The following is a 106676-nucleotide window of genomic DNA, read 5'->3' on the forward strand; positions in this document are numbered from 1 at the left end:
ACCGGCCGCGCGAGAAAGATGCGACGCGTTTTTCGTTTTTGCCTCTCTTTTGGTCGGTTTGGGCGGATCGTGGGACGAGCGGGGGGGGGGGGGGGGGGGGGGGGGAAACCCCCCCCCCCCCGGTCCCGCGGAGCCGTTCCAGTTCGAGAGCTACCTCGGTGCTGGCGGAGTCGGTCACCCGCGGTCGCCACCCTGGGGCGGGGCCGTGTCGTCGACCAGACCGAGACCGGCGCGGTCGAGCAGCTGCTCGACGGCGGGCAGGGCCATGACGCGCGTGAGGCCACCGGCGGCGGCGAGGGCGCCGGCTACCCACGGAAGCGCGTCGGGGATGCCGGATGCGCTGACGACCGCGGGCAGGGCGAGGGCGAACGCAACGACGGTCTGGAGGATGGTACGGACGGTGCGCTTGTTCTCGGGGGACATGGGTTCCTCTCTGGGAAGGGAGTGGGCCCGCGCGGCGGCGCGGGCCCGTACGGGTGGGGTCAGACCTTGGGGACCTTGAGGGCGGCCCACTGCTGGGGGCCGGGCCATCCGTCGCAGTACCGGGCGTCGTCGCCCAACTTGCGCTGGAAGCGGCGGAAGCTGGCGCGGTCGGAATCCGTCCACTGCGGGCCGGGCCCGTCCGTGTACGCCGAACAGCCCTCCTCGACCAGGCGGCGGCCCATCGCGGTCACGATCGGCGACCGCGGCGACCGCTTGAACCAGTCGACGCCCGGGAACGGCTCGGTTCCGGTGGCCGGGGGGCGACCGTTGCCGGCGGGCAGGTCGTCGGCGGACGCCTGGTGACCGAAGTAGGTCACGCCGCGGCGGCCCTTCCATGACGGATCGGCCACGACGACACCCTCGGGGAAATCCGGGATGCCGTACCCGTACACGTAACTGGACTTGCGCGGTCGGGACTTGACATACACCCCGTCGCCCTCGGCTGACCCGTTGACGTTCGTGTTGGCTTCCACGGTGGTGATCGTCGAATCGGTGTACGCGATACAGATGCCGACGTGGCTACCGCCGCCCGAGCCGAAGTACACGGGGCCGCCGATCACGGGGTACTCGGTGAACCGGCCTCGCGCGCGGAACCACGCGACGCCGGCCGCACAGGATGCGGTGACCGGGGCGAGGTGGGCGCAGCCTGCCTGCCGGAACGTCCACGAGACGAAAGTCGAGCACCAGGGCTGGCCCTGGGACCATTCCAGCCCCGGCACGGAGGGGCTGTACTTCTGAACGTTGTTCCACCGGCCCCCGGAGCGGCCTTCGTGGGTGCCGACTTCGGCGCGGGCGGTGGCGATGACGCGACGTGCGTAGGACAAAGGAAACCTTTCTGCGGGCACGCAAACGCCCCGGCACGGTGAGCGCCGGGGCGTACGGGTGGGGTGTGGTCAGGCTGCGAGGGCCACGATGGGGATGTCGTGGTCGGCGAGCGCGGTCGAGGCCGTCGGGCTGACCGTGGCGGGCAGGGTGGATTGCCCGCCGACGTACCAGGCGCGCGGGAAGGGGGTGGCGGGCATGAAGAAGTTGGCCGCGGCGACCAGTGACTCGTTCTGCACGTGATAGAACGCGAAGTCGGCCGTTCCGCCCACGGTCATCAGCCAGGCCACCCAGTACCGGCCGGGGGCGAGCGTCGTCGAGGGCACCGGAAGGGGCACGGCGCCGATGTGGCTGGACGCCATGGCGGGGAGCGCCCCGGTCTCCTGGCCGGCCATGGTGAGGGCGACGGCGTTCGAGGCGACCACGCGCGTGCCGTCTTCGCGGTAGATGCCGGCCATGAAGCGGGCGGTCGTCACTCCGCCGTACCCGCGGGCGAACATGATGACCTTGGCGACGGGGGTCGGCTCCGTGATGTTCATGCCGGTGAGGTAGACGCGCTGTGGGGCGAGGTACTTCGCGCTGGGGTTGGCCACGCCGTACGGGTCGCATGACCACGCCTGAAAGCCGAGAGCCTGCGGGGTCCACATGTTGCGGCCGGTGGCGCTGGGCAACTGCGCGATCGGGACGCGGCTTGAGCCGTCGAGGGATGCGACGCCGTTCGCTGCGGCCCGCGCGGTGGTGGCGAGGGCGCCCACCTGTGCGGCGATCAGTGCCACGTTGCCAGTCCCGTCCGGCGTGACGCCGTTGACCGACTGCACGCCTCCAGCGGCGACGGCCGGCAACTGGTCCGCTGGGACTTTCCCGGACGTGTCGAGCTGCGCAACGCCTCCCGGGGTGCCCGGCGCGGTAGCGGGGACGGCGTGTACGTCGGTGGCGGTGAGGGTGATCTCGGCTGCGGAGTAGCCGTTGACGGACTGGACGGCGCCCGGTGCGCCGGCGGGGCCCGCGGCGCCGGTGTCGCCCTTGGTGCCTTGGGGGCCGATCAGGGATGCGAGCCACTGGTCGCGGGTGCCGGGGAATCCAGCGGCGCGGGCGACCGTGTACGCGTCGTCGCCGGCCGGGCCCGCGGCGCCGGTCTCGCCGCGCGGGCCCGTGGCTCCGATCAGGGATGCGAGCCACTGTTCGACCGTGCCCCGAAAGCCTGCCTTGACGGCGACCTCGTACGCGGAGTCACCGCGGACGGCGACGTACGAGGGGGTGGTCGGGTCGGTGGGTGCGATGTCGGCAAGATCGACCGCGGGCGTCTCCGCGGGCAACAGGACCTGATAGACGCGGTTGGTCGCGACGCCGGCGAGCTGTTCGGCGACCGTGTACGACCAGTTGCTCGGGCTCATGCCGGGGGCGTCGGTGGCCGGTAGCTCGACTTCGAATGCGCCTGTGGCGTCGAGCGTTTCGGTGACGGGCCCACCGAGGATCACGTCGTACGCGCCGAACGTGACCAGGGCCGGAGCGCGTACGACGACCTGCCCGGCGAGGGGCTGGCCGTCAGGCGTGAGGAACCGGCCCGTTAGTCGTACGGTCGGTATCCCGTCGGGGAGCGGCATCGGTGGCGGCCTCCATGGGTGGCTTGGGACGGTTGGGGTCGTTGCCGGGGCGGGGGAAGAATCCACCGCTTCCCGGGTCCGGCGCGGGGGTGGGGGTGGGGGCGGTCACTTCGGGGCCTCCGCGGCGGAGAAGCTGTTGCGGGTGTACACGCCGTAGCAATTCGTGCTGATAGTGCCGGTGCCGGACCGTACGGAGTGCCGCAACCGGTAGTTGCGGTGGTCCATGAAGTTGCCGCGCACGGGCGTGGTGATCGCGCGGTACGTCCAGCCGTTCGCCTTGTTGGCGACCCATGACTCGATCACGCCGTCGTCATCTTCGAACTGCACGTCGGCGGTGGTACCGGCCGGGGTCCAGGTCTCGAACGACGCCCACAAAACGGCGTTCATCAGCCGTGTGGCACCAAGCCACGCGGTCGTGGTCGTCGTACTGTCGGTCGACTGTCCGGCGGTGGGCTGCATGGGAATCGGGATTGACGGCCGGCCCAGAAACCGGCCCGAATACGCGTCGTCCATGACGATGACGCGCTCGGATGCGGTGGTGTCCCGATTCCACATGCGGATCATCTGTGCCGTGCCGAGTCCGTCGTCGCCGACGGTCAAAGCGGCGCTTCCGGCTTCGCGGCCCAGCCCGATACCCCAGTCGCCTTGACCGGTCTGCCCGACCTTGAACGTGCGTATGCCAGCGGGCGATTTGGCGATCAGCTGCCCGCCCTCGCCGATCACCACGTCGCCGTTGAGCACCTGGTTGAGGGCGGGCCGCATCTGCGCCCGCCCCCGCAACTGCCGCACCTCGCGTTCGAGGGCGGCGAGGCGGTCGAGTACATCCTGCGGTACGTAGGGCACTAAGGAACCTCCAGGTACAGGCGGGCGGTCTCCGGCCGGCCGCGGGCGGGCGGTGTGATGGACATGCCGACGACGCGGTACCGGGCGTCGAGGGTGGTGGGGTGCCAGAGGTCGCGGATGCGTACGCGCACCGTGGCGCCGATCATCGCGGGCGTGACCACGTCCCCCCGCACCGTGATTTCCGGAATGGTCGCGGGGCGCCGGGCGGCGCTCCAGTCTGCGCGGGCGTGCGCGTCGAGCGTCGCCGGCTGGCTGACGATGGTGTAGTCGCTGCTGCCGTCAAGGCGGGGATATCCGACGGCGAGGTCATCCTCGGCGACCAGCAGGCTCGACATCAGCGGGAACGAGTCCTGCGCCTGATTGCGGTTCGTCGCCGCGCCGCGGGACTGCCATGCGTTCGCCTTCACCGTGGCATCCGTCGGCCACGAGTAGGACATCACGGGCCCCGGGTAATCGAGAACGATCTCGGCCGCGCCCGTACGGATCACGGGGTAGCCCAGCTGCATCAGCTTGGTACGGCGGCCATCGCCGTCGCGGAAACTCGCGATGCGCCACTCGAAACCGTTTTCGACGGCGGCGAGGTCGTCGAGCAGGTCGCCGACGCTCGGCAGGTCGTAGCGCAGATACGTCCGGTCCCGCAGTACCCCGGAGAGGTGCATCTCGTACGTGACGCCGATGTCACCGCCGGGCGTGCTCTGCACGTAGTCGAGCAGTTGCCGGGCAATGTCGAGCTGATCGACGCGGGTCGCGATCTGCGAGTCGTACAGCAGCCGGCGGTACAGGTAGCTTTCCCAGCCGCCGACCTGTATCTGTGCACCGAGGAAGCCGCGGGCGTCGGCGGCGAGGCTGAGCGTCCATAGGATGCCGCCCCACCAGATGTCGCGTCCGCGCTCGACCCATACAGCCGTACGGCCGGGCAGCAGCGCACGGCGTGCCCGGTCGGCCATGGCGGCGTTCGGAATCGGCACGGTGCCGGTCAGCCGGCCGGTCTTGCCGATGTAGTCGTCGAGGGACACATCCTGTACGGGCAGGGCGTCGAGCAGGGTGTCGGTGCGCAGGTCGCAGAACAGCAGCCGGTAGGGGGACGGCACGGCGTCACCCCCCGTCTGTTACTTGTCGAGGGGGTAGAGCACGCCCGTGAACGAGGCCCAGGTCGTCAGGCCGGGCGAGGGGATGAGCCGCACCTGTCCGCCGGTCTGGAAGTCGACTTTGATGGGGACGCCGCCGGCGGCGACGCTGAGACTGGCGAGGTTTTCGGGCCGGATGGAGGCGGGCAGCGTCGCGGACACGACGAAACCGCCATTGGGCGGGTTTCCGGTCGTCGACCAGCTGACGCCGCCGCGCCACTGGGCGTGCGGCACGCCGAACAGGTCGATGCGGCGGTACCGCAAGGCGCCTTGTCCGTTGCCGCTGTTGGTGTAGCCGGCCGCTGGGGTGACCGCCGTCCAGGGGGTGACCGGAGCGAGCGGTTGCCAGGCCGCGGCGGCAGCCGACCAGCGTTCCAGACCGGTGCCGTTGTCGCGGTACTGCCCGTCGTAGGCGCCGGCGTCCGCAGCGGGCCCGCGGGGGGCGATTCCGCCGACGGCCACCGTGAACCGGCGCCGGTCGGTCAGAGCGGTATTCCACGGGATGCCGCCCATGCCGGAGGAAGCGCCCGCAGGTACGGTCACGTCCCACAGCGGCAGGCACGCCGGCGGCAGCTGCGGCGGTACCGGTGTCTCGGAGGCTTCACCACCGACGATTTCCAGGGCGACGGCGTTGCGGTTGTTCGTGTCGAACAGCTGGTCGTAGACGCGCAGGACGACCGAATCGACGCGGGCGAACAGGGCGTTACCGTCGGCGAACGTCACCGTCTCCGGGGCGTCCAGCGCCACCGGGTAGGCGCCTTGCGCAGCGGTGCCCTGTACCGCGCCGCGTCCGGCGCCGATCTGTAGCGCCATCGCGCCGGCCCCGGTCGCCGCGAACGGACGCCCGCCGGGGATCACGCCCGTACGGGTGGTGAGTTCCCCGTCGGGCAGCATCGTTCCCACGGGGGTGAGGCGGGTGTCCTCGCGGGTTTGCCCGGGGTCGGCGCCGCCGGTCAGCAGCCATGCAGAGCGCACGGACAACGGTGTCTCCTTACCAGTAAGCGGAGCGGTAGCGCACCGTCACGCGGGCCGCGGGATCGGTGCTGCCGGGGGACGCGCGAAACATCAGGCTCGACGCACCACAGGCGAGGGTGAACGTTTCCTCGGGCACGCTGCGGGCCGTTGCGGTGCCCAGACGTGAGGCGGTGCCGTTGAGGGTGACGGTGCCCGCGCGGGTATCAACGATGAGCACGTCGCCGGCGGCGAGGGGTAGGTCGTATTCGAGTACGTCGCCGTTGCTGACGTTGGTCAGCGACGGCCGGGCGACGGGGCCGCGGAACTCGATGATCGGATGGGTGGGGGCGCGTCCGGAGTTGAGGACGGTCAATGTCCCGGTACTGCCGGGGGTGCCGAACTCCAGCGGCCAGGCCAGGGGCCAGGCGAGGCCAGGCTCGGGCGCGGGCAGCGACGCCGACGCGGAGCGCTCCGTGATCTCATAACGCAGCGGATCGGACGCCTCGAACTCGATCGCGCCGCCCATAATCGTGCCGAGGCGGTATCCGGCATCGACGGGCAGGGCACGGCGCACGCACCGCGCCCACACCATCCGCGGCCCCCGTTCGTCGAGCCACACGGCGAGAGGCAACTCGTCCTCGACGGGGAGCGTTGAGGCTTCCAGCTCATCGACGACCGCGCCGACCGTATGCCGTGGAGCGCGCACCACCAGGCCCTCGACACCGATCGTGCGCGTCTGCGCCCACAGGGAGCCGGGGTAGGCACCGTGCGCGGCGGGCCGCGCCACAGTGCCCGAATCCATCCCGGGCAGATCGCCCCACCCGGTGAGCTTGCGCCACCGGTACGGCGTACCGTGCCCCAGCAGCAGCCCCCCGTACTGGATCTGACCGGGGGCGGTCAGCAGGTCGCCAGCAGCCACGGTCACCCCCTCGCTTTCGCCAGCCACGCGAGCGCGCGGGCGTTGTCGTCGGGGGTGCCGTTCTCCGCGGCGTGCCAGTGCTCGACGTGCACCGTCGCGCCGGACGCGCCGGCCGCGGCGAACGGAGAACCGTAGCCACCTGCTCCCGGGCCCGCGTAGGCCAGAGCGAACGCGGGCAGTGCGGGCGCAGTGACGAGATTCTGCATGGTGCGCTGCACCGCGCCGGCGCCACCCTCGATGCCCTTGACCAGACCGGCGGGAATCCACCGACCCACATCGCGCGCCATCACCTTGGACGGCGAGGCGATGCCCAGCGCCCGCGCAATGGGGCCCGGGATCAGGTCACGGGCCCACCCGGCGAGCGTCGAGGCCAGCCACGACCCCATGGATTTGATGCCGTTCCACAGGCCGCGCACGATGTCGCGGCCCTTATCGACCAGCAGATCGCCCAGATCGCCCAGCGCGGACGCCAGGCGCCCCGGCAGGCCGGCCAGCCACGCGACGGCCTCGCCCGCCTTCGTGACGATGGCGTTGCGGAAGTCACCGAGTGCTTGAGTGGCCCGGTCCCGCAGGCGGCCGGCAAGCGGGCCCAAGGCGGACGCCGCGCGACCCGGTAGACCGGTCAACCACTCGACGGCCTTGTCGATGCCCTGCCCGATCCATTCGCCGATCTTCTTCGCGGCCTCGCCAATCAGCCGGCCCGCGGCCTCGACCGCGCCCTTAGCCAGCTCCCAGGCGCCGGAGAAGTCCCCTTGCAGCAGTGCCACAACGGCCTGTATCAGGGGTACGACGACCTGCTCGATCACGGTCGCCAGACCACCCGCGAAGATGCCCGCGAGGCGACCGATCAGCCCGATAAGCGGTTCGATGATCGGCATGAGCGCGTTCAGGGCGCCGATCAGCAGTTCGCCGATGGCGGGCAGCAGCGGGGACAGCGCTACGAGGATCTGCGCGAACGCGCCCCCGATGGTCGCCAGCGACGGCGCGAGGGCCGCGACCAGCTTCCCCAGCACGGGGAAGATCGCTTTCGCCAGCTCTCCGAGCGTGGTCGCGATCGGTTCGATCACGGATGGCAGGACGGCGAGTACCGGTTGCAGCCCGTCGGCCAGCGCGTTGACCAGCTGCATGACGACCGGCGCCGCCGCTGCGATGACCGTGCCCACCGCCGTCAAGATCGGCGTGAGGGCAGGCAGTACGGCGGCGACCAGCTGCCCGACCACCGGCAGGATCGGCGCGACAGCGGAGAACAGAACGCCGAACGCTTTCGCCGCCGCGGCCAGCACGGGACCAAGCGCCGACACGATCGGCGCAAGGCCAGCGCCCAGGGCGGACACCAGCCGCGCAAGCGGCGGACCCAGGGACGCCAGCGCCGGACCAAGGGCCTTCGCAAACTGCGCGATGACCGGCGCAAGGGCTTTGGCGAGGGCGGCGAGCACGGGCCCGCCGGCCGCGGCGAGTGCGCCGATCAGCTGCCCCAGAGCGGGCAGGATCGTGCCAATGGCGGAGAAGAGGCCACCGAACGCGGTTGCCGCGCCGCCAGCCCCGGCCGAGACGCCCTCGAAGAATCCGCCCAGCCCCTTGCCGAACTCTCCCAGCCCCTTGCCCAGGGCGTCGATGACGGGGCGCGCGGACTGCACCGCGGTGACCAGTCCGGGCATGGCGCCCTTGGCCAGAGCGCCGATCCCGTCGACCAGCGGCCGAACCATCGGAGCGGCGGCCTTGAACAGCTGCCCGATCTGCGGGGCGAGGCTGTCGAACGTCTTGCGGAGCTGTCCGGCTGCCTGCGTGAAGGGCTTGACGAGCGGTTTCGCAAGCTCCTGCATCTTGCTCTTGACGTGCTCGGACAGGTCCGAGAAAGCGCCCTTGACCTGCTCGTTTTCCGCGAGTGTCTTCGCGCCCAGCCCGAGAACGGCCAGTGGGACGGCGGCGAGCGCGCCCGCGGCGACGACCGCGGCCCCTGAAAGCGCCATGGTCGCGGTCTTCGCCACACCGAGCGACGGCCCGACCGCCCCTTTCAGCCCGTTGCCGGCCCCGTGAGCAGCTGCTCGCAGGCGCCCCATGGACGCGGCGGCCTCGTCGGCTTCGTCGCCCACCTCATCCAGCGCACGGGCGGCGTCGTTCGCCTCCTCTTGCAGATCGTCGAGGGCTTCGGCGGCGTCCTCGGCCTCCTCCTCCGCCCGCGCCATCTCCTCCGCGAGTTCGTCGGCGGCCAGCGCGGCGGCGTTGAGCGCGTCGTCGATCTCCTCGGCGGCCTGCGCCATCTCCTCTTCGAGGGCCGCCGCCATTTCCTCCGTCATGGCGACGAAGCGGCCCCGCATATCGCGGAAACGGCCGTCGGAGTCCTGCCGCAGCCCCTCCAGGGCGCTGCCGGTGCGCGCGATTCCGCGCTGTGCGCCGGAATCGTCGAGGTCGATGTACCCGACCAGCTCGCCGATGGTGAGGGCCACGGGACGCACCCCCTATGCAGTTATGTGTTCAGTTATGCGCCCGCCGTTACTGGCCGGTCAGTCGTGCAATCTCGTTCGGGTCAGTCACCAGCCGCGGTGTGCTCCGCCACGCGCGCGCGAATCGCGATTCGGCGGGAAGTCCGGCGAGCAGGGCCAGAAACCGACGCGTCGACATACCGGCCAACTCCGCGGCTCCAATGCGGTATTCGCGGGCGAGGTCGGCCTCGACCGCGTTCCAATTTCTTAGGATCGCTTGCCAGAGTTCCGCGGCTTGGCCTTCGCCTTGGCGGGCCGCGGAGTCGCTTTTCCCGCGGTCTTGGCGCGCTCGCGCTTCGCGTACTGCTCGGCGGCGCGCTCGATGCTCATGCTGTGCGGTTCAGCGACGTTGGCGGTTGCCCACAGCAGGACGATGCCGAGTCGGTCGTCGTCCATCCCGTGATCCGCCCAGTCGTCGACCGCCTCGGGCCCGAACAGGGTCGTCAACAGGCGCCGCACGTCCTCCGGCCGGGCGGAGTGCTGGACGCGGTGCAGCTGGAGCGTGAACAGCGTGGGCAGGGTGGCGGGCAGGGTGTAGGTGCGGCCGTACAGCTTGAGCGGTACGCCCTGCTTCTGCGGCTCGCCCTGCTCGGCGAAATACGCGTCGAAGTCGGCGACTTCGCGCTCGTCGAGCTGAATCGTTTCCTCGCTCACGATGTGGTCACCGCCGGGGGGTTGGGGGCGACGACCGTCGCTGTGGTCGGCGGTCCGCACCGGGTGAACGTCGCGGCCCAGCTGGTTTTGGCATTGGTTTCGCCGCCGCGCTCGCCCGGGGTCACGGTGCATTCCCACACGGTCCACGTGTTCTGCGACACGTGCCGGTAGCGCATCTTGCCGCGGGACTCCTCGCCGAAGCGGTGCGCCCACGTCTTGTCGATGTACTCCTGTCCGGCGTCGCGGACACCGGCCGTGGCGGCGTACTGCCCGGCGAGTTCGATCGTCGATCCGCGCTGCATGATGTCCTGCTCGTAATAGCCGGCGCTGTCGAACGTCGTGGTGTCGGCGGTCTCTTCGTTCTCGCCGGGGTTCTCCGTCCAGCTGGTGAGGTGGCCGATGCGAACGAACTTCGCTGCGCCGGTGTCGACCTCGAATTCCCAGCCGCGTGCGTCGATGGGGCGTCCCACGTACGGGCTCCTATTCGGTTCTGTGGTGGGTGGGGGCCGAAATGTCGAGGTCGAAATTCACGACGTGCTCGTGTCGGCCGGAAGAGTCGGGCCCCATGGGGGCCGGGGTGCCGCGCGCGGCGGCGAGCACGAGCCACGTCCCGTCGGGCAGGGCGACGCTAGCGAGGCCGTGAAGCGTGCTGTAGATCGCCCAGCAGCGGCGGCGCGAGATGCGGGGATCGGGCCCGCCGCGCACGCGCACCTGTAGGCGCGGGCGGTCGTAGGCGTTGAGGGGGTCGGGCGTGGCGCCGTCGTACAGCCACAGCGCGACCGCGGCATCCGGGGCGGGCGGCATCGTCTCGACGAATAGGTCGCCGCCCGTGCCGGTCGGGGCGTAGGTGGCCAGGCCGCGGGCGGCGAGCAGGCGCGCGATGCCGTCGAGCGGGTCGAGATCAGCCACGCAGTGACCTCCGCACCTGCGCGGCAATGATCGCCTTGACCGTGTCGGCCTCCTCGGTGAGGGGGCGTTCGAGGTACTTCGCCGTCCGGCCCGCGTCATGCCGGTAGGTCAGCTCCTCGTGCTGCCGGACCGCGTACACGGTGTCGTACGACACGGCGGCCTTGAGCTGGTCCTCGTCGACGGTGGCGACGCCGGAGCGTTCGAGGGTGGCCTCTTCGATCGGCACGACGCGTCGGGACTCGGCGAGGACGTGTTCGGCGGCGATCCGCAAGCCGCGCACGGTCCCGGCGCGGGTGGCGCGCAGGGCGCCGGCGCCGTTCCAGTTCAGGCGGTTCCGTTGGGTCACTCGGCGCTCACCTCCGTGCACTGGGGCACCGGCAGGCCCGGCGCGGTGTGGTGGGCGACGCTGATTGCACGCGTGGTGCGGCCGTCGGGGAGGGTGATGCGCGACTCGGCCGGGCAGTCGAGGCCCGGCTCGGCGATGACCTGCGCGGTGCTGGTGACCTCGCGTCCCTCGCGGTCGCGCACGGTGCGGATGGTCTCGGCGACCAGGGCCGGTACGTTCGCGCGAGGCGGGCCGTACTGCTGGCTGTACGCGCTGTCGCCGCGGTACGGCTCGATCGTGATCCGGTGCCGCAGCAGCCACCGGGGAACGGCGGTCACCAGATCACCCCCGGTAGCAGACCGGCCCGGGTCAGGGCGCGGTGCGCGCGGGGGCCGAGGTCGACCTCGCCGGCGGCGGCTGGCCCGTCCTTGCGGCCGGATAGGGACACCGGACCGATGCTGACGCTGTCCCACCGGCCCGCCGCTCCCGTGCCGTCGTCGCCGGTGGCGAGCTGGTACTCGACCTGTGCGCACACGGCGTCGGCGAGGGCCTGCTCGACGGCCGGATCGCTCGGCGCTCCGGTGCTGTCCGTGCGGTACACGGCCGTCAGTAGGGCGTCGTCGATGTCTTCGGACGCGCGGGCGAGCATCCGGTCGGCGTCCGGCGGGGCGGGCTGGCCTGTCCATGCCGTCAGCTGCTCGGGGGTGGCGTAGACACGGCCCACCCGGTTACCCCTCCTTCGTGGTCTTGCTGCGGGAACGCGAACGCCCCGCCGACTTGGGCGCGGCGCCTGACGGTGGGTTGGCGTCGACCTGGTCGACGGTGAACCCATGGCGGCGGAACCACAGCAGTACGCCCGGCTCCGGGTCCTCGACGGCGGCGCGGCCGTCGGCGAACTCGGCACCGAGCAGGGGCCCGCCGCGCTCCGGATCGGGCGCGGTGATCTCGTACGCCGGCATCACTGCACCTTGATGTTGCGCAGCACCGCGGCGGCCTTGGTCGCCTTGAGGACGACCGCAACGGGCCCGAGTTCAACCTCGCCCTTCTTGACGGCTCCGGCGGTGGTGAAGTCGGGAAGCCACTGACGCACGATGGCGTTGCCGGTCGTCGAAACGCCGTGGAATCCGTCCAGTCCCAGACGCACGGCGTACAGGTCGGAGAGTCCGGTGATGTTCCCGCCGGTGCCGGCGCCATCCACGTCGCGGGTCTCGACCGGGATGACGGGGGCGGTGCTGCCCGCACGCTCGCCAAGATCGATCAGAGGTATGCCGTTGTACGCCTCGACCTTCTGACCGAACGCGTCCTCGGTGCGGCTGTAGTAGCCAGCGCGGCGGGCGAGGCTGCGCACGCGGGCGAGCGTCTTCTTGTTGCCGATCAGTGCGGACGGGGTGCCGTCGAGCAGGGCGAGGAATTCGTCGAGCAGGTCGAGCGCGTCATGGGCCTTGGCCTGGTCGGTGCCCAGCATGGCGCCGGTCCAGTCGACGGACGCGGTGGCGTTCATCTCCGTGGAGCTGCCGGTGAGCGCCACGTCGAGGCCGTCGAACCCCTTCTCGTTGCCCGGCGCCTTGTCGCGGACGCCGTTGATGACCTGGTCGGAGAAGAAAGCGCGGGCGCTCTTGATCTGCTGGTTCATTTGGAACGCGACCTCGTTCGAGGTCGTGGGGCCCAGGTTCGACAGCACGCGGTCGATGGTGAACGCGCCACCGAGTGGGGAGAGGTCCACGTCGTAGCGCTGGCGCTTGGCCTGTGCGGGCTCGTACTCGGTGTTGTACGGGCGGAACGCGGCGGGGCGCTCGGCGACCAGTCGCGTGTATCCGTAGGTCAGGGTGGCGCCCCCGCCGGCCGGGGAAACGACGTTGTCGAACGTGATGTTGTCGAGCAGCCACGACGACTTGCGGAACTCGTCGATGACCTGGAGGTCAACGTCATCGGTGGTGTTGAGCTTGGCGTCGGCGAGGGTGATCGCCATAGGTGGACTCCTGGGGGTCAGCCGCCCAGCTTGGCGGCGATTGCGTCGGTGAGGGTGGCCGGGCGGCGGTCGCCGGCCGGGGGCCCGCTGAACTCGGAGCCGCCGCGGGGCGGGCCGGTGGGCGCGGCGCGGTACAGGCCCGGGTCGGTGGCGACCTCGTCCGTGATCGCCTGCTTCAACTGCTCGGCGAAGTTGTCGGCGGACGGGTCAAGGGCGGCGAGCTTGTCGGCAAACGCCCGGCTGTTGAGCAGCCGGTCGGCGTTGGCGCCCTCGGCCCCCGCAGTGCGGTACGCGGCCAGTTCGCTGCGCGCGGTCCGCAGCTGTCCGGACAGGTCGGCGACCTGCTGCGTCAGCTGGGCGGGGTCGGCCGGCTTGTCGTCGGCGACCAGTCCAAGGGCACGCCCGATGTCCTGTGCGAGCTGCTGGCGTGCCTCCTGGGCGGCGTTCTGCTTGGCGACGGTGCGCGACTTGCCGGCCTCCTTGCGGGCGTCGCTGATCTCCTTCTGTGCCCACTCAGGCAGGGCCTTGATGTCGCCCTCGGCGGGCGTCTGCTGCTGCGCGTCCGGGGCGTGCTGCTGTCCGGCCGCGGCCTGCTCGCCGGTGCCGCCCTGGTCGCCGTCGCCGCCCTGCTGGCCGGTTCCGGCGTCGCCCTGCCCGCCGGTGCTGGTGCCCGTGCCCTGCCCGCCGTCGGCGTACAGCGTCGGGGAGAAAGGATTCAGCGGGTACGGATGCGTCCAGCCGGCGCCGTCGAGGTCGAGGCGGCGGGCGGGGGTGCGCGTGCGCATGTGCACTCCTGGTGCGTCGGGCCCGCTCCTGGCGGGCGTCGGGGCAAGCAAAAGGGCCCGCTCCTGGCGGGCCCCGGGGTGCTGTCAGTGGGTCGTGCTACGTGCTGCCCTTGCGGGCAGGAGCGGGCGGCGTCGCGCGGGCGAAACCGCGAATCCACGCGGAACGCAGTAGGGAGTCACGCGGATACGGGCAGGCGGTCGGACGGTCGCCGCGGCGCCTGGCCGCGGCCCCGGCCGTGAGTGCCTGGGTGATCGTCTCGCGTGTCCCCATGCTGGTCACCTCTTGTTCTGGTGGTCGGCTTCGTTCTTGCGGGCGCCGTCGGCCCATCGCTGCCGCTGGCCGGTGACGGACTCGATGAACTCGGCCTGCGTCAGCCGACCGTGCTGGGCCCACCATGCCCGCAGTTCGTCGGACGCGCGGGCGTGCGCGATGCGGGCTGGACCGCGGAACAGGCTAACCGGGTCGATGCCGTCGGCGGCGGCCTGCTTGTTGAGCAGGTAGCCGCGACAGTCCTCCTCGGCGGCGAGGTACTGCCGGTAGGTGTACTCCTCATACATCTGCCGTGCCTCGCGACGGGTGATTCGCCGTTCCTCGCCGTCGTCGCCTGCTGCTCCGGCCGCGGTTCCGGCGGCCGGTGACTGCGCAGCCTCACCTACGGCGGCGGTGCCGACGACTTCGGCCCATGCGTCGTCATCGGCGAGGGCCGCCCACCCCTCCGGATCGGGGGCCGGGGCGAGCAGGCCGTCGACGGCGGCGCGGTCGGCGAGCAGGTCGGCCACAGCATCACCGGTCGCCGCGGCGACCGGGGCCGGAGCGGGCGGGTACCGGCGGTCGAACTCCGCGGCGATCCGGGCGAGGTCGTCGTCGCTCCCGTCGCGCATCGCGTCGGCGAGCTGGTCGTCGGTGAACGGGGCGAGGTCCGCGGCCAGCGTGCCGTTCGGACGGATGCGCTCGGCGTGCTCGGCGCGGTCGCGACGGTCGGCCTCGGCCTCGATGCGGGCGAGGTCGCGGCGTTCTGCCGCGGGGGACGCTGCTGCCGCGGCGAGTTGGTCGTCGCTCATCTCGGCGGGCGTCTGTCCGTCGCCGGACCGGACGCGGGCAGCCTCGATATCCTCGCGCGCGGGCGTGATCTTGGGCTCGGGCGGGAGGTTTGAGGCGCCCAGTTGTTCGCGCTTGGGGTTGCGGCGTAGGTCGGGGTGTGCGGCGAGGTGGTCGCGCATCGCCTTTTGCCACTGCCGGACTTTCGCCCCCGCGGTTTTCTTCGCCTCGGGGGTGACGGCGGCGGCCTGGTGCCGCTTGTGCTTGCGGATGTGCCGCTCGATCTCGCGCTGTCGCTGGCCTGCCTTGTACCCGGCGGGGTCGCTCTTGGCCTGCTCAACGCGGGTGAGGCCCGGTGTGTACGCCGACACGGAGTGCCGACAGTTCGGGTGCTGGAGCCCTGCTCGGCGCGCTTCGTCGAGCGACCCGGCGACCCGTACGGGCACTATTCGGCCATCCTCGACCGCGTGCTCGACCTCGACCGTGCGCTCGCCGTCCGGCCCGCCGATCGTCAGTACCCGCCCCTCCCACGGGCGGCAGAGGGGGCACTCGCGCGGCGAGTCACTGACGACGACCAGCTCGATACCCGCCTCGGACAAGGTGCGCGTGTGCGCCTCGGTCGCGGCACGGGCCACGGACGTTCGTACGGCCATCTCGGCATAGCTGGTGAGCTGCCAGCGACGGCCGGAGCGATCGACGAACGACCGTATGCCCTCGTCGGCGAACCGCCGCATAGCGTCCTGCGTGGCCTGCCGACGGGGGCCGGTGCCGAGTAGAGGCGTAGCGGTGACCTCGGCGACGATCGCCCGGAAGCGGTCGACGACCGCCCGCAGTATTGAGCGGTGCGTCGAGGTGACGCGGTCGACGGTCTCTTGGGCGAGGCGGTCGACGGCCTGTGTGCCCGGCGTCACGTCGTCGACCAGACGGCGGCCGGCGCCGGACAGGGCGCCCAGCTCGGCAACGGCGGCGCGGTGCCCCCGGTTGTACGACTCGGCGACCACGTCGAACACATCCAGCCGTACGGCCTTGCCCAACTCGTCGACGACTGCCTGTGAGGCGCGGCGCAGCTGCTGCACTGCTGCGAGCTTGCGCTCGGCCCACCCCGGAGCGTCGAGACCCGCGGCGAGCTGCCGCGCAATGAGGGTCAACAGTCGTTCCTCGGCCTGGGCATACAGATCGCGCGTGCGCTCGGCCAGAGGCTCGACCATACCGGGATGAATCGGCATCCGCTTCGCTCAGCCTCCCGCTTCGTCTATTGCACGTGTGCAATGCAACGGCGTAGGAAAGCCCTGGTCATGGCAGGCTTGGGCCAAGCGCACCGACTCTTAAGACTTGCCTTTGAGTAAACAGTGGTGTTTAATTGATAGTTTTGGTCGCCTTTTTTGGCTGGAAGGGATCGGTGTTCGAGTGGCGCCCGTGTAGCTTCCCAGACCATGACGAATGCTCTCGACGCCATCGGCGCCACCTTCACGGCCCTTGTCCTGGTCGCCCTCGCGCACCCTGATCCCTCGCTGCGGGCTTCCGCCGAGCGGCTGTTGCGGGTCTTGCTGGGCGGCGCCCGGTAGCGGTCACGCGGCGAGCGGGAAGTCGCCGACGGGGTCGGGTGCGGCTGCTCCGGTCTCGGCGAGGATCGCGTCGACCTCAGCTTGCACCGCCGTGTCGTCCCAACTGGGGTTCAAGATTTTGACCTTGGTTGCGGTCGACACGGCTCCGGCGCGGGCGAGTAGGTCAAGGGTGGTCGCGGTCTGCTCGGCCGACTCGGCGACGCCGTCGCCGAAGTCCACGCGCGGCCGGTCGGGAGCGATCCGGCTCCCGAACAGCGCTGCGTCGAGCTGCAACATGACGTGGCTCATGTCCGCGAGGGCGTGACGCCAGTAGCCGGCCTTCTTGCGGCGCGTGACCATGCTCCGGGCGTCGCGGCTGTCGACCTCGGTCGCGGTGACGGGCTGGCCTTCGCCGTCGAGGCCGAACGACTGGGGCGAGTAGCCGGCAGCCTGGGCAGCCTGCCGCGTGATCGCCTCGGCCGTGGCGCGGTGCTCCTCGACCCGGATGTCGAACTGGTTCAAGGTGATACCGGCGCCCTCGTTTGGCGGCATTTTCAGGCTGTGCCAGACCTCGCGGTCGTCGTCGAAACTGGCGCCCTTGCCTGCTCCCTCGTTACGCATGTACCCGTCCGGGACGATCAGGCGCGCGCGGGCGAGGCGAATGTCGCGCATCCAAGATGACCATGTTTCGTCGAGGGCGTCGAACTGGTCATAGATCGGGGCGGCGTAGTCGCTGCGTCCGATCGGGGAGCCGCGGTGCAACCGGTTGGGCAGCATGTTCGGAACGTAGGTAGCGGTGAGCTGCTGAATGCCGGTCGTGATGCTGTCGCCTTCGGTGTCGAGGCTGTCGATCAGGTTGGCAGTGTCAGAGTGCTCGGTAAGCGGTATCCGGCGGCCGACGTTCTCGCCAGTTCCCTCGTACAGAGCGTGCACGATGCGTCCGGGCTCGTGGCGTTCGAAGTGTCGCCATACGGTCGACTCCGTTGAGCCGTCCAGCTCGCGCCAGAACGACACGGCGCGCAACACGCCGAACCGATGCTCGGGTATGGCAGCGTCGGGCTGCACAGCGGTCAGCAACGGCCGGGCGGCAAGGTCGCGGTCCCACGTGACGCGGAGAAAGGCGCCACTGAGGGCGGCGGCCTGCTCGGCGGCACTGAGGAACACCTGTTGGGCGCGGCCCTCGTCGAGCAGCTGGTCGAGGCGTTCCTGTGTCGCCGGGTCCTCGACGGTGATCGTCGGCATGTCGGCGAACAAGAGGTCGGCCGACGTGCTCGCAATGTCGCCGGCAAGAGGGACGTGCAGGCGGTTGTCTCGGCGGTCGACGCGGTGCTCGAACGACCGGCGGCCCCACAGGCGGCGCCGCTCGGAGGGGCGCGGGTGGTTGCTGTAGAGGCGGGCGAGGCGGCGGCGGTCACCGCTGTACCACGCGTCGTCGACGCGCATCGCCTCATAGATCGGGGCCCATGCGGGCGGCGGCCACGCGGCGCCGTTCTCAGGCAGTGCCATCGTCGCTGCTCCCCTCACTGGCGTGGTCGAATACGTCTGCGGCGGCTCGCAGCATGTCGGCTACGCGGGGGCCTATGTCGTCGCCGGTGGTGATGCTGAGGGTTCCGAGGTGGCCGGTGTGGTCGCCGACGGTGAGCGCCACGGGCATGTGCAGGGTGATCACGCGGCGGCGACCTCCTTCGCTGGTGCGGTGAGCAGGTGGCGCCACGCGTGCGCGGTCGAGTGGATGACGTACCGCAGTGCGTCGACACTGTGATCGTTCTGCTTGAGGGGCTTGTCCTCGCCCCGGTCGGCGGCTGTCTCGTCCCACACGTACGCCGGCAGCTCGTCGAGCAGTCCCTCGCACGACCGGTGCACGCGGAGCAGGCCAGCGCCGAACAGGCTCGCCACGGATCGGATGCCGTCCACGACTTCGTTCGAGGCGCGGGCGACGCCTGGGTACGAGTCGGCCCACAGCTGCGTAATGAAGCTGGCCGCGCTCGGGTCGATGAACGTCCACTCGGGGGCGACGCCCCGCTCGGCAACCCACCTGCGCAGTGCCGCGCTGTACTGGGCGTCGGTCATCTGCCGATGCGCGGTCCGGGAGTCGTGGCGCCACTCGGCGCACGCGTACAACCGGCCGTCGACTCCTTCACCGAGCAGAACGGCGGAGGTGGCGTTCACGGTGCCGTAGTCGATGCCGATCCAGTACCGGCGCATCGTGGGCAGGGTGTCGACGACGTGCTCGGACTCGTCGAACATGTCATAGATCGCGCCCTCGGCCTGGACCCACAGACCCAACACGTTGCGCTTGTAGAACAGCCCGGTGTGCGTCGACTTGATGCGGGCTATGTACTCAGCATCCAGCCCGGGGTTGTCGTCCAACTGGAAGTGCCACGACCTGAGTCGGGCCTCGTCGGGCCTGAGCAGGTAGTCGCGGCGTAGCCAGTGCTTCGGGTTGTCCGGGTTGGTGGTGCCGAAGATCTTCGACCCTGGGACGCTGCACCGGGCCGTGAGCTGGTCGAAGAACGATTTGGGGAGTGTCGTCGCCTCGTCCACGTACGCGCCGGCGCACGTCAGACCTCGCACCTTCGGTTCGGCCTGAGCGTCGTTGGCGCCAAGGGCATGGACGGTGCGGCCCATGACGGACGCGGTCGGGGCGCCGTTGGTGTAGTGGATGTCTTGCGCGACCTCGCCGAACACGGCCGGGTTCATGAGCGGCCCGAATATGTTCCGGGCGAGGCTGTCGCGGGTGCGGCCGACCATGACCAGCTCGCCGCCGGTTGGCGGGTCGGCGACGTACCCCAACCAGCGAATCAGGCTGGCGATCGTCTTTCCACTGCGAACGCTGCCTTCCCACAGGTTGAGGAACGCGACGGCCTCGACGATCGAATCGACCTGCTTGGGGGACAGGCCAAGATCACTGTTCATCGTCGACGCCCGGTTCGCTGGCGTGGCGGTCGGCGTAGTTGCGGGCGAGCCCTTCCATGAGTCGCCCGATCACGGAACGAGACTTCTCGCCGGCCTCGTCGCGCGGGGGCGCGAGCTTGAGGGAGCGGTCGAGGGCGGCGCCGGCGGTGGTCATCATCGTGCGGCGGTCCGCGGGGGTCGGTTCGTCCTGCCACGTCTGCGCGTACGTGTGGTCCTTCCCGCCCCACTCGAAGTAGAGGGTGCGCTCACTCATCTTCGTGAGTTCGCGTTCCGCGATGTCGTGAAGGGTGATCGCGAGGTCGGCGCGTCGGGCGGCGAGGTCGGCGCGGCGTACGCGGGTGGCGGTCTCGACCTCGGCGGCGCGGTCGAACGTGAGCGGGGGGTCGAATGCTGCGGCGATCTTCGACACGGTCGAGGGCGACCGGTTGATCGCTCTCGCGATGTCGTTTCGGGACTTGCCGACGGCGTGCAGCTTGCGCACCTGTGCGCGGTCGTGGTCGTCGATGGGGCGTCCCACGGGCGGTCACCTCCCGTGGGCAAGCGAAACGCCCCGCCACGGGGGGGGATGTGGCGGGGCGTTGCTGAGGGGTTCCCGTTTCCGGGCACGCTGGGGACGCCCCGAATTAGATCACGGATTGATAACGGCGTGCAACTGGGTCACTGCCCCCACGTGATGTGCTGCTGAGGTTGGCCGTACGGGGCGGGTGGCTGCTGCGGCGGGTACGGCTGCGGCGTGGCCTGCTGCGGTGCGTACGGCTGCGGTGCGGCCTGTGCCGGGTACGCCTGCCCGTATGCGGGCGGCTGAGGCGCGTACTGCTGCGGCGGCGCGGCTGGCGGCGCCGGATCGACCGGCACGTACGTGGTCGTCTTCGTCTTCCGCCCCATCATGGCGGCGATCGGCCACCCCGTGATCGCCCACACGCCAAGCGTGATGATCGATAAGAAGATGTGCAGCCCGTGATTCGCCCCGCGGCGCGTCTTCACGACCTGGCGTTGCATCTGTGCCATGGGTTCCTCCCACATGAGTTCAGAGGTGGGACGGCCCAACGCACACGACGGTTGTACGCAGGCGAGCGCCGGACGGACACATTGGCACGTCGGACGCGCGCGAGGCGCCGCGCGTCCGGTCGTACGGTTACGCCCCGCCGTGTCATACAGCGGGGCGCGGTCCGTCATACGGCCTGATCAGCGCGTCGTACGGGCCGGTACGGCGCGAGGATCATGTCGGTGATCTGTGGGGCGACACCGGCCGGGTAGTGCCCGCGGGCCCATGCCTCGTAGTACGCGTTCGCGAGGATGAGTACGGCCTGTCGGACGGCTGCGGATGCGTCGCACCCGGTGCGCATGATGACGGCGAGGTCGTCGTACATGCCGGCGTCGAGGATGCGCACGGACAGGGTCCGGCCGACGGCGGGCGGCAGATTCGGGCCTTGGGCGGCCGCCTGGGTAGGGTTCGTGCTGGCCATGGTGGGGCTTGCTCCCATCGTGGTTAGTCGGGCCCGTACGGCGGTGAGGTCGCCGGATCGGGCCCGCGCTGCTGTCTGGGCCTACTGGTCGTCGCGCTGCTGCGTCTCCTGCTTGGCGACGGCGAGGCGCAGTGTTTCGAGGTACTGCTCGACAGTCTCGCGGTGGTCATCGGGCACGTCGGCGAGGGCGGCGGAGTAGCGGGCGAGGGCATCGCGTGGGTCGTTTCCGGCATTCACGTCGGCCTTGACGGCAGCCTCGACCAGCATGGTTACGCGCTTCTTCCGTTCCACGCGAAGAATGCTGTACACGCGGGACTCGGTGAGGCCAATTTCGGCGGCGATCTGCCGCGGATGCTTGCCCCTATCGGCCTCAATCATGATCACGCTGGGGGTGACGGCCATTGCGGCTTCGCCGGCGAGGCGAAGCGTGCGTACGTCATCGAGGCTGAGTTCGTCGGCGAGCTGGTCGAGGTAGGCGGATCGCTGGTCGCGCTGGGCGTAGCGATCGGCGATTTCCTTCGCGTATTCGAGGGGGTCGGCGTCGGTCGGGTTGGGGTCGCCCAAGAGCGCGCGCGCGGCGATCGTTTCCCGCTCGTGCTTGTAGAGCAGCGTGAGCACCTGATCGCGCAGCATCTCTGCGGCTGGCGGGTCGACCTCCAGTTGGCGGCGGTGTCGCACGCGTCGGCTGATGTCGGCCGAACTCCAAGAGTCCGCGCCCGTGCTTGAGGGTGTGGCGGTGGGCTCGTCGCCCTGCTCGGGGGCCTGGTTGTCGCTCACTTCTGCTGCTCCTGTGGGTGAGACGGGGCCCGCCCCGACCGGGGCGGGCCGGTCGGGGGCTACTCGGCGGGCCGGTGGGCGAACACGCACATGGGTTCGATCTTCCAACCGCGGCGGCGCAGGCGGTCGGCGAGGCAGTCGAGGGCGGGCCCGTGCGGCATCTGGTCGCGGCGGATCACGCGCCCGCCTTCGAGCCAGTAAACGGCGACGCGGTCGCCCTCACGGGGGCCGATCAGGTACCCGCGCACGTGCTGTTCGTCCTCGGTCGGGTCGGTCACGTCGTGGCGGTCGGTCATGGTCGCGACGGCGAGGCCGTCGAGGGCGGCGCGGGCGGCGATCACATTCGGGTGGTCGGCGTCCTCCGGAGCGCTGCCCTCGGCGATGCCGGCGTGTGTCACGACAACGCCCTCGATTACGCAGCGGACAGGCGCCTGCTCGGTGCGGGCGGCGATCCGGGCGGTGACGGTGTGCGGAGCCGGCACACCGTGCGCGGCGCACTCGGCGGCGATCTGATCATCGGTGGCGGCCCGGTAGGCGGCGCGGTCGGCGTCGGCCTTGGCCTTCATCCGGGCGAGGGCGGCGCGCCGCTGCTTGCGGACGGGCTGGCAGTTGTCGGCGATCCACTCGGTGCCTCCCTCGACCACGACGCGGGCCGGTTCACCGGTGCGCTCGACCGTGTCCTCGACGGTGCGCTCGCGACCGTCGGCGCACACGACGCGGGAACCGGGGACGAACAGCGCTCCCTGTTCGGCGGCCGGCTCAATGGCGAACAGGGCATCGTCGGCCGGCTGCTCGCCTATCCACTCACCCCGCCACGTGCCGTCGCTCGCTTCGGCCTCGGTGACCAGGGCGGCGGCCTGAGTGTGCTCGCACCGGTTCAGTAGGGCCATGACATCGGCGAGGTACAGGGCGGGGCGCATCCCCAGGGCGGGGAACATCAGGTGCACATCGCGTTCGCCGTGGCGGATGTGGGCGGCGACGGCGTCGCGGACGCGGGCGACGGCGTCGGCGGTGGTGTGTCCGCTGTAGGCGAGGGCGTGCAGGTCGTCGCGGGTGAGGGTCGCCTCGGGGCCCTCGGTGACGCGGACGCGAAGGGCGTCGGCCCGGGGCAACTCGCGGACGACCTGACGGACGGCGGCGACGGCGAGCGGGTAGGCATTCGCCCCGCGGGAGTCGGCGAGCTGCTGGCGACGCTCGGCGCGCTTCTCCGAGGCCTGGTGGGCGTCGGCCTGCTCGACGGTCTCGGCGAGGTCGACCGCGGCGGCGGCGAGGGGCGAGGTGGCGGCGAGGGCGCGGGCGTAGGCGCGCTCCTCGGCGGCCCGAACGCAGGGGGCGCACAGGCCGTCAAGGCGCCCGGAAAGGTCAACGTCCTGCGGCTCGCGGTACTCGGACACGGAGCGCCCGCACAGGGTCTCGTTGTTGTTCGGCGAGTAGTGGACGCGGCGCCCCTTGCCGACCAGGGCATACCGAACGTTGGCGCGCTCGCGAAGTGCCGGCGCGGCCGTGCTGTGGTTGGTGGCGGTCTGCTCGGCGGCGACGCGGTCGCGCTTCTCGGCCTTGGTGCACGGCTGGCACACGCCGTTCACGTACCGGTCTTCGGTGGGCTTGGCTTCGAGGGTGCGCCCGCAGTAGCTCGCGGACGTGCCGGGGCGGCGGTAGTGGCCAGCGCCGCGGCTGCGGGGGTTGGCGGGGCGGTAGATGTCCATGGGGCTTGCTCCCTTGGTTGTGGTGTGCCGGGTGAGGTCCGGCAGTCGCCGGGTGAGGTCCGGCGAGCCTCACTGTAGCGGCTTGTGTTGCGGCTACACAAGGGGTTTCACAAGCGAGTGCACAAACAGGGGCGCCGCTCAACGTCGGCGCCCCCGTGGGGAGTTGTCGGGCAACTGCCCTACGCAGCCTGTCGCCGCGCTTCGAGGGCAGGCCACAGAGCGGCCAAGTCCGCGTCCCGCCACGCCCGGCGGCGCCGGCCGTCGAGGTCGACGGGCGCCTCGCACTCCGGGCCGGTCGAGCAGGCGACAACCGACTCGCCGCCGGGCTGGGTGTAGCCGGTGAGCTGTCCGCCGCACCACGGACACGGATCGGGCAGGGGCGTCGTACGGCGGTCGAGGTCGAGGGCCCGCTCGATGGTGAGGCGGGCGCGGCGCGCGGTGGCGGCGATCTCGTCGAGCAGGCGCGGCGGCGTCGGCGTGAACAGGCCCGTGTCGAGGTCCTGGTCGAGGGCGCGCCCCTCGATCCACACGGCGGCCCAGTGGAGGCCGTACCCGCGGCTGCCGGGGGATGCGGCGCGGCCGGTGACCGCTGCGCTGTGCGTGGGCAGTTGCCACCGAGCCGGGGCGGTGCGGTCTCGCCAGTCCTCGACGCTGCGTGTGGGGTCGGCCGGGTGCGGTACGCGGCGTATGGGGCGCTGGACCTGGTCGGCGACGCGGTCGGCGAGGGTGAACAGCGACTCGCGGACCTCGATCACAGCATCGAGGGCGGTGATGTTCAGCGGCGCAGGGTGGGCGCGCGCGGCCAGTGCCAGTCGCTCGACGTGGGGCTCGATCGCTATGTCGTCGCCGGCCGCTCCGCCGTTGTCAGCGGCGAGCTGGTCGAGGAACCCGCGGGCCTCACGCGGCGGCCACTCGGTGGATGGGCGGCGCTCGATGGCGGCGAGCAGATCGCCCCACTGAGCGCGGATCGCCATCAGATCGTCTCGGGCTCGGCCGGCGACGGGCGAGGGGGCGAGGCTGGGTGTCACGGTGGTTGCTCCGGTGGTCAGTGCTGGTGTTCGCGGGTGCCGTGCCCGTACACGGCCCGGTACGCCTTGAGCTGTTCCTCGGCGTCCAGCGCGCGTTGGCGGATGTCGACTACGTCCTCGACGACGCCGCGGCTCGGGCCTCGTGCCTCGCCGACGGCGGCGGCGTGCATGGCGGCGATCTGCTGGCACGCGGCGGCGTGATCGGCCGCATGGCGTGCCGCTTCGGTCTCGGCCTCGACGATGGCGGCCTCGGCGGCATCGAGACGCTGCTGCTCGCGTCGTACGGCGGCCTGCTGTCCGCCGGCCTCGGCGCGGTAGCGGTCGCTCTCGACGATCTCGGCCTCGACGTGGGCACGCAGTAGGGCGGCCTCGTCGGGGGTGAGGGTGCCGCGACGTTGGGCGTGGGAGAGCAGGACGAGCAGGCTGTCGCGGCGGGTGGTGCGCTCGGCGGCGCGCTGCTTGCGGTCGGCGCGGGGGCGGCGGCTCATCGGGTGGCCTGCTCGTCGAGGGTGACGGCGTGCTGGTCGAGGCGGCGGCGGATGGTCTGCATTCCGGTGAGCAGGCCGCGGGTGCTGCGGTCCACGCCGTGCGCGTCGCGGTAGTCGTCGATGTGCTGGCGTGTGTGGGCGGCGAGTTCGCGGGTGTGGGCGGCGAGCAGGACACGGGCGGCGTCGAGGGCCTGCTGAGGGGTGCGCGGGGCGTCGTCGAGCAGGATGTCGCGCAACGTGGCCAATGCCGGTGCCGGGTCCTGCTCCTGCTCGTTGAACGCGAGGGCTTCGCGTACCTCGGCGACCCAATCCGTCGGGGCCTGCTGCTCCGCGTCGGGCGTCTGGTCGGCGACCGCGGCGAGCAGGGCGGCGGCGAGGCCGGCCGGACGCTGCACGCTCGCTATGCCGCGGGCGAACCCCTCGGCAGCCATGACACCGGCGGCGACCAGGGCCTCGGGCAGTGGGCGGAGGGCGTCGGGGGTGTGGGTCACGGGTGGTGCTCCTGTTCAGAAGTCGAGGGGCGAGGTGCGGCTCGCGCGCGCGGGGCGGCCCGCGACCGGACGTGCGGCCGGTCGCGGGGGCCTGATCAGAACGGGGTTTCGTCCCTGTATCCGCCCGTCGACCACTGGTCGGCCGCGGGCTGCTGGGCGTAGCTCTGGGACTGCTGGCCGTACGACTGCTGTGCGCTCTGGGTGTTGCCGCCGGCCTTGGTCACGGCGGCGGTTGCGCGGAGCAGGGACGGGGCGACCTCGTCGGCCTGGATCTCGTACGAGGAACGGGTCTTGCCCTCGCGGTCCTCGTACTGGCGCTGGGTGAGACGGCCGACGACGATCACGCGGGCGCCGCGCTGGATCGATTCTGCGACGTGCTCGGCCTGCTGGCGCCACACGGCCACGGAGAGGAACAGCGGCTCGCCGTCGACCCATTCGTTGCGGTCGCGGTCGTACCGCCGCGGGGTGTTGGCCATGCGGAAGTTGCAGACGGCGGCGCCGCCGGGGGTGAATCGCAACTCGGGGTCGGCAACGACGTTGCCAACCATCGTGATCGTGGTGTCGCCACTCATGGTTATGCGGCCCTTTCGAGGGTGGGGGCGGTCGGTCGGATGGGCTCGACGATGGCGAGGGGGGGCTCGCGCTTCGCGGCGCGGGCGGCGCGGGCGGACGCGTTCTTGCACGTCCGGCACTTCCGTGTTCCGTTGCGAGCCTTGATCGTGTTCGCCTCGTCGTAGGGATGGCCGGCGGGGCAGTGCGTGACGGCGGCGCGGGCGGCGACGTGGTTCGTCGAGCGGAGGATGTTGGTGCGGTGGGTGACGGCGTCGAGGTGGGCGGGGGCGACGCACTCGCGGCGGCGGCACCGGTGGTCGATCTCAAGGCCAACAGGTATGGGGCCGTTGGCCTGCTCGTACGCGTAGCGGTGGGCCTTGACGGTGTGGCCGTCGGTCCAAAAGGACCCGTAGCCCTTCTCGTTGGTGGCTCCGGCCCACAGGTGGCAGGGGCCGGGGCAGTCTCGGCGGAGTGACCAGGGGCCGACGGCGATCTTGGCGGCGAACCGCTGGGACGGTGTGGGCCGGTCCATGGATGTACCTCCGTCGGGATGTAGTCGTTCTACATGTTCTTTCCGTGAATGGTTTGCACCATCCATGGATGGACCATAGTGCGTAGGGGGCGGTGCATCCCGCTTCAATTACCGCCCCCGGCGCGGGTCACGCGGCTGCTGAAGAGCCGTGTGGGGGTTCGGCGAGAGTGATTGTCCAGCCCTGGGCCGTCAGCTCCTCGACGACCTGCTCGGCCACGGTGCCGCAGTACCGCACGTCGTCGCGCTGCGCAGTCTCGACGGCGGCGCGCACGACTGCGAGGGCGGCGGCGGGGATCATCGCTGCGCCCCGGTGACATGCCGGGCGTCACGGCGTCCGCACTGATCGCGGGCGACCGGCGGGCGCACCATCAACCTAGCGAGGGCGTCGCGGTCGCGCGCGGCCTGCTCGGCGGCGGCGGTCCGGGCGGCCTCGGCCGCGGCGGCGGCCCGCTGCTCCTCCTCGATCCGCTTCCGCTCCTCGTCGGCGGCCCGACGGCGGGCGGCGAGCTGGGCGGGCCCGTCGACCTCGTACAGGGTGCGCCACTGCCCGCGCCCGCGGTGCTCCTCGACGATCACATACGCGCCCTTGTCGGCCATGTCGCGGGCGATACGGCGCGCGGCGTTGCGGTCGCTGGTCGGCTTCACCGCGGGATGGTCCGGCCGCTGGTCCCACGATCCCGTGACGAGAAACCCACGGGTGTTCTTCGTCCGGTCGGGCGCGGCGCTGCGGCGGCGGTGTGCCGGGCGGTCGGGGTGCTTCTTGTTGCGGTTCATGCGGCCGGCTCCTGGGTGTAGCGGCGGGCGGTGGCAAGGTCGAGGCGCGAGGGGTGTGCGATGCGGCGCGGATGGCGGCGACGGTTGACGCACGGCGCTCCGGAACGGGCGCGGCACTGCTCGTACGGGCACGCCACGTCGAGCGGGTCGGGCAGATCGGCGGCGGCGAGGCGTTCCCGCTCGGCACGGCGCGGGCGGTACGGGGCGAGGGTGTCGCGCACGGTCTTGGGCACGTAGTCGCCGAGGACGGTGAGGCGTTCGGCGGCGGCCTGCTCGCGTTCCTCGCGGGTGCCGCCGGTCAACTCGCGGAACGTGGCGGCCGGGGCGGCGCCGACGGCGACGGCGTGCCGGGTGGCGACCAGGGCGGCGCGGTACGCCGTGGGGTCGTCCGGGTCGACCGCGGGCACGGGGTCGTGGTGCCGGTCGACCACGTCGCGGCGGAAGGCGTGCCACGGGCGCGATACGTCGCTCGGCTTGATCGGGTACGGGCTGGTCGCGATGTGGTGGCGTACGACCTGCGCGGCATCCCACGCGCGTCCGGCCGGATGCGGCGCGGCCGGAGGCACGTCGGCGAGCAGGTCGGCCCACTGGTCGAGGGTTTCCGCGGCGGCGGCCTCGTCGGCGGGCGCGGTGCGCGGGTCCAGCTTGACGGCGTAGGCGAGCAGGGCGGCGACTTCGCGGCGGTTCACTGGGCGTGCTCCTGGGGGTCGTCGAGGGCGGCGGCGAACAGGTCGGCGGCGCGCTGAACGCGGCCGGGGCGGGCGGCGGCGAGGGGGATCACGTCGGCACCGGGCGAGGTCGGACCGCCGGCGGGCACCGGGGGAAGCGCGGTCCAACCGGGCAGGAAGTAGCGCACATTGCGGGGCCGGGAACGGGCGCGGCGCCACTGCTCGCGGGCGTGGTCGACCAGGGCCGGGACCGCGGTGCGCTTCACGATGGCTTCGAGGCGGAACCACTCGGCCTCGGCGAGGGACCACTCGACAACGACGCCCGCGGCGGTGAGCGCGTCACGCAACGGCCGGATGTTCGGTGGAACGCCGTAGCTAGCTTGCTGTACCTCCGTAGGAGGTACAGCGGGTCGGGCCGGGTCGGGTCGGGGGGACCGTGACGCCTCCGGCACGTCACGGTGTGACGACGGTTCCTGACCTGCGGTTTCATCGGGAAACGCGATCTGATTCGCGGCGGTTTCGCGAATTTCCGGCGCCGGATCGTCATCGATTCGCGGACGATTCGCGCTCGGATCGGAGCGATTACGCTCCTGGTTCCGCTGCTCGGCGGCCCTCTCACGGGCCCGCTGCTGGCGTTCGGCGGATCGCGCGCGCTCGCCCTCGACCTTGGCGCGGGTGGGGTTGTAGATCAGGAAGTCGTGCATCACGTAGTCGCCGGCGGGCGGCTGCGGGCACCGGGTGCAGTCGTGGCCGGCCGCGTGCCACAGACCGGCGGCGATCAGCTTGCGGGCCTGCGGGGCGGTGCCATAGAGCTGGGCGACGACGCCCGGCACGACGCCCTCGGTGAGGTGCTGGGCGGCGTAGGCACCAGCACGTACCCACAGGCCAAGAGCGGCGTTTCCGGCGCGCAACAGCTTGGGGTGCGCGTGCGCGGTGTCGTCGACTTTGAACCAAGTCACGGGATGGTGCTCCTCGGGTGGGGCGCCCGGGGCGAGGGGCGCGGCGGCTCGGCCTCGCCCCGGAGCGTTCAGGCGGCGGAGTAGAACGGGCGGGTCCGGGCGGGCTGGTGCTCCTCGCACCGCGGGCCGCACGGGTAGGGCCGGGCCGGGCGGGCGCCGCATCCGGGGTTGCCGTGTTCGCACGTCGGGGCCTGGTTGCAGGCGTCGCAGTACCGCTTACCGTCGGCGCGGTAGCGGCCATGTACGGCCTGGTCGTGCTCGCACGACGGGGCTTTGTGGGTCATGCCCTTGACGGCGGCGAGGGCCGCGCGGTCGCGCTGCCGGGTGGCCCGGTCGTCGACGTGCTCGGGGGCGCAGCATCGCGGCACGTCGCACGTGGGCCGTACGGTCCCGACGGGAGCGCGGCCGGTCCGCAGGATGAACGCGGCCTGATAGGCGGTGTAGTCGCGTCCCTTGTGGCGAAACCTTCCTGCGCCGGACGCGGTCCGCGTGCCGGTCCACTCCTGGTGCCCGCCCTCGGTGGCGCGGGTGCGCGCGGCGAACGCCTCGGCGAGACCTGGCGGCACGGACGCCGGCGCCTTGGTGGGCGCCTCCTCGATGGCGAGCTGTCCGGGTACGGCCTCGATGGGGGCGGAATCGAGCAGACGGCGGGCGGCGTTGAGGCTGACGACGGTGGGGGTGCTCACTGGCCACCCCCCGCGGTGATCGCGGCGAACTGCCGGGCGAGGGCGCCGGTGCGCCACGCCTCGGCCGTCGCCTCCTTACCGCCCTTGCGCCACGTCAGGGCGTGCGTACGGGCACGGGTGGGCTTGATCACCACGCCCGGCACGTCGTGCACTTCACCGGTCGTCCGGTCGGCGATCTTCGCAGCACCCGCGGCTTCCATTTCGGCGACCAGCTCGGCGAGCCTCCACGGCTTGATGGTGCGCACGATGCGGGTCTCGGTCCACTCCTGATCGGGCCACGTCTGGCGGAGCCATCGGGCGAGGGCTTCCTCGTCGGTGACTACGGGCCCGGTCTCGCCTTTTCGCAGTGAGATCGTGGCGACCTGCTCGCCGCTGGGCAGGGTGGCGGCGATCCGCTCGACTCCGTCGCGCTGGGCCGCGGCGTCGAGGGTGGTCTGCATCCGGGCGCGTACGTCCCTCTTGGCGGCGGCGACGCGGGCGGCTAGCAGGTCGAGCGCGGCCTCTTCGAGGGCGAGGTCACGCAGGGATGCGACCGGCTGCTCGGGGGTCTGCTGCTCGGCGGTCATGCGCTCGCCCCCTTCGCGGCGTCGAGCAGGTCGTCGCGCATCTCGCGCACTTGCTCAACGGCGGCGGCCTCCGGGGCGCATCCGTGGCGGGCGCGGAACAGCTCGACGACCTCGCCACGGTCGGGCACACCCGCGGTACGCGCGGCGTCGTACAGCTCGCCCAGCGCGGCGGCCTGCTCCTGGTCGACCTGCTGCTCGGCCGGCGCGGCACCCTGCGTCCACTCCATCGCCCGGCGTGGCGCGTCGGCGATCGGGCCGGGCCGCGGAGCGGCCTGCGGCTGCTGGGCGCTCGCCTGCTTCTGCGCGGCGATCTGGTCGAGGCGGGCGAGGTAGTCGGCCGGGGCGCCGGCCCCGGCGGCGGCGGCGCGTACGGCGTTGAACTGCTCGGCGTTGGTCGCCTTCGCGGCCTCGGCGAGGTAGTCGCGGCGCGGACCGGCCGGCCGCTGCTGGGCCTGCTGGGCGGGCGGCTGCTCCCACGGTCCGGCCTCGGCGCGGTTGCTGCGGCGCGGTTGCTCGCGCTGCTGGCGCCGGTCCTGGTTGCGCTGCTGGCGCTGTGCCTGCTCGGCGCGGTGCTCGGCGGGCGGTTCGGGGTGGTGGCGGTCGCCGTCGTCGATGCTGCGTCCGTCCACCGGAAGCATGAACAGCGTGAACAAGAGGTATTTGAGGGCGGCGGACTGGGCCTTGTTGGTGCTCTTGTCGGCGTAGTCGAACGCTTCGCCCGGTACGTCGGCGACCAGGCAGTCACCCGCGGGCCCGTACACGCGGTACCGCATAGTGATCATGGTCCGGGTCATCTTCCCGTCACGCGTCTGCGCGTGCTCGGCGATCGTCGGCAGGATGAATACGCCGTGGGTGCGGAGCGGGCCCGCCATGGCCGACATAACGTCGTCGATGCCGCGGAAGTAGTAGCTCTGCTGCTTGTTCTCCTGGGTCTTGCCGACGGGCATCGCGTCACGCATCACGGCGTTGATCGCGGTGAACACGCGGGGCGCGTCCGTGGGGGCGCCGGCGGGGGCGGGCACGTACACCACGTCGGGTGTCCGGGCCGGGGCCGAGAGCAGGGTCGTGCTCGGGTCGGTAAGTGCGGTGGGCAGGGTGGTGACGGTCACGGGCGCGGGCTCCGGTTCGTACGGTGGTGGCGGATGTGGGCGGCGAGGCGGGTGATCCGGCTGGCGAGGGTGACGGCCTGGTCCGGGCCGAGCAGGTCGTCGAGGGTGGCGGCGGTCGGCGCCTCGGCGAGCAGGGCCTCGCGGCTGCCATCGGCCGCGGCGGCGCGGATGGCGCGCTCGTACTCGGGCATGTCCTCGCTCACGACGGCGTGATCAAGACGCACGACGTTGGCGGCGTGCGCGGTGAGCAGGCGGCCGACGGCGTCGGTGTCCTGGGCGTAGGCGAGGGCAAGGTCGTCGAGCAACTGCTCGGCGCGGGCGGCGATCGGCAGACGGACGGCGAGGCCGTCGGCGGAGAGCTGGGGGCGGATCATCGGCGCGGCTCCTGGTCGTCGAGGGCGAGGTCGGCGGGCGCGGCCGGTTCGTCGAGGGTGAGGTCGCCGGTGCGGGCGTCGTAGGCGTGCGGCCGGGCCCAGTCGGCGTTGGGGAATGCCCGGCGGAGCAGGCCACGGGCGGCGCGGTGCGCGGCGTGGTCGGCGGTGACCGGCTGGGCGAGGTCGTTGTCGAGGGCGACCCAAGTTGCGAGGCGGCGCCGGCCGTCGCGGTCCGTCCACACGGGGACGGTCCGGACGCGGGCGGTGCCGGGCGCGATGGCGTCGAGCTGGCGGGCGATTACGTCCCGTCGGGCGAGGCGGCGGCGGGCGGCCTGGGCGCCTTGTACGGCGAGGGCGGCGCGGGGTAAACGGGCGGCGGTACGGTGGGCGTTCACGATCGGGCCTTTCTGGGGCGGTCGTGACGCGGGCCGTTCGGGGGCAACCGGGCGGCCCGCTCGGGGTTCAGGCGGCGGCGTGGTGCGCTGCGCTGGTGGGGTGCTGGCGGGCTGCGCGTTCCAGCCGGCGCATGATCAGCTCGACATCGGCGGGCAGGCGGCCGGCGGCGCGGTCCATGTCGCGGCGGCGGCGGGCGGCGTCGAGGACACGGCGAGCGTTGGCGATGGCCTGCTCGCGGGGGATTACGGCGGCTGTCATGCGGTCACTCGCTTGAGCAGGTGACCGGCGCTCACGCCGTAGTGTTCCTGAACGGCCGCAGTTACTACGGCACTTGGGGCGGTGCGTCCGTACCACAAGCGCCATGCCGTGTTTCGCGCAACCTTCAACCGTCTTGCCGTGTCTGATGGGGTGAGGTCGCCGATCTGGCGGGCGGCGGCGACCAAAAGGGTGCGGTCGTACACGAAATTCCTCCATCCGTGGGCGGATGATCCGTCCACGGATGGAACGTAGCACAGGAGTGCGACGGCGCGCCCGGCTCGGTATCGGTAAAAACAAACCGGGCGGTTCGCTTCATTTGCCGTTGACAGGCGCTTGTCGTTGGCCCCAGAATCGGTCGCACGTTCGATCAATGAGGGGGGTACCGGGATGTATCGGACACCGGTCACCCCTGGCCGAAAGCGCTCATGCGCTCGACCATCCATGCACGGTATGTTCCATCCATGGAACATAGGTCCGTGCGCGGTAGCGAGCGCACATCTCCCGAACAGTTCGCCGCCTGGTTGCGGAAAGAACTGGAACGCCGCGGCTACGACCTGCGCCCCAGGGGCGGCGGGCAGAGCCGATTCATCAAAGACAGCGGCCTAAGCGCCGGCACCGTTAGTCGAATGCTCAGCGGGCAGACCTCCACCGAAACCCGCACCCTGCAACAACTCGCAGACGCCCTCAACCTCCCACTCGGCGAAGTCCTGGTTGCGGCAGGCATTCTCAGCGCCGGCGAGCTGCAAAATGTCCAGTCACCTCAACCGCGCCACGCCCCCATGACGCCCGAAGACGCCGCCGACGAGCTGGGCATCGTCGACCCCCACAAACGCGAGCTATTCATCAACATGACAGAAACCCTGCAACGCCAACGAGCTACCAACGGCGACGAACGCAGCGCCGAGAACTAGCCGCACAACTGCACGGAGGCACCCCAGTGAAAAACCGGTTCCCGGCCGCAATCGCCCCCGCCCTGCTCGCAATTGGGCTCGCGGCGGGCGTCGTCGGACTGCTCGGCGACAACGACGACCTGTGGCAAACCGGGGTCTTCATCGTCCTCACTGCCGTGCCCCTGCTCATCACCCGCGCCGTACACGACTCCCAGCGCGTCACTGCCGACCAACTCGCGGAGGCAGACAACGCCGGCTACCGCCGCGCCCTCGAACACGTCGCGCGCGGCCTCCTCGACCAGCCCACCGCGCCCCCGAAAGGTGGCCGACCGCGCCACGTCGAGCAGGTCGCGGGCAACGTGATCACACTGCGCCTGCACCACACCGACCGACCCGAACGGAAGGCCCAGTGACCACACTCGACCTACCCGCCACTTTCCACGGCTCGCCGTCAAACGACGGCGAGCCGTGGCTCGGTTACATCCGGGTGAGCACCTGGAAAGAGGAGAAGATCAGTCCCGAACTTCAGGAAACTGCCCTACGGGCATGGGCCGCGCGCACCGGTCGACGGCTGCTCGAACCGCTGATTGTCGACCTCGACGCCACCGGGCGAAACTTCAAACGCAAGATCATGGGCGGCATTCAGCGTGTCGAGCAGGGCGAAGCGCGCGGAATCGCCGTATGGAAGTTCAGCCGCTTTGGCCGCAACGACCTCGGCATCGCGATCAACCTGGCGCGACTCGAACACGCTGGCGGGCAACTCGCATCCGCCACGGAAGATGTCGACGTGCGTACCGCCGTCGGCCGCTTCAACCGGCGCATCCTGTTCGACCTCGCCGTTTTCGAATCCGACCGCGCCGGCGAACAGTGGAAGGAAACGCACCAGTGGCGGCGCGCCCACGGCCTACCAGCCACAGGCGGTAAGCGTCTCGGCTACATCTGGCATCCGCGTCGCGTTCCGCACCCCACGAAACTCGCGGAATGGATCACTCAAAAGGAGTGGTACGAGGTCGACGAGAACGCGCGTGACCACATCGAGACGCTGTGGAACCGGAAACTCGGCATTGGTCAAGCGGTACCCGACGGATACGGCAACCTCGCCGGTTGGTTGAACAATCTCGGGTACCGCACCTCAGACGGGAACCCATGGCGGGACGACAGCTTGCGTCGGTTCATGCGGGCCGGATTCCCGGCGGGCCTGCTCCGCATTCACGATCCTGACTGCCATTGTGACTACACCGCCAACAACAGCGGCTGTACACGATGGCTGCACATTGACGGGGCACACGAGGCGATCATCAGTCCGGAGATGTGGGAGCGGTACGAAGCGCACTGCACCGAACGGCGCAACATCGCCCCCCGAGCCCGTAACCCCGTCTACCCCTGCACTGGCCTCATGCGGTGCGGAGGCTGCCGAAAGGGCGCCGCCGCAACCTCAGCCCGCCGCGCGGCCGGCGTAATATACGGCTACGCCTACGCGTGCGGGGAGAGCCGCAACGGCCTATGCGACGCCCCAGTATGGGTACAGCGCGCCGTCGTCGAGGACGAGGTTCGAACCTGGCTTGCCCGCGAGGCCGCCGAGGACATCGACGCCGAACCGCCTACGCCCATTCCGCAGCAGCGAGACGAACGCGCCGAGGCGAAAAGAGAGCGGGCCCGGCTACAGGCCGAACACACCCAATGGACTAACGCCCTAACGAACCTCGCCGTAGACCGCGCCACGAACCCCAAGGCGTACCCCGAAGGCGTATTCGAGGCCGCGCGAGAAAGGATCTTGAAGCAGAAGCAGGCCGCTACCGAAGCCCTCGAAGCAGCCGCACAGATCGAGGCACAGCCGCAGCGTTCCGAGCTGGTGTCCCTCGCGGTCGGCCTGCTCGCCGAGTGGGACACGTTCGAGGCTCCCGAGATCAACAACATCTTGCGCTCGCTCATACGACGAGTGGTTGTCACACGGGTGAGCCAAGGGCGTAAAGGCGTTGCAGGAAGCGCAGAAACGTCGATCGACATCCATCCCCTGTGGAAGCCCGATCCGTGGGCCAAGGACTCGGCAGCCTAACCACCTCGGGACCTCACTGGCTGTAGCCACTCGTTTTACAAGCCTTGTTCATCGACGAAGCCGCCGAGTGCAACGCCCGTGTCCTGGACGCACTGCGACAGCCGCTGGAATCGGGATACGTCGTGGTCGCGCGGGCCGCCGGAATGATGCGTATGCCGGCGAAGTTCCTGCTCGCACTGGCTGCCAATCCATGTCCTTGCGGGCGCCACGGCACGCTCGGAGGCGGCTGTGAATGCCGCCCCTCCACCATCCGGCGCTACCGCGCCAGGTTGTCGGGTCCGTTGATGGACCGCGTCGATCTGCGAGTGGCGGTGGAGCCCGTGGCGCGTTCCGCATTGCTGTCCCTCACCCAGAACGCTGAATCCACCGCCGAAGTGGCTGAACGAGTACGAGCCGCCCGCGACCGCGCCGCCGCCCGCTTCGCCGGCACACCTTGGAACACCAACAGCGAGGTACCGGGCCATGAGCTGCGTACACGCTGGCAAGTGAATCCGGGCGCGCTGGCACAAGTAGAACGCGACTTGGAGACCGGACTACTGACGGCGCGCGGACTGGACCGCGTACTCCGCGTCGCCTGGACCTCAGCCGACCTCGCGGGCCACGACCGCCCGACGGCTGAGGACATCAACTGGGCCCTGGAGCTGCGCACGGGCATCAGGCGGGGGGTGCCTTTGACGACGGGAGGGGGGTGAGGCGGGGAGAGGGTGATGGGAGGGAGGGGAAGCGAGAGGGAGAGGCGAGACGGGAGGTGGATGAGCGGAGGGTGAGACGAGTGGGGGTGAGTGAGTGGGGGCAGGGTTGGAGCTGATCTGAGGAGGTATTGCTCAGGCCCTGGATGTGGGTGATGGCCTGGGGCCGGGCGATGACTGAGTGGGTGCGTGCGCGCGGGTGCGGGGCGGGGCAGGCGCGGTGCCAGGGCGTGCGTGGCTGTGGGCGCGCGTGCGAGTTCGTCTGTGGCTGTGGTTCGAGGGGCGGCCACGGTCTGGTCGGAGCTGCGCGGGGGAGAGGGCAGTAGGCCGTGGCTCGGGCCGGTCGATAGGGGGTCGCGTTTGGGGGCGCGGCAGGTCGGCGGGGCGCCTCTGCGGAAGGGCGCGTCATGCCCGCGCGGCGTTGGGGGACGCGGTGCCTGCTGCCTGAGAAGGGGGCCAGTTGGTACCGGGGAAGGGCCAGCCCGGCGGCGAAATGGAGGTCAGCAGAACAGGCACGCAGCGTGAACACTGCGGTGGCGTGCGGCCGGGGCCGGGGCCGGGGCCGGGGCCGGGGTCGGGGCCGGAGCGGAGCCGGGGTCGGGCTGGGCCGATGCCGATGCCGATGCCGATGCCGATGCCGGTGCTGGGGCGGTGCCGTTGGTTCTGGCGATGCCGGGTGTGGTGATGACACCGGTGATGGTCGTGCCGAGGTGCGGTGTGGAGGAGGGGGTGGGGCGGGCGGGGGGAGAAAGAGCGAGAGACGTTCGAGAGCAGTTCGGCGCAGTACGAGCGGGCGTGGACCTGGCGCCGAACCACGCCCCGGGCCTGGCGCTGGTCGGGCCACGGACGGGTGAGAGGGCTCTGCTCTGAGCCGTAGGCCGAATGGCTGAGAGCAGGGCAAGAGGTGGACGGGGACTGCTGACGGCGGTTGGCGGTCGTCGTCGGGCAGTCGGGTCGGCAAAGAGGGGCTTCACCTACCACTTTCGGCTGCTCGGCACTGCCCATCGCCGAGCAGGCAAGCAGGCAAGCAGGCAGGCAGGCAAGCACGCACGCACGCGTGCACGGAGAGGACAAGGGACATGCGGGGGACTGAAGGCTGTTTTTCGACGAGTGACAGGTGGCGGACTCGTGGGTGAGGTGGGAGAGGAGGAGAGGAAGGCGCGTGCGGCGTTGACGCGCATCGTAGAGCCAGGTGATGAGGCGGTAGGGCGCTGGCTGCGTCAGACGACACCCGCGAACCTCATACAGTCCCTGTCGGGTGAGCGGGACATGCCGTCAGGAGTGTCGCAGCAGAAGTTCGAGGGCCTGCGCCTGCGTGCGGCCCGCGCGGACCTCAACAGAGCAGCTGGCGACCTGGCTGCCGTTGCCGCACTCGGCGGTCGGTTTCTCTGCCCCGGAGACGACGAGTGGCCGCAGCAATTGAACGATTTGGGGGACGGAAGACCGATCGGCCTTTGGGTACGCGGCAGCGCGAACCTGCGGCTGTGGGCCCTGCGGTCCGTTGCGGTCGTCGGTGCTCGTGCCTGTACGGAGTACGGTGCTCACGTGGCGGCCACCCTCGGCGCGGGTCTGGCGGACCGCGGCTGGACGGTGGTGTCCGGAGCCGCTTACGGAGTGGACGGCGCGGCGCACAGGGGCGCACTGGCGGCAGAAGGAGCCTCGGTCGCCGTATTGGCCTCCGGCGTCGATCACGCGTATCCGCGCGGACACACTGAGTTGATCCAGCGGCTGGCGGAACAGGGCCTGGTTGTTGCTGAGTTGCCGCCGGGAGATCATCCGACGCGCAGTCGTTTCATCATGCGTAACCGAGTCATCGCGGCTCTCACCCGGGGCACTGTGGTGGTGGAGGCCGAACTGCGCAGCGGTTCACTGGTCACGGCCCGGCGGGCGACGGAGCTGGGCCGGTTCACCATGGGGATGCCGGGGCCGGTCACCAGCGGACTGTCGGCCGGCGTGCATCAACTTCTGCGCGGCGAAGCCGCAGTGGTCACCGATGCTGCCGAAGTCATCGAACTCGTCGGCAGTATCGGCGACCTCGCTCCCGCTCGGCGCGGACCGGTCGTCGCGCGCGACCTTCTGGATCCGGTGGCGACCCGAGTCCTGGAAGCGGTCCCCGCACGGGGTGGTGCGGACTCGCGGCGGCTGGCGCAGGACTCGGGCACGGCAGAGGAAGTCGCACAGGGCAAGCTCTTCGAGTTGCAGTCGCTGGGATTCGTTCAAAGGTGTGGTGCTGTCTGGGAGTTGGCACGACGTCCCGCGGTCGCTGCCAGCGCGCGGCGAGGTGGTCCTTGATCTGAGGCGAATGGGTGAAATGGCGAGGGGAGTGACCGTAATATCCGGGTTTGTAGCGCTTCGACTCGTGGCGCCCTGTCGTGGCTGGAGGACGGCAGGGCGCGTCGGCTGCCGCCGCGGCGGCCAGTAGTGAAGCCGCGTACGGGGGAGCGTGCGCCGGGCGCCCGTAACGATGCTTCCATCCCCCTGCGAGTGGAATTGGTACCACCCCTTGTAACCCGGGGGTGCGGGCAGCGGAACGTATCTGCGCACTCCCGAACGACCCTTCATCGCGCATCGCGACACTGCGGTCACGCTACGCTCACGAGTAATTCAACCTCACGCACGTGTTCCCCAGTGTTTCGGCAGAACGGCTCAAGGCAACGAATGCCCCAGCACACCTCCGGGTCCGACCGCGCGGCCGCGCCCCCCGCCGCGCGCGGTAGCGTGCGCCCCGCCGCGCCCACCTCGCTGGAGGAGCTGTGGCGCGCCTACAAGGCCTCGGGCGACGGACGGCTGCGCGAGCAGCTGATCCTGCACTACTCGCCCCTGGTGAAATACGTCGCCGGCCGGGTCAGTGTCGGCCTGCCGCCCAACGTCGAGCAGGCGGACTTCGTCTCGTCCGGGGTCTTCGGGCTCATCGACGCCATCGAGAAGTTCGACCCCGAGCGGTCGATCAAGTTCGAGACATACGCCATCACCCGTATCCGTGGCGCGATGATCGACGAACTGCGGGCGCTGGACTGGATCCCGCGGTCGGTACGGCAGAAGGCCAGGGCCGTCGAGCGGGCATACGCCACGCTGGAGGCCCAGCTGCGACGCACCCCGTCCGAGGCGGAGGTGGCCTCGGAAATGGGCATCGCGCTGGAAGAACTCCACGGGGTCTTCAGTCAATTGTCCCTGGCCAACGTCGTCGCCCTGGAGGAATTGCTGCACGTCGGCGGCGAGGGAGGCGAGCGGCTGAGTCTGATGGACACCCTCGAGGATACGGCTGCCGACAATCCGGTCGAGGTGGCCGAGGACCGCGAGCTGCGGCGGCTGCTCGCGCGGGCCATTAACACGCTTCCCGAACGCGAGAAGACCGTCGTCACGCTCTACTACTACGAGGGCCTCACGCTCGCCGAGATCGGCAACGTCCTCGGGGTCACCGAGAGCCGGGTCAGCCAGATCCACACCAAGTCCGTACTCCAGCTTCGTGCCAAATTGGCTGACGTGGGCCGGTGAGCCGGGCACGGTTGTGCCGGATACGGAGGTTCAGCCCTCGTTCTCGGGGGTTGCACGCCAGTGGGTGGGGGTGCGGGGCCGCCGGCGGGCACGCGGGTGCTCTCTTCCTTCGCCGAGGCTGAACGGGGAAAGGGAGGCCGCTGGAGTGCGTATCGGCGTGGCCGTGCTTGCGAACGATAGGGGCCGGGGTCGTGGGGCGCCTATGGGGCTGACACCTTCCTGCCGACTGGCTTGCGTTAAGGAAGCCCTGGTCGAGGATTGCGTCCGCCGCTCTCTGCTTTGCCTACCTGGGGCCTTTGTCTCCGCTCTGGCTCCCCCCCCCGATTTCCCCTCCCTCCCCCACTCACCTCCACCTCCTCCTCTGCCCCGCCCCCCTAGCCCCTCGCCCCCCTCCTCCGCTCCCACTGCGATAGCTCTGAGCGTCTGAGTGCAACCTGACAGCGCTCTGGCGATCCGCTCGTGGGAGTGCGCGGAAGCGCTTGTGTCGGCTCTGCGGCTGCCCGCTCATGAGCGGTGCGCCAAGCCCGGCCGTCGCATTCCGCTTACGGTCGCCTCCGAGCGCTCACGGTCGCCCCCGAGCCAAAGGGCGCTGCCGACCAGCTCGCTCCGCCCTCACGAACCCGTAGCGGATCACCACCCCCGGCCGGGCTTCGATGTGTGGCGCCCCGCGGCTGGTCCACCACCGGCTCCAGTGCTGCGACTGCTCCGACCGCACGCCCGCGTTTCAGGTCTCGGCTGCTGCGCTGGTCCTTGCCTCGTCTCCACTCGCTCCGGCGGCGTCTGTACGCCTGTGCATGTACGACCTGTGCAACTGACCCGCTCAGCGGTTCTGCTGTAAGAAGCCCCGGTCCATACGGCCTTCCGTTTCCCGGGCCGAGCGGCTCTCGGCGCGACTCTTTGCTGTCCTGCTGGCGCCCCTCTCGCCAGCCTCGTCCTACGTGGTCCTCCTGGGTGTCGGCATGGACACAACGTGACGCGGAGTGCCGTGTCCGGCGTGCCATCCGTACAGTGGTGACGTGCCCAGGATTCGAGCGGCCTCTGTGGCCGAGCACCGGACGATGCAGCGTGGCGCCCTTCTGGACGCCGCCCGCACCCTGCTGTCCGAAGGCGGGACCGAGGCGTTGACCTTCCCCGCCCTCGCCGAGCGCACGGGTCTCGCGCGCTCCTCCGTCTACGAGTACTTCCGGTCCCGTGCGGCAGTCGTCGAAGAGCTCTGCGCAGTCGACTTCCCCGTATGGGCGGCCGAGGTCGAGGCTGCGATGGAGCGGGTCGAGACGCCCGAGGCCAAGATCGAGGCGTACGTACGCCAACAGCTTGCGCTGGTCGGCGACCGCCGTCACCGGGCCGTCGTCGCCATCTCGGCAGGCGAGCTGGACGCAGGCGCGCGGGAGAAGATCCGTGCCGCGCACGGCGGGCTGATCGCGATGATCGTGGAGGCCTTGGCCAGCCTCGGTCACGAGCAGCCGCGTCTTGCCGCCATGCTGCTTCAGGGAATCGTCGACGCCGCCGTACGCCGTATCGAGCTCGGGGCCGCGGAGGACCCGACGCAGATCACGGAGGCCGCGGTGGCCATGGTTCTCGGTGGCGTAAGAGGCTGATCGGTCGGCCGGTCCTCCCTCTCGTGGGGTGGCGGGGCTCGCTTCTGCAGCCGGTCCGCGCCGGCGGAGGCCGTACGCCCTGACTGACGGGACGGCGGCGGATCGCGGCGCCCTGATTCGCCGCTCGGCTCAGGCACGCCGATAACCGGAAGTAGCCGTGAGGGGCCGGAGCGCAGCATCGAGGCGGGGAGCAGTGACAGCGGGTCCAGGTAGACCTTGTCGCGGAGCAGGCCCCAGTGCAGGCACGAGTCGGAGCAGTGGAAGGGGCCTGGGCCGAGGGCGGCTACCGGCTGACCTGCGGTGACCTGGTCCCCCTTCCGGACGGACGGGTGAACCGGTTCGTAAGTGGTGCGTAGCGGCGGGTGGCCGGACCCTGAGACCTCGATCGACAGGACGCCTCGGCCCGCCACCTTGCCGGCGAAGAGCACACGGCCGGCGGCGGCGGCTCGTACCGTCGCGTCTTCGGCCGCGGAGAGGTCCACACCCCGATGGCCGGGCGCCCAGGGGGCGGTCGGAGGCTCCCAGCCGCGCGCGACTGAGGGCCGCGCGCCGGTCGGCCCGGTCACCGGCCATGCCCGGTCTCCGGAAACCGTAGGTAAGGGGCGGGCCGGATCGGAGTCGACCGAGCGGCCGGGTATCGGATGCCGCTCCGGGGAGGTGGTAGGCGCTGCGGCGCTAGGGGGAGCTGCCCAGGTGATCCCCACGCCTGCCGCGGCAGCTCCGGCGGACAGGACCGCTGAAGCGGTACCCGCTGCGCAAAGGGCGAGGAGGCGGATGGCTCGGGGCGTGGGGCGCAGGGGACGCTCCGACCGTTTGAGGCAGGGGGCGCACGTGATGGAGGCGGCGCAGGCGACGGAGGGGGTGCAGGGGGCTTGGTGGCCAGTCTGACCTGCCCGGCCAGTCTGACCTGCCTGACCTGCCCGGCCAGCCCTATCCGCCGGTTCAGCCCTACCTGCCGGTCCAGCCCGGTCAGCCGACCCGGCCCCGCCGGTAGGGCCCCCGCCTCCGCCCGAGCCACGACTCCGGGGCCGGGTGAGTACGGCACGTACGGCTTCAATAACGGTTCGTTGTCGCATGCCTCGACGATGACCTGGTCGGCCGTGGCTTGGGGATCTTGAGCTGGATCGGTGGATTACCGGTGGGTTGTGTACAACCCCGTCACCCGTGCGATACCTCGGATCGCCGTCTCCCACCCCCCCCGACTCCCCTCCCGTCCCATCCCACCACCTGGCCGAAAGGAGTGTGTCGCCCGCCCCTTCGGCGGTCCCGTACACTTCTTGTGGCGATCCGGGTCACCGGGTCGACTTCGCACGCCCCGCCACCAGCGCGACAGTCCCGTTTCGGGCAGCACGGTGGCCGCGCCCCTCGGTCCTCGGAAGGTCCCGCAAGGTTCCTTCCCCGGCAGAGCGCGCCGGGGCGTCAGGCACCGCGGCCGACCGGCCGCAGTGGAACCGAGTAACACGAGGAGTACGGCCATGGCCGTCGTCACGATGCGGGAGCTGCTGGAGAGCGGCGTCCACTTCGGGCACCAGACCCGCCGTTGGAACCCGAAGATGAAGCGCTTCATCTTCACGGAGCGCAACGGTATCTACATCATCGACCTGCTCCAGTCGCTGTCGTACATCGACCGCGCCTACGAGTTCGTCAAGGAGACCGTCGCCCACGGCGGCTCGGTGATGTTCGTCGGCACCAAGAAGCAGGCCCAGGAGGCCATTGCCGAGCAGGCGACCCGCGTGGGCATGCCCTACGTGAACCAGCGCTGGCTCGGCGGCATGCTGACCAACTTCTCGACCGTCTACAAGCGCCTGCAGCGCCTGAAGGAGCTCGAGCAGATCGACTTCGAGGATGTGGCCGCCTCCGGCCTCACCAAGAAGGAGCTGCTGGTTCTCTCCCGCGAGAAGGCCAAGCTGGAGAAGACCCTCGGCGGTATCCGCGAGATGCAGAAGGTGCCCAGCGCCGTCTGGATCGTGGACACCAAGAAGGAGCACATCGCCGTCGGCGAGGCGCGCAAGCTCAACATCCCGGTCGTCGCGATCCTCGACACGAACTGCGACCCGGACGAGGTCGACTACAAGATCCCGGGCAACGACGACGCGATCCGCTCCGTCACCCTGCTCACCCGCGTGATCGCCGACGCCGTCGCCGAGGGCCTCATCGCCCGCTCCGGCGTCGCCACCGGCGACCAGAAGCCGGGCGAGAAGGCCGGCGAGCCGCTCGCCGAGTGGGAGCGCGACCTGCTCGAGGGCGACAAGAAGGCCGACTCCGAGGACGCCGCCAAGGCCGAGGACAAGCCCGCCGAGGCCCCGGCTGCCGAGGCGCCCGCCGCTGAGGCCCCCGCCGCCGAGGCCCCCGAGGCCGAGGCCGAGAAGCCGGCCGCCGAGCAGGCCTGACGCCGCACGACCGGTTGACGACGGCGGGGGAGGGCGCTGCGAGCGCCGCCCCCGCCGTCCACCCGTAGATCTTTCGACTGTCGAGATTTCGAGAAGAGATTCACAGACCATGGCGAACTACACCGCCGCGGACGTCAAGAAGCTCCGTGAGCTCACCGGCGCCGGCATGATGGACTGCAAGAAGGCCCTGGACGAGGCCGAGGGCAGCGTCGACAAGGCCGTGGAGATCCTCCGCGTCAAGGGTCAGAAGGGCGTCGCCAAGCGCGAGAGCCGTTCGGCCGAGAACGGCGCCGTCGTCTCCCTCATCTCCGAGGACAAGACCTCCGGCGTTCTGCTCGAGCTGAAGTGCGAGACGGACTTCGTCGCCAAGGGTGACAAGTTCCTGGCCGTCGCCAACGCGCTGGCCGCGCACGTCGCCAAGACCTCCCCGGCCGACCTCGAGGCGCTGCTCGCCTCCGAGATCGAGGCCGGCAAGACCGTCCAGGCGTACGTCGACGAGGCCAACGCCACGCTCGGCGAGAAGATCGTCCTGGACCGTTTCGCGCAGTTCTCCGGCGGCTACGTGGCCGCTTACATGCACCGCACCATGCCCGACCTCCCGCCGCAGGTCGGCGTCCTGGTCGAGCTGGACAAGGAGAGCGCCGAGACCGCCAAGGACGTCGCGCAGCACATCGCCGCGTTCGCGCCGAAGTACCTCACCCGTGAGGACGTCCCGGCCGACATCGTCGAGAACGAGCGTCGCGTCGCCGAGGCCACCTCGCGTGAGGAGGGCAAGCCCGAGGCCGCCCTCCCGAAGATCGTCGAGGGTCGCGTCAACGGCTTCTTCAAGGAGAACACGCTGCTGGCGCAGCCCTTCGCGAAGGACAACAAGAAGTCCGTCGAGAAGGTCCTGGACGAGGCCGGTGTCGCGCTGAAGCGCTTCGTGCGCATCCGCGTCGGCGCCTGAGCCCAGCCGTGAGCCTTGTCGCCAAGGCCAGCGAATGACCTGCGACCCCGCTAGGGTCGTACGCAGTCGGCCGCGTACCGGCCGGCCGCAGATGTGACGAGGAGGCCATTGCCGTACAGGGATCTGAACCAGACCCCCGGCAATGGCCTTCTTCGTATGTGCACGAGGAGAGCGTGATGAATCAGGGTGCCGACGGCGCGGACACAGTCCACAAGGCCGACAGTGACGGGAAGGGACGCTTCCTGCTGAAGCTGTCGGGCGAAGCGTTCGCCGGCGGCGGCGGACTGGGCGTCGACCCCGATGTCGTGCACGCGATCGCCCGCGAGATCGCCGCCGTGGTCCGCGACGGATACGAGATCGCCATCGTGATCGGCGGCGGAAACTTCTTCCGCGGTGCCGAACTGCAGCAGCGCGGCATGGACCGCGCTCGCTCCGACTACATGGGCATGCTCGGAACGGTCATGAACTGCCTGGCCCTCCAGGACTTCCTGGAGAAGGAGGGCATCGACTGCCGCGTGCAGACCGCCATCACCATGGGCCAGGTCGCGGAGCCGTACATTCCGCTGCGCGCCGTCCGCCACATGGAGAAGGGGCGCGTGGTCATCTTCGGGGCGGGCATGGGCATGCCCTACTTCTCCACCGACACCACCGCCGCCCAGCGCGCCCTCGAGGTCGGCGCCGAGGCCATGCTGATGGGCAAGAACGGGGTGGACGGTGTCTACGACGCCGACCCCAAGAAGTTCCCGGACGCGGTGAAGTTCGACGCCCTGGAGTACGGCGAGGTCATCACCCGCGACCTCAAGGTCGCCGACGCCACCGCCATCACGCTCTGCCGTGACAACAAGCTTCCGATCCTCGTCTTCGAGCTGCTCGCCGAGGGCAACATCGCGCGCGCGGTGAAGGGTGAGAAGATCGGCACGCTCGTCAGCGATCAGGGCACCCGGGCCTGACGGCCCCAACTGCCGTATTGCCGTATGGGCAGGGCACCGTACGGGCGGCAACCCCGTGCCGGGGGAAGACCCCGGCACGGGGATGGACAACGGCCTGCCGGTCGGACACCGTGCAGGAGAAGACGCGCGGCAGGGGCGAGGCTCTGCTTCTTACCGAAAAGACCAGGAGCAAGTGGTGATCGAAGAGATCCTCCTCGAGGCCGAGGAGAAGATGGAGAAGGCCGTCGTGGTCGCCAAGGAGGACTTCGCCGCGATTCGCACCGGGCGTGCGCACCCGGCGATGTTCAACAAGATCGTGGCGGACTACTACGGTGCCAGCACGCCGATCAACCAGCTGGCGTCGTTCTCGGTGCCCGAACCGCGGATGGCCGTGGTGACCCCGTTCGACAAGAGCGCGCTGCGCAACATCGAGCAGGCGATCCGCGACTCCGACCTGGGCGTCAACCCGAGCAACGACGGCAACATCATTCGCGTGAACTTCCCGGAGCTCACCGAGGAGCGCCGCCGGGAGTTCATCAAGGTCGCCAAGAACAAGGCCGAGGACTCGAAGATCTCGATCCGCAGCATCCGGCGCAAGGCCAAGGAAACCCTCGACAAGCTCGTCAAGGACAAGGAGTCCGGCGAGGACGAGGTGCGCCGGGCGGAGAAGGAGCTCGACGACACCACCGCGAAGTACGTCGCGCAGGTGGACGAGCTCCTCAAGCACAAGGAATCCGAGCTCCTCGAGGTCTGATGAACGAGTCATCCTGGGGGGCCCCGCCTGGCGTCGGCCAAGCCGGTCAATGGGGACCACCCGACCAGGGACCCGCCGGTTCGGCGGGTCCCGCGCACGACTGGGGCGCGGCGGCGCAGACTCGCCCCATGCCCATCGTGCCCGACGCAGGCGGACACCAGGACGACGACCGGAAGCCTCTGGACGACGACCGGGACCACCGGGACGACCGAGGGGCCGCTCGGCTGAGCGGCCCCTCGGTCCGCGACGAACAGCCGCAGGAGCCCATGCCCACCTCTTTGCCGGGGCCCGACAGCTCTCAGCAACCCCCCAAGCCGCAGAAGAAGAGCGCGGGACGCAACCTCCGGGCCGCCATAGGGGTCGGCGTCGGCCTCGGCGCGGTCATCCTCTTCTCGCTCTTCGTCTACAAGCCGCTGTTCGTGGGCGTGATAGTCATCGCGGTGGTCGTGGGCCTGTGGGAGCTGACCTCGCGGCTGTCGGAGCGCAAGGACATCCGGGTGCCCCTGGTGCCGCTCGCGCTCGGCGGTACGGCGATGGTGGTCGCCGGCTATGTGCGCGGCGCGGAGGGCGCGTGGGTGGCGATGGCGCTCACCGCGCTGGCCGTCCTCGTATGGCGGATGACGGAGGCGCCCGAGAACTACCTCAGGGACGTCACGGCGGGCGTCTTCGCGGCGTTCTACGTGCCGTTCCTGGCGACGTTCGTGGCGATGATGCTCGCCGCCGACGACGGACCGCAGCGCGTCCTGACGTTCCTGCTGCTGACCGTCGTCAGTGACACGGGTGCGTACGCGGTGGGCTGGCGCTTCGGCAAGAACAAACTCGCGCCGCGCATCAGCCCCGGCAAGACCCGCGAGGGGCTGTTCGGCGCGGTGCTGTTCGCCATGGTCGCGGGCGCGCTGAGCATGGAGCTGATCATCACGGACGGCGCCTGGTGGCAGGGCCTGCTCCTGGGCATCGCCGTCGCGGCCAGCGCGACGCTCGGCGACCTCGGCGAGTCCATGATCAAGCGGGACCTCGGCATCAAGGACATGGGCACACTGCTGCCCGGCCACGGCGGGATCATGGACCGCCTGGACTCCCTCCTGCCGACCGCCCCGATCGTCTGGCTGCTGTACGTGATCTTCGTGGGTTCCGGCTGACCAGCGGTTTTCCGGATGTGCGAGGGGCCCGCCACACCATGTGGCGGGCCCCTCGCACGTCGGGCGCGCGGCCCCGCATCGCGTCGGCGATCGTCACTTCGTACGTCTGCGACACTGGAAGAACCATGCCTAAGCCCGGAGAACTCACTTTCGTCGCGCCGCGCGGAGCCAAGAAGCCCCCGCGTCACCTTGCCGATCTCACCCCCGCCGAGCGGCGCGAAGCCGTGGCCGCGGCCGGTGAGAAGCCGTTCCGCGCCAAGCAGCTGTCGCAGCACTACTTCGCGCGGTACGCGCACGACCCGGCGGAGTGGACGGACATCCCGGCCGCGGCACGGGAGAAGCTGGCGGCGGAGCTGCTGCCCGAGCTGATGAGTGTGCTGCGGCACATCTCCTGTGACGACGACACCACCCGTAAGACCCTGTGGAAGCTGCACGACGGGACCCTCGTGGAGTCCGTGCTGATGCGCTACCCGGACCGGGTCACGATGTGCATCTCGTCGCAGGCCGGGTGCGGTATGAACTGTCCGTTCTGCGCCACGGGGCAGGCCGGGCTGGACCGGAACCTGTCCACCGCCGAGATCGTTCATCAGATCGTCGACGGTATGCGGGCGCTCCGTGACGGTGAGGTCCCGGGCGGTCCTGCCCGGCTGTCCAACATCGTCTTCATGGGCATGGGCGAGCCGCTGGCGAACTACAAGCGGGTCGTGGGCGCGATCCGGCGGCTGACCGACCCCGAGCCCGACGGGCTGGGGCTCAGCCAGCGCGGCATCACCGTGTCCACGGTGGGTCTCGTGCCGGCGATGCTGCGTTTCGCGGACGAGGGCCTGAAGTGCCGGCTCGCGGTGTCGCTGCACGCGCCCGACGACGAGCTGCGTGACACGCTCGTACCGGTCAACACGCGCTGGAAGGTGCGTGAGGTGCTGGACGCGGCGTGGGAGTACGCGGAGAAGTCCGGGCGGCGGATTTCGATCGAGTACGCCCTGATCCGTGACATCAACGACCAGGCTTGGCGCGGTGACCTGCTGGGCCGTCTGCTCAAGGGCAAGCGCGTCCACGTCAACCTGATTCCGCTGAACCCGACGCCCGGCTCGAAGTGGACCGCGTCCCGTCCCGAGGACGAGAAGGCGTTCGTGGAGGCCATCGCCGCGCACGGCGTGCCGGTGACGGTCCGCGACACGCGCGGGCAGGAGATTGACGGCGCCTGCGGGCAGCTCGCGGCCTCGGAGCGCTGACCGCCCGCTGGTACGGTGTGATCGAACAAATGCACATTCCGACAGGGGAGCGCCACAGCGCTGAGAGTGCGGCAGTGTCACGGACCGAGCGTCACGGACACCGAGGTGCCGCAGACCCTTGAACCTCGCCCGGGTCATTCCGGGTAGGAAGTTCGGTCGTCACTCATGCTGTTGCGCCCCATCCGGCCTTCGACGCGATGCGCCGGGTGGGGCCGCGTCTCTTCCTGGCCAGCCAGGAGGAAATCAGTGAGCATCACCAGAAGGATCACCGTCACGGCGCTGGCCGTCGCGGCCGGCATGACGGCGCTCGCCGCCTGCGGCTCGGGCGGCAGTGGCGGAAGTACGGATCCGAAGACCGTCACGCTCGTCAGCCATGACTCCTTCAACGTCTCGAAAACCGTGCTGGCGGAGTTCACCCGGCAGACCGGCTACAAGGTCGACGTGCTCAAGGGCGGGGACGCGGGCAAGGCCGTCAACCAGGCGATCCTTTCGAAGGGCAACCCGCAGGGTGATGTCTTCTTCGGTATCGACAACACGCTGCTGTCGCGGGGGTTGAAGGAAGGGATCTTCAGCCCGTACCAGGCCGAGGGGCTGGCGAGCGTGCCCGAGGAACTGCAGCTCGACAAGGCGGAGCACCGGGTGACGCCGGTGGACTTCGGCGACACCTGCGTCAACTACGACCGGGCCTACTTCGCCGAGCACGAGATCGCGCCGCCGCAGACCTTCGACGACCTGCTCAAGCCCGAGTACAAGGACCTGCTGGTCACCGAGAACTCCGCCACGTCCTCGCCGGGGCTCGCTTTCCAGCTCGGCACCATCGCCAAGTACGGCGAGTCCGGCTGGCAGGAGTACTGGAAGAAGCTCAAGGCCAACGGCGTCGAGGTCGTGGACGGCTGGGAGCAGGCGTACAATGAGCGGTTCTCGGGCTCGGCGGCCGGTAAGGGCAAGGGGGACAAGCCCCTGGTGGTGTCGTACGCGTCGAGCCCGCCGGTGGAGGTGTTGGGCAAAAAGCCGGAGCCGAAGGAGGCGCCTACCGGCGTCGCGACCGGCACCTGCTTCCGGCAGATCGAGTTCGCGGGTCTCCTCAAGGGCGCCAAGAACGAGAAGGGCGGCAAGGCGCTGCTGGACTTCCTGCTGAGCAAGCAGTTCCAGGAGGACGTCCCGCTCCAGATGTTCGTCAACCCGGCGCGTGAGGACGCGAAGGTGCCGGAGCTGTTCACCAAGTACGGCGAGAAGATCGACAAGCCGGGGACGGTGGCGCCGGAGACGATCACCAAGAACCGCGAACAGTGGATCAAGCAGTGGTCCTCGCTCGTCCTGAAGTAACCGGCCGCGGGAAGCGGGCGCGCCGCTCACGGGGAACGGCCACCCGGCTGGCCCTGATGGCCCTGCCGCTCGCCTTCTTCGCGCTGTTCTTCGCCTATCCGGTCGCCGCGATCGTCGGGCGGGGTCTGAAGGACGGCGGGCAGTGGCAGCTGGGCCGGGCCGGGGAGGTGCTCTCCGACCCGGACGTCCTGCACGTCCTGTGGTTCACCGTCTGGCAGGCGGCGGCCTCGACCGGGCTCACGCTGCTGATCGCGCTCCCCGGCGCGTATGTCTTCGCGCGCTTCGAATTCCCCGGAAAGAAGCTGCTGCGGTCCGTCGTCGCGGTGCCGTTCGTGCTGCCGACGGTGGTGGTGGGCTCGGCCTTCCTGGCCCTGGTCGGGCGCGGCGGCGTGCTGGACGACCTGTGGGGCGTACGGCTGGACACGTCGGTGTGGGCGATCCTGCTGGCGCATGTGTTCTTCAATTACGCCGTGGTCGTACGGACCGTCGCCGGCCTCTGGGGGCAGCTCGACCCTCGGCAGGAGGAGGCGGCCCGGGTGCTCGGGGCGTCCCGCTGGGGCGCCTGGCGGCGGGTGACGCTGCCCGCCCTGGGGCCGGCCGTCGCGGCTGCCGCGCTGATGGTCTTCCTCTTCACCTTCACCTCCTTCGGGGTGGTGCAGATCCTGGGCGGGCCGAAGTTCTCCACCCTGGAGGTGGAGATCTACCGGCAGACCGCCGACTTCCTGGACCTCCCCACCGCCGCCGTCCTCACCTTGCTGCAGTTCGCCGCCGTGCTGGCGCTGCTGGCCCTGCACGCCTGGACCGTACGGCGGCGGGAGTCCACCCTCACGCTCGTCGACCCGGCGCAGACGGTGCGGCGGCCTCGCGGCGCCGGCCAGTGGGCGCTGCTGTGGGGGACGCTCGTCGTGATCACACTGCTGCTGGTGGTGCCCCTGGTGGTGCTGATCGAGCGGTCCTTCGCCGGGCCGGACGGTTACGGGCTCGTCTTCTACCGGGCGCTGCAGTCCGTCGCCTCGATGGACAGCACGTTCGCCGTCGCGCCGCTGAACGCCCTGTGGAACTCGCTCGCCTACGGGGCCGCCGCCACCCTGATCGCCCTGGTGGTGGGCGGGCTGGCCGCTGCCGCGCTGACGAAGCGGGGCGGCAGGCTGGTGCGAGGTTTCGACGCGTTGCTGATGCTGCCCCTCGGGGTTTCGGCAGTGACCGTCGGCTTCGGTTTTCTGATCACTCTCGACGAGCCGCCGCTCGATCTGCGCTCGTCGTGGTGGCTGGTGCCACTGGCGCAGGCGCTGGTCGGTGTGCCCTTCGTCGTACGGACCATGCTGCCCGTGCTGCGCGCGGTGGACGAGCGGCTGCGGGAAGCGGCCGCGGTCCTGGGAGCTTCGCCCTGGCGGGTGTGGCGCGAGGTCGACCTGCCGTTGGTGCGGCGGGCGCTGCTGGTCGCCGCGGGCTTCGCCTTCGCCGTGTCGCTGGGCGAGTTCGGCGCGACGGTCTTCATCGCCCGGCCGGACAATCCGACGCTGCCGGTGGCCGTGGCGCGCCTGCTGGGACGCGCCGGAGAACTCAACTACGGGCAGGCGATGGCGCTGTCCACGATCTTGATGGTGGTGTGCGCGGGCGCGCTGCTGGCGCTGGAGCGCATCCGTACCGATCAGGCCGGAGAGTTTTAGATGGCGGAACACGCCGACACGGCGACGGACCAGGCACTGCTGCGGCTGGCGGACGTCACCGTCCGCTTCCGCGACGGGCAGCCGCCGGCGCTGGACGCGGTGAACCTGGACGTCGCGGCACAGGAGATCGTCTGCGTGCTGGGGCCCAGCGGCAGCGGGAAATCCACCCTTCTCCGGGTCGTGGCGGGACTGCGGCCCGCCGATGCGGGACGGGTGTTCCTGGAGGGCCGCGACCAGTCGGACGTACCGACGCATCGGCGCGGCGTCGGGCTCATGTTCCAGGACCACCAGCTGTTCCCGCAGCGGGACGTGGGCGGCAACGTGGCCTTCGGCCTGCGGATGCGCGGGGTGTCCCGGGCCGGGCAGGAACGTACGGTGGCGGACCTCCTGGACCTCGTCGGCCTGCCGGGGGCGCAGCGGCGCGCCGTCGCGGCGCTGTCCGGCGGTGAGCAGCAGCGGGTCGCGCTGGCCCGGGCGCTCGCGCCGCAGCCCCGGCTGCTGATGCTGGACGAGCCGCTCGGCCAGCTCGACCGCGGCCTGCGCGAGCGCCTGGTCGTCGAGCTGCGCCGGGTGTTCGCGGAGCTGGGTACGACCGTGCTGGCGGTGACCCACGACCAGGGGGAAGCGTTCGCCCTGGCCGACCGGGTGGTGGTGATGCAGGAGGGGCGGATCGCGCAGAGCGGCACGCCGCTGGAGGTCTGGCAGCGCCCCGCCAGCGAGTTCGTCGCGCGCTTCCTCGGCTTCGACAATGTGGTGGAGGCGACCGTACGGGGAGAGACGGCCGACACCCCGTGGGGCAAGCTGCCCGTGCCCGAGGGGACGGCGGACGGGCTCTGCCGCCTGCTCGTACGCCCCGCAGGCGTACGGATCACGACCGCCACGGAAGGGCTTCCGTGCACCGTCGTGGCCCGCACCTTCCGCGGCACCCACGTCACGCTGCTCCTCCAGCCCGCTGCCGGGCCGCAGCTGGAGGCGGCCTGCGCGCTGCGCGACGCCCCCGGGGACGGGGAGAGGGTGGGTGTCCTCTTCGCCGCGGACGACATCGTGGTGCTGGGCCGCTGACGGGCGGCCTCGATGCCGTTCTCGTGCGTGGCTCCGGGCGGAGCGGGGGCCGGGACCGTTTTGTTCCTACGACGAGCTGGAGCGGCCGCTCGCCGGGTGCGCCAGCTCGGGCCCGGTTCGGGTGTCGCCGTCCGCGGCCTTCCCGTCCGACGTTTTCGGGTCGCCCGTCGCCGTTCCGCCGGACCCGTCTTCCGGCTCGCCGAACCAGGCGACCGCGACGGCGCCGGCCACCGCGATGACGAAGCCGAGCACGGCGACCCAGGCGTAGCCCGGGCGGGAGGAGTCACCGAGCCACAGCACTCCGAGGATGCCCGGAACCACCGTTTCGCCGACCACCAGCGCCGCCGTGGCGCCGTTGACCGAACCGATCTGCAGGGCCACCGTGTGCAGGTACATTCCGCCGATGCCGGCGACGAGAATGGCGTAAAGCGCCGGGTCGGCCAGGAGCGTGGGCAGGTTGAACGGGTCGACGCCGTTCAGTACGCGCACCCCGACGCCGAGCGCGCCGAAGCCCAGTCCCGACAGCAGGCCGGCGAGGATCGCGGCGCGGCTGCCGAGCAGCCGGACGATCAGCGTTCCGCCGCCGATCAGGAGCACGGAGGCGGCCAGCAGCCACCAGTGCGTGGTCGTCGATGAGTCGCCGCCGCCCTCCGGGCCGGCCGCCGTGGCCAGCAGGACCAGCGCCGAGCAGACCACGGCGATGGAGGCCCACTCGGGCCGGTTCAGCCGGATGCCGAGCAGCTTGATGCTGAGTACGGCGGTGATCACGAGGTTGGCGCTGATGACGGTCTGCGACAGGAAGAGCGGCAGCAGCCGGGCAGCCAGTGCGCCGAGGCCGAACCCGACGAAGTCCAGCACCGTACCGACCATGAACTCCCACGTCACGGCGGCTTTGGCGGTGGAGGAGAGGCTGGGCCCGCCGTGCTGGGTGACGCCGGTCGTGGACGCGGCGGCCGCCTCCCGGCGCGCGGACTTGCGCGATCCCACCGCTTGCAGGACCGACCCCGTGCCATAGCAGGCCGAGGCCGCCACCGCCGTCAGAAGACCGATGAGCACCAAGAACTCCGTTCGCACTACATGGATTTACCTGTTCATTACCTGGCTAGCCAGACGTCGATTCGGGGCCGGGAGTTGCCTCGACCGGTCAAACAGATGCGCCGGGAACGGACGGAAGGGGCCGTCCGGGCCAGAAGGCCGGGCCGGACGGGGCCGTCAAGCGGCCGGAGGCGGTGGGGCAGCGGAAGCGGGGGTGTCCGTGAGGCGGGCCAGCGCTTCCGGGGCCTCTTCCACCGAGTCCACCAGAGTGATCTTGGAAGACATGGCGCGCTCCGCGGCGAGCGCCTGCAGCAGCGGCCAGGCGGGCAGCCTCTCGGTCCAGTGCGCACGGTCGACGAGCACCATCGGAGTCGGCTCGCCCCGCGATCCGTAGTAGTTCGGGGTCGCGTTGTCGAAGATCTCCTGCACGGTGCCCGCCGCGCCGGGCAGGAAGATCACTCCGGCGTTGGAGCGGGCCAGGAGGCCGTCCTCGCGGACCGCGTTGACGAAGTACTTGGCGATGTGGGCCGCGAAGGCGTTCGGCGGCTCGTGCCCGTAGAACCAGGTGGGGATGCCGACCGAGTCGCCGCCGTCCGGCCAGCGGTCCCGCACCTCGAAGGCGGCCCGCGCCCAGTCCGTCACCGAGGGGCCGAAGTGCGGCGCCTTGGCGAGGAGGGCGAGGCTTTCGTCGAGCATGGTGTCGTCGAAGGGGGCGGCGTAGGCGCCGAGGTTGGCGGCCTCCATCGCGCCCGGCCCGCCGCCCGTGGCGACCGTCAGACCGGTACGGGCGAGCCGGCGCCCGAGCCGGGCCGCGCCTGCGTACGCGTCGGACCCGCGTTCCAGCGCGTGGCCGCCCATGATGCCGACGACACGGGTGCCGGCGAGGTGCTCGTCCAGGGCGTCGGAGATGGCGTCGTCGTGGATGCTGCGCAGCATCGAGGCGAAGATGTCGCCGTCCGACATGGTCCGCTGGTACCAGTCGTAGGCCAGGGCGTCGGGAGTCGCCGCGTAACCGGCGTCCGTGGCGAGGGCCTCGAAGAGTTCGCCGGGCGAGTAGAGGCTGCCGCGGTACGGGTCGAAGGGCAGATTCGGTATCGGCGGGAAGACCAGAGCGCCACCGGCCCGCACGCTCGCGGCTGCCTCCGGTTCCATCCGGCAGCCGAGGAAGACGGCGTCCGAGGCCGGCGTACCGAGCAGCGCGGAGGTGCGGCCGGTCAGATCGACGGACTGGACGCGGTAACCGCGGAGGCTGCCCGTGGCCAGGACGCGGTCGAATGCGGCGAGCGTCTCGATCTCTCGGTCGCTGCCGCGGTGTTGGGACCGCTCGATGGGGCGGTGGGGCGCGGGGGTGTCGGAATTCGGCTGCACGCACGTCATCGTAGGCGGGCGGTCACGGGGCTCGGCGGGAGGCCCGTGGGCCGTGCGCTGCTGCCGGTCAGTGGAGCAGGGGGAGAGCTGCGAGTTCGGCGATGACCCAGGTCAAGGGGCCCAGGACGACGAGGAGGGCCAGGATGCGCAGGGCCGAGGCCCGGTGCAGGAGCGAACGCGGGGTACCGAGGCGGCGGAGGGCCGCGGTGGTGTGGGTACGGGCCCAGCGGGCTTCCATGGCCGCCGTCAGGGCGCTGGCCGTGACGCAGGCCAGGACGAGGGCCGCGCCCAGTCCCGTGAGGGGACCGAGCGGCCGGGTGGGGTCCGCTTCGTACACCTTCGCCGCCGCGTACGTACCGGAGGCGACCGCGCAGAGCACGCCGAGCGGACGGCCGATGCGCCGGGACTCCTCCTGGAGGACGCGGCCCGCGAGGAGGCGCACGGCGCCCGGACGGCCGGCGGCGAGCAGCCGGCCCGACAGCTGCGTCAGACCCGGACCGGCCAGGACCAGGCCGAGGGTGGCCAGCGCCCAGCCCGCCAGGACGCCCGGCGGGCTGCCGACGAGACGTTCGGGCAACGGGAGGAGCGAGTCGGTGTCGGCGGCGCCGCGGCTGACGTAGGTCTCCAGGGCGAGGCCGGCCGCCGTCAGCGTGATCCCCCACGGGAGAGCGGCGGGCGTGGCGGAGCCGGTGCTGTTGGTGTCCATGGCCGTCAGCGGCTCGCCGGCTCCGGTGGCCGCCTTGGCTCCGTGCCTGCCGATACGGGCGTCCTGGCGGGGACGCAGCACGACCGCGGTGGCCGCGGCCGCCGTCAGCGGGACGACGGCGAGCAGCAGCAGCGCGCCGGCCAGGGGCAGCGGGTGGCCCGCGCCGAGGAGCCGGGTGGCGGAACCGGAGGCGGTCGCGCCGCCCAGGTCGCCGCGCAGCGCGAGGAAGACGAGCAGCGCGAAGAAGCTGCCCAGGACACAGGAGACGGCGGTGGAGGTGGCGGCGATCAGGGTCAGCCGGACGGGCCCCAGCCCGGCGGCGGACATGCCCCGCCGGGGACGGGAGGCGGGGTCGGTACGGGCCGCGGACACGGCGAGCTGGGTGGTGGCCGCGACCGGGACGGCACACCAGAGGAGGCGTACGAAGGAGTTCATGGCCGCCGCCGGGTGGGCGGCGGCGTGGCCGAGCGCGGCCAGGAGGAGGAAGCCGGTGCCGGCGGAGGCGGCGGCCACGAGCAGGCGGCGCAGCAGGACGAGGGGGTGGGCCCCGCGGGCTAGACGGAGAGCGAGCACTCTGCCCTGCTTTCCTTGTCGGGAGCGGGGGCCTTGGGGCCGACGCGACGGCCGTCGAGGAGTGCCACGGTGCGGTCCGCGAGCGTGTCGGCCTCGGGCTCGTGGGTGGCGAGGACGACCGTGATGCCGTGGGAGCGGGCGGCCGTGGTGATGGCGCGCAGTACCTGGGCGGCGTCGGCGCGGTGCAGTGGCGCGGTCGGCTCGTCGGCGAACAGGACCCGCGGTTCGCAGGCCAGGGCGCGGGCGATGGCGATGCGCTGGCGCTGTGACTGGTCGAGGCGGCCGGGGCGTTGGCGGGCGCACATGCCCACGTCCAGCCGGTCCAGCCATTCGCCGGAGGTCTGCTTGGCGGTGCGGTGACCGACTCCGCGCAGCAGCAGGGGGAGGGCGGCGTTCTCCCAGGCGGTCAGTTCGGGGACGAGGTGCGGTTCGGTGTCGACCCAGCCGAAACGGTCCAGGCGCAGCCGTTCGCGGCTGAGCGGGGAGAGGGTGTGCACGGGGGAACTGTTGAACCAGATCTCGCCGCTGTCCGGGGCAAGTTGGCCGGAAAGGCACCGCAGAAGAGTCGTCTTGCCGCAGCCGCGAGGCCCGGTGACGGCGAGGATCTCGCCCTCGCGGACACCGACGGAAACCCCCGTGAGCGCGGGGGAGCCGGCGTATGTGTGGTGCAGGCCGCGCGCCCAGAGAACGTCGTTGTCAGGTGGGGCCACCATCTGCGCACCTCATGCTCGTCGCGTCCGATCGTTCCCCCAACCGGGTGAACGACCATGGAGGGTATCGGTCACTGGCACGGTAAGGAGTGGCGACCCTCGGTATTCGGCGCTCGCCGCGCACACGGCCCAGGTTCACTCAAATGGCGGCTTATATGAAGAATCTGGGTGGGGGGGGAGGGGCCGGTACGGGGAGAAGTGGTGGAGTGAGGTGCGTGGCCGCCGTCCCTCGGAGTGCGACCCCGAGGGCCCGGGGCCGAGGCCGCGGCCGTTCAGCCGCGTGTACCTCAACCCCGGGCCCGGGTATGCCTTTCCGTACGCCTCGGAGCTCGTCCGGCTCTCAGAGCTTCGTCCAGGCCTCCGTGAGCGTGCCGCGCAGGATCTGCTCGATCTCGTCGAAGACCGGCTGGTCGGCGATGAGCGGCGGGGCGAGCTGGACGACCGGGTCGCCGCGGTCGTCGGCGCGGCAGTACAGGCCGTTGTCGTACAGGGCCTTGGAGAGGAAGCCGTACAGGACGCGCTCGGTCTCCTCGTCGTTGAACGACTCCTTGGTGGTCTTGTCCTTGACCAGTTCGATGCCGTAGAAGAAGCCGTTGCCGCGGACGTCGCCGACGATGGGCAGGTCGTGGAGCTTCTTCAGGGTCGAGAAGAAGGCGTCTTCCTTGTCGAGCACATGCTGGTTGAGGCCCTCGCGCTCGAAGATGTCGAGGTTGGCGCAGGCGACGGCGGCGGAGACCGGGTGGCCGCCGAAGGTGTAGCCGTGCAGGAAGGTGTTGTCGCCCTTGTAGAACGGCTCGGCCAGCCGGTCGGAGATGATGCAGGCGCCGATCGGGGAGTAGCCCGAGGTCATGCCCTTGGCGCAGGTGATCATGTCGGGTACGTAGTCGAACTTGTCGCAGGCGAACATCGTGCCGAGGCGGCCGAAGGCGCAGATGACCTCGTCGGAGACGAGCAGCACGTCGTGGCGGTCGCAGATCTCGCGTACGCGCTGGAAGTAGCCGGGCGGGGGCGGGAAGCAGCCGCCCGCGTTCTGCACCGGCTCCAGGAAGACGGCGGCGACGGTGTCCGGGCCCTCGAAGAGGATCTGCTGCTCGATCTGGTCGGCGGCCCAGCGGCCGAACGCCTCCGGGTCGTCACCGAAGAGCGGCGCGCGGTAGATGTTGGTGTTCGGGACCTTGTGCGCGCCGGGAACCAGCGGCTCGAACGGGGCCTTGAGGGCCGGCAGGCCGGTGATGGACAGGGCGCCCTGCGGTGTGCCGTGGTAGGCCACCGCACGCGATATCACCTTGTGCTTGGTGGGTTTGCCGGTGAGCTTGAAGTACTGCTTGGCCAGCTTCCACGCGGTCTCGACGGCCTCGCCGCCGCCGGTGGTGAAGAAGACCTTGTTCAGATCGCCGGGCGCGTAGTGCGCCAGCCGCTCGGCCAGCTCGACGGCCTTGGGGTGGGCGTACGACCAGATGGGGAAGAACGCCAGCTCCTGGGCCTGCTTGAGCGCGGTCTCGGCGAGTTCGGCGCGGCCGTGTCCGGCCTGGACGACGAAGAGGCCCGCCAAGCCGTCGATGTAGCGCTTGCCCTTGTCGTCGTAGATGTTGGTGCCCTCGCCGCGCACGATCGTCGGCACGGGGGCGTTCTCGTACGACGACATGCGGGTGAAGTGCATCCACAGGTGGTCGTAGGCCGTCTTCGAGAGGTCAGCGGTCATGGCTATCTGGTTCCCCAGGTGTAGGTCTGCTTACGGAGCTTGAGGTAGACGAAGCTCTCGGTGGTCCGGACGCCGGGCAGCGTGCGGATCCGCTTGTTGATCATTTCCAGGAGGTGGTCGTCGTCCTCGCAGACGATCTCGATGAGGAGATCGAAGGAGCCCGCGGTCATGACGACGTACTCGACCTCTTCCATGGCCGTCAGGGCGTCGGCCACCGGGTCGAGGTCACCTTCGACGTTGATCCCGACCATCGCCTGCCGTCGGAAGCCGACCGTGAGGGGGTCGGTGACCGCGACGATCTGCATCACGCCTTGGTCGAGCAGTTTCTGTACGCGTTGCCGTACCGCCGCCTCGGACAGGCCCACGGCCTTGCCGATCGCGGCGTACGGACGGCGGCCGTCCTCCTGGAGCTGCTCGATGATCGCCAGGGAGACGGAGTCGATCGACTGGGTGCCGTTTCTGTCACGAGTGGCCACGAACCTCACTGTGCACGAGCCTCGTCAGTCCCGCAACCCTGATTCGATGAAATCAGTTGCGTGTGAAGCTTGGGACCACTGATTTCGTCGTTCATCCGTTGTGGGTATGTCGAAAACGTTGCCTTCCTGGCTAGGGTGGGCATCTCAAGCACTGGACACCTGACTAGGAGGGGTCGCTCGTGACCACCGAACTGCGTCGGCTGCGCAACTACATCGACGGGGAGTTCCGGGACGCCGCCGACGGGCGGACCACGGAGGTGGTCAACCCGGCCACGGGTGAGGCGTATGCCACCGCTCCGCTGTCCGCCGCCGCGGACGTCGACGCCGCGATGGCCGCTGCCGAGGCCGCGTTCCCCGCCTGGCGCGACCTGGTGCCCGCCGAGCGCCAGAAGGTCCTGCTCAAGATCGCCGACCGCTTCGAGGAGCGCGCCGAGGAGCTGATCGCCGCCGAGTCCGAGAACTGCGGCAAGCCGCTCGCGCTCGTACGCTCGGAAGAGATCCCGCCGATGGTGGACCAGATCCGCTTCTTCGCGGGGGCCGCCCGGATGCTGGAGGGCCGCGCCGCGGGCGAGTACATGGACGGCTTCACGTCCATCATCCGCCGCGAGCCGGTCGGTGTCTGCGCGCAGGTCGCGCCGTGGAACTACCCGATGATGATGGCGGTGTGGAAGTTCGCGCCGGCGCTGGCCGCGGGCAACACCGTCGTCATCAAGCCCTCCGACACCACGCCCGCCTCGACCGTGCTGATCGCCGAGATCATCGGCGGTGTGCTGGACGAACTGGGCCACAGCCGCGGCGTCTTCAACGTCCTCTGCGGCGACCGCGACACCGGCCGTCTGATGGTCGAGCACAAGACCCCGGCGATGGCCTCGATCACCGGCTCGGTACGGGCCGGCATGCAGGTCGCCGAGTCCGCCTCGAAGGACCTCAAGCGGGTCCACCTGGAGCTGGGCGGCAAGGCGCCGGTCGTGGTCTTCGAGGACACCGACATCGCCAAGGCCGTCGAGGACATCTCGGTGGCGGGCTACTTCAACGCGGGCCAGGACTGTACGGCGGCCACCCGCGTGCTCGTCCACGAGTCCATCCACGACGAGTTCGTGACCGCGCTCGCCAAGGCCGCCGCCGACACCAAGACCGGCGCGGTGGACGACGAGGACGTGCTCTACGGGCCGCTGAACAACGCCAACCAGCTCGCGCAGGTCAAGCGCTTCATCGACGGCCTGCCCGCGCACGCCAAGATCGAGGCGGGCGGCCACCAGGTCGGCGAGAAGGGCTACTTCTACGCCCCGACCGTCGTCTCCGGCCTCCAGCAGGACGACGAGATCATCCAGCAGGAGGTCTTCGGCCCGGTCATCACCGTCCAGTCCTTCCGCGACGAGGACCAGGCCGTCGAGTGGTCCAACGGCGTCGAGTACGCGCTGGCGTCCTCGGTGTGGACCAAGGACCACGCGCGGGCCATGCGGATGTCCAAGAAGCTGGACTTCGGGTGCGTGTGGATCAACACCCACATCCCGCTGGTCGCCGAGATGCCGCACGGCGGATTCAAGAAGTCCGGTTACGGCAAGGACCTCTCGGGCTACGGCTTCGAGGACTACACGCGCATCAAGCACGTGATGACGTCGCTGGACGGCTGAGCCCGTCCCGCCGGGTGGCACACCGCGGTGTGCCACCCGTCACTCCGTCGTGGGCGGCGCCCCGGCAGCCGACGTTCTGTCGCTTGCCGACGCCGCCCACGGCGCGTGAGAGTGCTCGCCATGGCTGAACTTTCGCGGCGTTCGCTGCTACGGAGCACGGTCGGTACGGGAGCGGCCGGGGCGCTGGCCCTGCTGGCGGCCGGATGCGGGGTGCCCGCCGCCTACGTCGCCCCGGCCGACCGCGCCGCCCCGGACCGCTCGGCCCGGGACAAGCGCCTGACCTTCGCCAACTGGCCGCTCTACATCGACGTCGACGAGCGGGACGCCCAGCGGCGGCCGACCCTGGCGGCGTTCGAGAAGCACAGCGGCGTCTCGGTGACGTACACCGAGGAGATCAACGACAACGACGAGTTCTTCGGGAAGATCAGCCCGGCGCTGATGAACCACCAGCCCACCGGCCGCGACCTGATCGTCATCAGCGACTGGATGTGCGGCCGCTTCGTACGCCTCGGCTGGGTGCAGCAGATGGACCGGTCCCGGCAGCCGAACGTCGCACGGCACCTCGACCCGCTGCTGCGCAACCCGCACTTCGACCCAGGGCGCCAGCACAGCGTCCCCTGGCAGTCGGGCATCACCGGCATCGCGTACCACCGCAAGAAGCTCGGCCGGGAGATCCGGCACACCGCCGACCTGTGGAAGGACGACCTGCGCGGACGGGTGACGCTGCTGTCCGGGCTGGACGAATCCTTCGCCATGCTCATGCAGGGCGACGGCGTGGACATCACCCGCTGGACGGAGAGCGACTTCTACCGGATGACGGGCCGCATCCGCCGCCTCGTGGACCGGAAGCACATCCGGCGCTTCACCGGCAACGACTACATCAAGGACCTGGCCTCGGGAGACGTGCTCGCGGCCCAGGCGTACTCGGGCGACATCATCCAGCTCAAGGAGGACAACCCGGACATCGAGTTCGTGGTGCCGCAGGAGGGCGCCGAACTGTGGGCGGAGAGCCTGATGATCCCCGACCGCGCGGAGCACAAACACCACGCGGAACAGCTGATCGACTTCTACTACCGACCGGAGATCGCCGCCGAACTGGCCGTCTGGGTCAACTACGTCTGCCCGGTACCGGCCGCGCGGGACGTCCTCGCCTCCTCCAAGGACGAGGAACGGGCCGCGCTGGCCGAGGACCCGCTGGTCTTCCCGGACGACGCGATGCGCAAGCGGCTGGCCATCGCCCGCGACATCACCGCCAAGGAGCGCCCGGCGTTCGCCAAGGAGTGGAACGGCATCGTGGGACTGTGAGGCGGCAGACCGCCGGGTGACTCAGCGGCGCGTGCCCTGCGCGACGGCTCCCTCCAGGGCCGTACGGAGACGGTCGTACGTGGGGGCGAGCCGCCGGAGTCCCGCTGCCAGCGCTTGGTCGTCCCCGGAGACGACGGGGTGTTGCAGGCTGCCGAGAATGCGGGACTGCTCGGCCAGGAGAGCGGCGGGGGCGGTCAGGCCCAGCGGGGCCAGGCACGCCGCCGCGTCGTTGAGGCGGCGGGCGCCGACCCGGACGGCGAAGGAAGCGAGCAGATCGCGATTTTCGGCCGCCAGGTCACCTTTGACGACCTGGTCCGCCAGCGCCTCGGCCGCGGCGGCCCCGCCCAGTGTCCCGGGCGGGACCGGCAGGTCGTCGCGGCCGGCCAGCCACCGTACGGCGCCCGGCAGCGACTGCCGCAGGGCGTCCGCCGGATCGACGGCCCGCTCTCGTGCGAAGGCGGAGCGCATCACGTACGGCGCGTCGGCGTACGTCACCGACTCCGCGCGCCAGGCGGCGGCGAACGCCGGGGCGGGCAGCGTCGCGTACGGGTGGCCGTGCGGGTCGTGGAGGAGGACGGTGCCGTCCTCGACCGCGAGGACCACCACGTAATGGTCGGCGCCGACCGCGCTGCCCGAGCCGGTCTGGTACAGCAGCAGACCCATCTCCAGCGGGCCGGCCAGGACGGGCCCGTCGGCGCAGGCGGCGCCCAGCCGGGCCAGCGCTTCTTCCTGGGTGCCGCCCGCACGTCGGTCACAGTGCAGGCCGAGTGCCCGCACGACGGCGTCCAGGCCGATTTCCGGATCCCAGCCGTACGGGTCGAACAGCGGTAGCGTGCCGCCGATGAGCTGGAAGCCGAACGGCGAGCCGGTGAGGGTTTCGATGACGGCGGTCGGCGGGGCGGCGTCGGGGCCGAGCACCATCGCCAGGGAATGGCTGTAGCAGTACGGGCCGGAACCGGTGTAGGTGAGCATGAGTGTCCTCGGTTGAAGGGGGAGGGGCACGAGGGGGCGGGGGACATGTGCGTTGAGCGCTACGTGTCCGCCGGATGTCTCCCAGTGGACGGCTTGACACGGGGAGAAGGTCAAGCGCGTTCGTAAGTGACCGGGTGTGAGCGGGATTTGGCCGCATGCCAGACTCGGCGCTCATGTCGAAGACCACGAACGATCTGAGCCCCGCCGTCACGTTCGGCCTGCTCGCCGCCTGGGCGCTGCACGATGCGGAGGAGGTGGCCTTCGGGCCGCGCTGGATCCGCAGCAGCCTGCCGGAGTTGCGGAAACGGTTCCCCGGAGCGCCTGAACGGCTCTGGAAGGCTCTGGAGGGCGTCGACCAGCGGGAGTTCACGGTCGCGGTGGGTGCCATGGCGGTGATCGTGGCCGCCGCCGCGGCGCAGGGGCAGCGCACCGGCGGCCGGTCGGCCTTCTTCCAGGGCGCGGTGGACGGTTTCGGGCTGCACGGCCTGGTGCACCTCGCGCAGGCCGCCGCCGTCCGCGGCTACACCCCCGGCTCGGTCACCTCACCGCTCATCGTCATCCCGTACGCCGTATGGGCACGCGGCGGGCTGCGGCGCGCGGGGCGGCTCAGGCCCGCGGACGTGCGCGGCGCGGTGAGCGGGCTGGCCGTGGCCGGAGCGGCCACGGCCCTGTCCCACTTCGTGGCACGGCGGCTGGTGAGGCGCTGAGCGGGCGGCCGTACGTGACAGAACCCGTACGCGTCAGAGGACGGCGCGTACGGCGGCCACGCGGTTGGTCGTGACGGCGTCCACGCCCGCGCGCCTGAGACGACGCGCGGCGCGGGGCGTGTCGGCGGTCCAGGCGGCGAACAGGTAGCCGTCGCCGTGCGCCCGCTCGACCAGGTCCCGGGTGACCAGGCCGAAGTGGTAGTTGAGCCAGCGAGGGCGGACGCGCGCCAGCAGCTCGGGGCGGGGCTGGGCCGTCCGGCACCAGGAAAGGGCGAGTTCGGCGGCCGGGTCGGCGGCGCGGACGGCCAGCATGGACCGGCCGCCGCCGCAGTAGTACGCGCGGTCGGCGGCGCCGGACTCGCGCACCTCGCCGACGGCGGCCGGTGCGGCCGCCGGGTCCGGGAGGTCGACCAGGGCACGCGCGGACGGGTACTTGGCCGTGAGGGCGAGGGCGTCGCGCAGCGTGGGCACCCCGCCCGCCGTGGCCTCGTCCACTTGGGCGTACGTGAGCGAGGAGAGCCGGTGGTCATGACCCCACAGGCGTTCCAGCGTCGGATCGTGGAGCAGGACCGGTACCCGGTCGGCGGTCAGCCGTACGTCGATCTCGACCGCGTCGGCACCCGCTTCGAGCGCGGCACGGAGCGAGGCGAGGGTGTTCTCGCGGTAATCGTACGGGGCGCCGCGGTGGCCGATCACCGCGACGCGCCCGGTGGCGGACGCCGCGGCGGCCGGACCGGCGGACGGCGTCCGCGCCGCCGGAGCGGACCCCGGGCCGGGAGCGTGGCGTCCGGCCCTCACCGCGGCCACGCCGCGGTGTACTCGTCGATCTCCGCGGTCAGCGCGGCCTTGGCGGCGGCGTCCATGAACGAGGCCTCGACGGCGTTCTTGGCCAGCGCGGCGACCCCGGCGGCGTCGAGGTCCAGCAGACGCGCGGCGACCCCGTACTCCACGCACAGGTCCGTGCCGAACATCGGCGGATCGTCACTGTTGATCGTCACCAGGACACCCGCGTCGACCATCTCCTTCAGCGGGTGCTCATCGAGGGTGCGCACGGCGCGGGTGGCGATGTTCGAGGTCGGGCAGACCTCCAGCGGGATGCGGTGCTCGGCGAGGTGGGCCAGCAGCTTCGGGTCCCGTACGGAGCTGGTGCCGTGGCCGATCCGCTCGGCGCGCAGGTCGGTGAGCGCGTCCCAGACGGTCTGCGGGCCGGTGGTCTCCCCGGCGTGCGGCACCGAGTGCAGGCCGGCGGTGATGGCGCGGTCGAAGTACGGCTTGAACTGCGAGCGCGGCACGCCGATCTCCGGGCCGCCGAGCCCGAACGAGACCAGGCCCTCCGGCCGCAGGTCACATGCGATCCGCGCGGTCTCCTCGGCCGCTTCCAGCCCGGCCTCGCCGGGGATGTCGAAGCACCAGCGCAGCACCACGCCCAGCTCGGACTCCGCCGCCCGGCGCGCGTCCTCGATGGCCTCGACGAAGGCCTCGTCGGGGATGCCGCGGCGGACCGAGCTGTACGGGGTGACGGTCAGCTCGGCGTAACGGATGTTCTGCCGCGCCATGTCCCGGGCGACCTCGTACGTCAGCAGCCGGACGTCCGTGGCGTCGCGGATGAGGTCCACGACGGAGAGGTAGACCTGGATGAAGTGGGCGAAGTCGCGGAAGGTGAAGTAATCGGTGAGCGCCTCGGGGTCGGTGGGGACCGCGGAGTCCGGGTGGCGGGCGGCGAGCTGGGAGACGATACGGGGCGACGCCGATCCGACGTGGTGAACGTGCAGCTCCGCCTTGGGGAGTCCGGCGATGAAGGCGTCAAGATCGGACAACGGTTCCTCCTGGGCGGCGGGCGGGCCGGGCGTGCTGCGGACGGTGGCCATCGTATGCGGGGCCCGGCTTCCCGAACGGCGCAGGTCCTGGCAAACAGTGCAGGTCTTAGCATGGTCGGACAGCGAATGTGGGGGGATGTGGGGGTGTCGATGTCCGACAGTCAGCAGCCTGAGCCGCGCGACCCGTGGGCGCCGCCGGAGGACCGGAAACCGTCGGCCGCGGTGACGCCGGCGGCGTCGGGGGCGGCGGAGGCAGCAGGCACGCAGAGCGCCAAGGGCGGACCTGTGGCCACGAACGGTACGGGCACTTCCGATGGGCCGATTGCCCCGGGCACTTCGGACGGGCCAGGTGCTTCGGGTGCTGCGGTCGGGTCGGGTGCTCCGGTCGGGGCCGCCGTCCCGCATCAGACGAGCGCTCCGGGCGGGACCGGCGCTCCGAGGGAGGCCGGCACGCCGAACCAGTCCGGTGCTCCGGGTGAGGCGAGCACTCCGGGCGGCCGGTACGACGTTCCGCCGCCGCCACCCGCGCCAGGTACGGCGGGGGCGTACGCGCCGCCCGGTTCCGGTGTGCCGCCGATACCCGGCGCCGGGGCGAACGGGCAGCGGCCGGTGGCGCCGTCCGGCGCCACCGGCCCCGGCTGGGCCGGTGCTCCGTACCCGGGTGGCCGGCCGGGGCAGCAACTGCCGCCCGGCTACCCGCCCCACTGGATGCCTGCCGGACCGAACAACGGCTTCGGCACGGCCGGTCTCGTCCTCGGCATCGTCGGCGTCGCCCTCTTCTTCACCGTGCTCTTCGGCGTCCTCCTCGGTGTGCTCGCGGTCATTTTCGGCGCTGTCGGGCGGACGAAGGTGACCGGCGGCGAGGCGGACAACGGCGGGAGCGCGCTGGCCGGGATCATCCTGGGCGGGGTGGCGGTGCTGCTGAGCGTGCTGATGGTTTTCTATGTCGTGGTGGCGAACGCGACCTACATGGACGACGAAGGCCCGTGGGAACCCGGCTACTCCGACGATTCGGGCTCCGGCGGCTCGACCTCCGGTGGCTCGTCCTCCGGCGGCTCGACCTCCGGTGGCTCCCGTTCCGGCGGCGGCCCGGACCGGTACGAGGCTGCGCCCGCCCCCGGCCCGCGCACCTACGAGGCGGTGTCCACCGGACCGGCCGCCGTCCCCGGCGTCCTCGCGCGCTCCCGCGGTCAGCTCGTCGTCCTCGCCTAGCCCACCCCGCCGACCTGCCGCGGAAGCACCGCGTCAGTCCTCCGCCAGGCCTCCTCGCCAGCCCGCCCCGGAGACCCCGGCTAACCCGCCGCGGAACCCACCCCCGCCGCCAGCCGCTGCCGGGTCTCCATCAAGGCGAAGCCGAGCAGGTTCAGGCCGCGCCAGCGCGCCGGGTCCTGTGCGCGCTCGTCGTCCGCGGCCAGTCCGATGCCCCATATGCGGTCCATCGGGCTGGCCTCGACGAGGACGCGGGAGCCCGTGCCGAGGAGATAGTCGCGCAGGGCGGGGTCCTGGCCGAACTTGTGGACGTTGCCCTCGACCACGTACCCGTAGCGGTGCCGCTGCCACTGCTCGTCGTCGAAGCCGCGCACCGAGCGGCCCGCGTCCTTCGCCTGCTTCGGGTGGGTGGCGGCTATGGCCCGTCGCTCCGCCTCCGCGTCGCCGAACAGCCGGGCCTTGCAGGCCATCATCCAGTGCTCGGCGGTGGCGTACCGCACGCCGTCGGCCGTGAACGGCGAGGGCCACCACTGGCTGAAGCAGCTCGCGCCCAGCTGTCCGTCGCGGCGCGGCGCATGGCCCCAGAAGTGCACGTACTTGAACCGCTTGCCGGCGGCCGCCGCGGTCAGCTCCGCCACCGACCGCGGCCCGTCGGCACGAGCGGACGCCGCCTCCGCCACGCCCGCCCCGGTCTCCGAGATGACTGTCGCCGTCCCGTCCCCTGGCTCGTTCATCTTCCTGCCCCCCGTGCTGTCGTGCATCATGCCGGGATTCTGGCAGCGGGCACTGACAACGTGTCGGGGGCCCCACGACGGAAATCGCAGAATCCGTCGCGTAACCAAAAGGCAACAACGGAATCCCTTGTTGGGGCCCTGTCGCTCTGTCAAGATCAGCCATCGATTCCGGAAAGAGCTACGCCTGGGTGTGCCGCTGAGCGGCCCCGGCGCCCGGCGGAGGAGAGCACCATGGTTGAGCGATTCGACGTGCACGAACGATTCGCCGAGGGCGCGCAGTACATCGCCGGCGAGCTTCGGGACGGCACTTCCGGCCACACCCAGCAGGTGGTCGATCCGGCCACCGGCGAGCAGGTGTACGGCTACCGGCTGGCCTCGACGGCGGACGTGGACGCGGCCGTACGGGCCGCCGGGGACGCCTTCCCCGCGTGGGCAGGCGCCACCCCGGGCGAGCGCTCCGACGTCCTGCACCGCTTCGCCACCGTCCTCGGCGAGCGGGCCGGTGAGCTGGCGTACGCCGAGTCGCTGCAGTGCGGCAAGCCGGTCAAGCTCAGCGAAGAGTTCGACGTACCGGGCTCGGTCGACAACGCGGCCTTCTTCGCGGGCGCCGCGCGGCATCTGGAGGGCAGGTCGGCGGGGGAGTACAGCCCCGGCCACACGTCCGTGATCCGCCGCGAGCCCATCGGCGTCGTCGGCTCGATCGCGCCGTGGAACTACCCGTTGCAGATGGCGGCCTGGAAGGTGCTGCCGGCCATCGCGGCGGGCAACACCATCGTCCTCAAGCCCGCCGAGATCACGCCGCTGACCTCGGTGATGTTCGCGCAGGCGGCGACCGAGGCGGGCCTCCCGGACGGGGTGCTCAACATCGTCTCCGGTGCGGGCCGGGAGGCCGGTGAGCACCTGGTCGCCCACCCGGGCGTCGCCATGACCTCCTTCACCGGTTCGACGGCGGTCGGCAAGCGGGTCGCCGAGATCGCCACCAGCACCGTCAAGCGGCTGCACCTCGAACTCGGCGGCAAGGCGCCCTTCGTGGTCTTCGACGACGCGGACCTGGAGGCGGCGGTGCACGGCGCGGTGGCCGGTGCCCTGATCAACTCCGGGCAGGACTGCACCGCCGCCACCCGCGCCTACGTACAGCGCCCGCTGTACGACGCGTTCGTCAGCGGCGTCGCCGACCTGATGGCGACCGTACGGCTCGGTGATCCGTTCGACCCCGCCACCGATCTCGGGCCGCTGATCTCGCACACCCAGCGCGACCGGGTCGCCGGTTTCGTCGACCGTGCCCGGTCGTACGCCACCGTCCTCACCGGCGGCGAGGCCCCGCAGGGGGACCTGGCGAAGGGCGCGTACTACCGGCCCACGCTCATCACGGACGCCGCGCAGGACAGCGAGGCCGTACAGCGCGAAATCTTCGGCCCGGTGCTGGTCGTGCTGCCCTTCGACAGTGACGACGAGGGCATCGCGCTGGCCAACGACACCCCGTACGGCCTCGCGGCCTCCGCCTGGAGCCGGGACGTGTACCGGACCGGACGCGCCACCCGCGAGATCAAGGCGGGCTGCGTCTGGGTGAACGACCACATCCCGATCCTCAGCGAGATGCCGCACGGCGGCTTCAAGGCCAGTGGCTTCGGCAAGGACATGTCGGCGTACTCCTTCGAGGAGTACACGCAGGTCAAGCACGTCATGTACGACAACACCGGGGTCGCCAGGAAGGACTGGCACCGGACCGTCTTCGGGGACCGCGCCTGAGGCACCGGCGCTGACGCAAGGCGGCAGCCGCCGCACGGCCGCACCGGCTCAGACGCAGGATCTGAGCACCGGGCTCATCCTGAAAGGGCACCGCGCATGGAGGACAACCGGCAGCCCGGGAGCCTGTCCCCGCCCGAACTGGCCGCCGTACGGCGCAGTCTCACCGACGGGCGGATGGCCATGACCCGGCGGTCGCTGCTGCGCGCGAGCGCGGCGGGGGCGCTCGCGACCGGTGGCCTCGGCGCGCTGGCGGCCTGCGGCATCCCGCCCGCCGGCCGTACGGACGCCGGGCCGTCCGAGGACCACTCCGGGCAGGAGAAACGTGTCGTCTTCTCCAACTGGACGGAGTACCTGGACGTCAGCGACGACGGCAAGCGCCGGCCGACGCTGGACGCCTTCACCGGCCGTACCGGGATCGCGGTGAAGTACACCGAGGACATCAACGACAACGACGAGTTCTTCGGCAAGATTCAGGCGCAGCTGGCGGCGGGCCAGGACACCGGCCGTGATCTGATCGTGCTCACCGACTGGATGTGCGCGCGGATGATCCAGCTGGGCTGGATCCAGAAGCTGGACCCGGCCGCCCTGCCGCACGCGCAGGCCCACCTCGCCCCGCAGTTCCGCGATCCGGACTGGGACCCGGGCCACGCCCATTCCTACCCCTGGACGGGCATTCCCGCGGTCATCGCGTACAACGTGAAGGCCACCGGCGGCCGTACGGTCGACTCCGTCAGCCAGCTGCTGGACGACCCGCGCCTCAAGGGGCGGGTCGGCTTTCTCTCCGAGATGCGCGACACCGTCGGGCTGACCCTTCTGGACCTGGGCAAACGTCCGGAGGACTGCACGGGCGACGACTTCGACGCCGCGATCGCCCGGCTCCAGAGGGGCGTGGACAGCAAGCAGATCCGGCGCTTCACCGGCAACGACTACATCAACGACCTCAGCAAGGGCGATCTCGCGGCGTGTGTGGCGTGGGCCGGGGACGTCGTCCAGCTCCAGCACGACAACCCGGACATCCGGTACGCCGTGCCGAAGGCCGGTTACATGACGTCCACGGACAACCTGATGGTGCCGAACGGGGCCCGGCACAAGAAGAACGCCGAACGCCTGATCGACTTCTGCTACGAGCCGAAGGCGGCCGCGCGGATCGCGGCGTACATCACCTACGTGTCCCCGGTCGACGGCGTACGGGAGGAACTGGCGAAGATCGACCCGGACCTGGCGGCGAACCCGCTGATCCTCCCCGACCGGGAGATGGCCGCCCGGTCGCACGCCTTCCGCGCCCTGAGCGGCGAGGAGAGCAAGGACTTCGCCCGGAAGTTCGCCGACCTCACCGGTGCCTGAGTCCGGGCCGCCCCGGACACCACCCGGCCACCCGCCGGCCCGCGCCCGCCCTCCGACCCACGGGACCACCCATGACACAGACCTCCGGTGGCGACGTCCGCCTCTCCGGTATCAGCAAGACGTACGGTTCCTTCGCCGCCGTCCACCCGCTCGACCTGACGGTCCCGGCGGGCTCCTTCTTCGCGCTGCTGGGCGCCTCCGGCTGCGGCAAGACCACCACCCTGCGCATGATCGCGGGCCTGGAGGACCCGTCCACCGGCACCGTCGCGCTGGACGGCAGGGACGTCACCGCGCTGCCCCCGTACAAGCGCCCGGTCAACACCGTCTTCCAGAACTACGCGCTCTTCCCGCACCTGGACATCTTCGAGAACGTCGCGTTCGGCCTGCGCCGCCGAGGCATCAAAGCCGTGAAGAAACAGGTCGAGGAGATGCTCGACCTGGTCGAACTCGGTCCGATGGCGCGCCGTAAGCCACAGCAGCTCTCCGGCGGCCAGCAGCAGCGCGTCGCGGTCGCCCGCGCCCTGATCAACCACCCGCGGGTGCTCCTCCTGGACGAGCCGCTGGGCGCCCTCGACCTCAAGCTGCGCCGCCAGATGCAGCTCGAACTCAAGCGCATCCAGACCGAGGTCGGCATCACCTTCGTCCACGTCACCCACGACCAGGAAGAGGCCATGACCATGGCCGACACGGTCGCGGTGATGAACGGCGGCCGGGTCGAGCAGCTCGGCGCCCCCGCCGACCTGTACGAGAACCCGGGCACCACCTTCGTCGCCAACTTCCTCGGCACCTCCAACCTCATCGAGGCCGAGGTGGTGACGGCCGGCGGCGACGACCTGCTGCTCACCGCGGGCGGCAGCAAGCTGCGGCTGCCCGCCGGGCGATGTCGCGCCACGGCCCGTACGGGCGGCAAGGTGCTGGCAGGCGTACGGCCGGAGAAGATCAGCCTCGCGCACGCCGACGACGCGGGCGGCATCGCCGAGGGCCGCAACCGGCTGCCCGGCCGCATCGAACACGCCGGGTTCCTCGGCGTCAGCACCCAGTACGTCATCGAGTCCCCGGGCGCGGGGCGCCTCGCCGTCTACGAACAGAACGTCGAACGCGACCCGCGCCTGACGCCCGGCGCGGAGGTCGTCCTGCACTGGAACCCCGCGCACACCTTCGGCCTGGACGCCTCCCAGGACATCGAGGCCGGCGCGGACACCGGCGAGGAGGCGGCATGACGACGACCACCGAGGCGCCGCCACCACCCGCCTCCGAGGACGTACCGGAGGTCCGCGGGCGCGGCGCGCGCAAACGGCTCGTCCCGTACTGGCTGCTGCTCCCCGGCATCCTGTGGCTGGTCGTCTTCTTCGCCGCCCCGCTCGTCTACCAGGCGTCCACGTCCGTTCAGACCGGCTCCCTCGAAGAGGGCTTCAAGGTCACCTGGCACTTCGCCACCTACTGGGACGCGCTCGGCGAGTACTGGCCGCAGTTCCTGCGGTCCGTCGGCTACGCGGCCACCGCCACCGTGCTCTGCCTGGTCCTGGGCTACCCGCTCGCCTACCTCATCGCCTTCAAGGCGGGCCGCTGGCGCAACATCGTGATGATCCTGGTCATCGCCCCCTTCTTCACCAGCTTCCTGATCCGCACACTGGCCTGGAAGACGATCCTGGCGGACGGCGGCCCGGTGGTGGGCGTACTGAACTCGCTGCACGTCCTGGACGTGACCAGCTGGCTCGGGCTGACCGAGGGGGAGCGGGTGCTGGCCACGCCGCTGGCGGTGGTCTGCGGCCTGACGTACAACTTCCTGCCGTTCATGGTGCTGCCGCTCTACACCTCGCTGGAGCGCATCGACCCGCGGCTGCACGAGGCCGCCGGCGACCTGTACGCCCGCCCGGTCACCACCTTCCGCCGGGTGACGTTCCCGCTCTCCATGCCGGGCGTGGTGGCCGGCACGCTGCTGACCTTTATCCCCGCGGCGGGCGACTACATCAACGCCGAACTGCTCGGCTCCACCGACCAGAAGATGATCGGCAACGTCATCCAGTCACAGTTCCTGCGGGTTCTGGACTACCCGACCGCCGCCGCGCTCTCCTTCATCCTCATGGCGGCCATCCTCGCCATGGTCACGCTCTACATCCGCAAGTCCGGGACGGAGGACCTGGTCTGATGGCCGTGCTCCGGTGGCTGCGCCGCCACCTCGTCGTGCTCGCGGGCCTCGGCACGCTGGCCTACCTGATCCTGCCCAACCTCGTCGTCCTGGTCTTCTCCTTCAACAAGCCCAACGGCCGCTTCAACTACGCGTGGCAGCGCTTCTCGGCGGACGCCTGGACCGACCCGTGCGGCGTCGCCGACCTGTGCGGATCGCTGGGCCTGAGCCTGCGGATCGCCGTCTGGTCGACGGTCGGCGCGACCGTACTGGGCACCATGATCGCCTTCGCGCTGGCCCGCTACCGCTTCCGCGCCCGCCCCGCCGTCAACACCCTGATCTTCCTGCCGATGGCGATGCCCGAGGTGGTGATGGCCGCCTCGCTGGCCACCCTCTTCCTCAACATGGGCATCCGCTTCGGGTTCTGGACGATCCTGATCGCGCACATCATGTTCTGTCTGAGTTTTGTCGTCACGGCGGTCAAGGCCCGCGTGATGAGCATGGACCCGCGCCTGGAACAGGCGGCCCAGGACCTCTACGCGTCCCCCGTGCAGACGTTCCTGCGGGTGACCCTGCCGATCGCCGCACCCGGCATCGCGGCCGGCGCGCTGCTCTCCTTCGCGCTGTCCTTCGACGACTTCATCATCACCAACTTCAACGCCGGCTCCACCGTGACGTTCCCCATGTTCGTCTGGGGATCGGCGCAGCGTGGCACACCCGTTCAGATCAATGTCATCGGAACGGCGATGTTCCTGATCGCCGTGGTCTGCGTCCTGGGGGCACAGCTGCTCTCCGGACGCCGGAAGAGGAGCTGAGAACCATGGCACGAGCTGCCATGACCACCCCCGCCCATGCCCTCGCGGACGCCGCGCCCACCTCCTTCTGGCTGGACGACCCGGCGCGTCCCGCCGCCCTTCCCGCCCTCGTCGGCGACGAACGCACCGATCTCCTCGTCGTCGGCGGCGGCTACTCCGGCCTGTGGACCGCCCTGATCGCCAAGGAGCGCGATCCCGGCCGCGACGTCGTCCTCGTGGAGGGCCGGGAGGCCGGCTGGGCCGCGTCCGGCCGCAACGGCGGCTTCTGCGCCGCCTCCCTGACCCACGGCCTCGGCAACGGCCTGGACCGCTGGCCGGACGAGCTGACGAAGCTCGAAGAACTCGGCGCCCGCAACCTCGACGCCATCGAGGACGCCGTCGCCCGCCACGGCATCGACTGCGCCTTCGAGCGCACCGGCGAGATCGACGTCGCCACCGAACCCCACCAGGTCGCCGAACTGAAGGAGGCCGCCGGGCAGGCCGCGCGACTGGGCCTGCCCGGCGTCGAGTTCCTGGACCGCGAGGCGGTGCGCGCCCAGGTCGACTCGCCGACGTTCCTGGCCGGTCTCTGGAACCGTACGGGCGTCGCCATGCTCCACCCCGCCCGCCTCGCCTGGGGCCTGAAACAGGCCTGCCTCGGCCTCGGCGTACGGATCTACGAGCACACCCCCGCCACCGCCCTCGCCGCCGACGGCGTGGGCATGGCCGCCCGCACCCCGTACGGCCGGGTCTTCGCCCGCCGGGTCGCCCTCGGCACCAACGTCTTCCCGTCCCTCGTACGCCGCGTCCGCCCGTACGTCGTGCCGGTCTACGACCACGCGCTGATGACCGAGCCGCTCTCCGCCGAGCAGCAGGCCGCCATCGGCTGGCAGGGCCGCCAGGGACTGTCCGACAGCAACCACCACTTCCACTACTTCCGCCTGACCGCCGACCACCGCATCCTGTGGGGCGGTTACGACGCCGTGTACCGCTTCAACGCGTCGGTCCGGGCCGAGTACGACCACCGCCCGGCCACCTACGAGAAGCTGGCCCGGCACTTCTTCCAGTGCTTCCCCCAGCTGGAGGGCCTGCGCTTCACGCACGCCTGGGGCGGCGCCATCGACACCTGCTCGCGCTTCTCCGCCTTCTTCGGCACCGCGCACGCCGGCCGGGTCGCCTACGCCGCCGGGTACACGGGGCTGGGCGTGGGAGCCACCCGCTTCGGGGCCGAGGTCATGCTCGACCTCCTGGCGGGGGAGCGGACCGAACGCACCGAGCTGGAGATGGTCCGCAGGAAGCCGCTGCCGTTCCCGCCGGAGCCGCTGCGCTGGGCCGGGATCGGCCTGACGCAGTGGTCGATGACGCGGGCCGACACCCACGGCGGCCGGCGCAACCTGTGGCTGCGGGCGATGGACAAGGCCGGGCTCGGCTTCGACAGCTGAGGAGCTCGGCGGGGCTCGAACCGTACCCGGCCGGGTGCCTCAGGGCGCGCTGCCCGCCCCTTGTACGCCGGTATGCCGCTCCACGCCCCCGCCTGCTTCCGTCTCCCGTGAAAAACCCCGGCAAACCCGTGTAAGGATGCCGCCGCTGCCGCCTCTCACCGGGCGGACAGCGGTCCGAGGGGACCGCGGAAGCGAGGAGACATGGACGCCGCGGGGTCCAAGAACGCAGTGGAGTGGCTGGTGGCGGCAGCAGCGGATCCGGACGCCTGCCGGTGGGAATGGGAGCGCAACCCCCTCGGGGTCGCGCTCCTCCCGGCCGGCCGGCTCTGGGACGTACTGATCGTGCCCGGTGCGCTGGGACGCCCGACGCTGGACGTACTGACCCGGGTACTCGAACTGCCGGGGCCGGTCCTCGGCGACTTCGGGGACGCCCGTACGGGCTTCTTCGTGCCGCCGGGTACGGCCACTCGCTGGCTCGGCACGGGGGTACGCGGCGCGGGCGACGGCAGCTGGATCGTCGTGCCGTACCCGGGTCGGGCGACGGGCGGCGTGCGCTGGCTCGTCGTCCCGGACGGTTCCGGGCGGCTCACCGAGCCGGCGGTGCTCGAACTGGCGATGCACGAGGCCGCCGCACGGCTCGCCGGGGGGCGGTGAGGGAACCGGGGGCGGTGCCGTGAGACAGGACACAGACGTGCCTTCCCCGGCGCGGCGTTGAGTCTCCAAGGCCCCCGGATACGTGGTCCCGGGTGGGGCGCCCGCCGGGGCTCCCCGGCGGGCCGGGCGCGTGGGGCGCCCACCGCCCGGACCAGGTGCCGCATTTCAGGGGGAGAAACATGCGCACGTCGGAGCACGTTCTCGGACGGCTGGGTGTCGAACCGGCGACGGAATCGGTCTACCGCGCCCTGCTGGCGCAACCGCATGCCACGGCGGCCGAATTGGCGGCGCGTACGGGAATGACCGAGCGGGAGGCCGAGCAATCCCTGGACCGGCTGGCCGGCCTCGCGCTGGCCCGCCCTTCGGCGGAGCGGCCCGGGCGGCTGTACGCGGTGAGCCCGCGCCTGGGCATGGACATTCTGCTCGCCCGCCAGCAGGCCGAACTCGCCGCGCAGCAGCAGCGCGTGGAGGAAAGCCGGGCGGCGGCCGCCCGGCTCGTCTCCGAATTCGCCACACACCAGCATTCCGCCGCCGATCACGGCCTGTTCCGCATGACGGGTACCGACCGGATCAGCGACCACCTCACGGAACTCGGCGCCCTCACCGAAGAGGAATTGCAGGTGTTCGACGCCGGGCAGCCGCGCGCCTTCCCCGGACATCCCGCCTTCCGGCCGATGTACGAAGAACCGCTCGCGCGCGGCGTACGGGTGCGCACCGTCTGCCTCGACAGCGCCCGGCACGACCCGGCTGCCCTGGCGCACGCGGAGCGGCTGGCGTCGGCCGGCGCGGAGATCCGTACGGCCGCCGTGCTGCCCACCCGCATGGTCGTCGCCGACCGGCACGCCGCGCTCGTCCTCACCGGCGGTGAGGGCACCGCGCAGGCCGCCGTCTCCGTACGGGTGCCCGGCGTCGTGACCGCGCTGAGCACGCTGTTCGACGCCGTGTGGGCAGCGGCGGAACGGCTCGGCCCACCGCCGGCCCGGCGCGCGGCGGACGGTTTCACCCGGCAGCACCTGGCCGCCCTGCAACTGCTCGCCGAGGGGCACACGGACGCCACCGTCGCCCGGCGGCTGGGAGTCTCGGCCCGGACGGCGCGCCGCATCGCCACCGACGCGATGACGGGGATGAAGGCGCGCAGCCGGTTCCAGGCGGGGGTGCTCGCCGCACAACTGGGCTATCTGCCGGCGTCGTCCGCCTGACGCCCGGCGCACCGTACGGAGCGGAAATTCCGGCCGCCGGCAGTGCGCCGGCCGGTATGCGCCGACTGCTGCCCCGAGAACGGAGTGTGGACCGAAAGGGACACGGCCGGTTCGGTCCACCGGCCGCCTCTTCTCCCGTACGGCGGCCGGCCCGACACTCCTTTCCATGAAGGCTCTGGTGTTGTCCGGCGGGACGGGATCCCGTCTTCGCCCGATCACTTACTCGATGCCCAAGCAATTGATTCCGATTGCGGGCAAGCCGGTGCTGCGGCATGTACTGGAAAACATCCGGGAGTCCGGCGTCACGGATATCGGCATCGTCATCGGCGCCCGGGACCGGCACATCGCGGCGGCCCTCGGCGACGGTTCGGACCTCGGTGTGCGGCTCACTTATCTGCGTCAGGAACGGCCCTGGGGACTGGCGCACTGCGTGGCCCTCGGCCGGGAATTCCTCGGCGCGGAGGATTTCGTGCTGTTCCTCGGCGACACCATGCTGCCCGAGGGCGTCTGCGCGCTCGCCGCGGAATTCGCCGCCCGTCGGCCGGCTGCCCAGCTGGTGGTCCAGAAGGTGCCCGACCCGCGCCGCTTCGGCGTCGCCGAACTGGGCGCCGACGGCACGGTGGTGCGGGTGACGGAGAAGCCGGACCGGCCGCGCAGCGACCTCGCGCTGGTCGGCGTCTACTTCTTCACCGCCGCGATCCACCGGGCGGTGGCCGCGACAGGGCCGGGGCCGCGCGGCGAACTGGAGATCACCGACGCCGTGCAGTGGCTGATCACCGCGGGCGCCGAGGTGCGGGCCGCGGAGTACGGCGGCTACTGGCGCGACACCGGCCGCGTCGAGGACGTCCTCGCGTGCAACCGCAAGCTGCTGGCGGGTGTCCGGCCCGCGCTGGCGGGCACCGTGGACGCCACGAGCCGGCTGACCGGGCCCGTCGTGATCGAATCCGGGGCGCGGGTGACCCGTTCGCGGATCGAGGGCCCGGCGCTCGTCGGCGCGGGCACCGTCGTCGAGGACAGCCGCATCGGCCCGTACACCTCCCTCGGCCGTGACTGCGTGCTCCGCCGGGCCGGGCTGGAGGACTCGATCACCCTCGACGGTGTCACCATCGACCGGGTCGGCGGCCTGTACGGCTCGCTGATCGGCCGCGCCGCCCGCATCGGGCCCGGTGACGGCCGGCACCGCCTGGTGGTGGGCGACGACACCCGTATCGAGGTGGCCGTGTGAGGCTCCTGGTCACCGGCGGCGCCGGGTTCATCGGCTCGCACTATGTCCGTACGCTCCTGGGCGACGGCTTCGGGGAGCACGGTGACGCGGACACCCGCATCACCGTGCTGGACCTGCTCACCTACGCCGGGAACCGGGCCAGCCTGCCCGCCCGGCACCCCCGTATGGACTTCGTGCGCGGCGACATCCGCGACCTGCCGCTGCTGCTGGCACTGCTGCCCGGCCACGACGCCGTACTGCACTTCGCGGCCGAGTCGCACGTCGACCGCTCACTCGCCCCGGACACCGCGCCCGACTTCGTCCGCACCAACGTCCTCGGCACCCAGACGCTCCTCGACGCCTGCCTGCGCACCGGCGTCCCCCGGATGGTGCACATCTCCACCGACGAGGTGTACGGCTCCATCGAATGCGGCGCGTGGACCGAGAAGCAGCCGGTGGCGCCGCGCTCCCCGTACGCGGCGACCAAGGCGGCCGCCGACCTGTTGGCGCTGGCCTGCCACCACACCCACGGCCTGGATGTGTCGGTCACCCGCAGCTGTAACACCTACGGGCCGTACCAGCACCCCGAAAAGCTCGTCCCGCGCTTCGTGACCCACCTGCTGGAGGGCCGCGAACCGCCCCTGTACGGCGACGGCGGCAACGTCCGCGAATGGCTGCACGTCGACGACCACTGCCGCGCCGTCCACCGGGTCCTCCACCACGGCCGGGCCGGCGAGATCTACCACGTCGGCGGCGGCACGCCCCGCACCAACCTCGCGCTGACCGGCGAACTGCTGCGGCTGTGCGGCGCCGGCTGGTCCAGCGTCCGCCGGGTGCCCGACCGCAAGGGCCACGACCGGCGCTACGCGCTCGACGCGACCAAGATCCGCGCGGAGCTGGGCCACCGCCCGCGCACCGACTTCGACCGCGGCCTGGCCGAGACCGTGGCCTGGTACCGCGACAACCCCGACTGGTGGAAGGAGGCGGCACACCGATGACCACCCACGTGTGGGACTACCTGGCCGAGTACGAGGAGGAGCGGGCGGACGTGCTCGACGCCGTCGACACGGTCTTCCGCTCCGGGCAGCTCGTGCTCGGCGCGAGCGTGCGCGGCTTCGAGGCCGAGTACGCGGCCTGGCACGGCACCGGGCACTGCGTGGGCGTCGACAACGGCACCAACGCCGTCACCCTCGCCCTCCAGGCCCTCGGCATCCGCCCCGGCGACGAGGTGGTGACCGTCTCCAACACCGCGGCGCCCACCGTACTGGCCATCGACGCGGCCGGCGCCGTCCCCGTCTTCGCCGACGTGCACCCCGACACCTACCTGATGGACACCGGACAGGCCGCGGCGGCCGTGACCGACCGCACCCGCGCGCTGCTGCCCGTACACCTCTACGGCCAGTGCGTGGACATGACGCCTCTCCGGAAGGTCGCCGAGACGCACGGCCTGGCCGTACTGGAGGACTGCGCGCAGGCGCACGGCGCGCACCATCACGGCCGCCTCGCGGGAACCCTGGGGGACGCGGCGGCGTTCTCCTTCTACCCGACGAAGGTCCTCGGCGCGTACGGCGACGGCGGCGCGGTCCTCACGCGCTACGCATATGTCGACACCGCGCTGCGCCGCCTGCGCTACTACGGCATGGCGGAGCGTTACTACGTCGTCCGTACCCCGGGCCACAACAGCCGCCTCGACGAGGTGCACGCCGAGATCCTGCGCCGCAAGCTGCGCCGCCTGGACCGGTACATCGCCGGACGGCGCGCGGTGGCCAGGCGCTACGAACAAGCGCTGGCGGGCAGCGGCCTGGTGCTGCCCGCCACGGCCCCCGGCAACGACCACGTGTACTACCTGTACGTCGTCCGCCACCCCGAACGGGACCGCATCCTGCGGGCTCTCAAGGAACGCCACGACATCGCGCTGAACATCAGTTACCCGTGGCCCGTCCACACCATGTCCGGCTTCGCCCACCTGGGCTGTCCGAGGGGCTCGCTGCCCGTCACCGAGGCACTGGCCGGTGAGATCTTCTCGCTGCCGATGTACCCGTCGCTGTCGCGCGGCGTGCAGGACAAGGTCATCGACGCGCTGCTCGGCGTACTGGGGGAGCTGTGACGCGAGCCCCCGCGCCCGCCGCCGTCGCGCCCCGCCCGGCGGACCACCCGGCTCCCGCCCTGCCCGGCGACCTCGGCCGCTGGTTCGCCGCGGCCGGCGAGCGTGCGTACACCCGGACCCGGCGCGTTCCGCTGGACGCCCTGGAGGGCTGGCACACCGACGCCCGCACCGGCGATCTCGCCCACGACCGGGGCGCGTTCTTCACCGTCCAGGGACTGGCCGTCTCGGCGCCCGACGGCCCGGTGGCGCACTGGGCGCAGCCCATCCTCGACCAGCCCGAGACCGGCATCCTGGGCCTGCTGGTCAAGGACATCGGCGGCCGGCCGCACGTCCTGATGCAGGCCAAGCCCGAGCCGGGCAACCTGGGCGGCCTCCAGCTCGCGCCGACCGTGCAGGCCACCCGCTCCAACTTCTCCCGGGCACACGGCGGCCGGCCGGTGCCCTACCTGCGTCACTTCCGCAACCCGCCGACCCGCCGGCTGATCGCGGACGTACGCCAGTCGGAACAGGGCGCCTGGTTCTACCGCAAACGCAACCGCAACATGATCGTGCGCACGACGGAGGACGTCGAAGTGCTGCCGGGACACCGCTGGATGACGCTTCCCCAGGTCCACGCGCTGCTCGCGGCCGACGACGTGGTGAACATGGACGCCAGGAGTGTGCTCGCCTGCCTTCCCCCGCCGCCGGGCCCGGCGGGCCGCGCGCTGCACTCCGGGCGGGAAATCCTGCGCTGGCTCACCGACGTCCGCAGTCGCACCGGGCTGCGCACCCGGCCCGTACCGCTGCGCGGACTGCCGGGCTGGCACCGCACCGAGCACGCCATCAGCCACGACGACGGCCGCTTCTTCGACATCGTCGCGGTCGAGGTGCAGGCCGGCGGCCGCGAGGTACGGCGCTGGACCCAGCCCATGCTGCGACCGCGCGGAACCGGCGTCATCGCCTTCCTCCTCACCCGCGTCGACGGCGTGCCGCACGTCCTGGTGCACGCCGCCGCCGAGCCGGGCAGCGTGGACGAGGCCGAGCTGACCGCGACGGTGTGCTGCACGCCGGAGAACTACGAGGTGCTGCCGCCCGGCGCCCGGCCGCGCTTCCTCGACGAGGTCCTGGACGCGCCGCCGGAACGCGTGCTCTTCGACTCCCTCCTGTCGGAGGAGGGCGGCCGCTTCCACCACGCCCTCAACCGCTATCTGATCGTGGCGGTGGACGGCCCCGAACCGTACGAGGCCGCGGGGGACCACCGGTGGGTGACGGCGCACCAGCTCTCGGCCCTGCTGCACCACAGCCACTACGTCACGGTCCAGGCCCGCACCCTGCTCACCTGCCTGCGCAGCCTGACCGGCCCGACCGGAAGCCCGGAGTGATCATGCCGACATGCCGGATCTGCGGAACACCGCTGCACACCTTCCTCGACCTCGGACACCATCCGCTGTCCTCGGCCTTCCCGACACCCGACGAGGACCCGGACGAGCCGTGCGACGCGTTCCGCTACCGCCTCGCTGCCGGGCACTGCGAGCGCTGTGACCTGGTCCAGCTCACCGACGACGTCCCGTATGAGCGCCGCCCTTACCCGGGCCACCCGTACCACTCGTCCGGCTCGGCGACGATGCGCGAGCACTTCCGCGCGACCGGACGGCACCTGCTGCGCACCGAGCTGCGCGGCAAGGGCGATGTCCTCGCTGCCGAGATCGGCTGTACGGACGGTGTCGTCCTGCGGACCATGGGGGAGGCCGGCGTGCGCACCCTCGCCTTCGAGCCGTCCGGACACTCCGGATACGCCGGCGCACGGGTGCACCGCGCCTTCCTGACCCCTGCCTCGGCCCGCGAGGCCGTCGCCGCCGAGGGCCGCGCTCAGGTCGTGTACGCGGCCAACACCGTCTGCGACATCCCCGACCTGCCGGGCTTCTTCGAGGGCCTGGACGAACTCCTCAACGCTGACGGAACGTTCGTCTTCGAGGACCCGTATTTCGGCGAGATCGTCGGACGTACCGCCTTCGACCAGTTCTACGACGAGCACCGCTACTACTTCACCGCGACCTCCGTACGGGCACTGGCCGAACGGTTCGGCTTCCAGCTCGTCGGCGTCGAACGGCTGCCGGTACACGGCGGACAGCTCCGCTACACCCTCGCCCGCTCCGGTCGCCGCTCGCCCGCCCCGGCCGTCGCGGAACTCCTGGCCGAAGAGGACACCCGGAGGCTGACGGACCCGGCGGCACTGACCGCCTTCGCGGACCGGGTGGGCCGCGTACGCAGGGACCTGGTGTCCCTCCTCGAAGAGCTGCGCGCCGCGGGCCGCACCGTCACCGGCTACGCGGCCACGGCCAAGAGCTGCACGGTGACCACCTACTGCGGCCTCGGCCCGCACCTGATCCCCTACATCTGCGACTCCACCCCGGCCAAGCAGGGCAGGCTGACCCCCGGCGCCCGCATCCCGGTCCGCCCGCCCGCCGCCTTCGCCGCGCCCTACCCGGACTACGCGCTGCTGTTCGCGTGGAACCACGCGGCGGAGATCATGTCCAGGGAACGGGCGTTCCGGGCCGCGGGCGGGCGCTGGATTCTGTACGTCCCCGAGGTACACGTGGTGTGAGGCCGGAGCGCCACGGGCCGTCTGACCCAGGCGCCCTTACGGGGTCGGAACGTGTCCCGATGGCTGACCAGCCGGTGCGCCCGGCGGAACTGACGCGGGCCGGCGCGTGGCCGGCCTGCCACGGACTGGCCGACGTCCGGCCGACACCGTTGCTGGCCACACGTCTGGCGGCCCGGCGGGGCACCCGCCCGGCCGCCGATGTCCTGCCGGCCGCGTTCATCATCGCGGTCGCCACCTTCGCGGGCGCGGCGGCGCTGGCGATCCGTGGCCTGACCGCGCAGGACGCCGCCGCGCGGTACGCGGCACTCATCCTGCTCATCGGACTGGGCGGGATCGCGCTCGCCCTGATCACAGCGCGGACCGCACGGAGCTCCACGGTGGCACAGCACGCCATGAGCGCCCGGTGAGACCGATGATCGTCATCGATCCGGCCTCCTCCGTCCCGCCGTTCGAGCAGCTCCGTGCCCAGCTCGCCCGGCAGATCCAGGACCGCACACTGGCCGTGGGCACCCGGCTGCCGGCCATCCGCCGGCTGGCCGCAGACCTCGGCCTGGCCGCCAACACCGTCGGCCGGGCCTACCGGGAGCTGGAGGAGGCACAGTTGATCGAGACCCGCGGACCGGCCGGCTCCTTCGTCTCCTCAGCCGGCGAGCAGGGACGCGAACGGGCACGCCGCGCAGCCGTCGAGTACGCCGCCGTCATCGCCGGCGCCGGCATCGACACCGACGAGGCCATCCGTATCGTCCAAGCGGCGCTGACCCGGCCGGGCAGCCGCGAGTTCGGAAACGGGCACGCACAAAGAGGCGGCCCGGTTCCCGGCTGAGCTGAGGGCCCGGAATTACCCGAGGCAGCAGACGCATGGGTGAACTGGTCGTCGCGCGCCTTGCCGGGATCATTGGCAGCGACGGCCACACCATGGGCCCGCATCGAGTGCTTCTGGCATCCAGGCGCCGCCCGAGTCTCCGTTGACCAGGGAGATTTCCTTCTCCTTTACACTGACGGCATGTACAGGGAATCCTCGACACTTAACACTTCGGTCGGCCTGCTGACCGTCGGACTCGGGCTGCTCGCATTGAGTTTCGTGCTCCCCTCCGGATTCGCGCGGGGCGCGGCCTGCGGTGCCGGTGTCGTGCTGGCTTTGGTCGCGGCAGTGCGCATGGGCCGCGGCGCGGAGCGCGCACAGCGGCAGCCGGAGAATTCAGGGCCGTGACGCCGGGCGCGCAATCGACATTGCCGCGGCTCATTGCGACGTGTATCGCGTCAGCTTGACGGGGTGACACGAAGGCAACTGCTCATCGTTGAAACGGTCGGCTCCGTGGCCGACACGAGCGTCAAGGGCCGGCGTCGATTCGCTCTTCACCGGTGTGATCCCGTCAGAACGCGCCCATTCCTTCCCGTCACGCGGAAGACGCTTCAATGAATGCAGATGTCTCCGGGTTTTCGACTGGTGTCTAACTGACGATGGTCTGCGCGGTGGGGAAGCGGGACTGCGTCGTGCGCACGTCTCGCCCTTCGCGTCCCGGCTCCGCCAATTTCTCCAGCCGCAGCACGATGGCGGCGGGGGAGGGCAGGGCCGCCGTCTCGGCGCGGACCTCGGCCGCCGCGGCCAGTATGTCCTCGTCCGCGAGCAGGCGGCGCAGCAGGCCGGCGTCCACCGCTTCCGGGGTGCTGACCATGCCGACACCCCGCGCACACAGGATCCGCGCCACTTCGAAGTCGTCGGCACCGCCCGGCAGCACCAGATGGCGGACGCCCGAGCCGAGCCCGGCCAGGGTGGTGCCGTTGCCGCCGTGGTGGATCATCGTGGTGCAGGTTTCCAGCAGTGCGGTCAGCGGCAGCCAGCCCTCGGCCCGTACGTTCGCGGGCAGTTCGCCCAGTTCGCGGGGGTCGGCGTCGCCGAGCGCCAGGACGAACTCGGCGTCCACCGCACCGGCCGCCCGGACCACCGTACGCAGCTCGCCGACGCCGCTCAGCTGCGGGCGCAGGGTGCCCAGGGTGACCGCGACCCGGGGCCGTGCCGGGCGCTCCAGCAGCCAGGGCGGCAGTACCGCGCCGGTGGTGTAGGGGAGTGCTCGCATGGGCCAGCCGCCCAGGTCGTACGTGGCGACGCTGGGTGGGCGGGTGTCGATCGTCGCGGCGGCCGGGGGCCGTCCGGTCAGGCCGTGGCGCCGGTATGCGGCGGCCAGCCACGGCCCGAACCGGTCGCTGATCTGCCGGAAGTGGTGGCAGCTGATGGTGTGCTCGACCGCGGGTACCCCGAGAACGGCGGCCACCAGCGGCCCGGCGCCCTGGAGTTCGGTGTACAGGACGAGGTCGGGTCGCCAGGACCTGGCCACCTCGACGGTCCGCTCCACGGTGGCCTCGGAGGTCTTGGCGAAGAGTTCGGCCGCCAGTGTGACGGCCTCGGGCGAGTCCGTACGGAAGCGGTCGAAGGTCATCCGTCGCTCGGCCAGCAGCCGTCCGAAGATTTCTTCGGTGTCGGCGGCGGGCGCGGAGTCGAAGGCGTGCAGCCCGGCACGCGCCACGTGAGCAGCGGAGGCGCCGGGGGTGGCGAACAGGACGTCGTGCCCCGCGGCGCGCAGCGCGTGCGCCAGCGCGATCGGCGGGAAAACGTGCCCCGCTCCGTGGGACGTGGTCACCAGGACGCGCATGATGCGGTTCTCCCTCGTTCGGGCCGGGCGGGTGGCGTGGTCAGTGGGCCGACTCGACGGCCTTGCGCAGCGCGCCGGCCACCGTGCGGACATCGGCGTCGGTGAGCCCCGGATGCAGCGGCAGGCACAGCGTCTGTTCGGCGGCCTGTTCCGCGCCGGGCAGGTCCGGGCCGCCGGTCCCGTAGGCGGGGACCTTGTGCAGCGGCGCGTAGCGGAAGGTCGTGTAGACGCCGTCGCGGAGCAGCGCGGAGGCCACCTGGTCGCGCAGGCGGGCGGCCATCTGTACCCAGTAGAAGAAGTACGAGGACCGGTGCCCGGCGGGCAGCTCGGGCGGCAGCAGCACCGCGTCGAATCCGGCCAGCTCCTGGTCGTACAGCTCGACGATCTCCTTGCGGCGGGCGATGAACGCGGGCAGCCGGCGCAGCTGTACGGTCCCGATCGCCGCGGTGAGATCGTTGCCGATCTCCCGGCGGCCGGGCTCCGGCACGTCCAGCTCCCACCAGCGGTGTGAGACCTTCGCGTGGCCCAGCCCGGTCGGCTGGACCAGCCCGTGGTACGCCAGCCGCCGTGCCCGGGCGGCGAGTTCCCCGTCGCGTACGTGCAGCATCCCGCCGTCCCCGGTGGTCAGCACCTTGGCCGCGTCGAAGCTCCACATCGCCAGGTCGCCGAAGGTGCCGACGGCCTGCCCGTCGACGCGGGAGGCCACCGAGCAGGCGCAGTCCTCGACCAGGGTGAGGCCCGCCGCGCGGCAGCGGCCGGCGATGCGCGCGATGTCGCCGGGGTAGCCGCCGTAGTGCAGCACCACGACCGCTTTCGTCCGGGGCGTGACGGCGGCCTCGATGTCCTCGGCGGACGGGTTGAGGGTACGGGCGTCCACGTCGCAGAAGACCGGGCGGCCGCCGGCCCGTACGACGGCGTTGGCGGCGGCCACGAAGCTGGGGGAGGGCAGCACCACCTCGTCGCCGGGCCGGAGGTCCAGCAGTTCGGCGGCGAGGAACAGGCCCGCCGTACCCGAGTTGACGAACAGGACATGCTCCGGACGCGCGCCGACATGGGCGGCGAAGGCCGCCTCGAAGGCCGTGCTGCGCGGTCCGTGGCCGAGCCAGTGGTCGGCGAACACCGCGGCGACGGCGGCCAGTTCGTCGTCGCCGGCCTGTGGCTGGAAGAGGTCGATCATGCCGGGTCCTCGCTTCCTCGGACTCGAAGGGGCGGTGTGTCCGAAAGGCGAGTCTGGTGCGGGCCGAGGGGTGGGCGAAGCGTCCGGGTCCGGCCCGAACGGGCCGTGGCCGGTTCGGGCCAGTCGCCGTGTCTTTCCGCGCGTGGCGGGCGCCGGGAAGGTCGGTGGCGGCAGCGAGATGTCACCGAGACATGGAATGTTCTTGAACTCTCAAGTATTGTCACTGTCACCGCGCCCGGGCCGACCGGCCCGGCGCGCCGCTCACCGGAGAGGAACCATGACGTCCCAAGCCGTCCACGCGTCCGGCCCGACCGCCGCCGACGCCCCTGACGACACCCGGTCCTGGACAACGGCCGCACCCGGCCCCTTCGGCGTCCTGATCACCGCGACCGAGCCCGGCACCCCGGTCACCGCCGTGCCCGTGCCGTGGCTGCGCGACCTGACCCGCCGCCACCACCTGGTGGCGTTACGGGGATTCACCGCCCCGGACGGCGCCGCCGCGCTCGATGCCTACGCGCGTAACTGGGGCGAGCTGATGGAGTGGCCGTTCGGCACGGTCTTCGACGTACGCGCCCACCAGGACCCCGAGGACCACGTCTTCGACACCGGCTTCATGCCGCTGCACTGGGACGGGATGTACGTCGACTTCGTGCCCGAGTTCCAGGTCTTCCACTGCGTCGAGGCCCCCGGCACCGCCGACGGTGGCGGCACGCTCTTCTGCGACACCACCCGCGTACTCGCCGACGCCGACCCCGAGACCCTGGAACGCTGGCGCGGTCTGACCCTGCGCTACCACAACGCGAAGGTCTCCCACTACGGCGGCATCGTCGTATCGCCCCTGATCGAACCGCACCCCGACGCCGGATTCCCGGTCATGCGCTTCCTCGAACCGGTGCCGGACGGCGAGCACATCATCAACCAGCCCGACGTCGGCATCGACGGGCTGGAGGGCGAGGCGGCCGCCGCCGAGCTGGCAGCCATCCGCGACGCCGCGTACGACCCCCGGCACGTGTACGTCCACGCCTGGCAGCAGGACGACATCGTCATCGCCGACAACTACACCCTGCTGCACACCCGTGTGCCCTACCGCCGCGGACTGCCGCGCCACCTGCGCCGCGTCCACGTCCTGGGCGACCCCCCGCTGCCCAGCCACGTCCACGACCACCAGGGCACCACCGGGGCCGACACCCAGCGAGGGACCGCATGACCGTGACGTACGAGCAGCACGCCGAGCGCCAGGAGCAGGGGGAGGACGAGGGGGACGCCGCGTACGCGGCCCGCACGGAGCAGTACTGCGCCCGCATCCTGGAGCTGCTGCTGCCGCACCGCCGGCCGGTCGGCGTACCGGCGGACACGCGGGCCGACGGGGGCGACGGCGCCGACCGGGCCGGCACCGGCGCCCACGACAGCCACCCGCCCGAGCAGTGCTTCGCCGAACAGCTCGCGCAGATCCGCGGGTTCGTCGCCCGCCGCGAGCCGGTGCTGCTGACCCTGCCGGCCTTCCCGTGCAAGTCGCCGAACCCCGCCAAGGTCGTCGGCCACCTCCCCGACCTCGGTGAACTGCTCTCGCTGCGCTTCCTGGACGACCTGTGCGCCGCGATCGGCGCGGTCTACCCGCCCGGCGCCCGGCTGCTGATCTGCTCGGACGGCCATGTCTTCGGCGACCTGATACGGGTGCCGGACGCGCACATCGACGCGTACGGCAAGGCACTCCGCGACATGATCGCCGACAACGGCCTGCGGCACATCGACACCTTCGGCCTCGACCACGTCTACGACGCCCGCAGCTACGACGAGAAGCGCGCGCTCCTGGAGGAGGACTACGCGCAGAGCGTGGAGGAGCTGCGGGCGGAGGTGCGGGCCGGCGGAGCGGCGCTCAGCCACTACCGCGGCACCATCCGGTTCCTGGTCGAGGACACCGCGGAGTGGACCGGCTCCAAGGCGCAGTTGCAGCGCGAGTGCCGGGGCCGCGCGTACGGTGTCCTGCGGCGCAGCCGGGCGTGGGGCGAGCTGATCGCCCACCACTACCGGCAGACCGTACGGCTCTCCATCCATCCGCAGGCCTGCGGGTCGGCGAAGTTCGGGATCGCGCTGCTGGAAGCGGCCGACAACTGGCTGACGCCCTGGCACGCCGTCGTCGTGCAGACCGGCACCGACCGCTTCCGGCTGATGAAGCGGCACGAGGCGGAGCGGGTGGGGATTCCGGCGGGCCCCAGCTGGCGCCCGAGCCACTACATCGCGTCGGAGCTGTTCGGCGTGGCGAGCTGACCGTCCCGCTGCCGGTGCGGGCCGCCCCGCCTTCGGCGCGGGCGGTCCGTCCACCGTCCGCACACCGCCGTGCAGGCCGCGAGCAGCACCCCGGCCAGGCACCAACTGGCCAGCACGTCCAGCGGCCAGTGGTAGCCCCGGCGCACCAGGCCGATGCCGACCGCCATGTTCAGCAGCCCCGCGGCGGCTGCGAGGGCGGCCGGCACCGGCCTGCCCGGCCGTCCGCGGGCGGCCCACGGCGCGGCGAGCAGCAGGGCCACCGCCCCGTACGCGACGGCCGCCGTCGCCGCGTGCCCGGAGGGGAAGAAACCGTCGTGCGCGCCGCCCGCCATCTCCGGCGGGCCCGGCCTGGCCAGCCATACCTTCAGGGGTACCACCAGCGCGGGCACCACGGCCATCGTCACCAGGGCGGCCAGCGGCGGCAGCCACCAGCGGGGAGTGGCTGCCCGCCGTCCGCGCCAGGCCGCGTACAGCGCGGCGAGCGCCAGCACGGGAAGTGCCACGACCGTGTTGCCGAGGTCGGCGAAGAACTCCGCCACGGGCGTGGGGACGGGGCCGTGGACGACGGCGCGGGCGAGGCGCTCGTCCAGCGCGCGCAGCGGACCGCCGGAGGCCACCTGCCAGGTGAGGACCGCGAAGAGCGCGGCGCACAGCACGCCCACCCACAGCAGGGGGTGGGGGAAAAAGGTCGGCCGCCTCGGAACAGGGGGGGTGGTTCCGAGGCGGCCGGGCTGACCGGAGCGCCGCGCGCCCCGGGGGGTGTGGGGCGGGCGGCCGTCCGATCGGTGAGGATTCCCGGGGCGCGAGGCCCCGGATTCGTGCGCGAAGGCACGGCCTGGCCGCAGCTGGGGAAGCGTCGGCCGGGCGTCGCTCACAGTCTCTTGTGAGCGGGGTGTTTCTCTCATCTGCAGAAACCGTACGGCAGTGAGGCGGGGCCGGACAGCCAGATCACCTGCCCGCCATGGGCCCCGCACACATTCTTCACGAGCCGCCTCCGATTACCTGAGGTCACACCGTCGCGAGCGCACCCTCGATGATGTCCAGGCCCTCGTTCAGCAGGTCCTCGCCGATGACCAGCGGCGGCAGGAAGCGCAGCACGTTGCCGTACGTGCCGGTGGTCAGCACCAGCAGGCCCTCCTGGTGGCACGCCGCCGCCAGCGCCGCGGTCGCCTTCGGGTTCGGCTCCTTGGAACCGGACTCCACCAGCTCGATCGCGATCATCGCGCCACGGCCGCGGACCTCGCCGATGATGTCGTGCTTCTCGGCCATCGCCGCCAGGCGCGGCTTCATGATCTTGCCGATCCGCCGGGCCTTCGCGTTCAGGTCCAGCTCGCGCATGGTCTCGATGGAACCGAGCGCCGCCGCGCAGGCCACCGGGTTGCCGCCGTACGTGCCGCCGAGGCCGCCCGCGTGCGCCGCGTCCATCATCTCGGCGCGGCCGGTGACGGCGGCCAGCGGCAGGCCGCCCGCGATGCCCTTGGCGGTCGTGATCAGGTCCGGGACGATGTTCTCGTCCTCGCACGCGAACCACTGGCCGGTACGGCAGAAGCCGGACTGGATCTCGTCCGCGACGAAGACGATGCCGTTCTCCTTCGCGAATTCCGCGATGGCGGGCAGGAAGCCCTTGGCCGGCTCGATGAAGCCGCCCTCACCGAGCACCGGCTCGATGATGATCGCGGCCACATTCTCCGCGCCGATCTGCTTGGTGATCTGCGAGATGGCCTGGTCCGCGGCCTCCTTCGCGCAGTTCTCCGGGCCGGTCAGCCAGCGGTAGGGGTAGGCCAGCGGCACCCGGTAGACCTCGGGCGCGAACGGGCCGAACCCGTGCTTGTACGGCATGTTCTTCGCGGTCAGCGCCATCGTCAGGTTCGTCCGGCCGTGGTAGCCGTGGTCGAAGACGACGACCGCCTGGCGCTTGGTGTACGCACGAGCGATCTTGACGGCGTTCTCCACGGCCTCCGCGCCGGAGTTGAACAGCGCCGACTTCTTCGCGTGGTCGCCCGGGGTCAGCTCGGCGAGCTGCTCACAGACCTCCACGTACGGCTCGTACGGCGTGACCATCACACAGGTGTGGGTGAAGTCGGCGAGCTGCGCGGTGGCGCGGCGCACCACGGCCTCCGCGCTGTTGCCGACCGAGGTCACGGCGATGCCGGAACCGAAGTCGATGAAGGAGTTGCCGTCGACGTCCTGCAGGATGCCGCCGCCCGCGCGCTTGGCGAAGACGGGCAGCACCGCCCCTACGCCACCGGCCACCGTGGCCTGCTTGCGGGCCCACAGCTCCTGGGACTTGGGGCCGGGGATCGCGGTGACGACGCGACGCTCCTGGGGGAGGGCGGGGCCTCCGGACAGTTCGGTCATGGCAGTCTCCTGGGGGTGGAACGGGACGTACTGAAGGGGTTGTGCTCGCAGGCTAGGGGGAGGAGCGGGACGTCGGCATGTTCCGTTCGGGAGAAGTGCGCGTGTTGCGTTGTCCGCACCGGACATAGCGGCGCGCTGCGGCCAGTAGATTGAGCGGCGGCGTACGCAGCGAACACAGCGGCGTACGCAGGGACCGGCAGGGAACAGCAGCGCGCGGGCGGAACCGTTTCCGTTCCGCGTCCGCACGTCTCAAGGGGGACGAGGGGCACCGGATGGACACCGAGGGCACGCAGCACGACACACCGCACACCCGCACCGACCACCCCGTACCCCGCCCCACGGCACCACCGGTCCCGTCCGCACCACCGGCCCCGGGAATTCCGCCGGTGCCGCGGGCCGCGCCCGCCGCCCACGAAGACGGCACGTTCCTGCGCTGGCTGCGCGCCCCCCGCCGGGCCGCCGCGCCCGGCATCTGGACCTACGGGCACGTGCCCCGGCCCGAGGAAGGCCCCGACCGGGTGCCCACCCGGCAGCTCGTCACCGGCGCGCTGATCTCGTTCCTGTGCGGGTGGCTGCTCTGGTCGCTGCTCTGGAACGGCTACCTCGGCCCGTACTGGCTCTATCCGCTGCTGCTGCTCACACCCGACTCCTGGCGCTCGGCCGGCGGCGACAAGATGATCTTCGTCTGGCTGACCTACTTCTACTACGCCCTCTTCCTGGCCCTCCTCGTCCTCGTCTTCGGACGCCTCGGACGCTGGCGGGAGCTGGGACGGCGCTGCCTGGGACCGGTACTGCGCCGCGCCCGGGAACGCCGCCCCGACGCCGTACCGGAGCCGCAGGAGGACCGCGCCCAGTGGCCCGCACTGCGCGCGGGCGGCGCACCCGACGCCGCCGACAAGCTCACCGCCGAAACCCTCACCGGACGCATGAACGACGTCGACGTGGCCCGCGTCGAACGCGCCTGGCACTCCGTGCGCTCCGGCAAGAACTCCCTCGCCTCCTTCACCGACACCGTCCTGCGCCACGGCGCCGCCGCCTGCGCCCACCCCTCCGGCCTGCGCGACCTGCCCGCCCGCACGGCCCACCACGACCTGCTCGCCCACCAGGTACGCATCGGCACCGCCACCGACCACCCGCGCAACCCCCACCAGCACCGCGGTACGGGCTTCGCCCTCGACCCGGCGCTGCTGGGCACCTCCCTCCTGGCGGTCGGCCCGCCCGGCTGCGGCAAGACCACCCGCGTGGTGCGGCCCGTGGTGGAGGCCATGTGCCTCCAGGCGCTGGCCGGGCGGAGCGCGGTCGTCGCCGTCGGCGCGGCCGGCACCGCACTCGGCCCCGACGAGGCGTTCGACGTCGTCGTACGGATCGGCGCCCCCGAACCAAACTGCGACCTCGACCTGTACGGCGGCACCACCGACCCCGACGAAGCGGCCGGCATCCTCGCCGAAGCCCTCGTCGGCGACCTGGCCGCCACCCTGCCCGGCGGCGACAGCCGGCGCGCCGCGACCGCCCTCGGCCAGCTGCTCGGCCCGTTCCGCGCCGCGCACGGCCGCTTCCCGTCCGTACCCGAACTCCGCGAACTCCTCGACGGCTCGGATACCGCGCTCGCCGCGCTGCGGACCGCCCTGAAGACCACCGAGTCGCACCCACAACTGCGCGAACTCGACGCCCGCGCACGGCAGTCGGGGCGCCCCGGCGACATCGGCGACCTCCTCGCCGACCGCGTCGCCTTCCTCGACCGCCCCGCCTTCGCGCCGTACTTCGACCCTCGCGGCGGCGACCGGCAGCTCTCGCTGCGCGCCCTCGACCGCCCGCTGCGCGTCCGCATCGGCCTGCCCGAACGCGGCCACGCGGAGGCCTCGCGCATCCTGGCCCGGCTGGTCCTCGCCCAGTTCACCGAGTGCGCCGCCGCCCGCGGCGACCGGTCGCTCTTCGCCTGCCTGGTCCTCGACGACGCGGCGCACACCGTCACCGCCGAATCGCTGCGCGGCCTGCAACGGCTGCGCGCCGCCAACGCGGGCGTCCTGCTCACCCTGCGCTCCCTCGACGACGTCCCCGAAGCCCTGCGCAGCGCGCTGCTGGGCGCGGTGGGCTGCCGGATGGCGTTCGCGGGCGTGACGACCTGGGACGGCGCGCGGTTCGCCGAAGTGTGGGGCAAGGAGTGGGTCGAGACACGGGATGTGACCGACCGCCAGATCATCGCCGAAGGCGCGGCGATGAAGGCGTTCCACCTCTTCCGCCACCTGGTCACCGGCAAGGCCGTCACCGCCAAGGCCGTCACCGTCCGCACCGTCGAACGCGAACGCTGGTCCGCCTCCGACCTGGCCAACTCCGTCCCCCCGGGGCATGCGGTGCTGTCGGTGACGTCGGTACGGGGGGAGCATGCGCCGCCGGTGCTGGTGGATCTGCGGGGGTGAGGGGCCCCGGTGGGCCGGTTTCCGTCGGTGGTCAGCCGATGGCCGTGCCGGGTGAGGTGTGGCCCGCTGCAGGGGGTTCCGCACCTGGGTGGTGTGCCGCCTCGCTGCCGGTGAACCCGTCGAAGTCACCGCGGTCGGCCATCTCGCCGAGCCGCGCCAGGGCTCCTGCCGGGTCCGTCCGCCGAGCGGCCGCACGCGATGCCGGCTCGACCGGGCCGTCCCGCACCACTCCCGTCGCCGTGATCTCCACCAGCTGGCCCGGGTAGCCGAGGACGGTCACGCCCACGAGCGTGGACGTGTGCGGGCCGGTGGACAGGGCCGAGGCGCGGATCTCGTCCCAGATGGCGGAGAGGTCCTCCGGGGCGCTGCCGACCACGTACACGGTGCTGGCGATCACCTGGTCCAGGCCGCTGCCCGCCGCCTCCAGCTGGGCGGCGAGGTTGGCGAGGACCTGGCGGGCCTGGGCCGTGCGGTCGCCCGGGCCGGCGAGGGCGCCGTCCGCGTCCAGCGGTACCGCGCCCGCGGAGAAGACCAGACGCTCACCCGCCTCGACGACGGCGGCGTGCGAGTAGCGCGGGGGCGGGAACAGGCCGGGCACGGTCGTGAAGCGGGCCATCTGGGCTCCTCCGGGGCAGCGTCTGCGGTGCCGTATCGGTCGGTGCCGATCAGCTCACGGCCGGGCCGGGTGTGTCCACCGGGTTTCCGACCACCGGCGGTACCGGCCGGCCCACCCCGTACGGCGCAACCCCGCGACGAACCGGCCCCCGCACCCCACCACTGAGGCAGAATCGGCAGCGACCGTTCATACGCGACGGCGAAGAACCAGCCCACCGACAGCACGCCCGCCCGCCGAAGCCCCCGAAGGTCCCATGCCGCACACGCTCGCCTCCCTGGCCCATCACTCCGCGCTCAAGCTGACGGTGCTCGCGGGCGGGGACCGGCTGGACACCCCCGTGCGCTGGGCGCACGCCAGCGAGCTGATCGACCCGGTGCCGTACATGGAAGGCGGCGAGCTGCTGCTCATCACCGCCCTCAAGCTGGACGCCGAGGACCCGGAGACGGCCCGCAGGTATGTGCGGCGCGTCGCGGGCGCCGGGGTCGTCGGGCTCGGCTTCGCGGTCGGCGTCAACTACGAGGAGGTGCCGGCGGCGCTGGTCACCGCCGCCGCCGAGGAGGGGCTGCCGCTGCTGGGCGTGCCCCGCAGCACCCCGTTCATCGCCATCAGCAAGGCCGTCTCCGCCGCGGTCGCCGCCGACCAGTACCGCGCCGTGACCGAGGGCTTCGAGGCCCAGCGCGAACTGACCCGGGCGGCTCTCGGCACCGAGGGCCCGGCCGAGCTGCTGGCCCGGCTCGCGGCACACCTCAAGGGCTGGGCCGCGCTGTACGACGCCTCCGGCACGGTGGTCGCGGCGGCCCCCGACTGGGCCGCCCGCCGGGCCGTCCGGCTCGCCGGCGACGCCGGGCGGCTCCGCGAACGCCCGGCCCCCGCCAGCTCCGTCGTCAGCGACGCCGAGGGCGACGACCGCGTCGAGCTGCAGTCCCTGGGCACCGGCCGCCGCGCCCGCGGCGTCCTCGCGGTCGGCACGGGCGCGCCGCTGGGCACCGCCGAACGCTTCGCCGTGCACTCCGCCGTCGCCCTGCTGACCCTGACGACGGAGCGCTCCCGCGCCCTTCAGGAGGCCGAGCAGCGGCTCGGCGCCGCGGTACTGCGGATGCTGCTGGCCGGCGAGCCGGACCACGCGCGGACGGTCGCGGGTTCCCTGTACGGCGGGCTCCTGGACGCCCCCTTCCGGGTGGTGGTCGCCGAGCCGGTCGCCGCCGACGGCACGGACCCCGGTGCCGCGCCGCCCGCCCTGGACGCGCTCGCCGACGCCATGGAGTCGGCGGCGGCCCGCACCGGCGAGGCGGTGCTGGCCGTACCGGACGGCGCCCGCCTGGTCGTGCTGGCCGCCGACGGCGGGGCCGCCGTCGAGGCGTGCGCCGAGCACGCGGCCGTGGCCGAGGCCCGGTACGGCGGGCAGCCGCTGCCGCGCGGGCGCGCGGCGCGGGCCGAGCCGGGGCGCTCCGGCGTCGGGCTGGCCGTCGGCCTGTCCGCGCCCTCCGGGCCGCGGGACGCCGCGCAGGCCTGCCGCCAGGCAGAACAGGCCCTGTCCGTCGCCCGCCGCCGCGGCCGGACACTGGTCGAGCACGAGGACGTGGCGTCCGGATCGGTGCTGCCGCTGCTGGCCGACGACGCCGTACGGGCCTTCGCCGACGGCCTGCTGCGCGCCCTGCACGAGCACGACGCCACCGGCCGCGGCGACCTCGTCGCCTCTCTGCGCGCCTGGCTGTCCCGGCACGGCCAGTGGGACGCCGCCGCCGCCGACCTGGGAGTGCACCGGCACACGCTGCGCTACCGGATGCGGCGGGTGGAGGAGATCCTGGGCCGCTCGCTGGATGACGCGGACGTACGGATGGAGCTGTGGCTCGCGCTGAAGGCGACGACGCTCACGGAAGCGTAGGAAGGCGGGTCCGGGGAGCGGCCCGGGGAGGATGCGTCCGGGGAGCGGCCCGGGGGGACGAGGACCGGACACGGGCCCGATACGGGCCGGTCGCGGTGGCCCGCGCCACGCCTCCCGTACGCCAATGCGGCGGGCCGCACCGTACGACTACTCCGTGCCGGACAAACGCCGCGGACGCACCCCGCCCCTACGGTGGACCCAGGCCCGACAGGGCCGTTCGTACCACCCCCACTTCGGAAGGGCCGGGACCCACTGTGACTTCTCCCACCGCCTTTTGGCTCGCCGGTCGCCAGGCCACCGGCGAGGACACCTTCGACGTCACCTCCCCCTGGGACGGCCGTCTCGTCGGCACGGTGAGCGTTCCCACGGAGGCCCAGACCGAGGAGGCCGTCGCGGCCTCCGTCGCCGTGCAGGAAGAGTTCGCCGCCACCCCCGCCCATGTGCGCGCCGCGGCGCTGGACCACGTGCAGCGGCGTCTGGTGGAGCGTACGGAGGAGATCGCCCGGCTCATCTCCGCCGAGAACGGCAAGCCCATGAAGTGGGCCCGCGGCGAACTGGGCCGTGCCGTGTCCGTCTTCCGCTTCGCGGCCGAGGAGGCCCGCCGCTTCAACGGCGGCGAGGCGCAGCGCCTGGACACCGACGCGGGCGGCGCCGGCCGGCTCGCCGTGACCCGCCGCTTCCCGCGCGGCACGGTGCTGGGCATCGCGCCCTTCAACTTCCCGCTCAACCTGTGCGCCCACAAGATCGCCCCGGCGATCGCGGCGGGCGTGCCGATCATCCTCAAGCCGGCCCCGGCCACCCCGCTGTCCGGCCTGATCCTCGGTGAGCTGCTGGCCGAGACGGACCTGCCGGCCGGCTCCTGGTCGATCCTGCCGGTGACCAACGACCGGATGCCGGCGCTGGTCCAGGACGAGCGGCTGCCGGTGATCTCCTTCACCGGTTCCGAGCAGGTCGGTTACGCGATCATGGACTCGGTGCCGCGCAAGCACTGCACCCTCGAACTGGGCGGCAACGGCGCGGCCGTGGTGCTCGCGGACTTCGCCTCCGAGGCCGACCTGGACTGGGCGGCGCAGCGCATCGCCACCTTCTCCAACTACCAGGGCGGCCAGTCCTGCATCTCCGTGCAGCGGGTGATCGCCGACGCGTCCGTGTACGACCGGCTGGTGCCGAAGATCGTGGCCGCCGTCAACGCGCAGGTCACCGGCGACCCGTCGGACGACGCGACCGAGGTCGGCCCGCTGGTCAGCGAGGACGCCGCCAAGCGCGTCGAGGCGTGGGTCGACGAGGCCGTCGGCGCGGGCGCGAAGCTGCTCGCGGGCGGCAAGCGGGACGGCGCCTCCTACGCGCCGACCGTGCTGGCAGACGTGCCCGCCGACGCGACCCTGGCCTGCGAGGAGGTCTTCGGGCCGGTCCTCACCCTGAAGAAGGTGGACGGCGAGGCGGCGGCCTTCGCGGCCGTCAACGACTCCAAGTACGGCCTGCAGGCGGGTGTGTTCACGCACGACGTGCAGACCGCGTTCCGGGCGCACCGCGCGCTGGAGGTCGGCGGCGTGATCATCGGCGACGTGCCGTCCTACCGCGCGGACCAGATGCCGTACGGCGGTGCCAAGCAGTCCGGCGTGGGCCGCGAGGGCGTGCGCTTCGCGATGGAGGACTACACGTACGAGCGGGTGCTCGTGCTGACCGGCCTGGACCTGTAGGACCGGCAGGACCCGCCCCGCGAGGCGGACCGGCGACGAGCAACGCGCTCCGGCACACTGTCCCGGAGCGCGTTGCCTCCCCCGTTCCCCCGTGCGGCGGTGCCGTTCTCCCCCGTGCCCCCGCACTCCTGTGGTGTTCTGCTGCGACCGTACGCGCCCGCCGCCCGCCGGGGCGTCCCGTCACGGGTGGAAAAGCGGGCGCGACTTACGCGGTACCGCGCGGTCCGGACGTACAACTTCCGCGGTAGCCGCACGGCCTCCTCCGGGCCGATGACCCGCCGTACGCACCGGGTTACGCTGCGGGCGTGCGCATGGGCGGGGTGGCCGGGGAGGCGCGACGGCGGGTACGGAGGGTCCCGCCGCTGACCCTCGACGCGGCCATAGTCCTGGGCTTCGCCACCGTCTCGCTGCTGCTCGGCCACGACAACGTACCCGTCGGATGGCAGCGCCTGGACGCTCTCGGCTCCGTACTGACCTGCCTGATCAACCTGCTGGTGGTGGCCCGCAGGCGCGCCCCCGTCGCGGTGTGCCTGGGCGTCTTCCTCCTCTGGTTCGGCTACATCGCGCTGGACTACTGGCCCGTCGTCAACAGCCTCGCCGGCCTGATGGCCCTCTACACCGTGGCCGCGCACCGCCCGCCGCGCGTCGCCCTCGGCTGTTCGGTCCTGCTGGCCGTGCTGTGGAACTTCGCCGGCCTGACCGGCCACGAGAGCTCCTGGGCGACCACGCTCGGGCAGAGCGTCCTCTACCCCGCGATCCTGTGCTGGTTCGGCAACGTCGCCCGCACCTCCGCCGAACGCAACGTCCGGCTCACCGACATGGCCGGGCAACTCCGCCGCGAGCAGGAGGAGAACGCCCGGCGCGCGGTCGCCGAGGAGCGGGTGCGCATCGCCCGCGAACTGCACGACGTGGTCGCCCACCACATGTCCGTGATCTCCGTGCAGGCCGGCCTGGCCGGGTACGTCTTCACCTCCGACCCGGACACCGCCCGCCGCGCGCTGACCACCATCGCCGGGACGAGCGGCGAGGCCCTGGAGGAGATGCGGCGGCTGCTCGCCGTCCTCCGGGTGGATCCGCAGGAGATGACGGGCGGACCGGCCGCCGTCGACCGGCGGAGGACGGGTGAGGGCGAGACGGCCGACGCCTATGAACCGGCGCCCGGACTCGACCGGATCGAGACGCTGGTCGCCCGGGTACGGGCCGCGGGGCTGCCGGTCACGCTGCGCACGACGGGGGAGCGGCGGCCGTACGCGCCGGGGCTGGAACAGTGCGCGTACCGTGTCGTCCAGGAAGCGCTGACCAACGCCCTCAAACACGCCCGGGCCGCCCGTGTGGAGGTGCGGATCGGCCACGGCACCGGCCACCTGACGGTCGAGGTACGGGACGACGGCGGCACCCCCGCCGCACCACCCGCCACGCCCGCCCCAGCCTCCAAAACCGCCGTTCCGCCGACGCGATCCGGCCAAGTCTCCACCGGACACGGGTTGATGGGGATGCGCGAGCGGGCCAGGATTTACGGCGGCAGTCTGCGCGCCGGTCCGCTGCCGGGCGGTGGCTTCCAGGTGCTGCTCACCCTGCCCGTCCATCCCGCGGCGGGCCCGGCACCGCCGCGGAAAGGGACGACAGAGCATGATCAGGGTGCTGGTGGCCGATGACCAGGTCCTCATCCGGGCCGGCGTCGCCGCCCTGCTGCGGGCCGCGCCCGACGTCGAGGTGGTCGGCGAGGCGCCGGACGGCGAGGAGGCGGTCCGGCTGGCCGCCGAACACCGCCCCGACGTGATCCTCATGGACATCCGGATGCCCGGCGTCAGCGGCATCACGGCCACCGAACGCATCCTGCGGGCCGCCGCCGAATCCGGCGATCCGGCCCCGCACGTCGTGGTGCTCACCACCTTCGACCTGGACGAATACGTCTACGCCGCGCTGCGCGCCGGAGCCAGCGGCTTCCTCCTGAAGGACACTCCGCCGCAACGGCTGCTCTCGGCCATCGCCACCGTCGCGGGCGGCGACATGCTCTTCGCGCCGAGCGTGACCCGCAGACTGGTCGAGGCGTATGCCCAGCGGCTGGACGAGCCCGCCCCGGAGACGGCCGACGGACCGGAGTCCCTCCAGGCGCTCACCGCCCGCGAACTGGAGGTGCTGCGGCACACCGCCAAGGGCCTGTCCAACCCCGAGATCGCGGCCCGGCTGGTGATCAGCGAGGCCACCGTGAAGACCCATCTGAACCGGACGATGACGAAACTGGGGCTGTGCAGCCGGGCCCAGGCCGTGGTGCTGGCGTACGAGACGGGGCTGGTCACCCCGGGCACCCGCTGACCGGGGCGGGGCCTGGCACGGCAGGTGCCGCCCGCTCCGTTCGCCGCCCTCCGTCTCCGGACGGCCGGAATCCGGCTGCCGGCGCTCACCCGTCCGCCCGCGTCCGTGCCGCGAAGTCTGGTGCAAGTCCAACGGAACGGGTAGAGACTCACAAGTAGCACTGACCGGTAGCCGGACGGCGGCGGGACGCCGTACGCCTGCCGTCCCGGCGCCGACCGGTACGGAACGCCGGATTCCGCGACCGCGGACCGCTACCGCACGGTCCCGCAGACCGCCGACCCACTCCGAGACCCCACTCCGAGACCCCACTCCGAGACCCCACTCCGCGGCGAGGTGAGCCCCTCATGACCGCTCCATCCACCCGCAATGTGTCCGAGCGCGAGGCCCGGCAGGTCGCCGAGGCCGCCCGGGAGCAGGACTGGCGCAAGCCCAGCTTCGCCAAGGAACTGTTCCTGGGCCGCTTCCGGCTCGACCTCATCCACCCGCACCCCACCCCCGCCACCGAGGACGCCCAGCGCGGTGAGGAGTTCCTCGCCAAGCTCCGCGACTTCTGCGAGACGAAGATCGACGGCGCCCGTATCGAGCGCGAGGCGCAGATCCCGGACGAGACCATCGACGGTCTCAAGGAGATCGGCGCGCTCGGCATGAAGATCGACACCAAGTACGGCGGCCTCGGCCTCACCCAGGTCTACTACAACAAGGCGCTCGCCCTCGTCGGCTCCGCCAACCCGGCCATCGGCGCACTGCTCTCCGCCCATCAGTCCATCGGCGTACCGCAGCCGCTGAAACAGTTCGGCACACAGGAGCAGAAGGACGTCTTCCTGCCGCGCTGCGCCCGTACGGACATCTCGGCCTTCCTGCTGACCGAGCCGGACGTCGGTTCCGACCCGGCCCGGCTGGCGACCACGGCGGTGCCTGAGGGCGACCATTACATCCTCGACGGCGTAAAACTCTGGACCACCAACGGCGTCGTCGCCGACCTCCTCGTCGTCATGGCGCGCGTCCCGAAGAGCGAGGGCCACAAGGGCGGCATCACGGCCTTCGTCGTCGAAGCCGCCGCCGAAGGCGTCACGGTCGAACACCGCAACGCCTTCATGGGCCTGCGCGGCATCGAGAACGGCGTCACCCGCTTCCACCGCGTACGGGTGCCCGCCGCGAACCGCATAGGGCCCGAGGGCGCCGGCCTGAAGATCGCGCTGACCACGCTGAACACCGGCCGCCTCTCGCTGCCCGCCATGTGCGTCGGCGCCGGCAAGTGGTGTCTGAAGATCGCCCGCGAGTGGTCGGCGGCCCGCGAGCAGTGGGGCAAGCCGGTCGCCAAGCACGAGGCCGTCGGCTCCAAGATCTCTTTCATCGCGGCCACCACGTTCGCCCTGGAGGCCGTCGTCGACCTCGCCTCGCAGATGGCCGACGAGGACCGCAACGACATCCGCATCGAGGCCGCGCTGGCCAAGCTGTACGGCTCCGAGATGGGCTGTCTGATGGCCGACGAACTGGTGCAGATCCGCGGCGGCCGCGGCTTCGAGACCGCCGCCTCGCTCGCCGCCCGCGGCGAGCGAGCCGTACCGGCCGAGCAGATCCTGCGCGACCTGCGCATCAACCGGATCTTCGAGGGCTCCACCGAGATCATGCACCTGCTGATCGCGCGGGAGGCGGTGGACGCGCACCTGTCCGTGGCCGGTGACCTCATCGACCCCGACACGTCCCTGTCCGACAAGGGCAAGGCCGCCGCCAAGGCCGGTACGTTCTACGCCCGCTGGCTGCCCAAGCTGGTCGCCGGGCCCGGCCAGCTGCCGCGCTCGTACGCCGAGTTCGGCGACCTCGCCGGACATCTGCGGTACGTGGAGCGCGCCGCCCGCAAGCTGGCCAGGTCCACCTTCTACGCCATGTCCCGCTGGCAGGGCCGGATGGAGACCAAGCAGGGCTTCCTCGGCCGGATCGTCGACATCGGCGCCGAACTCTTCGCCATGAGCGCAGCCGTCGTACGCGCCGAGCACCTACGCGCCACCGACGATCACGGCCGCGAGGCACACCAGCTCGCCGACGCGTTCTGCCGGCAGTCCCGCATCCGCGTCGACGAACTCTTCGCCCGGCTGTGGACCAACACCGACGACCTGGACCGCAAGGTCGTCTCCGGCGTACTGACCGGCACCTACACCTGGCTGGAGGAAGGCGTCGTGGACCCGAGCGGCGACGGCCCGTGGATCGCCGACGCGACCCCCGGCCCGACGACGAGGGAAAACGTCCACCGCCCGATCCGCTGAGCTGACCCGCACGCGGCGCGCTTCGCCAGGGCTTCTAGAGAAACTGCCAGGTGAAGCGCGCCGCCGCGAAGTTCCGCGCGGCGAGATCCGCCCGGGTGATGAGCCAGTACAGGGTCCCCTGATGGACCCAGTTCATCCAGGCCCGTTCGTCGCTGTCGATCTGGGCGAGCAGCACCCGGTCGTCCGGATCCTCGTCCTCGCCGAGGCCGTCGGGGCCCACCCCGCCCTGAATGGACACGGGGTGGCCGCCTATGCGGTGCCGCACCGTGGGCACGAGGTCGCCCAGGGCGTCGTCGAAGGCGTCCAGCCACTCCGGAAGGTCGTCGCAGGGCGACGCACCCACCAGATCCCCCAGCCAGAAGTCCTCGTGATCCGGCCACGTCATCTCCGGCTCCGCCGACAGCCGGACCCGGCGGTACGGCTCGTCGAGGCCACCGGGAATCCGGCGCTCGGCGACGGGCGTACCCTCCGGCACATACACGACACGGGCGCCCTGCTGCCCGTCCGGGCCGAGGCCGGGCACGCCGTCACCCTGCCCCGGGCCGTAGGACACGAAGAACAGCAGCGTGCCGTCCTTCGGCAGTATGTCCAGCTCAGTGTCGGACAGTCCGGCCAGTGCGGACAGCGACACCGAGGCGACGAACGTCAACGGCCCGGTCCCCTCCCACTCCGGCCACGCCACGTCGTCCGGCAGCTCCGGACGGCCGCCCAGGTAGCCCACGGGCGGACCGGCGAGCGGGGCGCGGCGGTCGTCCGGCCGCGTCAGGCGCACCGCCGGACGCAGCAGCGCCCTCCAGCGCTCCGCCACGTCCGGGGGCAGGTGCTCGGCGGCCAGGTGCTCCGGCGCGGACATCGTTCGTTCCATGTCCGTACGGTCGCACGCGCCACTGACAATCCCCTGCGGCTCACGACCGCGCCCGGACCGGCAACAATGGTCCCCATGACGGACACCCTCGCTGACCCGCATCTGCGCTTCACCCCCGCCCCGCTCACCGGCGGCGGCGACGGGCCGCGCGACATCGTGATCCTCGGTTCGACCGGCTCCATCGGCACCCAGGCCATCGACCTGGTGCTGCGCAACCCCGACCGCTTCCGGGTGACCGCGCTGTCCGCGGCCGGGGGCCGGGTGGCGCTGCTGGCCGAGCAGGCTCACCAGCTGCGGGTCCGTACGGTGGCGGTCGCCCGCGAGGACGTGGTGCCGGCGCTGCGCGAGGCGCTGTCGGCCCGGTACGGGGCGGGGGAGCCGTTGCCGGAGATTCTCGCCGGGCCCGACGCGGCCACCGAGCTGGCCGCGTCCGACTGCCACACCGTCCTCAACGGCATCACCGGCTCCATCGGCCTCGCGCCCACCCTGGCCGCCCTGAAGGCGGGCCGTGCGCTGGCGCTCGCCAACAAGGAGTCGCTGATCGTCGGCGGACCGCTGGTGAAGGCCGCGGCCCGGCCCGGCCAGATCGTTCCCGTCGACTCTGAGCACTCCGCCCTCTTCCAGGGCCTGCTGGGCGGGCCCCGCAAGGAGGTGCACAAGCTCGTCGTCACCGCCTCCGGCGGGCCGTTCCGGGGCCGTACGAAGCGGGAGCTGGCGTCCGTCACGCCGGAGCAGGCGCTCGCCCACCCCACCTGGGCGATGGGCCCGGTCATCACGGTCAATTCCGCGACCCTGGTCAACAAGGGGCTGGAGGTCATCGAGGCGCATCTGCTGTACGACGTGCCGTTCGAGCGGATCGAGGTCGTCGTCCATCCGCAGTCCTACATCCACTCGATGGTGGAGTTCACGGACGGTTCCACCCTGGCCCAGGCCAGCCCGCCCGACATGCGGATGCCGATCGCGCTGGGCATCGGCTGGCCGGACCGGGTGCCGGACGCCGCACCGGGCATCGACTGGACCAAGGCCCATCAGTGGGACTTCCTGCCCCTGGACACCGAGGCGTTCCCGTCCGTGCCGCTGGCCTGCCACGTCGGCGGTCTGGGCGGCACCGCGCCGGCCGTCTTCAACGCCGCGAACGAGGAATGCGTCGATGCGTTCTTGAAGGGCGGGCTGCCGTTCACGGGAATTGTCGATACGGTCGCCGAGGTGGTCGCGGAGCACGGTACGCCGGCCCGGGGAACCTCCCTGACGGTCGCGGACGTCTTGCAGGCGGAAACCTGGGCGCGCGCCCGCGCCCGTGAGCTGGCCGCCCGAGCGGCCCGTACGACATCGGAGGCTCGCGCATGACGACCTGGATGACCATTCTGGGCATAGTCGTCTTCGTCGTCGGCCTGCTCTTCTCGATCGCCTGGCACGAGCTGGGACACCTGTCCACGGCCAAGATGTTCGGCATCCGGGTGCCGCAGTACATGGTGGGCTTCGGGCCGACGCTGTTCTCGCGTCGCAAGGGCGACACCGAGTACGGCATCAAGGCCATACCGCTCGGCGGCTACATCCGCATGATCGGCATGTTCCCGCCGGGGGAGGACGGCGCCATACAGGCCCGCTCCACCTCTCCCTGGCGCGGCATGATCGAGGATGCCCGGTCGGCGGCCTTCGAGGAGCTGCAGCCGGGGGACGAGAAGCGCCTGTTCTACACGCGCAAGCCCTGGAAGCGCGTCATCGTGATGTTCGCCGGGCCGTTCATGAATCTGATCCTCGCGGTCGTGATCTTCATGGGCGTGCTGATGGGCTTCGGCATCAACACCCAGACCACCCAGGTCGGCTCGGTCTCGGACTGTGTCATCGCGGCCTCCGCCAAGACCGACAAGTGCACCACGGGCGCCAAGGACTCCCCGGCCAAGGCCGCCGGTCTGCGTGCCGGCGACAAGATCGTCGACTTCAACGGCAAGCCTGTACCGGACTGGGCCAGCCTCCAGCAGAGCATCCGGGACACCACCGGACCCGCGACGATCACCATCGAGCGGGACGGCAAGCGGCAGCAGCTGCACGCGGACCTGATCGAGAACAAGGTCGCCAAGACCGACGGCAACGGCGCGTACGTGCCCGGCGAGTACGTCACCGCGGGCTTCCTCGGCTTCACCCCGGCCACCGGCGTCGTCCCGCAGTCCTTCGGCCAGTCCGTGGACCGGATGGGCAGCATGGTCGAACAGGGCGTCCAGTCCCTGGTCCACCTGCCCGCCAAGGTGCCCGACCTGTGGGACGCCGCCTTCAACGGCGGCGAGCGCAAGCAGGACTCCCCGATGGGCGTGGTCGGCGCGGCCCGGGTCGGCGGCGAGGTCTTCTCGCTGAACATCCCGCCGGAGCAGCGGGTGGCGACCATGCTCTTCCTGGTGGCCGGTTTCAACCTGTCGCTGTTCCTGTTCAACATGCTGCCGCTGCTGCCGCTGGACGGCGGTCACATCGCGGGCGCGCTGTGGGAGTCGGTCCGCCGGGCCTTCGCCCGCGTCTTCCGGCGCCCCGACCCCGGACCCTTCGACGTGGCCAAGCTCATGCCGGTCGCCTATGTCGTCGCGGGCATCTTCATCTGCTTCACGCTGCTGGTGCTGGTGGCGGACGTGGTGAATCCGGTGAAGCTGACATAGGAACCGGGGCCGCTGCCCCGCCCACCAGCGGTGCAAACCGCGCACATGGGTGCTCCTCCGCCCCCCGACGGGGGGCTGGAGGGGATCGATGTGCCCACCGCAACCCTCGTGCCGTAATCTCGAAGACCGGAGCCCGCCGATCTCGGGACCTAGATCCACACCTTGGGGTTGCTCGCCAGATGACTGCCATTTCACTGGGAATGCCGGACGTACCGACGAAGCTGGCCGACCGCCGGGTCAGCCGCAAGATCCAGGTCGGACCGGTCGCCGTGGGCGGAGACGCACCGGTCTCGGTGCAGTCGATGACGACCACGCGGACGTCCGACATCGGCGCGACGCTCCAGCAGATCGCCGAGCTGACCGCGTCCGGCTGCCAGATCGTCCGGGTCGCCTGCCCGACCCAGGACGACGCCGACGCGCTGCCGGTCATCGCCCGCAAGTCGCAGATCCCGGTCATCGCCGACATCCACTTCCAGCCGAAGTACGTGTTCGCCGCGATCGACGCCGGCTGCGCCGCGGTCCGGGTGAACCCGGGCAACATCAAGCAGTTCGACGACAAGGTCAAGGAGATCGCCAAGGCGGCGAACGACGCCGGCACCCCGATCCGGATCGGCGTGAACGCCGGGTCGCTGGACCGCCGCCTGCTCCAGAAGTACGGCAAGGCCACGCCCGAGGCGCTGGTCGAGTCCGCCCTGTGGGAGGCGTCGCTCTTCGAGGAGCACGGCTTCCGGGACATCAAGATCTCGGTCAAGCACAACGACCCGGTCGTGATGGTCAACGCGTACCGCCAGCTGGCCGCCCAGAGCGACTACCCGCTGCACCTCGGCGTGACCGAGGCCGGTCCGGCGTTCCAGGGCACGATCAAGTCGGCGGTGGCCTTCGGTGCGCTGCTGTCCGAGGGCATCGGTGACACGATCCGCGTCTCCCTGTCGGCTCCGCCGGCGGAGGAGGTCAAGGTCGGGCTGCAGATCCTGGAGTC

105 protein-coding genes and 2 pseudogenes are annotated in these 106676 nt (G+C 71.4%); 48 read left to right on the top strand and 59 right to left on the bottom strand.

Going from position 1 to position 106676, the window contains the following annotated elements; genetic code table 11:
• Positions 1-174: 174 nt before the first annotated feature.
• From ACZ53K_RS32625 to ACZ53K_RS32715, 19 genes are all read right to left on the bottom strand, one after another.
• Complete coding sequence (locus ACZ53K_RS32625) at positions 175-423, bottom strand: hypothetical protein (RefSeq protein WP_468843798.1); 249 nt, start codon at positions 421-423, stop codon at positions 175-177.
• Positions 424-482: 59 nt separating this feature from the next.
• Positions 483-1307 carry a peptidoglycan-binding protein gene (locus tag ACZ53K_RS32630; protein WP_468843800.1) on the bottom strand — a complete coding sequence of 275 codons (825 nt, stop codon included), beginning with the start codon at positions 1305-1307 and terminating at the stop codon, positions 483-485.
• A gap of 69 nt (positions 1308-1376) precedes the next feature.
• The gene (locus tag ACZ53K_RS32635) at positions 1377-2909 is read right to left on the bottom strand and encodes a hypothetical protein (protein WP_468843801.1); all 1533 of its coding nucleotides are present in this window, start codon (positions 2907-2909) and stop codon (positions 1377-1379) included.
• Between the two features lie 105 nt (positions 2910-3014).
• Positions 3015-3752: a hypothetical protein gene (locus tag ACZ53K_RS32640; RefSeq protein WP_468843804.1), complete on the bottom strand. Its 738-nt coding sequence runs from the start codon at positions 3750-3752 to the stop codon at positions 3015-3017.
• Positions 3752-4843: a hypothetical protein gene (locus ACZ53K_RS32645; RefSeq protein WP_468843806.1), complete on the bottom strand. Its 1092-nt coding sequence runs from the start codon at positions 4841-4843 to the stop codon at positions 3752-3754. The genes ACZ53K_RS32640 and ACZ53K_RS32645 overlap by 1 nt, the downstream gene beginning before the upstream one ends.
• Positions 4844-4861: 18 nt before the next feature.
• Positions 4862-5860 (bottom strand): hypothetical protein, encoded by a 999-nt coding sequence (locus ACZ53K_RS32650; protein WP_468843809.1) that lies wholly within the window; start codon positions 5858-5860, stop codon positions 4862-4864.
• Positions 5861-5870: 10 nt separating this feature from the next.
• Positions 5871-6752, bottom strand: a complete 882-nt coding sequence (locus tag ACZ53K_RS32655) for a phage distal tail protein (protein ID WP_468843811.1) — start codon at positions 6750-6752, stop codon at positions 5871-5873.
• 2 nt (positions 6753-6754) lie between these two features.
• Positions 6755-9199: a phage tail protein gene (locus tag ACZ53K_RS32660; protein WP_468843812.1), complete on the bottom strand. Its 2445-nt coding sequence runs from the start codon at positions 9197-9199 to the stop codon at positions 6755-6757.
• A 243-nt stretch (positions 9200-9442) separates the two neighbouring features.
• Positions 9443-9889: a hypothetical protein gene (locus tag ACZ53K_RS32665; RefSeq protein WP_468843814.1), complete on the bottom strand. Its 447-nt coding sequence runs from the start codon at positions 9887-9889 to the stop codon at positions 9443-9445.
• Positions 9886-10359 carry a phage tail tube protein gene (locus ACZ53K_RS32670; RefSeq protein ID WP_468843817.1) on the bottom strand — a complete coding sequence of 158 codons (474 nt, stop codon included), beginning with the start codon at positions 10357-10359 and terminating at the stop codon, positions 9886-9888. The genes ACZ53K_RS32665 and ACZ53K_RS32670 overlap by 4 nt, the downstream gene beginning before the upstream one ends.
• A 10-nt stretch (positions 10360-10369) precedes the next feature.
• Positions 10370-10798 (bottom strand): minor capsid protein, encoded by a 429-nt coding sequence (locus ACZ53K_RS32675; RefSeq protein WP_468843819.1) that lies wholly within the window; start codon positions 10796-10798, stop codon positions 10370-10372.
• Complete coding sequence (locus tag ACZ53K_RS32680; RefSeq protein WP_468843821.1) at positions 10791-11144, bottom strand: hypothetical protein; 354 nt, start codon at positions 11142-11144, stop codon at positions 10791-10793. Before ACZ53K_RS32680 ends, ACZ53K_RS32675 begins: the two co-directional genes overlap by 8 nt.
• The gene (locus tag ACZ53K_RS32685) at positions 11141-11461 is read right to left on the bottom strand and encodes a hypothetical protein (protein WP_468843823.1); all 321 of its coding nucleotides are present in this window, start codon (positions 11459-11461) and stop codon (positions 11141-11143) included. The genes ACZ53K_RS32680 and ACZ53K_RS32685 overlap by 4 nt, the downstream gene beginning before the upstream one ends.
• A complete protein-coding gene (locus tag ACZ53K_RS32690; RefSeq protein WP_468843826.1) occupies positions 11458-11847 on the bottom strand; it encodes a hypothetical protein in 390 nt (129 codons plus the stop codon). Before ACZ53K_RS32690 ends, ACZ53K_RS32685 begins: the two co-directional genes overlap by 4 nt.
• A 4-nt stretch (positions 11848-11851) precedes the next feature.
• A complete protein-coding gene (locus tag ACZ53K_RS32695; protein ID WP_468843829.1) occupies positions 11852-12082 on the bottom strand; it encodes a hypothetical protein in 231 nt (76 codons plus the stop codon).
• On the bottom strand, positions 12082-13092 hold the full coding sequence (locus ACZ53K_RS32700; protein ID WP_468843832.1) for a major capsid protein: 1011 nt from the start codon (positions 13090-13092) through the stop codon (positions 12082-12084). Before ACZ53K_RS32700 ends, ACZ53K_RS32695 begins: the two co-directional genes overlap by 1 nt.
• A 17-nt stretch (positions 13093-13109) precedes the next feature.
• Positions 13110-13877: a hypothetical protein gene (locus ACZ53K_RS32705; RefSeq protein ID WP_468843835.1), complete on the bottom strand. Its 768-nt coding sequence runs from the start codon at positions 13875-13877 to the stop codon at positions 13110-13112.
• A 97-nt stretch (positions 13878-13974) separates the two neighbouring features.
• Positions 13975-14205 carry an Rmf/CrpP fold protein gene (locus ACZ53K_RS32710; protein ID WP_468843838.1) on the bottom strand — a complete coding sequence of 77 codons (231 nt, stop codon included), beginning with the start codon at positions 14203-14205 and terminating at the stop codon, positions 13975-13977.
• On the bottom strand, positions 14154-16124 hold the full coding sequence (locus ACZ53K_RS32715; RefSeq protein ID WP_468843840.1) for a phage minor capsid protein: 1971 nt from the start codon (positions 16122-16124) through the stop codon (positions 14154-14156). The genes ACZ53K_RS32710 and ACZ53K_RS32715 overlap by 52 nt, the downstream gene beginning before the upstream one ends.
• Before the next feature lie 225 nt (positions 16125-16349).
• On the opposite strand from ACZ53K_RS32715, the gene ACZ53K_RS32720 reads away from it, so the two are divergent.
• Entirely contained in the window at positions 16350-16481 is a 132-nt protein-coding gene (locus ACZ53K_RS32720) for a hypothetical protein (protein WP_468843842.1), read from the top strand.
• A 3-nt stretch (positions 16482-16484) separates the two neighbouring features.
• On the opposite strand, the gene ACZ53K_RS32725 is transcribed toward ACZ53K_RS32720, so the two are convergent.
• The 23 genes from ACZ53K_RS32725 to ACZ53K_RS32835 all read right to left on the bottom strand — a co-directional run bounded on the left by ACZ53K_RS32725 (position 16485) and on the right by ACZ53K_RS32835 (position 32206).
• A complete protein-coding gene (locus ACZ53K_RS32725; RefSeq protein ID WP_468843844.1) occupies positions 16485-17966 on the bottom strand; it encodes a phage portal protein in 1482 nt (493 codons plus the stop codon).
• Entirely contained in the window at positions 17953-18129 is a 177-nt protein-coding gene (locus ACZ53K_RS32730) for a hypothetical protein (protein WP_468843847.1), read from the bottom strand. The genes ACZ53K_RS32725 and ACZ53K_RS32730 overlap by 14 nt, the downstream gene beginning before the upstream one ends.
• Positions 18126-19376 (bottom strand): PBSX family phage terminase large subunit, encoded by a 1251-nt coding sequence (locus ACZ53K_RS32735; RefSeq protein WP_468843849.1) that lies wholly within the window; start codon positions 19374-19376, stop codon positions 18126-18128. The genes ACZ53K_RS32730 and ACZ53K_RS32735 overlap by 4 nt, the downstream gene beginning before the upstream one ends.
• A complete protein-coding gene (locus ACZ53K_RS32740) occupies positions 19366-19893 on the bottom strand; it encodes a helix-turn-helix domain-containing protein (protein ID WP_468843852.1) in 528 nt (175 codons plus the stop codon). Before ACZ53K_RS32740 ends, ACZ53K_RS32735 begins: the two co-directional genes overlap by 11 nt.
• A 140-nt stretch (positions 19894-20033) precedes the next feature.
• Positions 20034-20384, bottom strand: a complete 351-nt coding sequence (locus ACZ53K_RS32745; RefSeq protein ID WP_468843854.1) for a hypothetical protein — start codon at positions 20382-20384, stop codon at positions 20034-20036.
• 164 nt (positions 20385-20548) lie between these two features.
• Positions 20549-20842 (bottom strand): hypothetical protein, encoded by a 294-nt coding sequence (locus ACZ53K_RS32750; protein WP_468843857.1) that lies wholly within the window; start codon positions 20840-20842, stop codon positions 20549-20551.
• 81 nt (positions 20843-20923) lie between these two features.
• Complete coding sequence (locus ACZ53K_RS32755) at positions 20924-21619, bottom strand: hypothetical protein (RefSeq protein WP_468843860.1); 696 nt, start codon at positions 21617-21619, stop codon at positions 20924-20926.
• A 59-nt stretch (positions 21620-21678) separates the two neighbouring features.
• Positions 21679-23325, bottom strand: coding sequence for a hypothetical protein (locus ACZ53K_RS32760; protein WP_468843863.1), 1647 nt, complete (start codon positions 23323-23325; stop codon positions 21679-21681).
• Between the two features lie 179 nt (positions 23326-23504).
• Positions 23505-24299: a hypothetical protein gene (locus ACZ53K_RS32765; protein WP_468843865.1), complete on the bottom strand. Its 795-nt coding sequence runs from the start codon at positions 24297-24299 to the stop codon at positions 23505-23507.
• Positions 24300-24370: 71 nt separating this feature from the next.
• The gene (locus ACZ53K_RS32770; protein WP_468843867.1) at positions 24371-24841 is read right to left on the bottom strand and encodes a hypothetical protein; all 471 of its coding nucleotides are present in this window, start codon (positions 24839-24841) and stop codon (positions 24371-24373) included.
• Entirely contained in the window at positions 24838-25332 is a 495-nt protein-coding gene (locus ACZ53K_RS32775) for a hypothetical protein (protein WP_468843870.1), read from the bottom strand. The genes ACZ53K_RS32770 and ACZ53K_RS32775 overlap by 4 nt, the downstream gene beginning before the upstream one ends.
• 95 nt (positions 25333-25427) lie before the next feature.
• Positions 25428-25904 (bottom strand): single-stranded DNA-binding protein, encoded by a 477-nt coding sequence (locus ACZ53K_RS32780; RefSeq protein ID WP_468843872.1) that lies wholly within the window; start codon positions 25902-25904, stop codon positions 25428-25430.
• Positions 25905-25906: 2 nt separating this feature from the next.
• Complete coding sequence (locus ACZ53K_RS32785; RefSeq protein ID WP_468843875.1) at positions 25907-26416, bottom strand: HNH endonuclease signature motif containing protein; 510 nt, start codon at positions 26414-26416, stop codon at positions 25907-25909.
• A gap of 127 nt (positions 26417-26543) precedes the next feature.
• A complete protein-coding gene (locus ACZ53K_RS32790) occupies positions 26544-26714 on the bottom strand; it encodes a hypothetical protein (protein WP_468843878.1) in 171 nt (56 codons plus the stop codon).
• Entirely contained in the window at positions 26711-27190 is a 480-nt protein-coding gene (locus tag ACZ53K_RS32795; RefSeq protein WP_468843881.1) for a hypothetical protein, read from the bottom strand. The genes ACZ53K_RS32790 and ACZ53K_RS32795 overlap by 4 nt, the downstream gene beginning before the upstream one ends.
• Positions 27187-27879 (bottom strand): zinc finger domain-containing protein, encoded by a 693-nt coding sequence (locus ACZ53K_RS32800; protein ID WP_468843883.1) that lies wholly within the window; start codon positions 27877-27879, stop codon positions 27187-27189. Before ACZ53K_RS32800 ends, ACZ53K_RS32795 begins: the two co-directional genes overlap by 4 nt.
• On the bottom strand, positions 27876-28817 hold the full coding sequence (locus ACZ53K_RS32805; protein WP_468843885.1) for a mucin-2: 942 nt from the start codon (positions 28815-28817) through the stop codon (positions 27876-27878). Before ACZ53K_RS32805 ends, ACZ53K_RS32800 begins: the two co-directional genes overlap by 4 nt.
• Positions 28818-28885: 68 nt before the next feature.
• The gene (locus tag ACZ53K_RS32810; protein WP_468843888.1) at positions 28886-29503 is read right to left on the bottom strand and encodes a hypothetical protein; all 618 of its coding nucleotides are present in this window, start codon (positions 29501-29503) and stop codon (positions 28886-28888) included.
• Positions 29500-30069, bottom strand: a complete 570-nt coding sequence (locus ACZ53K_RS32815) for a hypothetical protein (protein WP_468843890.1) — start codon at positions 30067-30069, stop codon at positions 29500-29502. The genes ACZ53K_RS32810 and ACZ53K_RS32815 overlap by 4 nt, the downstream gene beginning before the upstream one ends.
• A complete protein-coding gene (locus ACZ53K_RS32820; RefSeq protein ID WP_468843892.1) occupies positions 30066-31178 on the bottom strand; it encodes an ERF family protein in 1113 nt (370 codons plus the stop codon). The genes ACZ53K_RS32815 and ACZ53K_RS32820 overlap by 4 nt, the downstream gene beginning before the upstream one ends.
• A complete protein-coding gene (locus ACZ53K_RS32825) occupies positions 31175-31552 on the bottom strand; it encodes a hypothetical protein (RefSeq protein WP_468843894.1) in 378 nt (125 codons plus the stop codon). Before ACZ53K_RS32825 ends, ACZ53K_RS32820 begins: the two co-directional genes overlap by 4 nt.
• Positions 31549-31947, bottom strand: coding sequence for a hypothetical protein (locus tag ACZ53K_RS32830; protein WP_468843897.1), 399 nt, complete (start codon positions 31945-31947; stop codon positions 31549-31551). Before ACZ53K_RS32830 ends, ACZ53K_RS32825 begins: the two co-directional genes overlap by 4 nt.
• 67 nt (positions 31948-32014) lie before the next feature.
• Positions 32015-32206, bottom strand: coding sequence for a hypothetical protein (locus ACZ53K_RS32835; RefSeq protein ID WP_468843899.1), 192 nt, complete (start codon positions 32204-32206; stop codon positions 32015-32017).
• A gap of 476 nt (positions 32207-32682) precedes the next feature.
• On the opposite strand from ACZ53K_RS32835, the gene ACZ53K_RS32840 reads away from it, so the two are divergent.
• The 7 genes and pseudogenes from ACZ53K_RS32840 (at position 32683) to ACZ53K_RS32870 (ending at position 40934) form a co-directional block, all read left to right on the top strand.
• Positions 32683-33117 carry a helix-turn-helix domain-containing protein gene (locus ACZ53K_RS32840; RefSeq protein WP_468843901.1) on the top strand — a complete coding sequence of 145 codons (435 nt, stop codon included), beginning with the start codon at positions 32683-32685 and terminating at the stop codon, positions 33115-33117.
• 26 nt (positions 33118-33143) lie between these two features.
• Complete coding sequence (locus ACZ53K_RS32845; protein ID WP_468843903.1) at positions 33144-33509, top strand: hypothetical protein; 366 nt, start codon at positions 33144-33146, stop codon at positions 33507-33509.
• Positions 33506-35152 carry a recombinase family protein gene (locus ACZ53K_RS32850; protein WP_468843905.1) on the top strand — a complete coding sequence of 549 codons (1647 nt, stop codon included), beginning with the start codon at positions 33506-33508 and terminating at the stop codon, positions 35150-35152. Before ACZ53K_RS32845 ends, ACZ53K_RS32850 begins: the two co-directional genes overlap by 4 nt.
• 44 nt (positions 35153-35196) lie before the next feature.
• A pseudogene (locus tag ACZ53K_RS32855) lies at positions 35197-35844 on the top strand (ATP-binding protein); the annotation flags it as partial.
• Positions 35845-36930: 1086 nt separating this feature from the next.
• Entirely contained in the window at positions 36931-38133 is a 1203-nt protein-coding gene (gene dprA / locus ACZ53K_RS32860; protein WP_468844034.1) for a DNA-processing protein DprA, read from the top strand.
• A 366-nt stretch (positions 38134-38499) separates the two neighbouring features.
• Complete coding sequence (whiG, locus tag ACZ53K_RS32865; RefSeq protein WP_468843908.1) at positions 38500-39336, top strand: RNA polymerase sigma factor WhiG; 837 nt, start codon at positions 38500-38502, stop codon at positions 39334-39336.
• A gap of 1058 nt (positions 39337-40394) precedes the next feature.
• Positions 40395-40934 (top strand): TetR/AcrR family transcriptional regulator, encoded by a 540-nt coding sequence (locus ACZ53K_RS32870; protein WP_468844036.1) that lies wholly within the window; start codon positions 40395-40397, stop codon positions 40932-40934.
• Here ACZ53K_RS32870 and ACZ53K_RS32875 read toward each other — a convergent pair.
• The gene (locus ACZ53K_RS32875; protein ID WP_468843911.1) at positions 40823-42010 is read right to left on the bottom strand and encodes a murein hydrolase activator EnvC family protein; all 1188 of its coding nucleotides are present in this window, start codon (positions 42008-42010) and stop codon (positions 40823-40825) included. The genes ACZ53K_RS32870 and ACZ53K_RS32875 overlap by 112 nt on opposite strands.
• 399 nt (positions 42011-42409) lie before the next feature.
• Here ACZ53K_RS32875 and rpsB point away from each other — a divergent pair, with 399 nt between their 5' ends.
• The 9 genes from rpsB (at position 42410) to ACZ53K_RS32920 (ending at position 52382) form a co-directional block, all read left to right on the top strand.
• Positions 42410-43324 (top strand): 30S ribosomal protein S2, encoded by a 915-nt coding sequence (gene rpsB, locus ACZ53K_RS32880; RefSeq protein WP_468843913.1) that lies wholly within the window; start codon positions 42410-42412, stop codon positions 43322-43324.
• A gap of 109 nt (positions 43325-43433) precedes the next feature.
• Positions 43434-44270, top strand: a complete 837-nt coding sequence (gene tsf, locus ACZ53K_RS32885) for a translation elongation factor Ts (RefSeq protein WP_468843916.1) — start codon at positions 43434-43436, stop codon at positions 44268-44270.
• Positions 44271-44446: 176 nt separating this feature from the next.
• Positions 44447-45220, top strand: coding sequence for a UMP kinase (pyrH, locus tag ACZ53K_RS32890; protein ID WP_468843919.1), 774 nt, complete (start codon positions 44447-44449; stop codon positions 45218-45220).
• 175 nt (positions 45221-45395) lie between these two features.
• Complete coding sequence (frr, locus tag ACZ53K_RS32895) at positions 45396-45953, top strand: ribosome recycling factor (RefSeq protein ID WP_468843921.1); 558 nt, start codon at positions 45396-45398, stop codon at positions 45951-45953.
• A complete protein-coding gene (locus ACZ53K_RS32900) occupies positions 45953-47092 on the top strand; it encodes a phosphatidate cytidylyltransferase (RefSeq protein WP_468843925.1) in 1140 nt (379 codons plus the stop codon). Before frr ends, ACZ53K_RS32900 begins: the two co-directional genes overlap by 1 nt.
• A 125-nt stretch (positions 47093-47217) precedes the next feature.
• Positions 47218-48324 (top strand): dual-specificity RNA methyltransferase RlmN, encoded by a 1107-nt coding sequence (gene rlmN / locus ACZ53K_RS32905; protein ID WP_073760779.1) that lies wholly within the window; start codon positions 47218-47220, stop codon positions 48322-48324.
• A gap of 246 nt (positions 48325-48570) precedes the next feature.
• Positions 48571-49650 carry a thiamine ABC transporter substrate-binding protein gene (locus tag ACZ53K_RS32910; RefSeq protein ID WP_468843928.1) on the top strand — a complete coding sequence of 360 codons (1080 nt, stop codon included), beginning with the start codon at positions 48571-48573 and terminating at the stop codon, positions 49648-49650.
• Between the two features lie 56 nt (positions 49651-49706).
• Entirely contained in the window at positions 49707-51320 is a 1614-nt protein-coding gene (locus tag ACZ53K_RS32915) for an ABC transporter permease (RefSeq protein WP_468843930.1), read from the top strand.
• The gene (locus ACZ53K_RS32920) at positions 51321-52382 is read left to right on the top strand and encodes an ABC transporter ATP-binding protein (protein WP_468843933.1); all 1062 of its coding nucleotides are present in this window, start codon (positions 51321-51323) and stop codon (positions 52380-52382) included.
• 66 nt (positions 52383-52448) lie between these two features.
• Here the strand turns inward: ACZ53K_RS32920 and ACZ53K_RS32925 are convergent, their stop codons facing one another.
• From ACZ53K_RS32925 to ACZ53K_RS32950, 6 genes are all read right to left on the bottom strand, one after another.
• A complete protein-coding gene (locus ACZ53K_RS32925; protein ID WP_468843935.1) occupies positions 52449-53438 on the bottom strand; it encodes a DMT family protein in 990 nt (329 codons plus the stop codon).
• Positions 53439-53594: 156 nt separating this feature from the next.
• Positions 53595-54785 carry an LOG family protein gene (locus ACZ53K_RS32930; protein WP_468843937.1) on the bottom strand — a complete coding sequence of 397 codons (1191 nt, stop codon included), beginning with the start codon at positions 54783-54785 and terminating at the stop codon, positions 53595-53597.
• A 67-nt stretch (positions 54786-54852) separates the two neighbouring features.
• A complete protein-coding gene (locus ACZ53K_RS32935) occupies positions 54853-56064 on the bottom strand; it encodes a hypothetical protein (protein WP_468843939.1) in 1212 nt (403 codons plus the stop codon).
• Positions 56046-56777, bottom strand: a complete 732-nt coding sequence (locus ACZ53K_RS32940; RefSeq protein ID WP_468843941.1) for an ABC transporter ATP-binding protein — start codon at positions 56775-56777, stop codon at positions 56046-56048. Before ACZ53K_RS32940 ends, ACZ53K_RS32935 begins: the two co-directional genes overlap by 19 nt.
• Positions 56778-57114: 337 nt before the next feature.
• The gene (locus tag ACZ53K_RS32945; RefSeq protein ID WP_468843943.1) at positions 57115-58476 is read right to left on the bottom strand and encodes an aspartate aminotransferase family protein; all 1362 of its coding nucleotides are present in this window, start codon (positions 58474-58476) and stop codon (positions 57115-57117) included.
• Positions 58477-58478: 2 nt separating this feature from the next.
• Positions 58479-58952, bottom strand: a complete 474-nt coding sequence (locus ACZ53K_RS32950) for an Lrp/AsnC family transcriptional regulator (RefSeq protein ID WP_003980199.1) — start codon at positions 58950-58952, stop codon at positions 58479-58481.
• Between the two features lie 179 nt (positions 58953-59131).
• Here ACZ53K_RS32950 and ACZ53K_RS32955 point away from each other — a divergent pair, with 179 nt between their 5' ends.
• Positions 59132-60586, top strand: coding sequence for a gamma-aminobutyraldehyde dehydrogenase (locus ACZ53K_RS32955; protein WP_468843946.1), 1455 nt, complete (start codon positions 59132-59134; stop codon positions 60584-60586).
• 120 nt (positions 60587-60706) lie between these two features.
• Positions 60707-61891, top strand: a complete 1185-nt coding sequence (locus tag ACZ53K_RS32960) for a polyamine ABC transporter substrate-binding protein (protein WP_468843948.1) — start codon at positions 60707-60709, stop codon at positions 61889-61891.
• Between the two features lie 21 nt (positions 61892-61912).
• Here the strand turns inward: ACZ53K_RS32960 and ACZ53K_RS32965 are convergent, their stop codons facing one another.
• Entirely contained in the window at positions 61913-62863 is a 951-nt protein-coding gene (locus tag ACZ53K_RS32965) for a hypothetical protein (protein WP_468843950.1), read from the bottom strand.
• Positions 62864-63036: 173 nt separating this feature from the next.
• Here ACZ53K_RS32965 and ACZ53K_RS32970 point away from each other — a divergent pair, with 173 nt between their 5' ends.
• Positions 63037-63570, top strand: coding sequence for an HXXEE domain-containing protein (locus ACZ53K_RS32970; protein ID WP_468843953.1), 534 nt, complete (start codon positions 63037-63039; stop codon positions 63568-63570).
• A 33-nt stretch (positions 63571-63603) separates the two neighbouring features.
• Here ACZ53K_RS32970 and ACZ53K_RS32975 read toward each other — a convergent pair whose 3' ends face one another.
• A complete protein-coding gene (locus tag ACZ53K_RS32975) occupies positions 63604-64377 on the bottom strand; it encodes a glycerophosphodiester phosphodiesterase (protein ID WP_468843955.1) in 774 nt (257 codons plus the stop codon).
• Positions 64365-65387 (bottom strand): adenosine deaminase, encoded by a 1023-nt coding sequence (locus ACZ53K_RS32980; protein ID WP_468843958.1) that lies wholly within the window; start codon positions 65385-65387, stop codon positions 64365-64367. Before ACZ53K_RS32980 ends, ACZ53K_RS32975 begins: the two co-directional genes overlap by 13 nt.
• A 567-nt stretch (positions 65388-65954) precedes the next feature.
• Between ACZ53K_RS32980 and ACZ53K_RS32985 the strand changes: the two genes are divergently transcribed.
• Entirely contained in the window at positions 65955-66599 is a 645-nt protein-coding gene (locus ACZ53K_RS32985) for a DUF4190 domain-containing protein (protein ID WP_468843960.1), read from the top strand.
• Positions 66600-66679: 80 nt separating this feature from the next.
• Here the strand turns inward: ACZ53K_RS32985 and ACZ53K_RS32990 are convergent, their stop codons facing one another.
• Positions 66680-67360, bottom strand: a complete 681-nt coding sequence (locus ACZ53K_RS32990) for an NADAR family protein (RefSeq protein ID WP_468843962.1) — start codon at positions 67358-67360, stop codon at positions 66680-66682.
• Between the two features lie 201 nt (positions 67361-67561).
• Here ACZ53K_RS32990 and ACZ53K_RS32995 point away from each other — a divergent pair, with 201 nt between their 5' ends.
• From ACZ53K_RS32995 to ACZ53K_RS33070, 16 genes are all read left to right on the top strand, one after another.
• The gene (locus tag ACZ53K_RS32995; RefSeq protein WP_468843965.1) at positions 67562-69079 is read left to right on the top strand and encodes a gamma-aminobutyraldehyde dehydrogenase; all 1518 of its coding nucleotides are present in this window, start codon (positions 67562-67564) and stop codon (positions 69077-69079) included.
• A 96-nt stretch (positions 69080-69175) separates the two neighbouring features.
• Positions 69176-70423, top strand: coding sequence for an ABC transporter substrate-binding protein (locus tag ACZ53K_RS33000; protein ID WP_468843967.1), 1248 nt, complete (start codon positions 69176-69178; stop codon positions 70421-70423).
• 71 nt (positions 70424-70494) lie between these two features.
• Entirely contained in the window at positions 70495-71643 is a 1149-nt protein-coding gene (locus ACZ53K_RS33005) for an ABC transporter ATP-binding protein (RefSeq protein ID WP_468843969.1), read from the top strand.
• The gene (locus ACZ53K_RS33010) at positions 71640-72572 is read left to right on the top strand and encodes an ABC transporter permease (protein WP_468843971.1); all 933 of its coding nucleotides are present in this window, start codon (positions 71640-71642) and stop codon (positions 72570-72572) included. Before ACZ53K_RS33005 ends, ACZ53K_RS33010 begins: the two co-directional genes overlap by 4 nt.
• Complete coding sequence (locus ACZ53K_RS33015) at positions 72572-73366, top strand: ABC transporter permease (RefSeq protein WP_468843974.1); 795 nt, start codon at positions 72572-72574, stop codon at positions 73364-73366. Before ACZ53K_RS33010 ends, ACZ53K_RS33015 begins: the two co-directional genes overlap by 1 nt.
• A gap of 5 nt (positions 73367-73371) precedes the next feature.
• On the top strand, positions 73372-74787 hold the full coding sequence (locus tag ACZ53K_RS33020; protein ID WP_468843976.1) for an NAD(P)/FAD-dependent oxidoreductase: 1416 nt from the start codon (positions 73372-73374) through the stop codon (positions 74785-74787).
• Between the two features lie 201 nt (positions 74788-74988).
• Positions 74989-75441 carry a bifunctional DNA primase/polymerase gene (locus ACZ53K_RS33025; protein ID WP_468843978.1) on the top strand — a complete coding sequence of 151 codons (453 nt, stop codon included), beginning with the start codon at positions 74989-74991 and terminating at the stop codon, positions 75439-75441.
• Between the two features lie 179 nt (positions 75442-75620).
• On the top strand, positions 75621-76640 hold the full coding sequence (locus tag ACZ53K_RS33030; protein ID WP_468843980.1) for a helix-turn-helix domain-containing protein: 1020 nt from the start codon (positions 75621-75623) through the stop codon (positions 76638-76640).
• A 166-nt stretch (positions 76641-76806) separates the two neighbouring features.
• Positions 76807-77865 (top strand): glucose-1-phosphate thymidylyltransferase, encoded by a 1059-nt coding sequence (locus ACZ53K_RS33035; RefSeq protein WP_468843982.1) that lies wholly within the window; start codon positions 76807-76809, stop codon positions 77863-77865.
• Entirely contained in the window at positions 77862-78842 is a 981-nt protein-coding gene (gene rfbB, locus ACZ53K_RS33040; RefSeq protein WP_468843984.1) for a dTDP-glucose 4,6-dehydratase, read from the top strand. Before ACZ53K_RS33035 ends, rfbB begins: the two co-directional genes overlap by 4 nt.
• Complete coding sequence (locus tag ACZ53K_RS33045; protein ID WP_468843986.1) at positions 78839-79951, top strand: DegT/DnrJ/EryC1/StrS family aminotransferase; 1113 nt, start codon at positions 78839-78841, stop codon at positions 79949-79951. The genes rfbB and ACZ53K_RS33045 overlap by 4 nt, the downstream gene beginning before the upstream one ends.
• The gene (locus tag ACZ53K_RS33050; RefSeq protein WP_468843989.1) at positions 79948-81312 is read left to right on the top strand and encodes an NDP-hexose 2,3-dehydratase family protein; all 1365 of its coding nucleotides are present in this window, start codon (positions 79948-79950) and stop codon (positions 81310-81312) included. Before ACZ53K_RS33045 ends, ACZ53K_RS33050 begins: the two co-directional genes overlap by 4 nt.
• Positions 81313-81314: 2 nt before the next feature.
• A complete protein-coding gene (locus tag ACZ53K_RS33055; RefSeq protein ID WP_468843991.1) occupies positions 81315-82535 on the top strand; it encodes a class I SAM-dependent methyltransferase in 1221 nt (406 codons plus the stop codon).
• 59 nt (positions 82536-82594) lie between these two features.
• Positions 82595-82942, top strand: coding sequence for a hypothetical protein (locus tag ACZ53K_RS33060; protein WP_468843994.1), 348 nt, complete (start codon positions 82595-82597; stop codon positions 82940-82942).
• Positions 82943-82947: 5 nt separating this feature from the next.
• Entirely contained in the window at positions 82948-83358 is a 411-nt protein-coding gene (locus ACZ53K_RS33065) for a GntR family transcriptional regulator (RefSeq protein WP_468844039.1), read from the top strand.
• A gap of 180 nt (positions 83359-83538) precedes the next feature.
• Positions 83539-83745: a hypothetical protein gene (locus tag ACZ53K_RS33070; RefSeq protein WP_468843996.1), complete on the top strand. Its 207-nt coding sequence runs from the start codon at positions 83539-83541 to the stop codon at positions 83743-83745.
• A gap of 241 nt (positions 83746-83986) precedes the next feature.
• On the opposite strand, the gene ACZ53K_RS33075 is transcribed toward ACZ53K_RS33070, so the two are convergent.
• Both ACZ53K_RS33075 and ACZ53K_RS33080 read right to left on the bottom strand, forming a co-directional pair.
• A complete protein-coding gene (locus ACZ53K_RS33075) occupies positions 83987-85186 on the bottom strand; it encodes a nucleotide disphospho-sugar-binding domain-containing protein (RefSeq protein ID WP_468843998.1) in 1200 nt (399 codons plus the stop codon).
• Between the two features lie 40 nt (positions 85187-85226).
• Positions 85227-86363, bottom strand: a complete 1137-nt coding sequence (locus tag ACZ53K_RS33080; protein ID WP_468844000.1) for a DegT/DnrJ/EryC1/StrS family aminotransferase — start codon at positions 86361-86363, stop codon at positions 85227-85229.
• 277 nt (positions 86364-86640) lie between these two features.
• On the opposite strand from ACZ53K_RS33080, the gene ACZ53K_RS33085 reads away from it, so the two are divergent.
• On the top strand, positions 86641-87570 hold the full coding sequence (locus tag ACZ53K_RS33085) for a TauD/TfdA dioxygenase family protein (RefSeq protein ID WP_468844002.1): 930 nt from the start codon (positions 86641-86643) through the stop codon (positions 87568-87570).
• Complete coding sequence (locus ACZ53K_RS33090) at positions 87567-88631, top strand: L-tyrosine/L-tryptophan isonitrile synthase family protein (RefSeq protein ID WP_468844004.1); 1065 nt, start codon at positions 87567-87569, stop codon at positions 88629-88631. The genes ACZ53K_RS33085 and ACZ53K_RS33090 overlap by 4 nt, the downstream gene beginning before the upstream one ends.
• Here ACZ53K_RS33090 and ACZ53K_RS33095 read toward each other — a convergent pair.
• Together ACZ53K_RS33095 and gabT are read right to left on the bottom strand one after the other, a co-directional pair.
• Positions 88595-89293, bottom strand: coding sequence for a phosphatase PAP2 family protein (locus tag ACZ53K_RS33095; protein WP_468844006.1), 699 nt, complete (start codon positions 89291-89293; stop codon positions 88595-88597). The genes ACZ53K_RS33090 and ACZ53K_RS33095 overlap by 37 nt on opposite strands.
• A 346-nt stretch (positions 89294-89639) precedes the next feature.
• Positions 89640-90989 carry a 4-aminobutyrate--2-oxoglutarate transaminase gene (gabT, locus tag ACZ53K_RS33100; protein ID WP_468844009.1) on the bottom strand — a complete coding sequence of 450 codons (1350 nt, stop codon included), beginning with the start codon at positions 90987-90989 and terminating at the stop codon, positions 89640-89642.
• Between the two features lie 272 nt (positions 90990-91261).
• Between gabT and ACZ53K_RS33105 the strand changes: the two genes are divergently transcribed.
• Entirely contained in the window at positions 91262-93406 is a 2145-nt protein-coding gene (locus ACZ53K_RS33105) for an ATP-binding protein (RefSeq protein ID WP_468844011.1), read from the top strand.
• Positions 93407-93620: 214 nt separating this feature from the next.
• On the opposite strand, the pseudogene ACZ53K_RS33110 reads toward ACZ53K_RS33105, so the two are convergent.
• A pseudogene (locus ACZ53K_RS33110) lies at positions 93621-94022 on the bottom strand (RidA family protein); the annotation flags it as partial.
• A 253-nt stretch (positions 94023-94275) separates the two neighbouring features.
• On the opposite strand from ACZ53K_RS33110, the gene ACZ53K_RS33115 reads away from it, so the two are divergent.
• The 5 genes from ACZ53K_RS33115 (at position 94276) to ACZ53K_RS33135 (ending at position 102187) form a co-directional block, all read left to right on the top strand.
• Entirely contained in the window at positions 94276-95907 is a 1632-nt protein-coding gene (locus ACZ53K_RS33115) for a PucR family transcriptional regulator (RefSeq protein ID WP_468844014.1), read from the top strand.
• Between the two features lie 254 nt (positions 95908-96161).
• Positions 96162-97607: an aldehyde dehydrogenase family protein gene (locus tag ACZ53K_RS33120; RefSeq protein WP_468844016.1), complete on the top strand. Its 1446-nt coding sequence runs from the start codon at positions 96162-96164 to the stop codon at positions 97605-97607.
• 311 nt (positions 97608-97918) lie between these two features.
• Positions 97919-99262 carry a sensor histidine kinase gene (locus ACZ53K_RS33125; protein WP_468844041.1) on the top strand — a complete coding sequence of 448 codons (1344 nt, stop codon included), beginning with the start codon at positions 97919-97921 and terminating at the stop codon, positions 99260-99262.
• Positions 99237-99923, top strand: a complete 687-nt coding sequence (locus ACZ53K_RS33130) for a response regulator (RefSeq protein ID WP_468844019.1) — start codon at positions 99237-99239, stop codon at positions 99921-99923. Before ACZ53K_RS33125 ends, ACZ53K_RS33130 begins: the two co-directional genes overlap by 26 nt.
• Before the next feature lie 344 nt (positions 99924-100267).
• Positions 100268-102187 (top strand): acyl-CoA dehydrogenase family protein, encoded by a 1920-nt coding sequence (locus ACZ53K_RS33135; RefSeq protein WP_468844021.1) that lies wholly within the window; start codon positions 100268-100270, stop codon positions 102185-102187.
• A 34-nt stretch (positions 102188-102221) separates the two neighbouring features.
• Here the strand turns inward: ACZ53K_RS33135 and ACZ53K_RS33140 are convergent, their stop codons facing one another.
• Positions 102222-103052, bottom strand: coding sequence for a YwqG family protein (locus ACZ53K_RS33140; RefSeq protein ID WP_468844023.1), 831 nt, complete (start codon positions 103050-103052; stop codon positions 102222-102224).
• A 75-nt stretch (positions 103053-103127) separates the two neighbouring features.
• On the opposite strand from ACZ53K_RS33140, the gene dxr reads away from it, so the two are divergent.
• The 3 genes from dxr to ispG all read left to right on the top strand — a co-directional run.
• A complete protein-coding gene (dxr, locus tag ACZ53K_RS33145; protein ID WP_468844026.1) occupies positions 103128-104399 on the top strand; it encodes a 1-deoxy-D-xylulose-5-phosphate reductoisomerase in 1272 nt (423 codons plus the stop codon).
• Positions 104396-105697 carry a M50 family metallopeptidase gene (locus ACZ53K_RS33150; protein ID WP_468844028.1) on the top strand — a complete coding sequence of 434 codons (1302 nt, stop codon included), beginning with the start codon at positions 104396-104398 and terminating at the stop codon, positions 105695-105697. The genes dxr and ACZ53K_RS33150 overlap by 4 nt, the downstream gene beginning before the upstream one ends.
• Positions 105698-105876: 179 nt before the next feature.
• Positions 105877-106676 (top strand): flavodoxin-dependent (E)-4-hydroxy-3-methylbut-2-enyl-diphosphate synthase (gene ispG, locus ACZ53K_RS33155; RefSeq protein ID WP_468844031.1); only part of this gene is annotated, 800 nt, incomplete at its 3' end.

The organism is Streptomyces sp. NPDC033221 (assembly GCF_055577005.1).

What these genes read in the sequence shown, in the direction of transcription:
- ACZ53K_RS32625 (WP_468843798.1), bottom strand. Translation starts at nt 423, where the DNA reads ATGTCCCCCGAGAACAAGCGCACCGTCCGTACCATCCTCCAGACCGTC.
- ACZ53K_RS32635 (WP_468843801.1), bottom strand. Translation starts at nt 2,909, where the DNA reads ATGCCGCTCCCCGACGGGATACCGACCGTACGACTAACGGGCCGGTTC.
- ACZ53K_RS32695 (WP_468843829.1), bottom strand. Translation starts at nt 12,082, where the DNA reads ATGCCGGCGTACGAGATCACCGCGCCCGATCCGGAGCGCGGCGGGCCC.
- ACZ53K_RS32700 (WP_468843832.1), bottom strand. Translation starts at nt 13,092, where the DNA reads ATGGCGATCACCCTCGCCGACGCCAAGCTCAACACCACCGATGACGTT.
- ACZ53K_RS32705 (WP_468843835.1), bottom strand. Translation starts at nt 13,877, where the DNA reads ATGCGCACGCGCACCCCCGCCCGCCGCCTCGACCTCGACGGCGCCGGC.
- ACZ53K_RS32710 (WP_468843838.1), bottom strand. Translation starts at nt 14,205, where the DNA reads ATGGGCCGACGGCGCCCGCAAGAACGAAGCCGACCACCAGAACAAGAG.
- ACZ53K_RS32715 (WP_468843840.1), bottom strand. Translation starts at nt 16,124, where the DNA reads ATGGTCGAGCCTCTGGCCGAGCGCACGCGCGATCTGTATGCCCAGGCC.
- ACZ53K_RS32720 (WP_468843842.1), top strand. Translation starts at nt 16,350, where the DNA reads ATGACGAATGCTCTCGACGCCATCGGCGCCACCTTCACGGCCCTTGTC.
- ACZ53K_RS32725 (WP_468843844.1), bottom strand. Translation starts at nt 17,966, where the DNA reads ATGGCACTGCCTGAGAACGGCGCCGCGTGGCCGCCGCCCGCATGGGCC.
- ACZ53K_RS32735 (WP_468843849.1), bottom strand. Translation starts at nt 19,376, where the DNA reads ATGAACAGTGATCTTGGCCTGTCCCCCAAGCAGGTCGATTCGATCGTC.
- ACZ53K_RS32745 (WP_468843854.1), bottom strand. Translation starts at nt 20,384, where the DNA reads ATGGCACAGATGCAACGCCAGGTCGTGAAGACGCGCCGCGGGGCGAAT.
- ACZ53K_RS32750 (WP_468843857.1), bottom strand. Translation starts at nt 20,842, where the DNA reads ATGGCCAGCACGAACCCTACCCAGGCGGCCGCCCAAGGCCCGAATCTG.
- ACZ53K_RS32760 (WP_468843863.1), bottom strand. Translation starts at nt 23,325, where the DNA reads ATGGACATCTACCGCCCCGCCAACCCCCGCAGCCGCGGCGCTGGCCAC.
- ACZ53K_RS32765 (WP_468843865.1), bottom strand. Translation starts at nt 24,299, where the DNA reads ATGGCGATCCGCGCTCAGTGGGGCGATCTGCTCGCCGCCATCGAGCGC.
- ACZ53K_RS32770 (WP_468843867.1), bottom strand. Translation starts at nt 24,841, where the DNA reads ATGAGCCGCCGCCCCCGCGCCGACCGCAAGCAGCGCGCCGCCGAGCGC.
- ACZ53K_RS32780 (WP_468843872.1), bottom strand. Translation starts at nt 25,904, where the DNA reads ATGAGTGGCGACACCACGATCACGATGGTTGGCAACGTCGTTGCCGAC.
- ACZ53K_RS32785 (WP_468843875.1), bottom strand. Translation starts at nt 26,416, where the DNA reads ATGGACCGGCCCACACCGTCCCAGCGGTTCGCCGCCAAGATCGCCGTC.
- ACZ53K_RS32790 (WP_468843878.1), bottom strand. Translation starts at nt 26,714, where the DNA reads ATGATCCCCGCCGCCGCCCTCGCAGTCGTGCGCGCCGCCGTCGAGACT.
- ACZ53K_RS32795 (WP_468843881.1), bottom strand. Translation starts at nt 27,190, where the DNA reads ATGAACCGCAACAAGAAGCACCCCGACCGCCCGGCACACCGCCGCCGC.
- ACZ53K_RS32815 (WP_468843890.1), bottom strand. Translation starts at nt 30,069, where the DNA reads ATGACCGCCGAGCAGCAGACCCCCGAGCAGCCGGTCGCATCCCTGCGT.
- ACZ53K_RS32825 (WP_468843894.1), bottom strand. Translation starts at nt 31,552, where the DNA reads ATGATCCGCCCCCAGCTCTCCGCCGACGGCCTCGCCGTCCGTCTGCCG.
- ACZ53K_RS32835 (WP_468843899.1), bottom strand. Translation starts at nt 32,206, where the DNA reads ATGACAGCCGCCGTAATCCCCCGCGAGCAGGCCATCGCCAACGCTCGC.
- whiG (WP_468843908.1), top strand. Translation starts at nt 38,500, where the DNA reads ATGCCCCAGCACACCTCCGGGTCCGACCGCGCGGCCGCGCCCCCCGCC.
- ACZ53K_RS32870 (WP_468844036.1), top strand. Translation starts at nt 40,395, where the DNA reads ATGCAGCGTGGCGCCCTTCTGGACGCCGCCCGCACCCTGCTGTCCGAA.
- ACZ53K_RS32875 (WP_468843911.1), bottom strand. Translation starts at nt 42,010, where the DNA reads ATGCGACAACGAACCGTTATTGAAGCCGTACGTGCCGTACTCACCCGG.
- rpsB (WP_468843913.1), top strand. Translation starts at nt 42,410, where the DNA reads ATGGCCGTCGTCACGATGCGGGAGCTGCTGGAGAGCGGCGTCCACTTC.
- tsf (WP_468843916.1), top strand. Translation starts at nt 43,434, where the DNA reads ATGGCGAACTACACCGCCGCGGACGTCAAGAAGCTCCGTGAGCTCACC.
- pyrH (WP_468843919.1), top strand. Translation starts at nt 44,447, where the DNA reads ATGAATCAGGGTGCCGACGGCGCGGACACAGTCCACAAGGCCGACAGT.
- ACZ53K_RS32900 (WP_468843925.1), top strand. Translation starts at nt 45,953, where the DNA reads ATGAACGAGTCATCCTGGGGGGCCCCGCCTGGCGTCGGCCAAGCCGGT.
- rlmN (WP_073760779.1), top strand. Translation starts at nt 47,218, where the DNA reads ATGCCTAAGCCCGGAGAACTCACTTTCGTCGCGCCGCGCGGAGCCAAG.
- ACZ53K_RS32915 (WP_468843930.1), top strand. Translation starts at nt 49,707, where the DNA reads ATGGCCCTGCCGCTCGCCTTCTTCGCGCTGTTCTTCGCCTATCCGGTC.
- ACZ53K_RS32920 (WP_468843933.1), top strand. Translation starts at nt 51,321, where the DNA reads ATGGCGGAACACGCCGACACGGCGACGGACCAGGCACTGCTGCGGCTG.
- ACZ53K_RS32940 (WP_468843941.1), bottom strand. Translation starts at nt 56,777, where the DNA reads ATGGTGGCCCCACCTGACAACGACGTTCTCTGGGCGCGCGGCCTGCAC.
- ACZ53K_RS32945 (WP_468843943.1), bottom strand. Translation starts at nt 58,476, where the DNA reads ATGACCGCTGACCTCTCGAAGACGGCCTACGACCACCTGTGGATGCAC.
- ACZ53K_RS32960 (WP_468843948.1), top strand. Translation starts at nt 60,707, where the DNA reads ATGGCTGAACTTTCGCGGCGTTCGCTGCTACGGAGCACGGTCGGTACG.
- ACZ53K_RS32965 (WP_468843950.1), bottom strand. Translation starts at nt 62,863, where the DNA reads ATGCTCACCTACACCGGTTCCGGCCCGTACTGCTACAGCCATTCCCTG.
- ACZ53K_RS32970 (WP_468843953.1), top strand. Translation starts at nt 63,037, where the DNA reads ATGTCGAAGACCACGAACGATCTGAGCCCCGCCGTCACGTTCGGCCTG.
- ACZ53K_RS32990 (WP_468843962.1), bottom strand. Translation starts at nt 67,360, where the DNA reads ATGATGCACGACAGCACGGGGGGCAGGAAGATGAACGAGCCAGGGGAC.
- ACZ53K_RS32995 (WP_468843965.1), top strand. Translation starts at nt 67,562, where the DNA reads ATGGTTGAGCGATTCGACGTGCACGAACGATTCGCCGAGGGCGCGCAG.
- ACZ53K_RS33000 (WP_468843967.1), top strand. Translation starts at nt 69,176, where the DNA reads ATGGAGGACAACCGGCAGCCCGGGAGCCTGTCCCCGCCCGAACTGGCC.
- ACZ53K_RS33005 (WP_468843969.1), top strand. Translation starts at nt 70,495, where the DNA reads ATGACACAGACCTCCGGTGGCGACGTCCGCCTCTCCGGTATCAGCAAG.
- ACZ53K_RS33010 (WP_468843971.1), top strand. Translation starts at nt 71,640, where the DNA reads ATGACGACGACCACCGAGGCGCCGCCACCACCCGCCTCCGAGGACGTA.
- ACZ53K_RS33015 (WP_468843974.1), top strand. Translation starts at nt 72,572, where the DNA reads ATGGCCGTGCTCCGGTGGCTGCGCCGCCACCTCGTCGTGCTCGCGGGC.
- ACZ53K_RS33020 (WP_468843976.1), top strand. Translation starts at nt 73,372, where the DNA reads ATGGCACGAGCTGCCATGACCACCCCCGCCCATGCCCTCGCGGACGCC.
- ACZ53K_RS33025 (WP_468843978.1), top strand. Translation starts at nt 74,989, where the DNA reads ATGGACGCCGCGGGGTCCAAGAACGCAGTGGAGTGGCTGGTGGCGGCA.
- ACZ53K_RS33030 (WP_468843980.1), top strand. Translation starts at nt 75,621, where the DNA reads ATGCGCACGTCGGAGCACGTTCTCGGACGGCTGGGTGTCGAACCGGCG.
- ACZ53K_RS33035 (WP_468843982.1), top strand. Translation starts at nt 76,807, where the DNA reads ATGAAGGCTCTGGTGTTGTCCGGCGGGACGGGATCCCGTCTTCGCCCG.
- ACZ53K_RS33045 (WP_468843986.1), top strand. Translation starts at nt 78,839, where the DNA reads ATGACCACCCACGTGTGGGACTACCTGGCCGAGTACGAGGAGGAGCGG.
- ACZ53K_RS33055 (WP_468843991.1), top strand. Translation starts at nt 81,315, where the DNA reads ATGCCGACATGCCGGATCTGCGGAACACCGCTGCACACCTTCCTCGAC.
- ACZ53K_RS33060 (WP_468843994.1), top strand. Translation starts at nt 82,595, where the DNA reads ATGGCTGACCAGCCGGTGCGCCCGGCGGAACTGACGCGGGCCGGCGCG.
- ACZ53K_RS33065 (WP_468844039.1), top strand. Translation starts at nt 82,948, where the DNA reads ATGATCGTCATCGATCCGGCCTCCTCCGTCCCGCCGTTCGAGCAGCTC.
- ACZ53K_RS33070 (WP_468843996.1), top strand. Translation starts at nt 83,539, where the DNA reads ATGTACAGGGAATCCTCGACACTTAACACTTCGGTCGGCCTGCTGACC.
- ACZ53K_RS33075 (WP_468843998.1), bottom strand. Translation starts at nt 85,186, where the DNA reads ATGCGCGTCCTGGTGACCACGTCCCACGGAGCGGGGCACGTTTTCCCG.
- ACZ53K_RS33080 (WP_468844000.1), bottom strand. Translation starts at nt 86,363, where the DNA reads ATGATCGACCTCTTCCAGCCACAGGCCGGCGACGACGAACTGGCCGCC.
- ACZ53K_RS33085 (WP_468844002.1), top strand. Translation starts at nt 86,641, where the DNA reads ATGACGTCCCAAGCCGTCCACGCGTCCGGCCCGACCGCCGCCGACGCC.
- ACZ53K_RS33090 (WP_468844004.1), top strand. Translation starts at nt 87,567, where the DNA reads ATGACCGTGACGTACGAGCAGCACGCCGAGCGCCAGGAGCAGGGGGAG.
- gabT (WP_468844009.1), bottom strand. Translation starts at nt 90,989, where the DNA reads ATGACCGAACTGTCCGGAGGCCCCGCCCTCCCCCAGGAGCGTCGCGTC.
- ACZ53K_RS33105 (WP_468844011.1), top strand. Translation starts at nt 91,262, where the DNA reads ATGGACACCGAGGGCACGCAGCACGACACACCGCACACCCGCACCGAC.
- ACZ53K_RS33115 (WP_468844014.1), top strand. Translation starts at nt 94,276, where the DNA reads ATGCCGCACACGCTCGCCTCCCTGGCCCATCACTCCGCGCTCAAGCTG.
- ACZ53K_RS33125 (WP_468844041.1), top strand. Translation starts at nt 97,919, where the DNA reads ATGGGCGGGGTGGCCGGGGAGGCGCGACGGCGGGTACGGAGGGTCCCG.
- ACZ53K_RS33130 (WP_468844019.1), top strand. Translation starts at nt 99,237, where the DNA reads ATGATCAGGGTGCTGGTGGCCGATGACCAGGTCCTCATCCGGGCCGGC.
- ACZ53K_RS33135 (WP_468844021.1), top strand. Translation starts at nt 100,268, where the DNA reads ATGACCGCTCCATCCACCCGCAATGTGTCCGAGCGCGAGGCCCGGCAG.
- ACZ53K_RS33140 (WP_468844023.1), bottom strand. Translation starts at nt 103,052, where the DNA reads ATGGAACGAACGATGTCCGCGCCGGAGCACCTGGCCGCCGAGCACCTG.
- dxr (WP_468844026.1), top strand. Translation starts at nt 103,128, where the DNA reads ATGACGGACACCCTCGCTGACCCGCATCTGCGCTTCACCCCCGCCCCG.
- ACZ53K_RS33150 (WP_468844028.1), top strand. Translation starts at nt 104,396, where the DNA reads ATGACGACCTGGATGACCATTCTGGGCATAGTCGTCTTCGTCGTCGGC.